The 82264-nt window shown below is 70.9% G+C and carries 86 protein-coding genes and 1 pseudogene; 47 read left to right on the top strand and 40 right to left on the bottom strand.

Annotated elements, in window-relative coordinates; translation table 11 throughout:
• Positions 1-321: 321 nt before the first annotated feature.
• A complete protein-coding gene (locus GRQ65_RS20845) occupies positions 322-555 on the bottom strand; it encodes an exodeoxyribonuclease VII small subunit (protein ID WP_160879944.1) in 234 nt (77 codons plus the stop codon).
• Positions 548-1783 (bottom strand): exodeoxyribonuclease VII large subunit, encoded by a 1236-nt coding sequence (gene xseA / locus GRQ65_RS20850; RefSeq protein WP_160879945.1) that lies wholly within the window; start codon positions 1781-1783, stop codon positions 548-550. The genes GRQ65_RS20845 and xseA overlap by 8 nt, the downstream gene beginning before the upstream one ends.
• A gap of 64 nt (positions 1784-1847) precedes the next feature.
• Here xseA and GRQ65_RS20855 point away from each other — a divergent pair, with 64 nt between their 5' ends.
• The gene (locus GRQ65_RS20855) at positions 1848-2831 is read left to right on the top strand and encodes a 4-hydroxy-3-methylbut-2-enyl diphosphate reductase (RefSeq protein WP_160880017.1); all 984 of its coding nucleotides are present in this window, start codon (positions 1848-1850) and stop codon (positions 2829-2831) included.
• A 3-nt stretch (positions 2832-2834) separates the two neighbouring features.
• Here GRQ65_RS20855 and GRQ65_RS20860 read toward each other — a convergent pair whose 3' ends face one another.
• A complete protein-coding gene (locus GRQ65_RS20860; RefSeq protein WP_160879946.1) occupies positions 2835-4907 on the bottom strand; it encodes a cellulose biosynthesis cyclic di-GMP-binding regulatory protein BcsB in 2073 nt (690 codons plus the stop codon).
• A 141-nt stretch (positions 4908-5048) separates the two neighbouring features.
• Here GRQ65_RS20860 and GRQ65_RS20865 point away from each other — a divergent pair, with 141 nt between their 5' ends.
• The gene (locus tag GRQ65_RS20865) at positions 5049-5675 is read left to right on the top strand and encodes an L-threonylcarbamoyladenylate synthase (RefSeq protein ID WP_160879947.1); all 627 of its coding nucleotides are present in this window, start codon (positions 5049-5051) and stop codon (positions 5673-5675) included.
• Here GRQ65_RS20865 and GRQ65_RS20870 read toward each other — a convergent pair.
• The 3 genes from GRQ65_RS20870 to GRQ65_RS20880 all read right to left on the bottom strand — a co-directional run bounded on the left by GRQ65_RS20870 (position 5602) and on the right by GRQ65_RS20880 (position 8101).
• Positions 5602-6102 carry a DUF6542 domain-containing protein gene (locus tag GRQ65_RS20870; RefSeq protein WP_160879948.1) on the bottom strand — a complete coding sequence of 167 codons (501 nt, stop codon included), beginning with the start codon at positions 6100-6102 and terminating at the stop codon, positions 5602-5604. The genes GRQ65_RS20865 and GRQ65_RS20870 overlap by 74 nt on opposite strands.
• Entirely contained in the window at positions 6099-7163 is a 1065-nt protein-coding gene (locus GRQ65_RS20875) for a DNA recombination protein RmuC (RefSeq protein ID WP_337191927.1), read from the bottom strand. The genes GRQ65_RS20870 and GRQ65_RS20875 overlap by 4 nt, the downstream gene beginning before the upstream one ends.
• Positions 7164-7324: 161 nt before the next feature.
• A complete protein-coding gene (locus GRQ65_RS20880) occupies positions 7325-8101 on the bottom strand; it encodes an exodeoxyribonuclease III (RefSeq protein WP_160879949.1) in 777 nt (258 codons plus the stop codon).
• A gap of 59 nt (positions 8102-8160) precedes the next feature.
• On the opposite strand from GRQ65_RS20880, the gene GRQ65_RS20885 reads away from it, so the two are divergent.
• Positions 8161-8910, top strand: a complete 750-nt coding sequence (locus GRQ65_RS20885; RefSeq protein ID WP_160879950.1) for a CDP-alcohol phosphatidyltransferase family protein — start codon at positions 8161-8163, stop codon at positions 8908-8910.
• Positions 8911-8954: 44 nt separating this feature from the next.
• Here GRQ65_RS20885 and GRQ65_RS20890 read toward each other — a convergent pair whose 3' ends face one another.
• On the bottom strand, positions 8955-9452 hold the full coding sequence (locus GRQ65_RS20890) for a thioesterase family protein (RefSeq protein WP_160879951.1): 498 nt from the start codon (positions 9450-9452) through the stop codon (positions 8955-8957).
• Between the two features lie 81 nt (positions 9453-9533).
• Here GRQ65_RS20890 and ychF point away from each other — a divergent pair, with 81 nt between their 5' ends.
• Entirely contained in the window at positions 9534-10610 is a 1077-nt protein-coding gene (gene ychF, locus GRQ65_RS20895) for a redox-regulated ATPase YchF (RefSeq protein WP_160879952.1), read from the top strand.
• A gap of 10 nt (positions 10611-10620) precedes the next feature.
• Entirely contained in the window at positions 10621-11028 is a 408-nt protein-coding gene (locus tag GRQ65_RS20900) for a HutD family protein (protein WP_160879953.1), read from the top strand.
• Positions 11029-11048: 20 nt separating this feature from the next.
• Here GRQ65_RS20900 and GRQ65_RS23625 read toward each other — a convergent pair whose 3' ends face one another.
• Positions 11049-11174, bottom strand: a complete 126-nt coding sequence (locus tag GRQ65_RS23625; RefSeq protein WP_272917799.1) for a hypothetical protein — start codon at positions 11172-11174, stop codon at positions 11049-11051.
• Positions 11171-11338, bottom strand: a complete 168-nt coding sequence (locus tag GRQ65_RS20905; protein WP_160879954.1) for a hypothetical protein — start codon at positions 11336-11338, stop codon at positions 11171-11173. The genes GRQ65_RS23625 and GRQ65_RS20905 overlap by 4 nt, the downstream gene beginning before the upstream one ends.
• A gap of 34 nt (positions 11339-11372) precedes the next feature.
• Here GRQ65_RS20905 and GRQ65_RS20910 point away from each other — a divergent pair, with 34 nt between their 5' ends.
• A complete protein-coding gene (locus tag GRQ65_RS20910; protein ID WP_160879955.1) occupies positions 11373-11843 on the top strand; it encodes an AAA family ATPase in 471 nt (156 codons plus the stop codon).
• Here the strand turns inward: GRQ65_RS20910 and GRQ65_RS20915 are convergent.
• The 5 genes from GRQ65_RS20915 to GRQ65_RS20935 all read right to left on the bottom strand — a co-directional run bounded on the left by GRQ65_RS20915 (position 11833) and on the right by GRQ65_RS20935 (position 16928).
• Positions 11833-13215 (bottom strand): NAD-dependent succinate-semialdehyde dehydrogenase, encoded by a 1383-nt coding sequence (locus tag GRQ65_RS20915; RefSeq protein WP_160879956.1) that lies wholly within the window; start codon positions 13213-13215, stop codon positions 11833-11835. The genes GRQ65_RS20910 and GRQ65_RS20915 overlap by 11 nt on opposite strands.
• A gap of 336 nt (positions 13216-13551) precedes the next feature.
• Complete coding sequence (locus GRQ65_RS20920) at positions 13552-14217, bottom strand: GntR family transcriptional regulator (protein ID WP_160879957.1); 666 nt, start codon at positions 14215-14217, stop codon at positions 13552-13554.
• A gap of 35 nt (positions 14218-14252) precedes the next feature.
• Positions 14253-14771, bottom strand: coding sequence for a flavin reductase family protein (locus GRQ65_RS20925; protein ID WP_160880019.1), 519 nt, complete (start codon positions 14769-14771; stop codon positions 14253-14255).
• Between the two features lie 67 nt (positions 14772-14838).
• Positions 14839-15276, bottom strand: a complete 438-nt coding sequence (locus tag GRQ65_RS20930) for an ester cyclase (protein WP_160879958.1) — start codon at positions 15274-15276, stop codon at positions 14839-14841.
• The gene (locus GRQ65_RS20935; protein WP_202388471.1) at positions 15273-16928 is read right to left on the bottom strand and encodes a BCCT family transporter; all 1656 of its coding nucleotides are present in this window, start codon (positions 16926-16928) and stop codon (positions 15273-15275) included. The genes GRQ65_RS20930 and GRQ65_RS20935 overlap by 4 nt, the downstream gene beginning before the upstream one ends.
• A gap of 259 nt (positions 16929-17187) precedes the next feature.
• Here GRQ65_RS20935 and GRQ65_RS20940 point away from each other — a divergent pair, with 259 nt between their 5' ends.
• The 6 genes from GRQ65_RS20940 to GRQ65_RS20965 are packed head-to-tail and all read left to right on the top strand — an operon-like array spanning position 17188 to position 21971.
• The gene (locus GRQ65_RS20940) at positions 17188-17889 is read left to right on the top strand and encodes an amino acid synthesis family protein (RefSeq protein ID WP_160879959.1); all 702 of its coding nucleotides are present in this window, start codon (positions 17188-17190) and stop codon (positions 17887-17889) included.
• A complete protein-coding gene (locus tag GRQ65_RS20945) occupies positions 17886-18437 on the top strand; it encodes an amino acid synthesis family protein (RefSeq protein WP_160879960.1) in 552 nt (183 codons plus the stop codon). The genes GRQ65_RS20940 and GRQ65_RS20945 overlap by 4 nt, the downstream gene beginning before the upstream one ends.
• Positions 18438-18444: 7 nt before the next feature.
• On the top strand, positions 18445-19221 hold the full coding sequence (locus GRQ65_RS20950; protein WP_160879961.1) for an alpha/beta fold hydrolase: 777 nt from the start codon (positions 18445-18447) through the stop codon (positions 19219-19221).
• Positions 19214-20722, top strand: coding sequence for an aldehyde dehydrogenase (locus GRQ65_RS20955; protein WP_160879962.1), 1509 nt, complete (start codon positions 19214-19216; stop codon positions 20720-20722). The genes GRQ65_RS20950 and GRQ65_RS20955 overlap by 8 nt, the downstream gene beginning before the upstream one ends.
• Before the next feature lie 2 nt (positions 20723-20724).
• Positions 20725-20928: a 2-hydroxymuconate tautomerase gene (gene thmT / locus GRQ65_RS20960; protein WP_160879963.1), complete on the top strand. Its 204-nt coding sequence runs from the start codon at positions 20725-20727 to the stop codon at positions 20926-20928.
• Complete coding sequence (locus tag GRQ65_RS20965) at positions 20925-21971, top strand: LLM class flavin-dependent oxidoreductase (RefSeq protein WP_160879964.1); 1047 nt, start codon at positions 20925-20927, stop codon at positions 21969-21971. Before thmT ends, GRQ65_RS20965 begins: the two co-directional genes overlap by 4 nt.
• Positions 21972-21996: 25 nt before the next feature.
• Here GRQ65_RS20965 and GRQ65_RS20970 read toward each other — a convergent pair whose 3' ends face one another.
• From GRQ65_RS20970 to zwf, 5 genes are read right to left on the bottom strand one after another with little or no spacing between them, the layout of a single operon-like run.
• The gene (locus tag GRQ65_RS20970; RefSeq protein WP_160879965.1) at positions 21997-22437 is read right to left on the bottom strand and encodes an ATP-binding protein; all 441 of its coding nucleotides are present in this window, start codon (positions 22435-22437) and stop codon (positions 21997-21999) included.
• Positions 22438-22446: 9 nt separating this feature from the next.
• Complete coding sequence (locus GRQ65_RS20975) at positions 22447-23166, bottom strand: transporter substrate-binding domain-containing protein (RefSeq protein ID WP_160879966.1); 720 nt, start codon at positions 23164-23166, stop codon at positions 22447-22449.
• A 22-nt stretch (positions 23167-23188) separates the two neighbouring features.
• Complete coding sequence (eda, locus tag GRQ65_RS20980) at positions 23189-23845, bottom strand: bifunctional 4-hydroxy-2-oxoglutarate aldolase/2-dehydro-3-deoxy-phosphogluconate aldolase (RefSeq protein WP_160879967.1); 657 nt, start codon at positions 23843-23845, stop codon at positions 23189-23191.
• The gene (gene edd, locus GRQ65_RS20985; protein WP_160879968.1) at positions 23829-25712 is read right to left on the bottom strand and encodes a phosphogluconate dehydratase; all 1884 of its coding nucleotides are present in this window, start codon (positions 25710-25712) and stop codon (positions 23829-23831) included. The genes eda and edd overlap by 17 nt, the downstream gene beginning before the upstream one ends.
• Positions 25709-27202, bottom strand: coding sequence for a glucose-6-phosphate dehydrogenase (zwf, locus tag GRQ65_RS20990; RefSeq protein ID WP_160879969.1), 1494 nt, complete (start codon positions 27200-27202; stop codon positions 25709-25711). The genes edd and zwf overlap by 4 nt, the downstream gene beginning before the upstream one ends.
• An 88-nt stretch (positions 27203-27290) precedes the next feature.
• Between zwf and GRQ65_RS20995 the strand changes: the two genes are divergently transcribed.
• Positions 27291-28511, top strand: a complete 1221-nt coding sequence (locus GRQ65_RS20995) for an ROK family protein (RefSeq protein WP_337191928.1) — start codon at positions 27291-27293, stop codon at positions 28509-28511.
• A 163-nt stretch (positions 28512-28674) separates the two neighbouring features.
• Positions 28675-30354 (top strand): AMP-binding protein, encoded by a 1680-nt coding sequence (locus GRQ65_RS21000; RefSeq protein ID WP_160879971.1) that lies wholly within the window; start codon positions 28675-28677, stop codon positions 30352-30354.
• A gap of 2 nt (positions 30355-30356) precedes the next feature.
• On the opposite strand, the gene GRQ65_RS21005 is transcribed toward GRQ65_RS21000, so the two are convergent.
• A complete protein-coding gene (locus tag GRQ65_RS21005) occupies positions 30357-31331 on the bottom strand; it encodes a winged helix-turn-helix transcriptional regulator (RefSeq protein ID WP_202388472.1) in 975 nt (324 codons plus the stop codon).
• 78 nt (positions 31332-31409) lie between these two features.
• Here GRQ65_RS21005 and GRQ65_RS21010 point away from each other — a divergent pair, with 78 nt between their 5' ends.
• The 6 genes from GRQ65_RS21010 (at position 31410) to GRQ65_RS21035 (ending at position 36849) form a co-directional block, all read left to right on the top strand.
• Positions 31410-32159: a VOC family protein gene (locus tag GRQ65_RS21010; RefSeq protein WP_160879972.1), complete on the top strand. Its 750-nt coding sequence runs from the start codon at positions 31410-31412 to the stop codon at positions 32157-32159.
• An 82-nt stretch (positions 32160-32241) separates the two neighbouring features.
• The gene (locus tag GRQ65_RS21015; protein WP_160879973.1) at positions 32242-33000 is read left to right on the top strand and encodes an ABC transporter ATP-binding protein; all 759 of its coding nucleotides are present in this window, start codon (positions 32242-32244) and stop codon (positions 32998-33000) included.
• Positions 32997-33710 (top strand): ATP-binding cassette domain-containing protein, encoded by a 714-nt coding sequence (locus GRQ65_RS21020; RefSeq protein ID WP_160879974.1) that lies wholly within the window; start codon positions 32997-32999, stop codon positions 33708-33710. The genes GRQ65_RS21015 and GRQ65_RS21020 overlap by 4 nt, the downstream gene beginning before the upstream one ends.
• A 24-nt stretch (positions 33711-33734) precedes the next feature.
• The gene (locus tag GRQ65_RS21025; RefSeq protein ID WP_160879975.1) at positions 33735-34634 is read left to right on the top strand and encodes an ABC transporter permease subunit; all 900 of its coding nucleotides are present in this window, start codon (positions 33735-33737) and stop codon (positions 34632-34634) included.
• Entirely contained in the window at positions 34634-35731 is a 1098-nt protein-coding gene (locus GRQ65_RS21030) for a branched-chain amino acid ABC transporter permease (protein WP_160879976.1), read from the top strand. Before GRQ65_RS21025 ends, GRQ65_RS21030 begins: the two co-directional genes overlap by 1 nt.
• Before the next feature lie 158 nt (positions 35732-35889).
• Positions 35890-36849 (top strand): winged helix-turn-helix transcriptional regulator, encoded by a 960-nt coding sequence (locus GRQ65_RS21035; protein ID WP_160879977.1) that lies wholly within the window; start codon positions 35890-35892, stop codon positions 36847-36849.
• A gap of 80 nt (positions 36850-36929) precedes the next feature.
• Here GRQ65_RS21035 and GRQ65_RS21040 read toward each other — a convergent pair whose 3' ends face one another.
• A complete protein-coding gene (locus tag GRQ65_RS21040) occupies positions 36930-37724 on the bottom strand; it encodes an enoyl-CoA hydratase/isomerase family protein (protein ID WP_202388473.1) in 795 nt (264 codons plus the stop codon).
• A complete protein-coding gene (locus tag GRQ65_RS21045) occupies positions 37721-38434 on the bottom strand; it encodes a VOC family protein (protein WP_160879978.1) in 714 nt (237 codons plus the stop codon). The genes GRQ65_RS21040 and GRQ65_RS21045 overlap by 4 nt, the downstream gene beginning before the upstream one ends.
• A 104-nt stretch (positions 38435-38538) precedes the next feature.
• On the opposite strand from GRQ65_RS21045, the gene GRQ65_RS21050 reads away from it, so the two are divergent.
• Positions 38539-39474, top strand: a complete 936-nt coding sequence (locus tag GRQ65_RS21050; RefSeq protein ID WP_337191929.1) for an NAD(P)H-dependent flavin oxidoreductase — start codon at positions 38539-38541, stop codon at positions 39472-39474.
• 265 nt (positions 39475-39739) lie between these two features.
• Positions 39740-40417, top strand: coding sequence for a hypothetical protein (locus tag GRQ65_RS21055; RefSeq protein ID WP_160879979.1), 678 nt, complete (start codon positions 39740-39742; stop codon positions 40415-40417).
• Between the two features lie 327 nt (positions 40418-40744).
• Here GRQ65_RS21055 and GRQ65_RS21060 read toward each other — a convergent pair whose 3' ends face one another.
• From GRQ65_RS21060 to GRQ65_RS21070, 3 genes are all read right to left on the bottom strand, one after another.
• On the bottom strand, positions 40745-41122 hold the full coding sequence (locus GRQ65_RS21060) for a hypothetical protein (protein WP_160879980.1): 378 nt from the start codon (positions 41120-41122) through the stop codon (positions 40745-40747).
• 153 nt (positions 41123-41275) lie between these two features.
• Positions 41276-42850, bottom strand: coding sequence for an AMP-binding protein (locus GRQ65_RS21065; protein ID WP_337191930.1), 1575 nt, complete (start codon positions 42848-42850; stop codon positions 41276-41278).
• Positions 42847-43803, bottom strand: coding sequence for a winged helix-turn-helix transcriptional regulator (locus GRQ65_RS21070; protein ID WP_202388474.1), 957 nt, complete (start codon positions 43801-43803; stop codon positions 42847-42849). Before GRQ65_RS21070 ends, GRQ65_RS21065 begins: the two co-directional genes overlap by 4 nt.
• Positions 43804-43895: 92 nt before the next feature.
• On the opposite strand from GRQ65_RS21070, the gene GRQ65_RS21075 reads away from it, so the two are divergent.
• From GRQ65_RS21075 to GRQ65_RS23130, 6 genes and pseudogenes are all read left to right on the top strand, one after another.
• A complete protein-coding gene (locus tag GRQ65_RS21075; RefSeq protein WP_160879981.1) occupies positions 43896-45683 on the top strand; it encodes a class I adenylate-forming enzyme family protein in 1788 nt (595 codons plus the stop codon).
• Entirely contained in the window at positions 45676-46860 is a 1185-nt protein-coding gene (locus GRQ65_RS21080) for a thiolase family protein (RefSeq protein ID WP_160879982.1), read from the top strand. Before GRQ65_RS21075 ends, GRQ65_RS21080 begins: the two co-directional genes overlap by 8 nt.
• A 37-nt stretch (positions 46861-46897) precedes the next feature.
• Positions 46898-47920 (top strand): hypothetical protein, encoded by a 1023-nt coding sequence (locus GRQ65_RS21085; RefSeq protein ID WP_160879983.1) that lies wholly within the window; start codon positions 46898-46900, stop codon positions 47918-47920.
• A 10-nt stretch (positions 47921-47930) separates the two neighbouring features.
• Positions 47931-48908: an SDR family NAD(P)-dependent oxidoreductase gene (locus tag GRQ65_RS21090; protein ID WP_160879984.1), complete on the top strand. Its 978-nt coding sequence runs from the start codon at positions 47931-47933 to the stop codon at positions 48906-48908.
• 222 nt (positions 48909-49130) lie between these two features.
• Positions 49131-49367 (top strand): annotated as a pseudogene (locus tag GRQ65_RS24235) (RNA 2'-phosphotransferase); the annotation flags it as partial.
• Positions 49368-49381: 14 nt separating this feature from the next.
• On the top strand, positions 49382-49687 hold the full coding sequence (locus GRQ65_RS23130) for an RNA 2'-phosphotransferase (protein WP_237448654.1): 306 nt from the start codon (positions 49382-49384) through the stop codon (positions 49685-49687).
• 163 nt (positions 49688-49850) lie between these two features.
• Here GRQ65_RS23130 and GRQ65_RS21100 read toward each other — a convergent pair whose 3' ends face one another.
• The 4 genes from GRQ65_RS21100 to GRQ65_RS21115 all read right to left on the bottom strand — a co-directional run bounded on the left by GRQ65_RS21100 (position 49851) and on the right by GRQ65_RS21115 (position 54027).
• Entirely contained in the window at positions 49851-50663 is an 813-nt protein-coding gene (locus GRQ65_RS21100; RefSeq protein ID WP_160879985.1) for a hypothetical protein, read from the bottom strand.
• Positions 50660-51226: a hypothetical protein gene (locus GRQ65_RS21105; RefSeq protein WP_160879986.1), complete on the bottom strand. Its 567-nt coding sequence runs from the start codon at positions 51224-51226 to the stop codon at positions 50660-50662. The genes GRQ65_RS21100 and GRQ65_RS21105 overlap by 4 nt, the downstream gene beginning before the upstream one ends.
• 271 nt (positions 51227-51497) lie before the next feature.
• Entirely contained in the window at positions 51498-52865 is a 1368-nt protein-coding gene (locus GRQ65_RS21110; RefSeq protein WP_160879987.1) for an SMODS domain-containing nucleotidyltransferase, read from the bottom strand.
• A gap of 1 nt (position 52866) precedes the next feature.
• On the bottom strand, positions 52867-54027 hold the full coding sequence (locus GRQ65_RS21115) for an SAVED domain-containing protein (RefSeq protein ID WP_160879988.1): 1161 nt from the start codon (positions 54025-54027) through the stop codon (positions 52867-52869).
• A 443-nt stretch (positions 54028-54470) separates the two neighbouring features.
• Here GRQ65_RS21115 and GRQ65_RS21120 point away from each other — a divergent pair, with 443 nt between their 5' ends.
• Positions 54471-54968 carry a hypothetical protein gene (locus tag GRQ65_RS21120; RefSeq protein ID WP_160879989.1) on the top strand — a complete coding sequence of 166 codons (498 nt, stop codon included), beginning with the start codon at positions 54471-54473 and terminating at the stop codon, positions 54966-54968.
• Positions 54969-55051: 83 nt separating this feature from the next.
• Positions 55052-55525: a hypothetical protein gene (locus GRQ65_RS21125; RefSeq protein ID WP_160879990.1), complete on the top strand. Its 474-nt coding sequence runs from the start codon at positions 55052-55054 to the stop codon at positions 55523-55525.
• 197 nt (positions 55526-55722) lie between these two features.
• Here the strand turns inward: GRQ65_RS21125 and GRQ65_RS21130 are convergent, their stop codons facing one another.
• Complete coding sequence (locus GRQ65_RS21130; protein WP_160879991.1) at positions 55723-56511, bottom strand: abortive infection system antitoxin AbiGi family protein; 789 nt, start codon at positions 56509-56511, stop codon at positions 55723-55725.
• Between the two features lie 88 nt (positions 56512-56599).
• Here GRQ65_RS21130 and GRQ65_RS21135 point away from each other — a divergent pair, with 88 nt between their 5' ends.
• The 3 genes from GRQ65_RS21135 (at position 56600) to GRQ65_RS21145 (ending at position 59089) form a co-directional block, all read left to right on the top strand.
• Positions 56600-57511, top strand: coding sequence for a tyrosine-type recombinase/integrase (locus GRQ65_RS21135; RefSeq protein WP_160879992.1), 912 nt, complete (start codon positions 56600-56602; stop codon positions 57509-57511).
• 122 nt (positions 57512-57633) lie between these two features.
• On the top strand, positions 57634-58527 hold the full coding sequence (locus GRQ65_RS21140) for an abortive infection family protein (RefSeq protein ID WP_160879993.1): 894 nt from the start codon (positions 57634-57636) through the stop codon (positions 58525-58527).
• A gap of 88 nt (positions 58528-58615) precedes the next feature.
• Complete coding sequence (locus GRQ65_RS21145) at positions 58616-59089, top strand: AAA family ATPase (protein WP_160879994.1); 474 nt, start codon at positions 58616-58618, stop codon at positions 59087-59089.
• Positions 59090-59135: 46 nt separating this feature from the next.
• Here GRQ65_RS21145 and GRQ65_RS21150 read toward each other — a convergent pair whose 3' ends face one another.
• On the bottom strand, positions 59136-59618 hold the full coding sequence (locus tag GRQ65_RS21150; protein WP_160879995.1) for a hypothetical protein: 483 nt from the start codon (positions 59616-59618) through the stop codon (positions 59136-59138).
• 122 nt (positions 59619-59740) lie between these two features.
• Between GRQ65_RS21150 and GRQ65_RS21155 the strand changes: the two genes are divergently transcribed.
• From GRQ65_RS21155 to GRQ65_RS21170, 4 genes are all read left to right on the top strand, one after another.
• Positions 59741-60514: a hypothetical protein gene (locus GRQ65_RS21155; protein ID WP_160879996.1), complete on the top strand. Its 774-nt coding sequence runs from the start codon at positions 59741-59743 to the stop codon at positions 60512-60514.
• Between the two features lie 633 nt (positions 60515-61147).
• Positions 61148-61294, top strand: coding sequence for a hypothetical protein (locus GRQ65_RS21160; RefSeq protein WP_160879997.1), 147 nt, complete (start codon positions 61148-61150; stop codon positions 61292-61294).
• Positions 61295-61777: 483 nt separating this feature from the next.
• Positions 61778-62470: an NERD domain-containing protein gene (locus GRQ65_RS21165; protein ID WP_160879998.1), complete on the top strand. Its 693-nt coding sequence runs from the start codon at positions 61778-61780 to the stop codon at positions 62468-62470.
• 112 nt (positions 62471-62582) lie between these two features.
• On the top strand, positions 62583-62990 hold the full coding sequence (locus GRQ65_RS21170; RefSeq protein WP_160879999.1) for a hypothetical protein: 408 nt from the start codon (positions 62583-62585) through the stop codon (positions 62988-62990).
• A gap of 61 nt (positions 62991-63051) precedes the next feature.
• Here the strand turns inward: GRQ65_RS21170 and GRQ65_RS21175 are convergent, their stop codons facing one another.
• Genes GRQ65_RS21175 through GRQ65_RS21185 form a run of 3 tightly spaced genes read right to left on the bottom strand, consistent with a single transcriptional unit; the run spans position 63052 to position 65728 of the window.
• Entirely contained in the window at positions 63052-63921 is an 870-nt protein-coding gene (locus tag GRQ65_RS21175; protein ID WP_160880000.1) for an acyl-CoA thioesterase, read from the bottom strand.
• Entirely contained in the window at positions 63914-64756 is an 843-nt protein-coding gene (locus tag GRQ65_RS21180) for a DUF1295 domain-containing protein (protein ID WP_337191931.1), read from the bottom strand. The genes GRQ65_RS21175 and GRQ65_RS21180 overlap by 8 nt, the downstream gene beginning before the upstream one ends.
• Positions 64757-64798: 42 nt before the next feature.
• Positions 64799-65728, bottom strand: a complete 930-nt coding sequence (locus tag GRQ65_RS21185) for an SDR family NAD(P)-dependent oxidoreductase (protein WP_160880001.1) — start codon at positions 65726-65728, stop codon at positions 64799-64801.
• A gap of 145 nt (positions 65729-65873) precedes the next feature.
• Here GRQ65_RS21185 and GRQ65_RS21190 point away from each other — a divergent pair, with 145 nt between their 5' ends.
• From GRQ65_RS21190 to GRQ65_RS21205, 4 genes are read left to right on the top strand one after another with little or no spacing between them, the layout of a single operon-like run.
• Positions 65874-67100, top strand: coding sequence for an acetyl-CoA acetyltransferase (locus tag GRQ65_RS21190; protein ID WP_160880002.1), 1227 nt, complete (start codon positions 65874-65876; stop codon positions 67098-67100).
• Positions 67101-67129: 29 nt separating this feature from the next.
• Positions 67130-68656: a carotenoid oxygenase family protein gene (locus GRQ65_RS21195; RefSeq protein WP_160880003.1), complete on the top strand. Its 1527-nt coding sequence runs from the start codon at positions 67130-67132 to the stop codon at positions 68654-68656.
• Complete coding sequence (locus GRQ65_RS21200) at positions 68653-69366, top strand: VOC family protein (RefSeq protein WP_160880004.1); 714 nt, start codon at positions 68653-68655, stop codon at positions 69364-69366. Before GRQ65_RS21195 ends, GRQ65_RS21200 begins: the two co-directional genes overlap by 4 nt.
• 52 nt (positions 69367-69418) lie before the next feature.
• Entirely contained in the window at positions 69419-70057 is a 639-nt protein-coding gene (locus GRQ65_RS21205) for a hypothetical protein (RefSeq protein WP_160880005.1), read from the top strand.
• Positions 70058-70074: 17 nt separating this feature from the next.
• Here GRQ65_RS21205 and GRQ65_RS21210 read toward each other — a convergent pair whose 3' ends face one another.
• Both GRQ65_RS21210 and GRQ65_RS21215 read right to left on the bottom strand, forming a co-directional pair.
• A complete protein-coding gene (locus GRQ65_RS21210) occupies positions 70075-71352 on the bottom strand; it encodes a Fic family protein (RefSeq protein WP_160880006.1) in 1278 nt (425 codons plus the stop codon).
• Positions 71353-71413: 61 nt separating this feature from the next.
• On the bottom strand, positions 71414-71851 hold the full coding sequence (locus GRQ65_RS21215) for a hypothetical protein (protein ID WP_160880007.1): 438 nt from the start codon (positions 71849-71851) through the stop codon (positions 71414-71416).
• A gap of 76 nt (positions 71852-71927) precedes the next feature.
• On the opposite strand from GRQ65_RS21215, the gene GRQ65_RS21220 reads away from it, so the two are divergent.
• The 3 genes from GRQ65_RS21220 to GRQ65_RS21230 all read left to right on the top strand — a co-directional run bounded on the left by GRQ65_RS21220 (position 71928) and on the right by GRQ65_RS21230 (position 73760).
• Positions 71928-72518 (top strand): helix-turn-helix domain-containing protein, encoded by a 591-nt coding sequence (locus GRQ65_RS21220; protein ID WP_160880008.1) that lies wholly within the window; start codon positions 71928-71930, stop codon positions 72516-72518.
• Positions 72515-73111: a DUF6036 family nucleotidyltransferase gene (locus GRQ65_RS21225; protein WP_160880009.1), complete on the top strand. Its 597-nt coding sequence runs from the start codon at positions 72515-72517 to the stop codon at positions 73109-73111. The genes GRQ65_RS21220 and GRQ65_RS21225 overlap by 4 nt, the downstream gene beginning before the upstream one ends.
• 88 nt (positions 73112-73199) lie before the next feature.
• Positions 73200-73760 carry a hypothetical protein gene (locus GRQ65_RS21230; RefSeq protein ID WP_160880010.1) on the top strand — a complete coding sequence of 187 codons (561 nt, stop codon included), beginning with the start codon at positions 73200-73202 and terminating at the stop codon, positions 73758-73760.
• A 10-nt stretch (positions 73761-73770) separates the two neighbouring features.
• On the opposite strand, the gene GRQ65_RS21235 is transcribed toward GRQ65_RS21230, so the two are convergent.
• Genes GRQ65_RS21235 through GRQ65_RS21245 form a run of 3 tightly spaced genes read right to left on the bottom strand, consistent with a single transcriptional unit; the run spans position 73771 to position 77736 of the window.
• On the bottom strand, positions 73771-75351 hold the full coding sequence (locus GRQ65_RS21235) for a class I adenylate-forming enzyme family protein (RefSeq protein ID WP_337191933.1): 1581 nt from the start codon (positions 75349-75351) through the stop codon (positions 73771-73773).
• Positions 75348-76964 carry an AMP-binding protein gene (locus GRQ65_RS21240; RefSeq protein ID WP_160880011.1) on the bottom strand — a complete coding sequence of 539 codons (1617 nt, stop codon included), beginning with the start codon at positions 76962-76964 and terminating at the stop codon, positions 75348-75350. Before GRQ65_RS21240 ends, GRQ65_RS21235 begins: the two co-directional genes overlap by 4 nt.
• Before the next feature lie 4 nt (positions 76965-76968).
• Positions 76969-77736 carry an SDR family oxidoreductase gene (locus GRQ65_RS21245; RefSeq protein WP_160880012.1) on the bottom strand — a complete coding sequence of 256 codons (768 nt, stop codon included), beginning with the start codon at positions 77734-77736 and terminating at the stop codon, positions 76969-76971.
• A gap of 160 nt (positions 77737-77896) precedes the next feature.
• On the opposite strand from GRQ65_RS21245, the gene GRQ65_RS21250 reads away from it, so the two are divergent.
• Both GRQ65_RS21250 and GRQ65_RS21255 read left to right on the top strand, forming a co-directional pair.
• Positions 77897-79399: a class I adenylate-forming enzyme family protein gene (locus tag GRQ65_RS21250; RefSeq protein ID WP_160880013.1), complete on the top strand. Its 1503-nt coding sequence runs from the start codon at positions 77897-77899 to the stop codon at positions 79397-79399.
• A 91-nt stretch (positions 79400-79490) separates the two neighbouring features.
• Positions 79491-79781 carry a hypothetical protein gene (locus GRQ65_RS21255; protein ID WP_160880014.1) on the top strand — a complete coding sequence of 97 codons (291 nt, stop codon included), beginning with the start codon at positions 79491-79493 and terminating at the stop codon, positions 79779-79781.
• Positions 79782-79981: 200 nt separating this feature from the next.
• On the opposite strand, the gene GRQ65_RS21260 is transcribed toward GRQ65_RS21255, so the two are convergent.
• On the bottom strand, positions 79982-80485 hold the full coding sequence (locus tag GRQ65_RS21260) for a nuclear transport factor 2 family protein (RefSeq protein WP_160880015.1): 504 nt from the start codon (positions 80483-80485) through the stop codon (positions 79982-79984).
• A 232-nt stretch (positions 80486-80717) separates the two neighbouring features.
• Between GRQ65_RS21260 and GRQ65_RS21265 the strand changes: the two genes are divergently transcribed.
• Positions 80718-82013 (top strand): ABC transporter substrate-binding protein, encoded by a 1296-nt coding sequence (locus tag GRQ65_RS21265; protein ID WP_160880016.1) that lies wholly within the window; start codon positions 80718-80720, stop codon positions 82011-82013.
• Positions 82014-82264: the final 251 nt, after the last annotated feature.

Genomic DNA, 82264 nt, shown 5'->3' on the forward strand with positions numbered 1-82264 from the left:
CGGAGGTCTTCGTCATCGTCCAGCCGGCACGCCGTACCTAACGTCCGTGGATGGAACAGCTAGCGCGACTTCCTCAACCACCGGTGCTCGGGAGGCTGCTCGGGTCCGCGTCGTCGGTGGTTGAGGAGGGCCGCTAGGCCCGTCTCGAAACCACTCTCGCGGCGCGTGGTTTCGTGACAGTCGCTAGCGCGACTTCCTCAACCACCGGTGCTCGGGAGGCTGCTCGGGTCCGCGTCGTCGGTGGTCGAGGAGGGCCGCTAGGCCCGTCTCGAAACCACTCTCGCGGCGCGTGGTTTCGAGACAGTCGCTAGCGCGACTTCCTCAACCACCGGTGCTCTCGTCGTCCTCGGCCAAGGTCGCGTCGAGGCGCTCGCGGACGCCGTCGAGCCACTGCTGGCAGACGCCGGCGAGGTGCTCGCCGCGCTCCCAGAGGGCGAGCGACTCCTCGAGCGTGGTGCCGCCGTTCTCGAGGCGGCGGACGGTCTCGACGAGCTCCTCGCGGGCCTGCTCGTAGCTCAGCTGCTCGCTCGGCTGGTCGCTGGGCTGGTCACTCATCGGTGGTCTCCAGGGTCTCGGTCTCGGTCGTGGTGGCGTGGACGCGCCCGTCGGCCACCCGCACCGTGACGGCGGCGCCGGGCGGGACCGCGGCGACCGAGGTCACGACGTGGCCGTCGGCGTCCTGCAGGACGGCGTAGCCCCGCTCGAGCGTGGCCAGGGGCGAGAGCGCGCGGGCGCGGGCCCGCTGATGCGCGATGTCGTCGTGGGCCCGGTCGAGGCGGTGCGACAGCGTCCGGCGGGCGCGGTCGCGCAGGCTCGTGAGCTCGGCGACCCGCTCGTCGAGCACGGTGTGCGGGTCGGCGAGCACGGGGCGCGAGCGCAGCGCGTCCAGCCCGGACTGCTCACGCTCGAGCCAGCCCGCGAGGGTGTGGCGCAACCGGCGGCGGGCGGCGTCGACCAGGCGCAGCTCCTCGGCGACGTCGGGCACGACGAGCTTGGCCGCATCTGTCGGGGTGGAGGCGCGCACGTCGGCTGCGAGGTCGAGGAGGGGGGAGTCCTGCTCGTGGCCGATGGCCGAGACGACGGGTGTGCGCATGGCGTGGACGGCGCGCACCAGCGCCTCGTCGGAGAAGGGCAGCAGGTCCTCGACCGAACCGCCGCCGCGGGTCACGATGACGACGTCGACGTCGGGGTGGCGCTCCAGGCGCCCCAGGGCCTCGATGACCTCGCCCGCCGCGCGCTGACCCTGCACCGTCGCGTGCGCCACCTCGAAGGCGACCTGCGGCCACCGGCGCCGGGCGTTGTCGACGACGTCGCGCTCCGCGGCCGAGCCGGGCGCCGTCACCAGTCCGACCCGGCGCGGCAGGAAGGGCAGCGGCCGCTTCAGCTCACGGGCGAACAGGCCCTCCGCCGCCAGCAGCTGCCGGCGCCGCTCGAGCCGAGCCAGCAGCTCGCCCAGGCCGACCATCCGGAGCTCGCGCACCTGCAGCGAGAACGAGCCGCGGTTGGCGTAGTAGGACGGCTTGGCCTGCACGACCACCTGCGCACCCTCGACCAGCGGCGTGGCCAGTGAGTCGACGGTGCTGCGCGGCACGGTCAGTGGCACCGAGATGTCGGCGACCGAGTCGCGCAGCGTCATGAACACCGTCTGCAGCCCCGGGCGCCGGCTGATCTGCGCGATCTGGCCCTCGACCCACACGGCGCCGAGGCGGTCGACGTACTGCGCGACGAGGTTGGCGATCTGGCGCACGGGTGCCGGGGAGTCCGGCGAGGTGTCCAGGGCCATGTCCGTGGAGATTAGGGGATGGCACCGACCCCCGTAGGCTTGAGGCGTGACGACCGACCTCGGGATGCCGCCCGTGCTGCCCACCGACGAGGCCGACCGCGCCGTGCTGCTGGCCGCGCCGCGCGGCTACTGCGCCGGCGTCGACCGCGCCGTGGTGACCGTCGAGAAGGCCCTCGACCTCTACGGCTCGCCCGTCTACGTCCGCAAGCAGATCGTGCACAACAAGCACGTCGTGAGCGACCTCGAGGCGCGCGGCGCCATCTTCGTCGACGAGCTCGACGAGGTGCCCGAGGGGCAGACGGTCGTGTTCTCGGCCCACGGCGTCTCGCCGGCCGTGCACGCGCAGGCCGAGGAGCGCTCGCTCAAGACGATCGACGCCACCTGCCCGCTGGTGACCAAGGTCCACCACGAGGCCCGCCGCTTCGCCTCCGACGACTACGACATCCTGCTCGTAGGCCACGCGGGCCACGAGGAGGTCGAGGGCACCGCGGGTGAGGCCCCCGAGCACATCCAGCTCGTCGAGGGGCCCGACGACGTCGCCTCCATCGTCGTGCGCGACCCGAGCCGGGTCGCCTGGCTCTCGCAGACCACGCTGTCGGTCGACGAGACGCTCGAGACGGTCGCGGCGATCCGCGAGCGGTTCCCGCTGCTGCTCGACCCGCCGAGCGACGACATCTGCTACGCCACGCAGAACCGCCAGCTCGCGGTCAAGGAGATCGCCCGCGAGGCCGACCTGGTGATCGTGGTTGGCTCGGCCAACTCCTCCAACTCCGTGCGGCTCGTCGAGGTCGCCCTGGAGGCCGGTGCGCGGGCCTCCCACCGCATCGACGACGTGAGCGAGATCGACGAGGCGTGGCTCAAAGGCGTGCGCACCGTCTCGGTGACCTCCGGGGCGAGCGTGCCCGAGTCGCTCGTGCAGGACGTGCTGGCCTACCTCGGCGAGCGGGGCTACCCCGACGCCCGCGCGGTGCACACCGCCGAGGAGAGCCTCGTCTTCGCCCTGCCCAAGGAGCTGCGCCGCGACCTCAAGGCCGCCGGCCGCAGCTAGTCCTCAGGGCTTCTTCTTCGGCCGCGGCTTCGTGGTCGGCGCGGCCTTGGGCTGTGCCGGCGGAGCCGTCGGCGGCGCCGGGGTGGTGCCGCGGTCGTCGGTGCCCTCGAGCACGTCGAGGTCGTCGACGTCACCGAGGTCGTCGACCTCGTGGGCCTCGTCCTCGACGTACGCCGGTCCGCGGCGCGGCTCCTCCTCCTCGGCCCGCGAGACGCGCCGGTCGCGGCGGATGGCCAGGAAGACCTGCAGGGCCAGCAGCAGCAGGAGCAACGCGATGCCGGCGACGAACCACTTGGCGTAGGACGTCTCCTCCTCGACCTCCTGGTGCGGAGCGAGCGAGCGGCTGGCGGTGGCGAAGGCCGGGTTGGCCTCGTCGGCGATGACGAGGTCGCCTTCGAGGTCGGCCCACCCGGTGCTGCCGACGAAGTCGACCACCTTGCGGGCCAGGATGCCGTCGGCGGCCTTGTCGCCGGTGGCCCAGCTGCCGAGCATCAGCACGAGGCGGTCGTCGCGGTCGATCGACTCGAGCACGGCGTACGGGTCCTGCGAGGTCACCTCGACGGTGGAGTCCTCGCGGTCCAGCAGCCGGGTCGCGCTCAGCTTGAGCGGCGCGTCGAGGGCCTGGGAGTCGGAGGCGACGGCCCCGATGAAGAGCCCGGAGCGGTCGTCGGCGAGGAACCGGTCCGGCGTCATCAGCTGGATGTCGAGCAGCGACCCGGCGGCCCGCTGGATGTCGACGATGATCGCCGCGGCGTTGATCGCGGCGGTGGCCTCGCCCTGCACGGCCTTGAGGGCGACCGGCAGGGTGCCCTCCAGGATCTGCGGGAACAGCTGGAACCCCTCGGCCTCTCCGGTGCCGGGGGTCACCGCCACCGTCGAGGACGCCGTGTCGATGTCTACCTCGGCGGCCGGCACCGACGCCGGGGTGCAGGCCGAGCCGTCGGGTGCGAGGGCGTTGAGCGTGAGCGACAGGTCGTTGACCGAGCGCAGCTCGTTGGCCGGCACCGAGAAGTCGACGGAGAACGCCGACTCCTGGCCGAGGTTCTGCGAGGCGACGAGCGCACCGTTGGCGCGGATGTCGAGGCGAGCGCCGCTGCCCTCGGCGAACGCCGTGTGGGTGCCTTCGAGGTGCACCTTCATCGAGTCCACGGGCTGGCCGAAGGAGTCCTGGCGCAGCTCGAGGTCGCGGGTCACCGAGCCGTAGCCCGACAGGGTCAGGTCACCGACCTGGAGGCTGCCGAGCGTGCGGGTCGTGGCGGTGTTGCGGGGCTTGGCCTGCTGCGAGGGGTTCTGGGCCGAGGTGCCCGACAGTCCCAGGGTCTCGGTGGACAGCGCCCGCGCGGCGGCGACGAGCGCGTCGCCGGAGCCGGTCAGCGTCAGGGTCGGCACGCCGTTGGTGGAGGAGACCTCGGCGTTGACCTCGCCCGCGGGGCCCGGGGTGAGCACCACGAGGCGCTGGGTGGCGACGACCTTCGTCGACGCGGGCGTCTTGGTGACGAGCGCGATCGGGGTGTCGTCGTCGTACTGCACGGCGAGTGCGGCGACAGCTGTCAGCCCCGCGGTGATGGTGGCCTGGTCGGCGTCCTGCGGGATCTGCACGTTGACCCCGGCCGAGGACGGCGGGAAGAAGGTGCCAGGGGAGGTCGGTGCCGTCTCGACGCCGGTGTACTGCAGGGCGATGCGGCGCAGCGCCGCCGTGCCGGCCGGCGGGGTGCAGGTGGCGCCGGCGGCCGCGACGCCCGCCGTCGAGACCGAGAGCGCGATGGTGCCGTCGGCGACGACGTCGGCGGGGGTGACGGGGATCGAGACCTTGCGGTAGAGCGTCGAGGCCACCGAGAGGACCGGGCGGCCGTTGACGCTGAACACGACGGTGCCGCCTTCGACGAGCGCCGGCTGGGTGAGGATCGCCGAGATGGCGCTCGGCACCACGCCCGACGGCACCGGCACGGAGAACGTGCTCGTGCCGACGTTGTCGCTCGACATCGTGCCCGGCACCAGCGCGGAGTCGGCCTGCGAGGCCGCAGGGGTCGCGAGGACCAGACCGACGCTCAGGGCCGTCGACGCCAGGGTCGCCACGACCACGCGTGTCGTCCCTGCGCGCAGGCGCTGTCGCGCCCGCAGTCCCGTCCCCCGCACGTGCCCTCCTGGACTCTCTCCGGATCCCCGGTGTCGCCTCACCCTACTGACCGCCGCGTCACGGCGTTCTACATTGGCCGAGTGGCCCGGTACCTCGACATCCACCCGGACAACCCCCAGCCGCGGCTGCTGCAGCAGGTCGTCGACGCGCTGCGCGACGACGACGCGCTGATCGCCTACCCGACGGACTCGGGCTACGCCCTCGGCTGCCGGATCGGCAACCGCGACGGCCGCGACCGCATCCTGCGCATCCGCGGGCTCGACGAGCGCCACCACTTCACGCTGGTGTGCCGCGACTTCAGCCAGCTCGGGCACCTCGTGCACGTCGACAACGCGGCGTTCCGCACGGTGCGGGCCGCGACGCCCGGGCCCTTCACGTTCATCCTGCCGGCGACGCCCGAGGTGCCACGCCGCCTGCTGCACCCGAAGAAGAAGACCGTCGGCGTGCGCATCCCCGACCACACGCTGGTGCACGCCCTGCTCGACCTGCTGGGTGAGCCGCTCCTGACCAGCACCTTGATCCTGCCCGGCGAGACCGAGCCGCGCACCAACGGCTGGGACGTCAAGGAGGAGCTCGACCACCAGGTCGACATCGTGGTCGAGGCGGGCGAGACGCCCGCCGAGCCGACCACGGTCATCGACTGGTCGGAGGGAGCACCCGAGGTGCTGCGCGAGGGTGCGGGCGACGCGAGCCGCTTCCTCGGCTGAGCCGCCCGGGCCGCCCGCGCAGCCAGCGCTCGCGCACGGCGAGCAGCGCCAGGCAGAGGGCGTAGCCGAGGGCGAGGGCGAGCCCGTGGGTGGCCAGGCCCCCGACGACGGCCTGCCAGGCGTCGTCGGCCCGGCCCACCCGGTCGAGCGCCAACGGGCGGGTGGTGGCGACCAGGGCGACCACCGCGAGCATGAGCAGCGGTGGGAGCACGCCGACGGTGAAGAAGTCGCCCGGTCGGACCAGCAGCGCGAGGGCCGCGCACACGAGGACGAAGGACACGTCGAAGACCGCGCCGACGTCACCGCCCACCAGGACGTCGGCGGAGACCGCGGTGAGGACGAGCGCGAGGCCCAGGGCCACCACCTGGGGGCCCGGCTGACGGCCCTCCTCCCAGAGGGTGCGGGGCCGGCCCGCGCCGCGCGTCACAGCCCGACCGTACGGCCGAGACCGGGATCGTCGTCGTCCCCACGCCGCTCGACGGCCCTCAGCTCGACCGAGCGCGGGGCGGGCAGGTCGTCGTCGGTGACGGCCAGGTCGCGGAAGCGGCGGGCTGACACCAGCACCCGGGAGTCGAGGGAGCCCATCGCGGCGTTGTAGTGGCCCACCGCGGCGTTGAGCGAGCGGCCGACGCTGTCGAGGTGTCCGTCGAGGGTGGCCAGGCGGGCGTGGAGCTCGCGGCCGAGACGGTGGATCTCGCGGGCCTGGTCGGCGAGCGCCTCGTGGCTCCACCCGTGGGCCACGGTGCGCAGCAGCGCGATCAGGGTCGTGGGGGTGGCGAGCACGACCTGGCGGGTGGCGGCGTGCTCGAGCAGCCGCGGGTCGGCCTCGAGGGCGGCGCCGAGGAAGGACTCGGCGGGCAGGAACAGCACGACGAACTCAGGCGTCTCCGGCAGCGCTCGCCAGTAGGCCTTGGAGCCGAGCAGGTCGACATGGTTGCGCACCTGTCGGGCGTGCCGGGCGAGGTGGCCCGCGCGCAGCTGCTCGTCGTCGGTCGAGGTCGCGTCGAGGTGGGCGTCGAGCGGCACCTTGGCGTCGACCACGACCTGTCGGCCGCCGGCGAGCCGGACGACGAGGTCGGGGCGCTGAGCGCCGTCGTCGAGGCGGACCTGCTCGTCGAAGTCGCACCGGTCGACGAGTCCGGCCAGCTCCACGGCGCGGCGCAGGTGCAGCTCGCCCCACCGCCCGCGCACCTGCGGGCGGCGCAGGGCCGTCGACAGCGACTGGGTCTCGCGGCGCAGCGTCTCGGTGGAATGACGCATGCCGACGACCTGCTCGTTGAGCTGGCCCTGCCAGCTCGCGCGCTGCAGGTCGAGGTCGACGAGCTGGTCGCTGAGCCGGTCGAGGCCCTGCATGACCTCGGCCTGGTCGACCACGCCGCCGACGTACGACGAGCGCGAGCGCGCCCACAGCGCGCCGATGAGCGCGCCCAGCGAGAGCCCGGCCAGCAGGCCCAGCAGCAGCACGCCGATGAGGGTGAGGGTGTCCACGCGCTCAGCATGGACGCGACCACCGACAGTCGTGCTCGACGTGGTCGGTCAGTGGTTTCGAGGAAGGACTTCGTCCTTCCTCAACCACCGGTGACCTCACCACCGCTGGTCGAGGAGGTCGTGCAACGACCGTCTCGAAACCACTCGACGAGCGCGTGGCCTCAGTCGAGGTCGACGACCACCGGGGCGTGGTCGGAGGCGCCCTGCCCGGCGCGCTCCTCGCGGTCGATGAAGCCGTGGACGACGCGCTCGGCGAAGGACGGCGAGCCCAGCACGAAGTCGATGCGCATGCCGCGGTTGCGCTCGAAGCGCTGGCGGTAGTAGTCCCAGTAGGTGAAGACCTCGGGGCCCGGGGTGTGGGGCCGCACCACGTCGACGTACCCGTCGTCGAGGAAGCCCTGGAACGCCGCGCGCTCGGGCGGCGTGACGTGGGTGTCCTTGGCGAACGCCGCGATGTCGTAGACGTCCTCGTCGCGCGGGGCGATGTTCCAGTCGCCCACCAGTGCGGTCGGGGTGTCGATCCAGCCGCGGGCCGCCTCGCGCAGCCGGGCCAGCCACTCGAGCTTGTAGTGGTAGTGCGGGTCGTCGACCTTGCGGCCGTTGGGCACGTAGAGCGACCACACCCGCACCCCGCCGCAGGTGGCGCCGATCGCGCGGGCCTCGGGCGCGACCGGATCGCCGTACCCGGGCATCTCGGGGAAGCCGACCTCGACGTCCTCGATCCCGACGCGCGAGAGCAGGGCGACGCCGTTCCACTGGCTGGTGCCGGAGTAGGCGAACTCGTAGCCGGCCGACTGCAGCCCCATCAGCGGCAGCTGCTCCTCGCGCGCCTTCGTCTCCTGCAGGGCCAGCACGTCGATGTCGTGACGCTCGAGGAACCGCTCGACCCGGTCGATGCGCGAGCGCAGGGAGTTGACGTTCCAGGTGGCGATCCGCACGGGACACGACCCTACGTGGGATCGCCGCACGGGCCTGCGACCCCGTAGCGTGGACCCACATGGAGAAGCTGGCCGCCTGGGCGGTGCACGCCTACACCACCTCCGGGGTGGTGCTGGCGCTGCTCATGGTCCACTTCGCCTACCAGGGTGAGGTCGAGACCGTCCTGTGGCTCTTCCTGGCCGCCATGATCGTCGACGGCTCCGACGGGATGCTGGCGCGCCGGCTGCGCGTCAAGGAGGTCGTGCCGGAGTTCGACGGGGCGCTGCTCGACAACATCGTCGACTACATCACCTACGCGTTCGCCCCGATGGTGCTGCTGTGGGCCACCGGCTACCTGCCGGGAGGGGCCTGGGGCGGCGTCGTCGCGGCGCTGCCGGTCGTGGCGTCGTGCTACCAGTTCTGCCGCAGCGACGCGAAGACCGAGGACCACTTCTTCCTGGGGTTCCCGAGCTACTGGAACATCGCGGCGTTCTACCTGATCGTGCTCGAGGCGAGCACCGTCACGACGACCGTCGTGCTGCTGGTGCTGACCGTGCTGATCTTCGTGCCGGTGAAGTACGTCTACCCCTCGCGCACCGAGGTGCTCTGGTACACCAACATGACGTTCGCGACCGCCTGGCTGGGGGTGTACGCCGTCATCACGGCGCTGCTGCCGGGCGCGCCGCTGTGGCTCGTGCTCGCCTCGCTGGCCTACCCGGCCTACTACGTCGCGCTCAGCCTGTGGCTGACCTTCTGGCCGCCCAACGTCAAGAAGCGCGAGGACGCGATCGCCCTCGCCGCGGAGCCGGCGGCCGAGCCCGCCCCCTGAGGCGCCCCAGGGAGCAGTTCAGTGGAGCAGCTCAGCGGAGCGGCTCAGCGCAGGGCGAGGTGCCCGGAGATCTCGCGGCCCCAGTCGCGACCGGCGTCCTCGGCGATCCGCTCGTCCATGCCCTTCGCGACGTCCTCGGGCCAGGCGACGGTGCCGCGCGGGTCGAGGCGCACGCACAGGAAGATCTCCTCGAAGGCGCACACGACGCGCTCGGAGGTGTCGTCCAGCACGAAGATCTGGGCGTGCGCGGCCTTCTCGGAGCGCCCGATCAGGCGCACCCGCACCGACATCCGGTCGCCGGTGCGCAGCTCGTGGAAGTAGACGAGGTGGTGCTCGGCCGACAGGCAGGCGAGCCCGTCCTTGACCGGCCAGTTCGACGGGATCCCGACGCTGACGAGGGACTCGTCGAGGCCCTCGCTGCCGATGCCGAGGTAGTGACGGACGTTGAGCTGTCCGTTGTTGTCCTCGAACGCGACCGGGACGGGCTGCTCGGCGTACGCCGGCAGGGAGACGAGCTGGCTGTAGCTGGGGTGCTCGGGCATGAGGGTGACCCTAGCCACGCCGGGCTGCCCGCGCTCCGCCGGTGCGGCTCCGGCGCGCCGTACGACCTAGGATCGACGCTCGTGGCTCTCACGATCGGCATCGTCGGACTCCCCAACGCGGGCAAGTCGACCCTCTTCAACGCCCTGACCAAGAACGACGTGCTGGCGGCGAACTACCCCTTCGCCACCATCGAGCCCAACGTCGGCGTCGTGGGGGTGCCGGACGACCGGCTGCCCCGGCTCGCGGAGGTCTTCAGCTCCGAGCGGGTGCTGCCCGCGACCGTCGAGTTCGTCGACATCGCCGGCATCGTCCGCGGTGCCTCGGAGGGAGAGGGGCTCGGCAACCGCTTCCTCTCCCACATCCGCGAGTCCGCCGCGATCTGCCAGGTCACCCGTGTCTTCCGCGACGAGGACGTCACCCACGTGGACGGCGAGGTCAACCCCGCCTCCGACATCTCGACGATCCAGACCGAGCTGATCCTGGCCGACCTGCAGACCCTCGAGAAGGCGATCCCGCGGCTGGAGAAGGAGGCCAAGGGCAAGAAGGAGCTCGGCGCCACCGTCGCCGCCGCCAAGGAGGCGCAGGCCGCGCTCGAGGGCGGCACCCCGCTGACCGCCACCTCGATCGACGTGACGCTGCTGCGCGAGCTGTCGCTGCTCACGGCCAAGCCCTTCATCTACGTCTTCAACTGCGACGCCGACGAGCTCGCCGACGAGGACCTCAAGGCCAAGATGCAGGCGATCGTCGCGCCGGCCGAGGCGATCTTCCTCGACGCGAAGTTCGAGTCCGAGCTCGTCGAGCTCGACGACGAGGACGAGGCCCGCGAGATGCTCGCCGAGATGGGCGTCACCGAGCCCGGCCTCGAGGTGCTCGCCCGCGTCGGCTTCGACACCCTCGGCCTGCAGACCTACCTCACCGCCGGCCCGAAGGAGTCGCGCGCCTGGACCGTGCGCAAGGGCGCCACCGCCCCCGAGGCCGCCGGCGTGATCCACACCGACTTCCAGAAGGGCTTCATCAAGGCCGAGATCGTCTCCTTCGACGACCTCGTCGCCGCCGGCTCCATGCAGAAGGCCAAGGAGCAGGGCAAGGTCCGCATCGAGGGCAAGGACTACGTCATGCAGGACGGCGACGTGGTCGAGTTCCGCTTCAACGTCTGAGCGGGTCCTCGTGACGGTCGTCCGCGCCGAGCAGGGCCGCACGGTGCCCTGGCGCAACGGGCTGGGGACGACGCGGGAGCTGGCGCGGGTCCCCGACTCAGACGACTGGCACTGGCGGCTGTCGATCGCCACGAGCACCGGCCCGGCCGAGTTCTCGTCGTTCCCCGGGGTCGACCGCGAACTGCTGCTGCTGGAGGGCGAGGCGCTCGAGCTGCGGTTCGCCGACGGGCGCACGGTGGGCCTCGGGGTGGGGGAGCGGGTCCGGTTCGCAGGCGAGGACGCCGTGGTCGGCGTCCCCGTCGGGGGAGTCACGCACCAGGTGAACCTGATGTGGCGTCGCGAGCTGTTCTCCGAGGTCGCCCTGGACGTGGTGGAGGCGGGAGCGGCGTTCGAGGTGACGATGCGGCCGGGAGTCTGACGGGTCGCGTCGCCGAAGGCTCAGCGGCCGGTGCGGCGCATCCAGACGATCACGCCGATGACGACGACCAGCACGAGGAGCAGCAGCCAGGGGTGGTTGTGCAGGAGGTAGCCGAACCCGAGGGTCCGCCCGGCGAGGACCGTCACGCGTCGACGGCCTCGGGGTCGTCGGGCGAGAACGGCTCGACAGCGTTGGACTGCGGATCCTCGACCGGATCCGCCGGCGGCTCGGTCTGCGGCTCGCCGCTGGGGTCGACCCCCGGCTCCTCGGGGGCGTCGGGCTCGGGAGGCTCACCGGGGATCGTCGTCATGGGGGAGAGGTACCCGGGCACGTAGCGTCGAGCCGTGAGCAGGCTGGTGCTGATGTGCGGCGTCGCGGGGTCGGGCAAGTCGACGTACGCGCGGCGGCTCGAGGACGCCGGGTGGCTGCGGTTCACGATCGACGGGGCCGCGTGGGAGCTGGGGCTGACCGACGCCCGGGCGGTCACCGACGTGATCGCGCTCGAGGCGCGTCGGCGCCAGCGAGGCCAGATCGCGGACGCGCTGGACGCGGGCCGCGACGTCGTCGTGGACTACTCGTTCTGGTCGCGGCGCCAGCGCGACGACTACCGCGCGCTGGGCCGCGAGCACGGAGCCGAGGTCGAGGTGGTCCACCTCGACACCCCGCCGGACGTCGTACGCCGGCGGCTCGCGGAGCGCCGAGGAGCCCACGCCGACGACTTCACCGTCGACGCGGAGCTCCTCGAGCACTACCTGCGGGTGTTCCGGCCGCCGGGGCCGGACGAGGACGACGTGACCGTCGTGGTCACGCCTTGACGTAGAGCAGCCGCTTGTTGACGAACTCGTCCATGCCGAGCGGGCCGAGCTCGCGGCCGAAGCCGCTGCGCTTGGTGCCGCCGAACGGGATCTCGGCGCCCTCGCCGGCCGGGGTGTTGACGTTGGCCATCCCGACCTCGAGCTCGGAGGCGATCTGCAGCGCGCGGTCGGCGTCGGCGCTGAAGACGGCGCCACCGAGGCCGTAGTCGGTGTCGTTGGCCAGCGCGAGCGCCTCCTCGTCGGAGGTCACGCGGTAGACCACCGCGACCGGGCCGAACAGCTCCTCGCGGAAGGCGCGCATCTCGGGGGTGATCCCGGAGAGCACCGCGGGGGAGTAGTAGGCCGACGGGGCGTCGGCGAGCCGGCCGCCGGCGTGGAGCGTGGCGCCCTTCGAGACGGCGTCCTCGACCTGCGCGGCGAGCGCCTCGGCGGCCGCGCGCGACGACAGCGGGGAGTAGGCGCGCTCGCCGAGGTCCATCGGGTCGCCTGGCTCGAGGCCCTCGGCCTGCTTCGTGAGCTCGGCGACGAACTCGTCGAAGAGCTCCTCGCGCACGATCATGCGCTTGTTGGAGTTGCAGGCCTGGCCGGTGTTGTAGATGCGGGTCTGCCACGCCTGCTCGGCCGCCGCGGCGACGTCGGGGGTGTCGAGCACGACGTAGGGGTCGGAGCCGCCGAGCTCGAGGACGCACTTCTTCAGGTTGCGCCCGGCGATCGCGGCCACGGCCGCGCCCGCCCGCTCGGAGCCGGTCAGCGAGACGCCCTGGACGCGGCGGTCGCCGATGACCTGCTCGATCTGGGGGTGGGAGGCGAAGACGTTCTGGTAGACCCCGCTCGGCACGCCCGCGGCGTCGAAGACCTCCTGCAGCGCCTGCGCGCAGCCCGGCACCGACTCGGCGTGCTTGAGCAGCACCGTGTTGCCGGCGACGAGGTTGGGCGCGGCGAACCGGGCGACCTGGTAGTAGGGGAAGTTCCACGGCATCACGCCGAGCAGCAGCCCGATCGGTCGCTTCTGGATGACCGCCTTGTCGCCGCCGCTCGCGTCGATCGGCTGGTCGGCGGCGAACGCCGGTCCGTTGTCGGCGTAGTAGTCGAAGATGGCTGAGCAGAACTCGAGTTCCTCGAGCGCCTCGCCCTTGGGCTTGCCCATCTCGCGCACCGCGATCTCGGCGAGCCGGTCGGCCTGCTTCTCGAGCTCGCGCGCGACCTTCGTGACCGCCGCGGCCCGCTCCTCGACCGACAGCGCCCGCCAGCTCGCGAACGCCTCGTGACCGCTCGCGAGCGCCGCCTCGAGGTCGCTGTTGCCGATCGTGTCGTATGTCGCCAGCTCCTCTCCGGTGCGCGGGTCGATGGCGCGGTACGCCGGCTCGGTCATGGCAGGTCCTCCCGTAGGTCTGGTGTCGTCGCTTCCCCCGTGTGAGTCCACCGTGCCAGCCGCCTGGGTGGCGGCGCTACGGGTGGTCCGCTCGTCGGCACCCGGGTCGTCGACAGTCGAACTTTCGGGACATGCCGGTGTCCCGAAAGTTCGACTGTCGACCGGCGGTACGCGGGCGAGGCGTCGTGCGGGCGACTGTGCAACTTTCTGGTCACCAGATGACCTGGAAGTTGCACAGACGTCGGCCGACCGGAGGTTGCCGTCGACAGTCGAACTTTCCGGTCACCAGGCGACCCCGGAAGTTCGACAGTCGACCGGACGGGGAGAAGGTGCGCGTCAGAGACCGGGCTCGAGGCCGGCGAGGAGGGCGCGGCGGCTGGCGCGGACGTGCTCGCGCATGACGCGCTCGGCGCTGTCGCCGTCCTTGGCCAGGACGAGCTCGAGGACGACGTGGTGCTCGCGCTCGGACTGCAGGGCGCGGCCGGGCTGGCCGAGGGAGGTGTGGACGAGGCGGGAGTAGGCGAGCTGGTTCATCAGGGTGCGGTAGTGCGCCTCGAGCTTGGTGTTGTCGGCGCCGACGATGAGCAGGTCGTGGAACTCCTGGACGAGCTCGGCGTAGCGGGCGCGGTCGTCGGCGCGGACGGCGAGGTCGCCCTGGTGGACGTTCTCCTCGAGCAGCTCGACCTCGCGGACGCGGCCGCGCTGGGCGAGCAGTCGGGCGGCGGCGCCCTCGAGCAGCTCCTTCATCTCGAACAGCTCGGTGAGGTCGCGGCGCGAGGGGGCGGCGACGAAGGTGCCGACGCGGGGGCGGATCTCGACGAGGCCCTCGGTCTGCAGCTGCTTGAGGGCCTCGCGGACGGGGGTGCGGCTGACGCCGAACTCCTCGGCGAGCGCGACCTCCGACAGCAGGGCGCCGGAGGCGGCGGCTCCGGTGATGATGCGCTGGCGCATCTCGGAGATGACGCGCGACTGGCGGCTGCCGTTGGCGGCGGGGCGCTCCATGGATCGGCTCCTCGGTCCAGGCTCGGGGTGCGGGCTCAGGCGAGGGGGTCGAGGCCCTCGGAGTCGTAGAACCTACCGGCGCTGTAGACCACCGGTGCGGCCTCGCCCACCGACGCGTCCACGACGCGGCAGATGAAGACCGTGTGGGTGCTGGCCTGCAGCCGCTCGCGGATCTCGACCTCCATGTGGGCGCTGCTGCGCGCGAGCACGGGGCTGCCGTGCACGCCGGGCGTCCAGTCGACGCCGGCGAACTTGTCGGCCGACTTGCCGGCGAAGGCGCCCATCACGTCCATCTGCTCGGTAGAGGCGATGTTGATGGCCAGGTGGGTGGCGCGGAACAGGCAGTCGTGGGTCGACGACGTGCGCTGCACGCAGACCATCACGGTCGGCGGGTCGAGCGAGATGTTGGCGAACGCGTTGACCGCGAGCCCGCGCGGGGTCTCGCCGTCCATCGTGGTCACCAGGGTCACGCCGGTGACGAAGCGCCGGTTGACCTGCTTGAGCAGGTCGGCGTCGAGTACGACGGGGGCGGCTGCGGGGGCGGCGACGGACATCGTTGTCTCCTCGGTGTGCGGGTCGGGGGTGGTGGTCACGGGCTCGGGCTCGGGCTCGGTCGCGGGCTCAGGAGTCCTGGCCGACGGTGATGATGCCGAGCGCGCTGAGCAGGCCGCGCGGGTCCCAGGTGACCCGCTCCTCGTGGACGAGCCCGTCGGGGCCGAAGCTCGCGAACGTGGCCCCCGCGACCTCGACGGCCCGGCCGGTGGCCGGGACGCCGAGGAACGGATGGGTGTGGGTGCCGCTGCTGCGCCACCGCACGGCGACCAGGTCGCCGTCGACGGCGAGGTCCTCGATCGTGGTGCTCAGGTCGGGGAACGACGCCCGGGTGGTGACGATCGTGGCCTTGAACTCCTCGAGGGTGAGCCCCTGCTCGTCGCTGCTCGAGCGCCGGCGGTAGTCGGGGGCGAGCAGCCGGTCGAGGGCGGCGACGTCGCCGTCGTCCCAGGCCGCGGCCCAGCACTCGGTGACGAGCGCGCGGCGTTCGTCGGCGGTCTGGCTCACCGGGTCACCTCGGCGACCTCGCGGGCCTCGGCCTTCGCCTGCTCGGCCTCGCGCTTGTCGTTGATCAGCTCGCGCCAGAACGACACGGCGAGCCCGGCGATGATCACCAGGAACGGCGCCGAGGTCACGATCACGGTGTTCTGCAGGGCGTTGAGGCCGCCGGCGAGCATCAGCACGATCGCGGTGATCCCGGTCAGCACGCCCCACAGCACGAGGATCGAACGACGCGGGGTGAGCGAGCCGCCGGAGGTCATCATGGCGAGCACGTAGGTGTTGGCGTCGGCACCGGAGACGAAGAACATCACGACGAGCACGATCGCGACGAACGACGTGATGCTGGCCAGCGGGAAGGCGTCGAGGGTGGCGAAGAACGCCGAGTTGATGTCGGCCGCGGTCTGGGCGCCGATGGTGCCGCCGTCGAACATGTCGACGTGGATCGCGGTGCCGCCGAAGACGGTGAACCAGGTGAAGAAGACGACGGTCGGCACGACCAGCACGCCCATGATGAAGCCGCGGATGGTGCGGCCCTTGGAGATGCGGGCCAGGAAGACGCCGACGAAGGCGCCCCACGACACCCACCACGCCATCATGAAGTAGGTCCACCACTGCATCCACTGGAGGTCGCCGAAGGCGGTGCCCTGCAGGCTCATCCGGAAGAAGTCCGTGGCCCAGGTGCCGACCGACTCGATGTAGAGGTTGGCCAGGAACGCCGTCGGGCCGACGACGAGCATGAAGACGAACAGCGCGGTGGCCAGGCCGGCGGAGCCCTGGCTCAGGAACTTGATGCCCTTGCTGACGCCGGTGACCGCGGACAGCGTGAAGACGGCGGTGACGAAGGCGATGATGAGGACCTGGCTGACGTCGTTGACCGGGATGCCGAACAGCGTGGCCAGGCCGTTGTTGACCTGCAGGGCGCCGAGGCCGAGCGAGGTGGTCGTGCCGAAGAGGGTCGCGAAGACGGCGAGCACGTCGATCGCTTTGCCGACAGGGCCGTCGACGAGGTCGCCGAGCAGCGGGCGGAAGAGCTGGCTCACCAGGGTGGGGCGGCCCTTGCGGTGGGTGGAGTAGGCGATGGCCAGGCCGAAGACGGCGAAGATCGCCCAGGCGTGCAGGCCCCAGTCGAAGTAGGAGTACTGCATCGCGCGCACTGCGGCGGCCGGCGTGCCCGGCTCGGCCAGGCCGTGCGGCGGGGTGTTGAAGTGCGAGATCGGCTCGGCGACGCCGTACGACACCAGGCCGATGCCCATGACGGCGCTCAGGATCATCGCGAACCACGAGATGGTCGAGAACTCCGGGCGGTCCTCGTCGCGGCCGAGCCGGATCTCGCCGTACGGGCTGAAGGCGAGGAAGACCAGGAAGATCAGGATCGCCAGCGTCACGACGAGGTAGCTCCAGCCGAAGCTGGCGGTGATCCAGTTCAGCGAGGACGTCGTGACGTCGTTGAGGTTGTCGGTGAAGAGCACGCCCCACGCGACGAACAGCGCGCAGACCGTCACCGAGGCCGCGAAGACGCTGCCGAGGCGACCGGAGCCCTGCGAGTCGTCGGTCGGAGGCTCGACCGGGGGAGCCGGCGGGGTGTCGAGGTCGCCGGTCGCGGACGGCACCCCGATCATGCGATCGAGATCTGGCGTCTCGATGGACTTCGATGACATGTGGCCTCCCTGGACCTCCACGCGGCCGTCACTGCGACGGTCTTGCATACAACGGGATGCTAGGTAGGTCACATCGAACGTGTCAATGGGGTGACCCGGATCTCCCGCCAGATCACGGTCCGCAAACCCGTTGCCACCGTGTAACGGCCACATCACGCCGGTGCGACCTCGCCCGGCGACATCGAGGCTGCACGACGGTTGACATGCATACAACGCCGCCCGTACGGTCTGTTGCATACATGAAACGAGAGGAACGCTGATGACGGTCGAGCTGGAGAGGCCCCTCGCGTCGCTCGAGGACGCGCCCGCGCTCCCGGCCACGTGGCTGCGCCGGATCGTGGTGCACCGCGAGGAGGTGCTGCTGGAGAACGGCGGCGCGCCGGCGGTGCCCGCCGTGCAGGCGAGCGTGGCGGCGGTCGTGCGCAACCCGTGGGTCGGCACCCCCGCCACCCGCGACCTGGCCCCCGAGGTCGAGGCGATGGCGCCGCGGCTGGCGGTCGAGCTCACCGACCGGCTGCTGCACGCCCTCGGTGGCGTCGACGCCGTCGAGGCGTTCGGCAAGGGGGCCGTCGTCGGCACCCGCGGCGAGATCGAGCACGGCGGGGCCCTGATCCACACGCCGTGGTTCGGCAACCTGGTCCGCGAGTTCCTCGGCGGCCAGTCGATCATCTGCTTCGCCGACGCCCGCGCCGACGCGGGGGAGTCGCTGGTCGTGCCGATGTGGCACAAGGTCGCCGCCGCGACCCGCAGCCACTACCAGACCGTCAGCGCCCGGGTGCCCGACGGCCCGCGTGCGGACGAGATCGTGGTCGTCGTCGCGGGCTCCACCGGCCCGCGCCCGCACGCCCGCATCGGCGACCGCAGCACCGACCCCACCGTGACCGCCGCGACCGCAGCGACCGCAGCCACCGCCGCGAGCGCGCGGCGTACGAGCACCGACCGAGAGGACCCTCGCCCGTGAACGTCCGCAAGATCGTCACCGTCGTCGACGAGGTGCTCACCGAGGGCGGGCGCCCCGTGGAGCCCGCCGCTCGCGTCGCTGTCGTCGCCGCCGTCATCGAGAACCCCTGGTCCGGCCAGGGCTTCGTCGAGGACCTCGCTCCAGGCATCGACGCCCACGCCTCCGACCTCGGCGCCCTGCTCGCCCCGCGGGTGATGGAGGCCCTCGGTGCGGCCCCCGAGGCCTTCGGCAAGGCCGCGGTCGTCGGCCTCGACGGCGAGATCGAGCACGGCTCGGCGCTCATCCACACGCTGAAGTTCGGCGACCACTTCCGCACCGCGGCCTCGGCGACCACGCTGCTGCCCGCGGTCGAGAAGCGTGGCCCCGCCGGCGTGCTCTTCGACATCCCGCTCAAGCACGTCACCGACGCCACGATCCGCTCGCACCACCAGTCCTTCGAGGTGCGCCTGCCCGACGCCCCCCACCCGGGCGAGATCGTGATCGCGCTGGCCGCCGCGGCCCAGGGTCGCCCCCAGCAGCGCCTGGCCGCCCTCTCGACGGAGCAGTGACCGGGTCGTGACCACGACGCTGGTGCTGCTGCACGGGGTGGGCCTCGACCACACCGTGTGGGACGACGTGCGGCCGCTGCTCGAGCGCGCGCTGCCGGGCTGCGAGGTCCGCACGCCGGACCTGCCCGGTCACGGAGACGCCGCCCGGGTCGCCGACGACGTGACGCTCGCCGGGCTCGCCGACGGGGTCGCGGCCGACGTGCCGCCCGGCTCCCACCTCGTCGGGTTCTCCCTCGGCGCGCTGGTCGCGCAGCACCTCGCGATCCACCGCCCCGACCTGGTCGCCTCGCTCACCAGCGTCAGCTCGGTGTGCCGTCGTACGCCGACCGAGCGCGAGGCCGTGCTCGCCCGCCTCCACGTCGCCACCGACGACGTCGACGCGGCGGCGCAGGCCTCCATCCACCGGTGGTACGACGGCACGCAGGTCGCGCCCGGGGCCGTCGAGCGCACCCGCGCGGTGCTGGCCGCCAACGACCCGGCGCAGTTCCTGGCCTGCTACCGCGTGTTCGCCACCGGCGACGCGGAGGTCGCGGACGACCTGCACCGCATCGGCGTCCCGTCGCTGGCCGTCACCGGAGCCGACGACCCGGGCTCGACGCCGGAGATGACCCGCCGCCTGGCCGACGCCGTCCCCGGCTGCCGTGCCGAGGTCGTGCCGGGCGTGCGCCACATGCTGCCTGTCCAGTCACCCGAGGTCCTCGCGCGCCTGGTCGCCGACCTCGTCACTCGCACCCGGAGCCAGGCCCCCACCGAGCCCACCACCGCAGGAGGCGTCCATGCCTGAGACCACGACAGCCACCGCGACCGCGCGCCGCCTGCACCACATCGGCGGCGAGCAGGTCGAGCCGTCCGGCGGCGACTTCTTCGAGAGCCACAACCCCGCGACCCGCGAGGTGCTCTACACCGCCGCCCGCGGCGACGCGAGCGACGTCGACCGTGCGGTGCGCGCCGCGCGCACGGCGTTCGAGGACCCGCGCTGGCGCGACCTGAGCCAGACCAGGCGCGGCCGGCTGCTGCGTCGCCTCGCCGACCTGATCGAGGAGAACGCCGAGGAGCTCGCCCGCACCGAGAGCCTCGACAACGGCAAGCTGCTGCGCGAGATGCGCGGCCAGCTCGCGACGCTGCCGGAGTACTACCACTACTACGCCGGCCTGGCCGACAAGATCCAGGGCGACGTCATCCCGACCTCGGACCGCTCGGTGCTCAACTACACGGTGCGCGAGCCGCTGGGCGTGGTCGGCGCGATCACGCCCTGGAACTCCCCGCTCACGCTCACCACCAGCAAGCTCGCCCCGGCGCTCTGCTCGGGCAACACGATGGTCATCAAGCCGTCGGAGTACACCTCCGCCTCGGTGCTCCGCCTCGCCGAGCTCGTCGAGGAGGCGGGCTTCCCGCCGGGCTGCGTCAACGTCGTCACCGGCTTCGGCGCCGAGGCCGGCCAGGCCCTGGTCGACCACCCCGGCATCGCGAAGGTCTCGTTCACGGGCAGCACCCAGACCGGCTCGCGGATCGCCGCGAACGTCGCGGGGCGCTTCCTCGGCTCGACGCTCGAGCTGGGCGGCAAGTCGCCCAACATCGTCTTCGGGGACGCTGACGTCGCCAACGCTGCGATGGGCGTCATCGCGGGCGTCTTCGCCGCCGCCGGGCAGACCTGCATCGCCGGCAGCCGGGTCTTCGCGCACCGCAGCGTCTACGACGAGCTGCTCGAGCGGGTCGCCGAGCGCGCCGGCACGATCCGCATCGGCGACCCGCTTCGCGACGACACCGAGCTCGGCCCCTTGGCCTTCGCCGACCAGCGCGACAAGGTCGCGGGCTACGTCGACCTCGGCCGCAGCGAGGGCGCGCGCGTCCTCACCGGCGGCGAGGCGACCGACGGCGACGGCCTCGGCGGCTTCTTCTACCGTCCGACCGTGCTGGTCGACGTGCACAACGACATGCGCGTGGTGCGCGAGGAGATCTTCGGCCCGGTCGTGGCGGTCATGCCGTTCGAGACCGAGGACGAGGTCGTGGCGCTGGCCAACGACACGGAGTACGGCCTGGCCGCCGGCGTCTGGACCAACGACCTCGGCCGCGCGCACCGGATGGCCTCGCGGCTGCAGGCCGGCACCATCTGGGTCAACACCTACCGCGCGATGTCGCCGATGTCGCCGCGCCAGGGCTACAAGTCCAGCGGCGTCGGCGTCGAGCACGGCCAGGAGACCATCAAGGAGTACACCCAGCTCAAGAGCGTGTGGATCAACACCAGCTCCGCGCCGCTGGGCGACCCGTTCGTGATGAGGAGCTGAGCGTGCCCCTCGTCGACGTCACCCTCACCGAGGGCCGCAGCCCCGAGCAGGTCCGCGCGCTCATCTCCGCCGTCCACGATGCCGTCGTCACCACCGCCGGCGCCCGCCCCGAGCACGTCCGCGTCATCGTGCGCGAGGTGCCCCGCACCCACTACGCCAGCGGCGACGTCACCGTCGCCGAGCTGTTCTCGAAGGAGCAACCGTGAAGTTCTCGCTGTTCGTGCACATGGAGCGCTGGGACGAGGAGGTGTCGCACCGCGAGCTGTTCGAGAACCTCACCGAGCTCACGCTGCTCGCCGAGTCGGGCGGCTTCAGCACCGTCTGGGTGGGTGAGCACCACTCGATGGAGTACACGATCTCGCCCAACCCGATGCCGATCCTGGCCTACCTCGCCGCGCGTACGACGACCATCCGGCTCGGCGCCGGCACCATCATCGCGCCGTTCTGGAACCCCATCCGCGCGGCCGGCGAGTGCGCCCTGCTCGACGTCATCAGCAACGGCCGCATGGAGGTCGGGCTGGCGCGCGGCGCCTACCAGTTCGAGTTCGACCGGATGGCCGGCGGCCTGCCCGCGACCGACGGCGGCAAGCACCTGCGCGAGCTGGTGCCGGCGGTGCGCGCGCTGTGGCAGGGCGACTACGCCCACGACGGCGAGATCTGGCAGTTCCCGACCTCCACGTCGGTGCCGAAGCCGGTGCAGCAGCCGACCCCGCCGATGTGGATCGCCGCGCGCGACCCCGCGTCGCACGACTTCGCCGTCGAGCAGGGCTGCAACGTCATGGTGACGCCGCTGATGAAGGGCGACGAGGAGGTCGAGGACCTGGTCGGGAAGTTCGAGACCGCGATCGCCGCGCACCCCGAGGTCGAGCAGCGCCCCCAGCTCATGGTGCTGCGCCACACCCACGTGCACGCCGAGTCCGACCCCGAGGGCTGGCGCCCGGCGGCCGAGGCGGTCAACCGCTTCTACCGCACCTTCGACGCGTGGTTCGCCAACTTGACGACGCCGGTCGACGGCTTCCTCGAGCCGAGCCCGGAGTCGAAGTTCGCCGAGCGGCCGGAGTTCTCGCCCGAGTCGCTGCACCGCACCGCGATGATCGGCACGCCCGACGAGGTCATCACCCGCATCAAGCACTACGAGTCGCTGGGCGTCGACGAGTTCAGCTTCTGGATCGACAACGGCCTCAGCCACGAGGAGAAGCGGGCCTCGCTGCAGCTGTTCGTCGACCACGTGGTGCCGGCGTTCTCCTGACGCCCTCCTGGGCGATCTGCTGACGCTAGTCGGAGGAGATCCTCAGCTCGGCGGTGATCCGGGTGCCGGCCACGAGGTCGGCCTCCCACCGCTCGCACACGGTGTCGACGATCTGCAGGCCGCGCCCGCGCAGCGACTCGGAGTCGAACGCTCCGGGTCGCAGCGCGGCGCCGCTGCCGCCGTCGACCACGCTGAGGCGCAGGACCGGTCCCAGCACGCACCAGCCGACCTCGAAGAGCCCGCCGGCGCGGGGCCCGGTCGGCACCGTGGCGAGGGGGGCGCCGTGCTCGACGGCGTTGGCCATCAGCTCGCCGAGCACGATCTCCGCGTCGACGAGGGCGTCGCGGTCGACGCCGAACTCCAGCAGCTCGTCGACCATGCTGCGCCGGGCCGAGACGAGCGACTCCGCCGCGTGCGGCAGGACGAACGTCGTGCACGGCTCGGCGCCGGTGTGGAGCAGGACCACGACGGCTCCTCAGCCGGCCGGGGGCGCGACGGTGGCGGCGACTCCGCTCTCGGAGAGTGCCCGGGCGATCGAGCCGTCGGCCTTGAGCCGCTCGACCTCGGCCGCGACGACGGCGACCGTCTCGGGGTCGGCGTCGCGGGGGAGGGCGACGGCCTGCTGGATCTGCTGGAACGCCGGCTCGAGCACACGCAGCCCGTGCTCGGTGGCGTAGGACTCCATCGGCTGCCTCACCCCGGCGCACACCTCGAGCCCCTGGGTCTCGTAGACCTCGGTGGCGACGTCGCCGCGCACGAGCTCGGCGCGCTGCACGGTGCGGGTGAGGTAGAGGTCGTAGGCCGACCCCTCCTTGACCGCGATCCGCACCCCCTCGCGGTCGACCTCGTCGGCGCTCGTGAGCGGGGAGTCGGCGGCGACGACGTGCACGCCCTCGATCACGACGTACGCCGCGGTGAAGGCGACCTCGGCCTCGCGGGCGGGCTCGCGGGCCAGGAAGGCGACGTCGACCTCGCCGTCGACGAGCGCCGCCAGCGAGTGGCGGGCGCCCTCGACGGTGACCAGCGACAGGGGCACGCCCAGCCGCTCGGCGAGGTGCTCGGCGATCGCGACGGTCACGCCTCGAGGCGCCTCCGGCGTCCCCTGCGCGAGCACGGGGTTGCCGAGGTTGATGACGGCGCGCAGCGTGCCGGTCGGGGCGAGAGCGGGGGCGAGGTCCGGGCTCAGCGAGTCCACGCCCCCGAGGGTATCGGCGTGCCTAGGCCTCCGCGAGCGACACGGCCGCCCGGGCCAGCGCGGTGATCCCGTCCCAGTCCTGCTGCTCGACCAGGGCGGGCGGGGTCAGCCAGGTGCCGCCGACGCAGCCGACGTTGGGCAGCGCGAGGTACGTCGGCGCGTTGGCCGGCGTGACGCCGCCGGTGGGGCAGAAGCGCGCCTCGGGCACCGGCGAGGCGATGGCCTTCAGGTACGGCGCACCGCCCGAGACCTCGGCCGGGAAGAACTTCATCTCGGTGATGCCGGCCTCGAGGCAGATGAGCACCTCCGAGACCGTGGCGGTGCCGGGCAGGAACGGCAGCCCGGTGTCGGCCATCCCGGCGAGCAGCGACGGCGTCGCGCCGGGGGAGACCAGGAACCGCGCGCCGGCGTCGAGCGCCTGCTTGGCGTGTCCGGGCGTGAGCACGGTGCCGGCGCCGAGCAGGATCTCGGGCACCTCGTCGGCGATGGCGCGCATCGCGTCGAGCGCGACCGGGGTGCGCAGGGTCAGCTCGATGGCCGGCAGGCCCCCGGCGACGAGCGCGCGGGCGATCTGCACGGCGTCCTCGACGCGGTGGGCGACGACGACCGGCATGACCGGGACCACGCTGAGGACCGAGGCGGGGACTGAGGGCGCAGCGGACTCAGGCGTGCTGGACATGGGTGACCCCTTCGGTGGGAACGACGCCCGCGAGGGCCGGGAAGACGCTGGCGCCCTGGTCGGCGGGACCGACCGTGGCGCGGAACGCCGCGAACAGCTCGCGGCCGGTGCCGGCGAACTCCTCGCCCTCGAGCGCGCGTCCGGTGGGCGCGCGGTGCTGCAGCTCGTCGGCCTCGGCGAGCGTCAGCAGCCCGCGCTCGGCGTCGACGGTGACCAGGTCGCCGTCGCGCACCCGGGCCAGCGGCCCGCCGAGGGCGGCCTCCGGGGTCACGTGGATGGCTGCCGGCACCTTGCCCGAGGCACCGGACATCCGGCCGTCGGTGACGATCGCGACCTGGTGGCCGCGGTCCTGCAGCACCCCGAGGGCGGGGTTGAGCTTGTGCAGCTCGGGCATGCCGTTGGCGGCCGGGCCCTGGTAGCGGATGACGGCGACGAGGTCGCGCCCGTCGAGCTCGCCGGCCGCGAACGCCGTGAGGAAGTCGGCCTGGTCGTCGAAGACCAGCGCCGGGGCGGTGACCACGCGGTGCTCGGGCTTGACCGCCGAGGTCTTGATGACCGCAGTGCCGAGCGGGCCGCCGAGCACCTTGAGCCCGCCGTCGCGGTCGAACGGGTCGTCGGCCGGGCGCAGCACGTCGAGGTCGAGGCTCTGCTTGGGGCCCTCGACCCAGGTGATCTCGCCGCCGCGCAGCTGCGGCTCGGTCGTGTACGTCGACAGGCCGTGGCCCATGATCGTGCGCACGTCCTCGTGGAGGAGGCCCGCCCGCAGCAGGGTGTGCACGAGGAACGCGATCCCGCCGGCGGCGTGGAAGTGGTTCACGTCGGCCGCGCCGTTGGGGTAGATCCGGCACAGCAGCGGCACGACCGCGGACAGGTCGGAGAGGTCCTGCCAGGTCAGCGCGATGCCCGCGGCGCGGGCGATGGCGACCAGGTGCAGCGTGTGGTTGGTCGACCCGCCGCTGGCGAGCAGCGCGACGCAGGCGTTGACGATCGCCTTCTCGTCGACGATCTCGCCGATCGGGGTCGGCTCGCCGCCCTGGCGGGTGATCGCGACGGCGCGGGCCGCCGCGGCGTCGGTGAGTGCCGCGCGCGTCGGGGTGTCGGGGTTGACGAAGGACGAGCCCGGCAGGTGCAGGCCCAGCACCTCCATCAGCAGCTGGTTGGAGTTGGCGGTGCCGTAGAAGGTGCACGTGCCGCGCGAGTGGTACGACGCGGCCTCGGCCTCGAGCAGCTCGGCGCGCCCGACCTTGCCCTCGGCGTACAGCTGCCGGATGCGGGCCTTCTCGCCGTTGGGCAGCCCCGAGGCCATCGGCCCGGCGGGCACGAAGACCGTCGGCAGGTGGCCGAAGGACAGGGCGCCGATGAGCAGCCCCGGCACGATCTTGTCGCAGACGCCGAGCATGAGCGCGCCGTCGAACATGTCGTGCGACAGGGCGATCGCCGTCGACATGGCGATGACGTCGCGGCTGTAGAGCGAGAGCTGCATGCCGTCGCGGCCCTGGGTGACGCCGTCGCACATCGCGGGCACGCCGCCCGCGACCTGGGCGATGCCGCCGGCGCGGACGACGGCCTTCTTGAGCACCGGCGGGTAGTCGCCGAACGGCTGGTGCGCGGAGAGCATGTCGTTGTAGCTGGTGACGATGGCGAGGTTGGGCTTGACCCGCCCGCGCAGGGCCTGCTTGCCGCTCGCCTCCTCGGCCGCGAAGCCGTGGGCGAGGTTGGCGCAGGCCAGCTTGGTGCGGGCGGGGCCGGTGTCGCCGGCGCGCTGGATGCGCTCGAGGTACGCCGCGCGGGAGGCCGCGCTGCGGTCGGCGATGCGCGCGGTCACCGCCGCGACGACGGGATGGGGACGCCTCTGCGGACGGGTCATCGGTCGGTCTCCTGCCAGGTCCGGCCGTCGCGCTCGAGGAGCGCCTCGGCGGCTGCCGGCCCGCTGCTGCCGGCCGGGTACTCGTCGGGACGCTCGTCGAGGCTCGACCAGCGCTGCAGCACGGGCTCCACCCACGCCCACGCGGCCTCGACCTCGTCGCGGCGCATGAACAGCGTGGGGTTGCCCTTGAGGACGTCGAGCAGGAGCCGCTCGTAGGCCTCCGGGGAGACCGCGTCGAACGCGGTCGCGTAGCTGAGGTCGAGGGTCGCCGGGCGCAGGCGGATGCCGCCGGGGCCGGGCTCCTTGACCGTCATGTGCAGGTGCATGCCCTCGTCGGGCTGGACCCGGATGTGCAGGCGGTTGGGCTCGGTGGCGCCTTCGCTGCCGGGGAACATCGCGTGCGGCGGCGCCTTGAACACGACGACGATCTCGGAGGTGCGGCGGTCCATCCGCTTGCCGGTGCGCAGGTAGAACGGCACGCCGGCCCAGCGCCAGTTCTGCACCTCGGCGCGCAGCGCGACGAAGGTCTCGGTCTGGCTCGGGCGGCCCAGCTCGTCGGCGTACGCCGGCACCTCGGCGCCGTCCACCACGCCCGCGGCGTACGACCCGCGCACGGTGTCGCGGTCGACGTCCTCGGGGCTCATCGGCTTGAGCGCCTGGAGGACCTTGAGCTTCTCGTCGCGGACGGTCTCGCGCCCGACGTAGGTCGGGGGCTCCATGGCGACGAGGCAGAGCAGCTGCAGCAGGTGGTTCTGCACCATGTCGCGCAGCGCGCCGGAGGTGTCGTAGTAGCCGCTGCGCTCGCCGACGCCCAGGGTCTCGGCGGCGGTGATCTGCACGTGGTCGATCCACCGGGAGTTCCACAGCGGCTCGAGGAAGGTGTTTGCGAAGCGCGTGACCAGGAGGTTCTGGACGCTCTCCTTGCCGAGGTAGTGGTCGATGCGGAAGATCTGCGGCTCGTCGAAGACCTGGCCGACGGCGTCGTTGATGCGGCGCGCGGAGGCGAGGTCGGTGCCGAGCGGCTTCTCGAGCACGACACGCGAGGTGGGCTCCACGACGCCGATGTCGTCGAGGCGCTGGCAGATCGGCCCGAAGAGCCGCGGCGCGACGGCGAGGTAGAAGACGCGGACGACGTCGTCGGACTCGGCCTGCTTGAGCACGCCGTGCAGCTCGTCCCACCCCTCGGGGGAGTCGGCGTCGACGACGACGTGGCGCACGCGGTCGAGGAGGCGCTCGATGACGGTCTCGTCGAGCTCGTGGGCCGGCACGTGGGTGTGGACGGCCTCGCGGACCATCGCGCGGTAGCCCGCGTCGTCGAGGTCGTGGCGCGATCCACCGATCACGCGGGTGCCCGGCGCGAGGTTGCCCCGGCGCTCGGACTGGTAGAGGGCGGGCAGGAGCTTGCGCAGCGCGAGGTCTCCGGTGCCGCCCACGACGGTCAGGTCGCACACGGAGGAAGCGGTGGCGAGCTCACTGGTCGGCAACGTCATAGGTGCAACGGTAGGGACTCAAGTGGGTATGCGCCAAGCACCACTTAGGTATTTCCTGAACTTAACTTGCCGTTCTACCATCGATCACGTGAGTGAATCGGCCGGCGAGGTGCTCGAGCTGGTGCGTTCCGGACGCGCCGCCACCCGTTCCGACCTGCGACGACTCACCGGGATGTCGCGTACGGCGGTCGTCGCGCGGGTCACCGCGCTGACCGACGCCGGGCTCCTGCTCGAGGGCGAGGAGCTGAAGTCGACCGGCGGCCGCCCGCCGGGTGGTCTGGTCTTCAACGCCGGTCGCGGCGTCGTCCTCGGCGTCGCGATCGGGCGCTCGCGCGCGCAGGTCTCGGTCGCCGACCTCGACGGTCGCGAGCTCGGTGCGGCCTCGGTCGACCACGAGGAGGGCTCCGGCCCGGACGTGGTGATGCCCCAGGTCGCCGAGCAGCTCGCGCTGCTGCTGGCCGAGCGCGCTCCCGCCGGCTCCCCGGGCGCCGAGGTGTTCGCCGTCGGGCTGAGCCTGCCCGGCACCATCGACCCGGTGCGCGGGCTGTGCATCGACTCACCGGTCATGGCCGCCTGGGAGGGTGTCGACCTGCGACCGCACCTCGCCTCGGTCACCGCCGCCCCCGTCTTCGTCGGCAACGACGCCGACGTGCTCGCCCGCTCGGAGCGGCTCGGCGTCGCCCGCCACCTCGACGACCTGATCGTGCTCAAGGCCTCGACCGGTCTCGGGCTCGGCATCGTCGCCGACGGCCGGGTCGTCTCCGGCCACCTCGGCGGCGCCGGCGAGATCGGCCACACCATCGTCGCGGGCGCCGCCGGCCGTCCATGCCGCTGCGGCAACCACGGCTGTCTCGAGACCATCGCCGGCGGCTGGGCGCTCGTCGCCGCCAGCCGTGAGGCCGGGCGCCCCGTCGGCCACATCCGCGACCTCGTCGATCTCGCCGCCTCCGGTGACGCCGAGGCCAAGGCCCAGCTGCGCGAGGGCGGCCGCCTCCTCGGCGAGGTCCTCGCCGTCGCCATCAACCTGCTCAACCCCCAGGCCGTCGTCGTCGGCGGCGACATGGCCGCGGCGTTCGACGTCTACGCCGCCGGCATCCGCGAGAGCGTCTACGCCCGCTCGACGGCGCTCGCCACCCGCGACCTGCAGTTCCTGCCCTCGACGTTCGGCGACCGCGCCGGCGTCGTCGGCTGCGTCGCCATGGCCCTCGACGAGGTCCTCAGCCCCGACGCCGTCGACGCCCGCCTCCTCCGTTCCCGCCCGGCCCCCTCCAGCTCCGCGCCCGAGCCCGCCGCCACCCGCCAGCTGTAACGCGGAGTTGGAGGCCCTTCCGACCCGTTGCAACGGGTCGGGACCGTCACCAACTCCGCGTTACAAGCGGGCGGTACGGCGGGGGAGGGGCGCAGGCGGCGCGGGGAGCCGGGGTCGCTGTCCCTGTGGAAGTCTCGGGCGGGGTGAGGGCTAGCGTGTCGGCGTGCAGACCTACCCGGTGGAGCAGGCGGAGCAGTTCGTGCGCGACGGGTGGTGGAGCGGGCGGACCTGGGACGACCTGCTGCGCGAGCACGTCGAGGCGACGCCGGGCGCGCTGGCGCTGGTCGACCCGCCGGACCTCGCCCGCATCACCGGCGCGGTGGCAGCGGAGTCGAAGCGGCTCACCTGGGCCGAGGTCGACGCCCACGTCGACGCGCTGGCGCGCACGCTGTTCGCGCAGGGGGTGCGCGCGGACGACGTGGTGGGGGTGCAGCTGCCCAACGTCGCCGAGCTCCCGATCGCGCTGCTCGCGGTGGCCCGCCTCGGCGCGGTCGTCACGCCGTTCCCGGTGCAGTACCGCCGCCACGAGCTGACCCGGATGGGCCAGCGCGCCGGGATCGTCGCGTTCGTGACGACCGCCCACGCACTGGGCCGCGACCTCGCCGCCGAGGCGCTCGGGCTCGTCGGGGCCGTCGAGACGCTCCGCGCCGTCGTGTCGTACGGCGAGCCGCCGGCCGGCGCGATCGGCGTGGCGCACGCGAGCGACCCGGCGTACGACGCCCACCTCGGAGAGGTCGACCGCGACCCCAACGACACCGTCACGCTCGCCTGGACCTCCGGCACCGAGGGCGAGCCGAAGGGCGTGCCGCGCGCCTACGGCGACTGGGAGGTCGTCGGGCACGCGACGAGCGAGAGCCCGCGGCTGCGGCCCGACGACGTCATGCTCAACCTGTTCCCGATGGTCAACGCCGGCGGCCTCGGCGGGATGTTCATGCCCTGGCTGCTGCTCGGCACGACCCTGGTGCAGCACCACCCGTTCTCGCTCGGGGTGTTCCTCGGTCAGATCGCCGACGAGCAGGTGACCTACACCTGCGCGCCGCCGCTCGTGCTCGACACGATCGCCGGCGACCCGAGGCTGTGGGAGACCCACGACCTGTCCAGCCTGCGCGCGGTCGGCTCCGGCTCGGCGCCGCTCGCCGGGTGGATGATCGCGGTCTGGGAGCAGGAGCACGGCGTCGAGGTGCTCAACCTGTTCGGCTCCAACGAGGGCGGCGTGCTGTTCGCCGACCCCGACACGGTGCCCGACCCGCACCAGCGCGGCCGGCTGTTCCCGCGCTACGGCGCCGGCGAGCATCCCTTCCGGCACCGGGTCGGCCACGCCATGCAGGGCCGGCTCGTCGACCTCGACGACGGCAGCGTGATCGAGGAGCCGGGCCGGCCCGGCGAGCTGCGCCTCAAGGGACCGACGATCTTCGCGGGCTACTGGGGCCGCGGGCGCGACGGCTTCGACGAGGACGGCTGGTTCTGCACCGGCGACGTCTTCGAGATCTCCTCGGAGTCGCCGTCCCACCTCGTGCACGTCGACCGGGCCAAGGACCTCATCGTGCGCGGCGGCTACAAGATCTCCGCGGCCGAGATCGAGGCGCTCGTCTCGGCCGACCCGCGGGTCGCCGAGGTCGCGGCGGTCGCCGAGCCCGATGCGCGGGTCGGTGAGCGGGTCTGCCTGTTCGTCGTACGAGCGCCGGGGCAGGACCCGCCCACGCTGGAGAGCGTCATCGAGCGGCTGCGGACCCACGACGTCGCGACGTTCAAGCTGCCGGAGCGGCTCGAGGTGGTCGACGCCCTGCCGCGCAACCCGGTCGGCAAGGTGCTCAAGCGGGAGCTGCGCGAGCGGTTGGGCTGACCTCAGTCGGCCGCCGGCTCCAGCTGGATCTCGTGGCCGGTGAGCGGCTGGGTGCACTGGTCGCAGGTCAGCACGCCGTGGAACTCCTGGCGGCACGCGCGGTGCTTCCAGCGCAGCACCGGCCCCTCCTCGGCGCGGTACCAGCTCTCGGCCCACTCCAGCGTCACGCCGATCACCGGGAAGAAGTCGATGCCCTTGGGGGTCAGCTTGTACTCCGCCCAGTCGGGGCGATCGGCGAGCTTGACCTGGTGCAGGATCTCCCGCTCGCACAGGGACGCCAGGCGGTCGGCGAGCAGGCTCGGCGGGGCGCCCAGCAGGCTCTGGAAGTCGGTGAACCGACTGACGCCCATGAACGCCGCGCCGACCACCGCGGAGGACCAGCGGTTGCCGAAGACGGCCATCGTGTCGGGGTAGAACGCCTTGGCCGCCCGCTCGCGCGACTGCGAACGCCGACGCGTGCGCGACTCGGGCGTCGAGCGCTGCCAGCCGCCGCTCGGCCCCCAGGTCGCGACCAGGTCGTGGGCGGTGACGGCCTCGCCGCACGCGCGGCAGCTGTAGCGCGGGGTGAACTCCGCGCCGCAGACGCGGTGACGCATCGGGGGCGTGTCGTAGGTGTGCTCGGGCACCCAACGGCGCTCCCAGCCCCAGATGGCGGCCAGGATCGGCCAGACGCCGCGGCCCTTCTCGGTCAGGACGTACTCCGCGCGCACCGGGTGCTGCTGGTAGACGACCTTCTCCATCAGCTGCTCGCGCACCAGCAGGTCGAGCCGCGCGGTGAGCACGGCGTAGGAGATCGGCAGGGCCGCGCTGAAGTCGGAGTAGCGCTTCGCGCCGAGGACCGAGTGACGCAGCAGCAGGAGCGTCCACTCGTCGCCGAGCAGCCCGAAGGCGATGCCGAGCGCGTTGGCGCCCTCACCCTCGGGCAGCACGGTCACCGCGCGTCGGCGCTCACTCCCCGTGGTGGACGTGGTGGACACCCGCGCACTCTAAGGCTCCACCGGGCCCGATGCCGCGGGCCCGTTGACCAGTGACTTCATCTTCGGTAGTAATCGGTCATGACCGAGACCCTCCCGACCGAAGGCTGGGCGGTCCTGCGCCAGGCCGTCATCGCCACCGCCGACCACGACGCGACGAGCAGCAGGCTGCGCGAGGGACTCGGTCTCGAGCCCGGCTTCGCCGACCCGCTGCTGGCCGACATCGGGCTGCGGGACGAGACCCTGCGCATCGGCTCCGAGTCCCACCTCGAGGTCGTCGCGCCGCTGACCGACGACCACCCGCTGCGCCGCTGGCTGGCCAAGGTCGGCGGCACCGCCGGCTACTGCCTGTCGGTCCAGGTGCCCGACGTGCAGGTCCTCCTCGACAGCGCTGCCGCGGCCGGTGTGCGGGTGCTCTTCGACGAGCGCCACTTCGACCGCCGCATCGTGCAGCTGCACCCCGGCGACATGGGCGTCATCGTCGAGCTCGACGAGATCCCCGAGCGCGACGTGTGGTTCTGGGACGACGTCGACGCGGTCGAGCCCGCTTCCCCGCTCGTCGGCGACGTCCTCGGTGTCGAGATCGCCACGCCCGACCCGGCCGCGCTCGCGCAGCGCTGGACCGAGGTGCTCGGCGCGGTGCTCGCCGACGACCAGTCGGCGTACGACGACGGCGCGGCTCGGGTCTGGCTCGGCACCCGCCGGGTGCGGTTCGTCGAGGGCCCGCAGACGGTGATGCGCGCGGTCGAGCTCGCCGCGAGCGAGCACGCCGACGGGGCCCCGAGCGTGGTCGACCTCGACGGGGTGGAGCTGCGCATCAACCGCCCTTGACGGGTCCGGTGACCCCTCCTAGAGTCACACCGTCAATTGTAGTGACCCCGCTCACGCCCCCTCACGGATGGGAAGCCGACCGATGCTGAAGGTGTCCGAAGTGGTCCTCGACTTCGGGGGCATCCGCGCCCTCGACACGGTCGGGTTCACCGTCGGCGACGGCGAGATCTGCGGGCTGATCGGGCCCAACGGCGCCGGCAAGACGTCGCTGTTCAACTGCATCACCCGCATCTACCAGCCCGACTCGGGCTCGATCACCTTCGACGGCACCGACCTGCTCGGCCTGCGCCGTCACCAGGTGGTGCGCCACGGCATCGCGCGGACCTTCCAGAACCTCGCGCTGTGGCCCAAGCTCACCGTGCTCGAGAACACCGTGCTGGGTGCCCACAGTCTGGCCACGCCACGGCTGGTCCCGTCGGCCGTGGCGTGGCCGTCCACCCGGGCGGCGCGCAAGCGCGTCGACCTGCGGGCCTGGGAGCTGCTCGAGCGGCTCGACCTGCTCGACCTGGCCTCCCACCCGGCGGCCGGTCTGCCGTTCGGCACGCTCAAGCGCGTCGAGCTGGCCCGGGCGCTGATCAGCGAGCCGTCGCTGCTGCTGCTCGACGAGCCCGCCGGGGGCCTCACGCACGCCGAGGTCGACGAGCTCGCCGCGGTGGTGCAGGGGCTGCAGGCCGAGCTCGGCTTCAGCGTGCTCCTCGTCGAGCACCACATGGGGATGGTGATGAGCATGAGCGACCACGTCGTCGCGATGGACTTCGGCCGCACGATCGCGGACGGCACGCCCGACGAGGTCAAGCGCGACCCGGCCGTCGTCGCGGCGTACCTCGGGACCGCCGCGTGAGCGCCCTGCTCGAGGCCCGGGGCCTCTCGGCCGGCTACGGCCAGGCCCACGTGCTGCACGGGGTCGACCTCACGATCGAGCCCGGCCAGGTCGTCGTCGTGCTCGGCGCCAACGGCGCCGGCAAGACCACCCTCATGCGCTCGCTCGCCGGGCTGCTGCCCTACGACGGCGAGCTGCGCGTCGACGGCGAGACCGTCGGCGCGGTGCGCCCCGACCAGATGGTGGCCCGCGGCGTCAGCCTCGTGCCCCAGGGGCGCGGCACCCTGACCGCGCTGAGCGTGACCGACAACCTGCGCACCGGCGCCGTCGGACGACGCGACGCGAGCGGCGTCCAGGAGGACATCGACCGCTGGTTCACGACGTTCCCGCGCCTCGCCGAACGCCGCCACCAGGTCGCCGGCACGCTCTCGGGCGGCGAGCAGCAGATGCTCGCCATCGCCCGGGCGCTGATGAGCCGCCCGCGACTGCTGCTGTGCGACGAGATCAGCCTCGGCCTCGCCCCGGTGATCGTGCAGGGGCTCTTCGAGACCATCCGCGGCATCAACGAGGAGATGGGCACCGCGCTGCTCCTCGTCGAGCAGAACGCCGCGCTGGCGATGGGCATCGCCTCCTACGTCTACCTGCTCGAGGTCGGGCGCGTCGTGCAGTCGGGCGCCGCCGAGTCCTTCGCGCAGAGCGACAGCATCCGCCGCGTCTACCTCGGCTACTGACCCCCGGACCAGGACGGAACTCCCGTGGACATCTTCCTCACCCGCCTGATCTCGGGCATGACGGCCGGCTCGGTCTACGCGATGATCGCGCTCGCGCTCGTCGTGGTCTTCCGCAGCTCGGCCACCATCAACTTCGCGCAGGGCGAGTTCGCCCTCTTCACCACCTACGTCTCCTGGTGGCTCACCCAGCACGGCTGGAACATCTGGCTGACGCTCGTCCCGGCCCTCGGCCTCGGCTTCGTGATGTGCGCGGTGGCCGAGCGCTTCCTCATTCGGCCCGTGCGCAAGCGCGACGAGACGGCGGTGCTGATCGTCGCGCTCGCGTTGTTCACCGGGTTGAACGGGTTGGCGGGGTGGATATGGGGGTCCGACGACAAGGTCTACCCACGGCTCGTGCCGATCGGTGACGACTCGTTCCTGGCGCTGGGCGGGGCCCGGCTCTACTACGACTCGATCTTCGTCGTGCTCTCGCTCGTGCTGGTCGTCGGCGCGCTGTCGCTGGTGCTCAACAAGACCGGCCTCGGGCTGCAGATGCGGGCCGTGGCGACCAACCCCGAGTCGGCCAGCCTGTGCGGCATCAAGGTCGGGCGCATCTTCATGATCAGCTGGGGCCTCGCCGGCGTCATCGGCTCGCTCGCCGCGGCCATCCTCGTGCCGGTGCTGCCGCCCGGGCAGCTCGGCCTGCCGGGCATGTTCCACATGCTGATCTTCGGCACCGTCGCCGCGCTGCTCGGCGGCCTCGACAGCGTCAAGGGCGCCGTCGTCGGCGGCCTCTCGCTCGGGGTCGGCCTCGCCATGATCAACGGCTACGGCTCCTTCTTCGGAGGCTCGATCTCGCTGACCGTGGCGCTCGTCGTCATCGTCGTCGTGCTCGGCCTCAAGCCCAACGGCCTCTTCGGCTCCCGACGACTGGAGCGTGTCTGATGACCACGGTGCAGAGCCCGACCCCCACCCCGACCCCCGAGCGCCCGGCCCGACCGGCCGCCCGCAGCGGCCCGCGGGTCGTCGTACGCGGCAGTGGTGCGCACCGAGCGGCCCAGGCCGTCGTGCTCGTGCTGCTCGCCGCGGTGGTCATCTGGGGCGGCAGCCTCGACCCGTTCGGCCAGGGTCAGCTGACCCGTGCCGCGATCTTCGCGCTGGCGATCATGGGGCTCAACTTCACGACCGGCTACGTCGGGCTGCTGTCGGTCGGGCACTCGGCGTTCCTCGGCCTCGGCGCCTACACGACCGGCATCCTGGTCGTGAACTACAACCAGACCGCCATCTCCACCATCCCGTGGGCGATGCTCGTCTGCTTCCTGGTCGGGCTGCTCGTGGGCATCCCGGCGCTGCGCATCCGCGGGCTCTACCTCGCGATGGTCACCCTCGCGCTCGGGGTGGCGTTCCCCGAGGTCGTCGCCCGGCTCGACGGGCTCACCGGCGGCGCCGAGGGCATGACGATCCGGCGCACGCTGCTGCGCCCGCCGGACTGGTCGGGGTTCACGCTCGGCGAGAAGGACGCCTGGCTCTACTGGCTGACGATCGTGCTGCTCGTCGTGACCTTCGTGGTCGTGCGCAACGTGATCAGCAGCCGCTACGGCCTCGCCATGCACGCCGTGCGCCAGGACGAGGTCGCGGCCTCGGCCTCGGGCATCAACGTCGCTGCGATCAAGCTGGTGAGCTTCGGCGTCTCCGGCGCGATCACCGGTCTGGCCGGCAGCCTGTTCGCGATGTACATCGGCAGCCTCTTCGCCGAGGGCTCCTTCACCGTGCTCGCCGGCATCACGCTGCTCATCGGCCTCGTGCTCGGTGGTGAGCGGACGCTCGCCGGACCGATCATCGGCGGCCTCGCCGTCGTGCTGATCCCCTACTACACCTCGGGCATCGGCCAGGGGCAGGCCTCGGCGGTGCTGTTCGCCGTGGTGCTCATCGCCGTCATCTTCCTCGCCCCCGAGGGCGTCGCCGGCGGTGTCGCGCGGCTCGCCCGGCGCTGGGTCGTGGTCGTCGACAAGCGGCCGGAGTCGATCGGTCGGGGGCGGTAGTCCGCGACGTTCTGGCCCCTGTGACCGGCGTCGAGGGGTCAGAACGTCACGGACTACCGACCACTTCCACTGCGACAGTCACCAGGCCACCGCGGGGTACGATGCGCCGTCCCCGGTCCGCGGGGCGTGTCCGATCAGCAGCCAGCACCAGGACGGCGATGCGCGCAGAGGCCACCGAGAGCACCGAGGCCACCCCGAGTGGTGACTTCGAGCCGTCGTCGCCGATCGGTCGCGCGCTGGTGCTCATCGGCGACATGTGGACCGTGCGCATCGTGCGCGCGGTGTTCCTCGGCGTACGCCGCTTCCAGGACCTGCGCGACGAGCTCGCGATCTCCGATCCCGTGCTGGCCCGGCGCCTGCGCAGCCTGGTCGACGACGGCGTGCTGACGACGCGGCAGTACTCCACGCACCCGCCGCGCAGCGAGTACCTCCTCACCGACGCCGGCCTCGACCTGTGGCAGGTCCTCGTCGCGATGTGGGCGTGGGACCGCACGTGGGCCGGCCCGTCGCACCCGCTGGCGCGCGCCGAGCTGACCCACCTGACCTGCGACCGCGTGACCCGGCCCGTCTTCGGCGACCGCGCCTGCGGGGCGATCGGTCTCGGCGCCCGCGACGTCCGCGTCGACGTCGCCGACCTGGTGCTGCACGAGGCGACCGACCGGCGCTCGCGACGCTCGCCCGCGCTCGCCGCGCCCCTCGACTCGACCGGCGTGCTCGGCGACCGCTGGTCGACGCTGATCCTCGCCGACGCGCTGATGGGCTCGCGCCGGTTCACCGACTTCGAGGCGCACCTCGGCATCGCGCCGGTGACCCTGACCCGGCGGTTGGCGCTGTTCGTCGACGTCGGCCTCTTCACCCACGACGTCGCCCGCGACGGCGGCCGCCGGCGGGTCTACACCCCGACGCCGCAGGCCGTGGACTTCTTCTCGGTCTTCGCCGCGGTCAACCGCTGGGCCGAGCAGTGGCAGAGCGACGACGGCGCGTCGGGGCTGCGCTTCACCCACCGGGCCTGCGGGCAGACCCTCGTGCCGGCGTACACCTGCAACGCCTGCAACCAGGTGCTCGAGCGCGCCGACGTCCTCTTCACCGGGCTCGACCGCGAGGCCATGCGGCGCTGAGACACCTGCTTCCTGACGTTCTGGGGTGTTGCAACGCCCCAGAACGTTGGCGATCCCAGCAGATGCTGGGATTCCGACACCTACCTCCCGCGGAACACCGCCGGCCGCTTCTCCAAGAACGCCGCGACGCCCTCGCGGTGGTCCTCGGACTGCTGGCACTCGGTGAGCGCGACGACGTTGTCGGCGAGGTGCTGCGCCCTCGGCTTGGTGTACGACGAGTCGAGCAGCGCCTTCACCCGTGTCAGGGCGTACGGCGAGCCGGAGGAGACCTGCGCGGCGAGCTCGCGCGCCCGGCCCGTCAGGTCGACGGGCGGCACGACCTCGAGCAGGAAGCCGATGCGCTCGGCCTCGGCGGCGTCGATGAACTCACCGGTGTAGAGCAGCCGCTTGGCCTGCTGCAAGCCGACGATCTGCGGCAGCAGCCAGGTGCCGGCGCCCGCGTCGGGCACGAGGCCGCGCTGCACGAAGACCCACGAGAACCGCGCCCGCGGGGTCGCGATGCGGAAGTCGCACATCGTCGCCATCTCGACGCCGAACCCCGCCACCGGGCCGTCGATCGCCGCGATCGTCGGCTTGGGGCAGTCGGCCCAGAACCACTGCGTGCCGTCGGTGTGGCTGGTGCGCTCGAGCGGGTCGGCGTCGGCGGCGACCTCGTGGAGCGCGGTGAGGTCGGTGCCGGCGCAGAAGCTGCCCGGCACGCCGGCGAAGACGATCGCCTCCACCTCGGGGTCGGCGCCGTCGCGCAGCACCGCCTCGCGGACGGCGTCGAGCATCTCGTAGGTCAGCGCGTTGCGGCGTCCGGGACGGTCGAGGGTGATCGTCGCGATCCCGTCGGTGACGTCGTGATGGACGTGCTCGGTCAGCTGCTCCCTCATGCCTGCCTCCCGACGAAGCGGAACCCGACCCCGCTCAGGGTCACGACGTCGCCCACCCGCTCCGGGTCGGCGGCGGTCACGTCGACCGCCCGCAGCCCCTCGTCGCCCTCGACGAACGTCACGGTCGTCGGTCCGAGACGCAGCCGGTCGCCGTCCGGGCGTACGTCGAGCAGGTGCGCCCAGGTCGCGACGACCGACGCGGGGTCGGGCACGGCGACCTCGGCGCCGACCACGTCGGTGGCGACCCCGGTGGCCGCGCGCTCGAAAATCTGGGGCGCGTAGTGCCAGGAGGCCGGCGGGTCGACCTCGTCGAGCTCGACGAGGGTGCCCATCGCGCGGGGGTGCCACTGCGAGATGCGGCCGGCGCCGAACGACTCGCCGAAGAGCGGTGCGATGCCGGCCTCGGCGGCCCGGGCGACGACCGCGTCGAGGTCGGGCACCTGCACGTCGAGCAGGTAGCCGCACGCGCCGCGGCGTCCCAGCAGTCGCTGCGCCGGCGTCGCCGTCTCGGACGGGAGCGGGCTGCAGAGCTCGAGGAAGGTGTCGGCGAACGACACGATCTCGTGCTCGAACCCGAGCGCCGCCATCTCCTCGGGGTCGCGCGTGCCCTCGGTCGCGCCGAGCGTCGCCCGCACCTCGGCGAGCGCGCTCTCGAGGTCGGGCACGAGCAGCGCGACCTGGCGCAGCCGGGGGAGGGGAGGGGCGGTCACGGCGGCTCCGATCACAGTGCTCGGTCGCAGGGCTGAGGGGTGCCGCGATGCTACGGTGACGCCACTGAAACTACCAGTGGGCAAGTGACTCCCGGAGGCATCCTGTGACCCCTCAGCTCGACGCCCTGCGGCTGCCGGTGGTGGCCGCGCCGATGTTCCTGGTCTCGGGCCCCGAGCTCGTGGTCGCGGCGGCCCGCGCCGGCATCGTGGGGTCGTTCCCGGCGCCCAACTGCCGCACGGTCGACGAGCTCGACGCGTGGATGGCGCGCATCGCCCGCGACGTCGAGGGCGCCCGCGGCACCTGGGCGGTCAACCTCGTCACCCACCGCACCAATGCCCGTCTCGCCGACGACCTCGAGGTCGTCGCCGCCCACCGCCCGCCGGTGGTCATCACCGCCCTCGGCTCGCCCAAGCCGGTGATGGAGACGGTCCACGGCTACGGCGGGCTCGTCATCGCCGACGTCACGACCCTCGCGCTCGCCGACAAGGCCGTGGCCGCCGGCGTCGACGGCCTGGCCTGCGTGTCGGCCGGCGCGGGCGGGCACACCGGCCACCTCTCGCCGTTCGCGTTCGTCTCCGCGGTGCGGGAGTCCTTCGGCGGCATCGTGACGATCGGCGGGGCGATCACCGACGGCCACGGCGTCGCGGGCGCGGTCGCCGCCGGTGCCGACCTCGTCTACGTCGGCACCCGCTTCCTCGCGACCACCGAGAGCACCGCGGACGCGGCGTACAAGCAGATGGTCGTCGACCACGGCCCCGCCGACCTCGTCGTCAGCTCCGCGGTCACCGGCACCGACGCCTCCTGGCTGCGCCCCAGCCTCGCCGCCAACGGCTACGACCCCGACACCGCCGAGCCCCCCGCCCAGCGCGAGTACGCCTCCGGCGAGTCCGCCCAGCGCCGCTGGAAGGACATCTGGGCCGCCGGCCAGGGCCTGCAGACCATCCGCGCCGTCGAGCCCGTCGCCGACGTCGTCGACCGCATGGAGCGGGAGTACGTCGAGGCCGCCCAGCGGCTGGCCTCGCGCGTCAACGGTGGTTGAGGAGGCCCGCTAGGGACGCCGATCCCGGTGGTTGATGAGGCCGGCTACGGCCGGCTGGAACCACGCTGGCCGAGGGTGGTTTCGAGACAGGACTTCGTCCTTCCTCAACCACCGGACCGGTGGTTGAGGAGGCCCGTTAGGGCCGTCTCGAAACCACGCGCGCGCCGTTGAGCGGCGGGCGGGTATCGATCGTGCAGGTGGGCCGCTTGCTGAGGTGACCGGGTTCCGACACGATGCCCCGATGGGGAGAGCACGTCGGGCGTTGATGGTGTTCGGACTGACGGCCGGTCTGTCGGCGTCGGCGAGCGGAACGGCTTTCGCGGGCGACCACCCCACCGAGGACACCAGCAGCGCGGTTCGATCCGTCAGCGTGAGCGACTATTCGCAACAGCAGCTCGGGCCCCGTTGTCGCACGAGCACCAGCACCGATGCGACCGGAGCCGAGGTGACGACGGTGCGATGCGGCCGGGAGCAGTACTCCACTCTGGAGTACGAGATCCCCGTCCCGGCCAGGTCCATCAACCCTGCGGCCTCCGTGGCGGTCGAAGCCCTCGACGAAGGGAACAGCGCCCAGCACGAGGTGTTGCTCTACCGTCCGAAGGCCAACAGGGTCGTCGTGGCGATCTCGTTCGCCGGCCGAGGACGATGGACGATCGCTGGAACGATCGACCTGTCCTACGACGTGCCGACCACGAAGGACAGCCGCCCGTGCGTGACTGACGGCGAATGGGCTCGCGTCAGCGTCTTCGACGGGGGCACCGGCGGCAACCTGCAACAGGTGAACGACATCTTCGACACGGAGGGCGAGCAGACGGTTCTCAGCAAGGACTACGACGGGTTCCGCTTCCAGGTCCGCTCGTACAAACGTTGCGATTCGAGCCGCGTCCGCAAGGTGACCTTCCACCAGTTCAACAGGGGTGCCTGGTTCTCGTACTGGGGCTGACGCGCATCCCGTTGCGAGACCGACAGTGACTACTCGTCCGCGAGCGCTGTCAGAGCCAGTTCTCGCCGAGGAAGTCGCGCGCGCAATAGGGACTGAAGCCGGCAGCCCGGAGCTCGTCGAAGGAAGGTGGCGAGGTCGCACCGGCTCGTTCGAAGCCCACGTCATCGCACCCCCACTGGTTCGGAGAGGGGGGCACGTACCCCTCCGAGCGGGCCCACCAAGCGCCTGAGGCGAGCCCGACCGTCAGCAGCGCAAGGACTGCCGCCAACGCCAGACCATGGGCGGGGGACTGCCTGGGATCACGGCCGACGCCGCGGGACAGCATCGCTAGCGCCAGGTGCGCAGGTAGGACCGGTCGATGGGCAGCTTTCGACGCAGAGGACCGAGGGCGGCGTAGAGATCTTCTTTCACGTAACCGTGAATGGCCCCCCACTCACCGCTGCCCAGTGAGTCGGTGAGCATCACCTCGAGCGAAGCGAAAGCCCGGGTCCAGTCGCGACGGGTTTGAGTCTCACCACGCCAGATCGACTCAGAGATGCGCTCGCCCTGCTTGTGCAGGTCGTCGACGTCCCGGAAGCCCAGCACCTGGGCCATCGCGTCCCCGCAGGACGCAGGGCCTCCCCAGTCGCCCAGACCGATGCTGAGCATCGAACGTTCCAACTCCGTCAGATCGACGGCCACTGCTCGATCGGTCGATTCGGCCACGCATGCAGCGTGGCGCCGGATCCACCGCGGCGGTAGTCAGTTGGCGCTCCGTAGTGCTTTGCCGCTGCCGGTCCTGTGGCTGAGGAGGTCCGCCAGGATCGTCTCCAGACCACGTCCGCCGAAGGTGGTTTCGAGACGGGACTTCGTCCTTCCTCAACCAGCAGTGATCGTGCCGCCGTACGCCGCCTGCAGCCGCTTCTTGTAGATCTTGCCGGCGGCGGAGCGGGGGAGCTCGTCGGTGAAGTCGAGGGTGCGGGGGACCTTGTGGCGCGCGAGCCGCTCCCGGGCCCACGCCAGCAGCGCCGCCCGCAGCTCGTCCGACGGCGCGACCCCGGGAGCCGGCTGCACCACCGCGACCAGCCGCTGACCGAGCTCCTCGTCGGGCACCCCGAAGACCGCGACGTCGAGCACGTCGGGGTGCTCGACGAGGGTGTTCTCGGTCTCCTGGGGCGAGATGTTGACGCCGCCGGAGATGACGAGGTGGTCGACGCGGTCGGTGAGGTAGAGGTAGCCCTCGTCGTCGAGGTGGCCGACGTCGCCGAGCGTGGTCCACCGCGGGTGCAGCGGGTGGCGGCTGCCGGAGGTCTTCTCGGGCGCCCCGCGGTAGGTGAACGGCTCGAGCACGCCGTCCCCGACCTGCTCGAACCACACCACCCCGTCGACCCCGGCGGGCACCTCGAGACCTGAGACGGCGTCGCAGACGTGGATGACGCACCCCGGCGCGGCGCGGCCGACCGAGCCCTCGTGGGCGAGCCACTCCGTGGACGAGATGTACGTCGAGCCGTTGTCCTCGGTGCCGGCGTAGTACTCCCAGATCACCGGGCCCCACCACTCGATCATCGCCCGCTTGACCCCGACGGGGCAGGGCGCGGCGCCGTGCACGACGTACTCCAGCGACGACACGTCGGCGGCCTCGCGCACCTCGGCGGGCAGGCGCAGCAGCCGCACGAACATCGTGGGCACGACCAGCGCGTGCGTGGCGGCGTACGTCGAGACGTCGGCCAGCAGCCGCTCGACGTCGAAGCGGGTCGAGAGCACGAGCGTGGCGCCGAGCGCGAGGGTGCCGCCGGCGAACGACAGCGGCGCCGCGTGGTGGAGCGGCGCCGGGCTGACGGCGACTGAGGAGGCGGTCATGCCGTAGCTCTGGGCGAGGTAGTCGGCCTGGCGCTGCGCGCCGACCGAGACGTCGGTGCCGGGCAGGGAGCGCTCGATCGCCTTGGGCAGGCCGGTGCTGCCGGAGCTGTAGAGCACCCGCACGCCCATCGGCTGGGTGTCGAGCGGCGTCGGCTCGTGGGCGACAACGGCCTCCTCGTAGGACTCGAACCCGGCCACCGCGCCGCCCACGGCGAGACGCAGGGAGGGCGCCCACGGCTCGCGGGCGATCTCCTCGGCGCGCGTCCCGACGGCCGCGTCGACGACGAGGGCCGTGGCGCCGCTGTCGCGCAGGACGTGCTCGACCTCGCGCGGGGTGAGGAAGGTGTTGACCGTGGTGAAGCGCAGCCCCGAGCGCATCGCGGCCCAGTAGACCTCCATGAACCGCACGTGGTTGCCCATCATCAGCGCCACGTCGTCGCCGGGGCGCAGCCCGGCGGCGTGCCAGAGGCGGGCGAGGCGGGCTGAGCCCTCCTCGAGCTCGCGGTAGGTCAGTGACTCCCCGGTGTCGGAGACGACGACGGCGAGCCGGTCGGGGTCACCCCCGCCGAGCTGCAGGAAACGAGAGGTGTTCACGGCTCCTCCAGGACGATGTCGCGGGGCCGCAGCGGCACCCGGCAGTGGTCGCAGGTCAGCTCGCCCTCGAACGCCGCCCCGCAGGCGTGGGTCCACGCCATGACCGGGCCCTCGGCGGCGGTGTACCACCGCTCGGCCCACTGCAGCGCCAGCGCGACCACGGGGAAGAAGTCGAGGCCCTTGCGGGTCAGGGCGTACTCCACCCGGTGCGGCGCGACCTCGACCTGGCGCAGGATGCCGCGCTCGGTCAGCGAGGCCAGCCGCTCGGTGAGCAGGCTCGGCGGGGCGCCGAGGAGCTCCTGGAACTCCGAGAACCGGCGCACGCCGCGGAACGCCGCGCCCACGACCGCCGCCGACCAGCGGTTGCCGAAGACGGCCATCGTGTCGGGGTAGAGCGTCGGGGTCTCGGCGCGCCCGGCGCGCGAGCCGGGGCGCCGGCGGGTGCTCACCTCGGGCACCGAACGCCGCCAGCCGCCGCTCGGCCCCCACCCGGTGCGCATCGAGGTCGCCGGGGCCGGCTCGCCGCAGGCCGCGCAGCAGAAGAGCGGGGTCATCTCGCGCCCGCACTGCCGGTGGGGGATCGGCGGCGTGGCGTAGACGTGCTCGGGCACCCAGGTGCGCTCCCAGCCCCACATCGCGACCAGCACCGGCCACACGCCGCGCCCGCGCCGGGTGAGCACGTACTCCGCGCGCACCGGACGCTCCTGGTAGACGCTGCGCTCGACGAGCCGCTCGGCCACGAGGGTCTCGAGGCGCCGGGTCAGCACGGCGTTGGAGATCGGCAGGGCGGCTGCGAAGTCGACGTAGCGCGTCGTGCCGGCCATCGCCTGGCGCAGGATCAGCAGCGTCCACTCGTCACCGAGCAGGCCGATCGCGCGGGCGAGCGCGTTGGGTCCGTCGGGCTCCAGAGGCGTCGTCTCGACCACCTCGAGGCCGGCTGGCTGACCCGTCACGGGGCGAGCATGCCACGGATCCTTGAGGTCGCTCTGTTTGTTGCAGTAACGTGCAGCACACCGGCAGCACAGACCCACCGGCTGGAGGGCAGATGAGCAGCGAGGCTCGAGCAGAGCGCCACGACCTGCACCCGCGCGAGCGCGTCGAGGACTTCCTCGAGCGCGGCTGGTGGACCGACGAGACGATCGACGCGGTGTTCCGCGAGACGGCCCGCGAGCGCGGCGACGCTCTCGCGATCGTCGACCCGGCCAACCGCGTCGACCTGCTCGGCTCCGAGCCGCGTCGGCTCACCTGGACCGAGGTCGACTCCGAGGTCACCCACCTCGCCGCGCGGCTGCTCGAGCTCGGTGTCGGGCCCGGCGACCTGGTCGGCGTGCAGCTGCCCAACACGATCGAGCTCGCCGAGCTCTACCTCGCCGCGTGGACGATCGGTGCGGGCGTCTCGCCGATGGCGATGCAGTACCGCGAGCACGAGCTCGAGACCATGGCCGGCACCGCCGACTTCGACGTGTTCGTGACCTGCCAGCGCTTCGGCGACCGGAGCCCTGCGGCAGCCGCGGTCGAGATGCTCGACCGCCTGCCGTCCGTACGCCGCGTCCTCACCCTCGGCGCGGCCGAGGAGGCGGGCGGGTCTGGTCTGGGGGCGGACCTGGTGCAGCACCTCGTGCCCGGCCCGGCCACGGCGGACGACGTACGCGCGGTCGAGGACCACCGGGCCGCGCACCCGGTCGACCCCAACGGCCTGGTCACGGTCTGCTGGACCTCGGGTACGGAGAGCAAGCCGACGGGCGTCAAGCGCGCGCACTACGACTGGCTGTCCTTCGCCTGGTCGACGATCGACGCGCCGCGGCTGGTGGCCGACGACGTGATGCTCAACCCGTTCCCGATGATCAACATGGCGGGCATCAACGGGATGTTCCTGCCGTGGCTGCGGGTCGGCTGCGTGCTGGTGCAGCACCACCCGTTCGACGGTCCGACGTTCTTCGGCCAGATCGCGCGCGAGGGCGTGACCTACACGGTGGCGCCGCCCGCGCTGCTGTGGGGGCTGCTGCACGACGAGGCGACACTGGCGCGCATCGACCTGTCGACGATCACGCGGATGGGGTCGGGCTCGGCGCCGCTGCAGCCGGCGATGGTGCGCGGCTGGCAGGAGCGCCACGGCATCGGGATCATCAACTTCTTCGGCTCCAACGAGGGCATGGGGCTGATGTCGAGCGTCGAGGACTTCCCCGACCCCGACCGTCGCGCGCAGTACTTCCCGCGCTACGGCACCCCCGGCGTCACGTGGTCCTCGCGGGTCTCGGAGTGGTACCGCCTCAAGCTCGTCGACCTCGCCACCGGCGAGACGATCGAGGAGCCCGGCCGCCCCGGCGAGCTGCACATCTGGGGCCCGCAGCTGTTCGCCGGCTACGTCCACGGCGACCAGCTGGGCGACCCGCTCGACGCGGAGGGGTTCCTGCGCACCGGCGACATCTTCGAGATCGCCGGCGAGCGGGGGGAGTACCTCCACCACGTCGACCGCGCCAAGGACCTCGTCATCCGCGGCGGCATGAACATCGCGCCCGCGGAGCTCGAGGCGCTCATCACCGAGCACCCGGCGGTGCTCGAGGCGAGCGTCGTCGGCCAGCCCGACGAGGTGCTGGGGGAGCGGGTGGCGGCGGTCGTCGTCGTCCGCCCGGGCTCGACGCTCACCCTCGACGAGCTGGTCGCGCACCTGCGCTCGCTCAAGATCGCCTCCTACAAGCTGCCCGAGCGGCTCGAGGTCGTCGACGCCCTGCCCCGCAACCCCGTCGGCAAGGTGCTCAAGCGCGAGCTGCGGGAGCGGCTGCGCGCAGAGTCTCGCTCCACCACTGATGACAAGGAGACCGCCGATGTCTGAGGCCTACGTCTACGACGCGATCCGCACCCCCCGAGCCCGGGTACGCCGCGACGGCGGCACGCTCGCCGGGGTGCCGGCGTACGACCTGCTGGCGGGGCTCCTGCGCGAGCTGTCGGCGCGCGGCGTGCCGGCCGAGGCCGTCGACGACGTCGTCATGGGCGTCAGCACCACCGTCGGCGAGCAGGCCGGCGACCTCGCCCGGGTCGCGGTCATGCGGGCCGGGTGGCCCGACGAGGTGCCCGCCGGGGTCGTGTCGCGGATGTGCTGCTCGGGGCTCGACGCCCTGGCCGGCGGCGCCGCGCAGGTGCGCTCGGGGATGGCCGAGATGGTCGTCGTGGGTGGCGCCGAGTCGATGTCGCGGGTGCCGATGCTGAGCGACAAGCCGGCGTTCGCGCTCGATGCCGACCTGGGGGACGCGACCGGGTTCGTCACGATCGGCGTCTCGGCCGACCTGACCGCCCACCGCCACGGCTTCTCGCGCACCGAGCTCGACGCCTTCGCGGTGCGCTCGCACACCCGGGCCGCCGAGGCGCGGTGGGACTGCGTCGTGCCGGTCGAGGTCGACGGCGAGGTGCTGCTCAAGGCCGACGAGGGCGCGCGCCCCGACACCACGCTCGAGGGGCTGGCCGCGATGCCGACGCTCTTCGGCGACGACCCGCTGTGGGCGCGCGTCGAGGCGCGCTTCCCCGGCACGACCCGCCCGCCCGAGGGGCTGCACACCGTGGCCACCGCGCCGCAGATGTGCGACGGCGCCTCGGCGGCGGTCATCGGCTCGCTCGCCGCGGGCGAACTGCTCGGCCGCGCGCCGCTGGCGCGGGTCGCCGCGTGGGCCCACACCGCCGTCCGCTCGCCCGGGCTCGACGGCACCCTCGAGGCCGCGCGCACGGTCATGCAGCGCGCCGGCATCGGCGTCGAGGACCTCGCGGTCGCCGAGCTCAACGAGTCGTTCTCCGTCTCGCCGCTGCTGCTCCAGCGCGACCTCGGCCTGCCCGACGACATCGTCAACGCCCAGGGCGGCGCCGTCGCGCTCGGCCACCCGCTCGGCGCCAGCGGCGGCATCCTGCTCGCCCACGCCACCGAGCTGCTGCGCCGCAACGGCGGCGGGTGGGGGCTGCTCGTCATCCCCGCCGCGCTCGGCGTCGCGATGGCCGTGGTGATCGAGGGCCTGCCGGGCTGAGAGCTCAGCTCCGTCGTACGTCGAACCGAGGAGGACCATGGCGTTCCGCGCCGTCCAGTGGGCCACCGGTGCCATGGGCACCGCCTGCCTGCGCAGCATGCTCGACCACCCGGGGGTCGAGGTGGTCGGCTGCTACGTCTACAGCGCCGCCAAGGCCGGCCGCGACGTCGGCGAGCTCGCCGGGCGCGAGGCGATCGGCGTGCTGTCGACCGACTCCGTCGACGAGATCGTGGCGCTGCGCCCCGACGTGGTGGTGCACGCCGGGCGGATCGGGCCCTACGGCAGCCACGACCCCGAGATCCTGCGGCTGCTGGAGGCGGGGGTCAACGTGCTCTCGCTCAACGGCTACAGCGACCCCGCGTGGCACGTCGGCGAACGCCTCGACGCGCTGCGCGACGCGGGGGAGCGCGGCGGCGCGACGCTGATGGGGGCGGGGCTCAACCCCGGGTTCCTCGGCGAGCAGCTCGCCGTCGTCGTCAGCGGCCTCACCAACCGGGTCGACCACGTCGAGCTCGTCGAGCACGCCGACAGCCGCGCGATCCGCGACCCGGCGTACCTCTTCGGCGCGCTGGGGTTCGGCGCCGACCCGAGCGCTCCGCCGCCGGCCGCGCCGGCGCTGGACGGGATGTTCTCCGAGGTGGTCGCGGCGCTCGCCGAGCGGCTGAGCATCGAGCTCGACGCGATCGAGCCCGACCACCTGCTGCACGCCGCCCCGGAGGACGTCGAGCTGCGCGCGGGCACGGTCGCCGCGGGCACGGTCAGCCACCTCAACTGGCGCTGGCACGGCGTCGCCGCGGGCACGCGCCGCATCACGCTGTCGATCCACTGGTACGTCGAGACGAGCCACCTCGACGATCCCGAGCCGCCGCTGTGGACGGTGCACGTGACCGGCCACCCCGGCGTACGCGTCCACCTCGAGCTCGAGAAGCACCCCGACGACACCACCCGGATGCCGGCGGAGCCCTACGCCGTCGGCGCCTCGGTGGTCAACGCGATCCCGCACGTCGTCGCCGCCGACCCGGGGGTCGCGCTGCGGCCCGCCGTGACCCCTGCCTGGTGAGGAGCCACCGATGACCGCCCTGGACCCCACCCTCGACGCCGACGCGGTCGACGCCGAGGCCGCCCGCAAGGACACCGTCGGCTGGAGCCGGCTGGGCTACGAGATGCGTGAGCCCACCTGGGACAACGCCGACCTGGTCCACGTCGCCGGCCGCACCGTCGTCGTCACCGGAGCGACCGCCGGCCTCGGCCTGGCCACCGCCGAACGCCTCGTCACCCTCGGCGCCCACGTCGTCCTCGTCTCGCGCGACGCGGCCAAGCTCGAGCGCGTCGCCGCCGAGATCGAGTCGCACACCGGCCGCCCGGTGAAGGCGTGGGTGCAGTGCGACCTCGGCTCGCTCGCCTCGGTGCGCGCCGCCGCGGCCGAGCTGCTCGAGCGCCTCGACGAGATCCACGTGCTGGTCAACAACGCCGGCATCCTCATCCACGAGCACCTCATGACCGAGGACGGCTTCGAGAAGGTCTGGGCGACCAACCTCCTCGGCCCCTACCTGCTCACCGAGCTGCTGATGGACCGCCTGGTCGCGAGCGCCCCGGCGCGGGTGATCGAGGTGACCTCGGGCGGGATGTACTCCCAGCGCATCGACGTCGTCGACCACCAGACGCTGGAGCAGGAGTACGACGGCCGCGCGGTCTACTCCCGCACCAAGCGCGGCCAAGTGATCCTCACCGAGCTGCGCGCCGAGCAGCACCGCGACTCCGGCGTCGTCTTCCACTCCATGCACCCCGGCTGGGCGGCCACCCCCGGCGTCTACGACTCGATCCCCGACTTCGCCGCGAAGTTCGAGGACGTCCTGCGCACCCCCGCCCAAGGCGCCGACACCATCGTTTGGCTCGCTGCTGCTGATGAGCCCGCTAGGTCGTCCGGGCTCCTGTGGCAGGACCGGCGGGCTCGGGAGACGCACCGGGACGAGTCGACGAAGGAGACGGCGGAGGAGCGGGCGCGGCTGATCGAGCTGCTACGTGAGCAGTCGCAACCGATCAGCTGAACCTTGCTCGCGCTACACCACACCGCTGGCCGAGCAGCGAGCCCTGGCGAGCGTCGTCGAGACCACCTTCGCCTCTCGACTCGCAGTGGGCGCTGTCCGGTTCGAATGGGCCACAGTCGGCCGGCCCAAGGGCAACCGGGCCGTGCTCTGATCTGTCCTGGTCCACACTGTTGGACGAGAGCCACGGCTGACTTTGGTGATCGGCCGCATCCAGCGCTGGAGATGACTGTGGACGACATCCGCGTCTCGAAGCGACTGTCGCTCGCGCTCCGCCACCAACCAGGGTCGGTCGGCGTCGAGCTCGACCGCGAGGGATGGGTCGATGTCAGCGTGCTCCTGGACGCATTGGCAGCCCACGGCACCACGCTGTCCCGCGTCGACCTGGCTCGCGTCGTCGAGGAGAGCGACAAGCAGCGCTTCGAGTGGGACGTCGAGGCTGATCGCATTCGTGCCCGCCAGGGCCACAGCGCGACGTGGACCTCGGCCTGGAGCCGGCGGTGCCACCGGCGGTCCTCTTCCACGGCACGCCGGTCCGCAACGTCGACTCGATCCTGCGTGACGGGCTCGAACGCCGTCGACGCCACCACGTCCACCTGTCAGCCGACGAGGACACGGCCCACCGGGTCGGCTCGCGTCGCGGCGAGCACGTCGTACTGCGGGTCGATGCATCAGCGATGGACGCTATGGGCCACGAGTTCTGGACGAGCTCGAACGGTGTCTGGCTCACCGACGCCGTCCCGCCGGCGTATCTCAGCGTCATAGATGAGGACCTCCGCTGAGGCCGTACCAAAGTCCTCAGGCAGCGGCTCCTGCCAGTCCGACGACCGAGCAACTAGAGGCCTTGCGGCCTTGCTGCGCGGCGCGTCCATCCGCCGCTTGTCAGCCTGAGGTGGCCTCCGACGAAGATGCGGCGATCGGTGAACCGTCACTGCTCCGCTCGCACTACTGAGAACGTCCACCGACATCGGACGGAGGTTCCTGATCTACAGCGAGCCGCATGCCAGCAAGGACAGCCACCCGCGCGGGCGTCGGGTCGGTCCCTTGCATACGAGTTACCAAGTCGGCATCCGTGCGGGCGGCCACAACGCCGATGGCCAGCAACTCCGGGTCAATCAAGGGCACCGAGGAAACGAATCTCTCCCACCGCCAGGTGTCGTACACCTGCGCCGCGCGGACGGTCTCGTCGGAGAGTTCAATGACGCGGTCTAACGCCGCGGCTGCCTCCGCGATCATTCCCTCTGACGCCGCGACCGCGAACGCCGACACAGCGCGCGCAGGCGCGCCCAACGCGGTCCAGCCAGCGCTGGGTCCGTCATTGAACTGCAATCCGGCATCCCAACCGGATCGCGAGTTCTCGCGTACCAGTTCTTGTAATGCGTAGGCCCGAATCAACGACGACATAGCGGGGCTAGGGGGCCCGATGGTCGAACCGCCCTCCTGTACTTGTCGCGGTTCCCAAACGCCGCCCGACGCCATGCCCACAACCCATGCCTCGGGTGCTGCTGCCGCCTCAAAGAAAGCCGCGGCTTGTGCGAGCCGCTCACTCGCTGCGGTTGGCTCGACCACTGCAAGCAGCGTTGCAGCATCTGTCAGCGTCGTGGCTAGCATCAATCGGTCTTCGTCGGTCGCGTCGGCTCGCTCGGCGCGCGGTGACTCGAAGTCGTCCGCATAGGCAGCAAGACTGAAGCCAACTTGACCGACGGCTTGCGCATCGACACCCAGCGCACGGAACCAGTCTGTCGGCGTTTCGCTCACAAGACCTCCCTGATAGCGGCATGCCCATCTGGTGCAACGAAACGGGGGTTGAGCCACTGCTGAACGGGTCTCGCGCGACGAGCCTTCGAGCCTGGGGGTCGGGCGGTCAAGTCCCAGCGCTCGAGCCAGGCCAGCTGAGTTGTCGGTACCTGAATCTTCGCGGTCACCTCGCCCTGCCCGTGGAACCGTCGGAAAGGGGCGTACTGGTTGAGGTCTCTGACCTCCTCCGCGAAGCTCTGTAGCGCGACGTCCGAATGAGGAAGCACGGGTACCCAACCGGCGAAGATGTGTCCATCCGTCGTGTAGTTGCGCGTCGCATATGTCAATGCTGTTCGCTGCGCTGACACGACGCGGTTGGTGCCATAGCCACGCGCACGCGCGGTTCTCATCCGCACTCCAGCGGTGAGAGAGATGAACGGCGTCGTGCTGTGGACAGCACTGTAGTTGTCCAGATGATCCTCCAGCGCCTGGTCGGTAAGTTTTGCGGCTACTTGAGTAGGAGTAATGGTCTTCGCGTTGCGCCACCACTCACAGATCAGGCCCCTTTCAAGCAAGAGGTCCACAGCTTCAGCATCCGTTAGTCCGCTGACGCCCTTGCGAAACCACTGAAACCACATGGTGCACGACTATGGCAGACCGCCGCGAGCCGAGGGCACCTTCCCGCAATTGGCCGTTTTTTGGTCGAATGAGGGATGAAGCGTCATACCGCCGCCTGCCGGCCGCACGGATCTGCCGAGATCCGGATGTCGCCAGACGCGTCACTCCGGCCCAGAGTGACGCGCCGGCGCACCCACCACGGCTGGACGGTTGAGGCTCCTGGTTTCGGGTTCCGACTCAGACGATGCGGACCTCGTGATGGTCGCTGGCGACCACTACGCCGTTCTTCACCACGTACGCCTCGACGTAGTGCACGCCCGGGTACCGCGTCGACTCGCGGTGCTCGTTTCGGTTCACGCTGCCGTGGTGAAAGATCCTGCCGCGCAGTTGACCGACCTTCTCGGCTGCGGCTCCGCGGTTGCGGACCTTCCACCACACCTCGTAGTCGCCGGGAACGTCGGTGGTCAGCCGGAACTTCAGGTTGTGACCCGGCCGCACGACCCGGGCCTTGCGAAGGGACCGGTCACGGAGGTGTCCGACGATGAACGCGTCAATGCGTGCGTAGTGGCGGCGGTTGATCGTCGCCTTGTCCTCGATGAAGTCTTCGTCGGGTGCAGGGACCGCGAGCGCCTTGCTCTGCATGCCGCCCGAGGCGGTCAGTGCCCGCTTGCTGATGATGGAGGCCCGCTGGTCGTTGACCACGCTGGCAGCGAACTCCGGACCGAACAGCTTCTGCCAGGTGGCGACGGCCTCGTCCGGGTCGGAGGCCTGCAGGTCGAGGGCTTCGCGAGCCCAAACGGCGTAGTCGTGGACCTTGCGCTTGAACGTCTGGTACTTCGCTTCTTCCCATCTGTGGTTGAAGCTGGTTCCCGGGCACGACGGATCGTGAATCAGCGGCATCTCGTTATGGGCGGAGAGCCGGTCGTCGAGGTCTTCGAGCATCGCGACCAGGGCATTGGGCAGGTCATCGTATTCGTCGCTGCCGTCAGTCCACACGCTTTCCCCGAAAAGCACGGTCAAGATCACCGACGGGCAGTCGAAGGTGTCCTTGAAGTCGCGCAGCCACTTGAACAGACGGATCACCCGACGCAGCTGGCCGTTGGCCAGGTCGTCGCGCTCCCGCATCCAGTCGGTAAATCCGAGCGGGTTGGTTTCCTCGAACTTGTTCTCGTCGAAGACCATGATGACCTGGGTGCCGTCGTCGAGGGTGACGCACGGGACGACGTCGACGTGGCAGAAGTTTGCGTACTGGATCCGGATGCATCGGTTCTTCCGAATGAGCATATTCGTGTAGGTCGAGTTGCGGCGGTAGGCACCGCGAACCTGCTTCAGGTACTCGCGCGGGTCGTACTCCCACTCAGGCACCGGGCTCAGGTGTAGCAGGAAGTCGGCGTCGAACTCGTCGTTCTCGCCAACCGGCTCGATGATCGTTCGGTGCGCCCAGGAGCCTTGCGGTAGGTGTTCCTTGTAGAGCGGACCGACCTCTTCGTCGTCCTGGAACGCCTTCACGATCTTTTCGACACGTTCGTCTAGCAGGTTGAGCTTGTGCGGCTTCAGGTTGACCGTGGAGACCAGGAACGCGTGGAAGTGGGCGTCGAAGTCCATCTCAAACCTCCAGCGCTACGGTGTAGCCCTGCTGCGTGCGGTCGTAGGTGACGAGTGTCGGGCGCAGCGCATCGGACTTCAGGGACCGGCCCAGTTCGATCGCGCCGGCCAGCGGTAGCGCACCCAAGACGTGCAGCCGCTTGATGTGCTTGTGGGTGGTCTCGAGATCGGTGAAGAAGCCTCGGAGTGCGGCGACGAACCGGGCGAGGACCTCGGCGCCGGCGAAGACGTCCTCTGCCGGTCCAGTGTCGGGGCTGATAGTCCACCGAGCAGCGTCGTGCAGCTCTGCGGGCAGGTCGGTGACGGGGGTCGTTCCCGACAGGTTCGTGATCAGGACCGCGTCCTCGTACAGGCCGGCGTCCAGATTCTGCCCGGCTGACGGATCGGGGTCGTGGGTGACCGTGAAGTCGGTCGCAGCGGTCGAGTCGGGCCACTGCCAGTCGTCGGTGCTGCGGTGCCGCTGGTAGATGTCCGCGGGGATGCCGTCGTTGAGCTTCCAGCCAAGGTAGATGAGCAACGGCAGCCGAGCGATCGCGAAGACGCTCACGTGGTCAATGTCGCCGCTGGCGATGCCAGGCATCACCCGGGTCTCCAGCGCCGCGTCGATGCGACGGGTGGCGGTCCGGTAGTAGGTCTCCTCGAGCGGGTACTCGCCGTCAACCTGGAGCAAGTCGATCTCCACACCCTGCCGGTCGTAGGCCTCTACGAAGAATGGGAACCGGCCGGCGCAGCGGATGACGGCTTCCGCCGCGGCCTTGCGAGGAAGTTGCATGACGTCGCCGCGGATGGTGCCGGCGAGCCGCACGATCGCGGTACGGCTGTCGCGCAGCAGCCCGGTCTGCGTCTTGATATCAGTTTCGTGCTTGCGCTTGAGGTCGCGCAGTAGGTCAACGTCGAGAATGCCTTCCACGCGCTTCTTGTCGATCTCGGTGTGGCACAGCGAGCAGGCGAGCATGAGGTTGTCGATGTCGTCGCGGTCCTCGACCGGCATCGGATGTTCTCCGCGGGCCGAGTTAGCCGAGTCTTCCCGCCCGACGATGTGGGCGCGTTCGCCGAGAGGCACCTCGACAGCGCTCAGGGCCCCTTCGAGCAGGTACGCCTTGCACAACGTGCAGCGTCCGCCGGCGCGTACCCAGAGGGTTCGCCGTTCAAGTTCGCTCACGCTGACCACACCTTCTACGCCGGCGACACCCTGTCGGTGCCGTCGAGTTCGACGGTCTCAGACGGTGCCGAGAAACGGGCCTCGGGCACTCAGCTCGACAGAAGGCCCGTCTTCACCACATGTGGTTCATCGTGTCCCGCGAGCCACTACATGTTGTGGCGACACGCCGGTCATACGAACACATGATCGAAAGATCCTGCTTGGCGGTTGTCGCGGGTCACTGAGAAGGCTCGGCATCAATCTTGGCGCACCACGTGGACCGGTTATCTGGAATGCTTCAACGCCGTGCGGACCAAGCGGCGCGATCGTAGAGTTGAGCAGTGCGCGTGTCAGAGCTCGAGCGCTCGGCGACGCTCGGGGTGGTCCTGCTAGAAAGCACGTTCCTAGCTCGCACGAGTCCGCTGTAGCGCAGGCTGGGTAGGTCGGCGCACGACAATGACACGGTGACCGACACATCGACCGCTGCCCTCGTCGCTGCATCTGGCGGAGTTGGCGCGTTTCTTGGCGCGAGCCTGACGACCTACTTCAACATCCGGACCCAGGACAGGACGCACCGTCGCGAGCAACTGCTTCGTGATGCAGAGGTACTAGGCCCGATCCGCGAGTACCTTGAGATCCTAATCAACCCCGAGCGGCTTGCCGTCAACGCACCGGCTGATGACCAAGAGGCCAAGGCCTTCTATGAGCGACTGATTTCACGGCGAGACCTACACCTAGCCGCGATGAACGTCATGGCATCAGGTCACCCGGACGCCAACGTCCGGGCGGTCGCCAAGGAGTTCGCAAATGAACTCTTCAATGCCGGCCACAGCGCCGGCTGGGTGCTGCGCGATCCACTGCCAGTTGGCCGTCTCCGAGACGCTGCTATCCAAGACCATCAGAACGCCCTCGAGTTGCTCGACGAGCTTCACCATCTCTCCACCGCCTACGGCGACAAGTAGCCGACAGTCTTCTAGCCCGGTTCAACGTCGGGCTTGCCGATCCGCAGAGGCGGCCCTTGGATTACTGCGGGAGGATCCGATACATGGCCGAACCCAATCTCGCGGATCTGTACGAGCACGTGGGTCGCGTAGTGGTGCCTGCTGCGCAGTTTGAGATTGCACTGGCAACCATTGCTTACGCTGCGCTCGGCGGCGACGAAGACGCCACCTCCAAAACGCACGCGCTGCAGACTTCGCAGTTGAAGACGATAATCGAGTCGGCGGCGGCCGCTCACCCAGAAGAGTGGTGGACTCAGCCGGCACTCGAACTCTTGGCACGCTCGGTCGACCCGCTGGGGGCGAGGCACCGCGTGGTTCACGGTCATTGGACAGATCTACGTGGAGTTGCTGAAGGACGCACTTTCGTAACCTTCAAGCCAGACCGCCGGTCTGGGAGGTGGCACGGTCAGTTCCTAGATTTCGCTCAGCTCGGCGAGTTGGCAGAGGAGTTTGAGCACTTGGCTGCCGAGGCTCGCGAACTTGCGGACCGGATGGTCGACGCGGTTCACGGCCACTGAGACCGCGTGGGCCCGGCAGGCTGCTTCTAGACGGGGTCCGTCGCCGTGGGCCGAACCTCCACACCCCAACTACATCCTGGCCTCATTCATGGCGCCTTCTAGCCAGCACCACTCCCGGAAGCCGGGCGTTGATGCGCGGCGACAAGCCACCGCGACCTCCCGCGCCCGTTGGGCGGGCGCACCACTGGGCCGCAGGTTCAGTCCGACGACGGATCGTGCCTTTCGACGGCGCTCTCGATCCGAGTCGGGGACCAGGTTGGATCGACGAGGTTGAGGCTCTCTGCTCCCGACTCCCACTGTTCGCACTGCCGTTCGTACGCTGCTTGGAACGCGGCATGGTCTGTCTCTGGCGCCAGCACCGCCACAATCTGGCGAATCAGGAACGCCACGCTCCCGACACGCCGCCATTCACGCTCCCAGGAGAAGTCTTTGCCGACTCCCGCGGTCTCGATGAACGGAAGCAGCCGTGCGATTTGGGAATCGCGGAACCGAATCTTCTCCCACCCGCCGTCGGCGGTCTTCGCACACGCTCTGCCTTCAGTCGCTAGTTCCGCGAGTTCGTTGACAGGCGTAGTCAGCCAGGTTTGTCCCGGTGTCGTGTTCAAGTACCAGACGGGGTTGAACGAGTGGCGCAGCGCCCATGTCTTTGAGAACACAAGGCCGTACGGCGAAAACTTGCACGACCGGCCCGGAATGTCGGCACAGAGCATCGACCAGTGCTGCATTGGGGCCTCGGACATGCAAACGACCGACAGCCGATCCGCCACCTCCCGGGGCACCGACTGCCCGTCCGGGAGGCTCCGCCCCATCTCGTCAAGGCGGCTCTTGGCCATCCCGTGAGCCCGAGTCGCCTTGAGGGTTTGATCATGCAAGATCTTCAGCAACACGTCGCGGCCCGTCGTTCCGTCGTCTTGTACGCGGGTGAAATGAACTAGGAACGTGCTCAGGTCCGATCTTTCGGCTAGAAGCTCCTTCACGTCTGGCATGGCGCGATGCTAGGCCCGGTCCCGCCCGGGCGAACCATCCGGATCTGCCGCGTTGACGCCTGGCAAGCCCGTGGCTGTCGCTGGTCGCATGACGTCCACCACGCTGCCCGCAGTCACGAACCACGACGATCCGATGCTCCGCCTGGCCGTGGCCGCGCATCTTGCCCGGTACAAGGGTGAGACCCGCGTCCACACTGCCTCAGACCTCAACTCCTACCTGCGGTGGTGCCTCGAGCGGCCACTGAACCCCCTCGAAGCCAGCCGCGCACACGTCGAGCTCCACCTGCGCTGGGTTCAGGAGGTCCGACAGCTCAAGCCATCAACGGTCTCCCGGCGCCTCTCGGTGCTCGCCATGTTCTACCGAACCTGCGTCATCGACGGCGTGCTCGAACACTCACCCGCCGAGTACGTCCGACGCCCGCACGTGCCGCCCGAGTCGCCAACCCTCGGGCTGAGCCACCTGCAGCTCGAGGCCATGATCGCGGCCGGCCGGGAATCGCCCGACCTAAACGACTACGCCCTCGTCGCCATGCTCGGGCTCCTCGGCCTCCGTGTCTTCGAGGCGACCGGCTCGAACATCACCGACCTCAGCGAGGCACGCGGGCACCGCGTGCTCAGGGTGCACGGCAAGGGCGACAAGGTCGCTCTCGTCCCTCTCCCGCCAGCTGTCGCTCGAGCCGTCGACCGCGCCATCGAGGACCGACAGTACGGACCGATCCTGCTCAACACTGTCGGTCGCCGCATGGACCGTCACGCCGCAACCCGACGGCTTCGGTCGCTCGCGCGCGCCGCCGGCGTCTCCACCGCACGAATGCACCCGCACATGCTGCGGCACACCTTCGTGACAACCATGCTCGACGCTGGAGTCGACCTGCGAGACGTCCAGATCGCCGCCAGGCACTCCGACCCACGCACGACCATGAGGTATGACCGAGCGCGCAACAACCTCGACCGCCACCCCAACTACATCCTCGCCGCGTTCATGGCATCGGCCACCTAGCCAGTCGCAACTGCCGAGATCCAGAGGGCCGGTGGGTGCATCACTCTGCCGGGCAAGGCCGCAATGAATGCGGCGGTGTGGGGAAGCAGCGTAGACCGCAGGCTGGGTGAAACCATCGCGGTGTGGACAGCAGCGAGTTCTTCCGCACAGAGAAGGACACCAGCCCATGGGGGACAAGCGAGACAACGCGGCTCTACGTTGAACTGCTCGACCAGATTGCAGCAGCACCGTCCTCGACCTGGTCAGATCTCGAACTCGCGAAGGCCCTGACTGAGCTCACTCACGACGAGTATCAGAAGTACGGTACGAACGGCAGCGACCTCGACAACACCGAGGCGCGCAAGCTGCTCACCACGCTAAAGGCCGTTCTGGCGCGTGTCGGGATGCGCAACTTCGAGTTCGCGTTCCGGGACTTTGACAGTTTCCGCAGTTACTGGATCCGCAAGGGTGCTTCCGGGGCCGGCGGATGGCAGGCACGCCGCGACCTGCTGGCTGACCTGTTCAATCCGATCCACGACCGCCTCGAAGCCCTGGTCACCGGAGGGTCCGGACCGAAGGTGACCGAGGAGGCGCTGTCAGCATTGGCCGACCCTGGCGCGATCCGCGATCATCTGGATCGGATCGAGCGCAGCGTAGACGACGACCCGAGATTGGCGGTGGGCTCCGCCAAAGAGCTCGTGGAGTCCACCGCGAAGCTGGTGCTGAAGCGTTCCGGGGTTGAGTACGGGAAGTCCGACGACCTCCCCAGCCTCGTAGCTAAGGCGCATACAGCGCTGGGCATCAACGCCAAACAGGTGGAAGACAGCGCAGAGAACGCCGTCGGTATCCGCACCTTGCTAGGCGCGGTATCTCGGATCGGGGTTGGGATGGCGGAGTTGCGCAATCAGGTAGGAACTGGCCACGGGCAGGCCGAGGTGCCAACTTGGGTGACACCCCGTCACGCGCGGCTCGCGGTGGGGTCTGCCCACGTGTGGTGCCAGTTCGTCCTTGAGACCTTGGAACAGCGCTTGTCGTAACCTCCGGTCTCCTGAGCAGCCACGGGCATCGTCTGCGTCCGTAGCTAACAACTGAAGTCAGGTTCCCCCGGCAAGCTAGCGTCACGCCATGGAGCCAAATGTCGGGCGGCTGTTCGCACCCGTCGGACTACCTGGGTCAGGCAAAAGCACCTACCTCCAAACCCATTTCGACGTCGAACGTCAGGACGTCCTCGTGCTCGACGACCATCAGGCCAATGCCATCGCAAACTCGCCGGACCCTCAGTGGAGTCGCGGGCGCGGGGCTGCGACTGACGCGCTGCGTGACGGCCGGTCGGTAGTCATCAGCGATGTCGCCTACTGTCACGCGGCTGCCCTCGAACGGCTCGTGGACGTGATGAAGCAAGATGTGCCGGGCGTAGACGTCGAGGTCACCTACTTCGCCAACGACCCTTGTGGCGCCAAGCACAATGTGCGGCTTGGAGGTCGGCGGACCATGGATCGAGAGTTGGGCCTAATCGACCTCTTGTCCCCGGACTACCGGCCACCTGACGACGCGATGCCGATCGTCAGAGGGTCTGCCCCTTCCGCGGAGGGGGCGTGACGGCGTTGTCCTTCGTCGAAACGTTCGGCGGCAGACTCCCAGGTCTTCAGGTTGGCGCCCCGTCCGCGTCCCGCTCGCTCCTCAGAATGTCCTCCGCGGCTTGCTGGATCGCTCTTCCCAGTGCTTTGTGAGTGCGCTTGATCCAGTCCGTCGCCGCGTGTGCGTCGGCGTCGTCGGCTCCCAAGAACTCGAGCAGTTTGGGATTGTCATACGCGCGTTGGTAGTGAAAGACCTGATTGCGGAATCGGCGCAGCCGTTCGACGTGTCGATCGGCTAGCAGCTCGTCAACCTCAGGATCGGAGAGCTTCGCCTCTCGCCACCCCTCCATGACGACGTAGACCGTTGCATACCAGAGGCTCATGGCGATCAAGTCGTCCATCGCGGTAACAGGATTGACATCGGATGGCGACTGGTTGCGCTTGATCCGCTTCATGAAGAGGTCGCGAAGGAAGTCGGCGTTGAGGAAGTAGTTGTGCAAGGCCATCACCGCGAAGAAGCGCTCCTGCTCTGGGTTGCTCACACTGGCCATTCAGGAACAGTAGGTCACGCGAGGTCGGGAGTCGCCGCGCCCGGATCTGCCGCATGGCGTGCCTGTTCGCTGCCTCGCGTCGCCGCGCCGTGGCGCCCTCACGTTGACCTAGCATCGCGACGATGAAAACCAACGAGAACAAGGAAGCGGTCATCCGAGACTGGCTTACCAAGACAGGGTTCCCTCTCGAGCTGCGTGTCGCTCGGGAAGCCCGGCGAAGCCGTGCTCATTGGGTCGAGCAGTCGCGCGGCTTCGTCGATCCCGAGACCGAGAAGGTTCGCGAAACAGATGTCGTTGTAGGGCTTGGTCCCGAGAGAAGCACACAAGCGAACGTCGTCGTAGTTGCGGAATGCAAAGCGAAGCCGGTTCCGTTTATCGTCTTCGACGATGGCGGATTGCTGACCGATGACGCCCGCCGCCGAATGACTTGGGCCGTGAGCGCCGCACCACGGAATGAGTACGGAGACGGGCTCTATTTGCGCCTGAAGGAGCGAGCCTTCACCGGTGGCACCCTCCTCGGCCCGTCCCTTGTTGGGTTCGGCATTGTGGCCAAGGAGGATCGTCAGAAGGGCCAAGAAAGGAACTCGGCATGGGACGCGGTGCGGTCCGCTGTGTCTGCAGCACATGGGCTTGGCCCTGAGTTCGACTCAAAGACGATCGAGAACGGTGACTCCCCGCTCCTGATCTTTCCCGTTGTAGTGACGACGGGTGAGTTGATGCGGGCATACCTGTCGGGTGACGACCTCACGGTCGAGTCTGTTGACCGCGCTGAAGTGCTCGTCCGTACGGCTGCCCAGCAGACGCAAGTTCGCTGCTTTGTCATTCGTGAGAGCGCCTGGCCTCAACTCCTCCGTGAAGCGCAGGCCACAACCGAGCTTTTTGATGTGGAGGACTGATCGTGAGCGGCCGACCTCAATCTGAGTGTGGCTGGCGGCTTCGGGATCGTAAGACGAGCAACAGCCGACAACGGAGCCCTGAGTGGATCCGTGCGCGATTACCCGCAAGTGCGGGTCAGCGCGTGTGCGTCCGAGGCGCACGGATCTGCCGCGATCCGTCTGTGTTGCACCCGTGTCACACCGCCGCGAGCTGGACCGGCGATGCGTTGACAGCCGTGCCTAAACGATCACGCCCACGGCCCCAGACTCCCATTAGTTTTGAAGCACGTCGGTCGGACTAGCGACCTCCGGCACTCGCTCGGGTGGCTCTCTCCGTCGTATAGGAGCGCCACCGCGGGGTGGGGTGTTTCCCCACCGCTTCCATCGAAAGCCTGCTGAGTCCACGAACGAAACATCGGCCGATACGATGTTGGGTGCCTCGATCGTGGCGATTGTGATGCCGTCCATCGCAAACAAGTAGCACCCCGCCTGCTTACTCTCCCCAGGATCGAGCCGCGCCCATTCGCGCTTGCTAAAGAAGCGGACCCGCAGTGGATATGGAGTCACGTGGACTGCTTCAACTACGACTGCGAACACAGGCGACGAACTGTGATTCGTCACCTTGACATTCAAGACGCCCCCAGCATCGTCCTCATGAGCTTCAACAACGAGGAGCCTTGCCTGAGCCGCCTGTTCATCCTTGCGCTCAGACTCGCGGCGGCGCGCGTCGTTGATCGCGATCCAGAGAGCAACTACGACAGCCGCACTAGATCCAATTGCGCCGGCCCACTCCGCTACTGATCCCCAGTCCACGGCCATGTCACTCCTTCTGATTGCGAGCCCCGCCGAGAACGCAACCGCCACGAGCAAGGGCGTCGAGGAGAGCGCTAGGTACGGTGCCTCATGTTGCTTGTTCACGCAGGTTGGCTTCTCCGTCTCTACCAAGAGCTGGGCACACGGGTCGTGCCGCTTTCGGGAGACTAAAGGAGCGGGTAGCGATCGAACAGCGGGCAACTCCAGCTTCCGCACCCGCTAGACTCCGTCCAAGCCGCCCTGCGCCTTTCCGCCGCGTCTGACGTGACAGCAGTCGTCTGGATTTGCCGGAACCCGTTCGCGTGACCGATGTGTGACGCCACTCTGCGACATAGCACGAACGCCAGACAGTGCAACCTTCCTGCGCTTGACTCTTGCGCACCTACAGGAGGTCGCGTGGGCAAGTGGGATCCGTATTCTCGACGAGAGTTGCGCCACCGACGTGTGGCATGGCTGCGGGAGAACACGAGGGTGGTCGCCTTCGTCACCGTCGGGATGCTCGTCATCGCTGCGGTCCTCACCGCTGGTGTTGCTTCCGCGCTCACGGGTCCTTCGCGTTGGTACCTGTTGGGTGTAGCCCACGTCGGAGTCGTCTGCGTCGCTTCCCATCTCCTCAACTCGGCGTTCCTCGCGCTGGATCGCGAGGCAATTTGGCATGTCCGTGGCGCCTGGGGAGAGGAGAACACCAGAGAGGAGTTGCGGCGGGCCAGACGGCGGAGATTAATCTGGGACTGGGTGGACAGTATCGGCCTTCAGGCTGGCGACATCGACCATCTGGTGATCACCAGAGAGGGTGGACTCGTCGCGATTGACTCGAAATGGCGCAGCAACATCTCGAGGGCCGACACGGCAGCGATGGCCTCGTCCGCGCAGAGAGCGCGCCGTCGGGCTGAAGGGCTGACGCTCACTGTGTTGACCAAGGAGCGAGGGGCGCACCGTGCCCGGGTGCAGCCTCTGAGCATCACTCCGGTCGTGGTGGTGTGGGGTGCGGCTCAGCACGCCGTTCCGGAGAATGCGGTTGTCGACGGCGTCCGGTTCATCCCTGGCCGAGAACTCGTGACGTGGCTTCGGACCGTCGAAGGTGAGCGGGTCACGAAACACGCTGCACGAGATGTCGCTGACCGTCTGAGGGCGTTCCGCGAGAACGCCTCCCAGTCAGCCTGACGGTCCGGAGCGGCGTTCGCCGTTGCGTGACCGCTCTGGCTCCCAAGGTGTCTCGCCCGGCAAGACCACTGGCATGTCGCGGAGGTCCAGTCTGGGTGGCAGTCTGCGACTCATGTCGTACTTGCCGAATGAGCTCCTCAGTCGGCTCGTGTTGTCGCGCCTGATCGCCGTGGAGTTCGTCCTCGACCACCTCGTGCTGCGATTCGAAGGCGACGGTGCGAAGCAGGTGACCCTGTCGTGTTTCGTGTTCCCTGAGATCGCCGCCTTCGATGGCAGTCAGTTGCGCGATGGCGACCTCGGCTACAGCGATCGACTTAGGTCGGCCGTGGGCTCTTACGTCGTCGCGACGCAGGAGCAGATGAGCGACGGGTTCCGGATCGAGCTGCAGAACCACACCATCATCGTCCGTCCACGGCAGGGTAGTCTGGTCGGTCCTGAAATCGCGCTGTTGCGGGGCTTCTCGGACGAGGCGTGGATGTGCTGGAGACCCGGTGAGGCGTCGTTCGGGCACCTCGTCTGAGCGGGGTGGCCCGCTCGGTCATGGACCGAGCACTGACTCCAGCGTCCAGGGTCAGAGCTACCTAGCGGGCCCGGCGTACGAGCGCTTCCTGGGCGACCTGAGCGACCGGCTGACTGGCCAGGTCGAAGACAGCCGCCTGGACGAGCGCGCGGGAACCGTGAGCGAGCGGGGAGGTGTGCTCGAAGAGCAGCCAGTCGTCGCCGCGTACGTCGGGGGCGAACCACAGCGAGTGGTCGAGGGAGACGCCCCACCACTCCTCGGCGAGGGTGCGCTCGTGGCCGACGGGGACGCCGTGGCCGGCGAGGACGCTGCCGAGGAGCATGAGGTCGCTGGCGTAGGCGACGGCGGCGCGGTGCAGGACCGGGTCGTCGGGCAGGGGGTGGGTGGGGCGCATCCACACGTGGGTGGGCGGTACGCCGGAGTGCGGGACGCTCCACACCTCGCGGGGGCGTGAGACCCGGACCTCGATGGCCTCGAAGCCGTCCCAGAACTCGCCCAGCCCGCCGTCGTCGGCGAGCTCCGTCAATGGGACGGACGCGGACGGCGGGTCGAAGGGCGGAGCCGGGCGGGCGTGGTCGATGCCGGTGCGGGCGACGTCGGCCGACAGCAGCGAGCTGCAGACGAGACGGTCGCCCTGCAGGGCGTCGACGCGGCGGGTGGCGCGGGAGCGGCCGGTGACGAGCTCGGTCACGACGTACCGGACCGGTTCGCCCACCGTCCCGCCGCGCAGGAACGCCGTGTGCACCGAGTGCACCTGCTGCTCAGACCTGAGACCGTGGGAGGCGGCCACGATGCTCTGCGCGACCAGCTGGCCGCCGAAGAGCTGAGGCAGCGGGATCAGGTCGCTCTCGCCGACCCAGGTGTCGGCGGCGTCCTTGGTCAGGGAGAACAGCGCGCCCAGGTCGGCCTGCGAGCGGGTCGCCTCAGGCATCGACCGCGGCGCTCGACTGCCGCCGGCGCGGGGGCATGGGGAAGAAGCCGGAGGTGCGCGCGACGTAGTCGTCGTACGCCGCACCGCGGCTGCGGCGCATCCCCTTCTCCGTCAGCGCCTTGCCGCTGAAGGAGGTGAGCAGGCGCATCATCACGAGCGGCGCGACGACGGTCAGCAGCCCCACCCAGTGCCCGAGCGCGAGCCCCCACAGGGCGAACCAGACGACGGTGTCGCCGAAGTAGTTGGGGTGCCGCGTCCACGCCCACAGCCCGCGGTCCATGATCGCGCCCTTGTTGGCCGGGTCGGCTTTGAAGCGGGTGAGCTGCCAGTCGCCGATCGCCTCGAACCCGAAGCCGACCACCCACAGCACGATCGCGATCGCGCCGATGACGCCGAGCGAGGCCGACTCGTACATCGCCACCTGCACCGGCAGCGAGACGAACCAGAGGAGGAAGGCCTGCAGGCCGTAGATCTTGCGCACCAGGAACACCACGAGGTTGCCCTTCTGGTGCCGCATCAGCGCGGTGTAGCGCGGGTCCTCGCCGTGCCCGCGGTTGCGGATCCCGATGTGCAGCCCCAGCCGGACGCCCCAGACCGCGGTGAGGAGGAGTACGACGAGCCGGCGGGTGTCGTCGCCGTCGCCGCCGGTGAGCGCCGAGACGACGTACGAGACCGCCGCCACGACCACGAACCCCGGCCCCCACCAGATGTCGATGACCGAGTGGTTGCGGGTCGCCACCGAGTAGGCCATCACCCCGCCGACCAGCACGATCACCGCGGCGGCCGCCACGAACAGGTTGAGGACGAGGTCGCCCCAGGGGAGGTCAGCGCTCACGAGTGGGTCCTAGCGGTAGCGGGAGAGGGAGGAGAGGAGGGGTCAGGCGAGGTCGGCCGCGAGGCTCTGAAACGCCGCCTGCGCGTGGTCGAAGGTGTGCGGGTCGCCGGCGCGGCTCTGCTCGAGCAGCGCGGCGAGCCCGGTGGCGTCGAGCGGCCCGTCGGGCATCAGGACGGTGCCGTGCTCGACGGAGTCGGTGGCCCGCAGCGCGGCGCCGGCGGCGACGACCACCTGGCCGTTGATGCTCGAGGCGGGGTCGGCGAGCGCAGTGACGACGGGCGCCACCAGCTCCGAGCGCATCCGGTCGGCGTGGCGCGGGTCCATGCCGGTCTCGGTCATCTGGGTGGTGGCGTAGGGCAGCAGCACGTTGGTCAGCACGTCCTTCGCCGCGCCCTCGGCGGCCAGGGTGCGCCCGAGCGCGATGACGGCGCCCTTGCTCGCGGCGTACGCCGACACGGTGGGCTCGCCGTGCAGCCCGGCGGTCGAGGCGACGAGCACGATGCGCCCGTGCCCGGCCCGGCGCATCTCGGCGGCGGCGGCCGCGGCGACCAGCGTGGTGCCGACGACGTTGGTCTCGAGCACGAGGCGGAGGTTGTCGGCGGTGGTCTTGTGCGCCATCTGCGGGCGGCTGACCGCGGCGCTGGTGACGAGCACGTCGAGCCGGCCGTACGTCGACAGCGCGAGGTCGACCATCGAGCGCGCCGCGTCGGGGTCGGTGACGTCGCTGTGCTCGGCGACCGCCACGCCGCCTGCGGCCTCGATCTCAGCCACCACGTGGTCGGCGGGGCCGAGGCCGTCGGCGTCGACCTCGCGGTTGCGGTTGTTGACCACGACGCTCACGCCGGAGGCGGCCAGGTGGAGCGCGAAGGCGCGGCCGAGCCCCTTGCCGCCGCCGGTCACGAGGGCCACGCGACCCGCGAGCGGGCCCCCGGGGCCGGCGCCCGGGGAGGGGGCAGCGGCGTGCTCGTCCATCTTGTCCTCCGTCGGGGGCCAGGCTTACTCTGATACTTGTAGTGACGCAGGCCCTGTTCTAGACGAGGCTCTGCTTCACCGCAAGTCCCTCACCGAAAGCTCACCCGTGAGCGCACACCCGACGCACCCACCGAGGAGGTGCCCCGTGAACGGACGCAACGTCTGGGTCCTGGGCGGCCACCAGACCGACTTCGCCCGCAACCTCACCCGCGAGGGCAAGGACTTCGCCGACCTCACCTCCGAAGTCGTCGACGGCACGCTCGAGGCCTCCGGGGTCGACCCGCACAGCCTCGGCGTGGTGCACGTCGGCAACGCGTTCGGCGAGATGTTCGCCGGGCAGGGCCACCTCGGCGCGATGCCCGCGACCGTGCGCGAGGAGCTGTGGGGCCTGCCGGCCTCGCGCCACGAGGCGGCCTGCGCGTCGGGCAGCATCGCGCTGCTCGGGGCGATCGCCGACCTGCGCGCCGGCAACTACGAGAGCGCGCTCGTCGTCGGCGTCGAGCTCGAGAAGACGGTGAGCGGCGACGCCGCCGCCGCCAACCTCGGCGCCGCGGCCTGGATCGGCCACGAGGGCGAGGAGGCGACGTTCATGTGGCCGTGGATGTTCGCCCGGGTCGCCGACGAGTACGAGCGCCGCTACGGCCTCGACGACGCCCACCTCCACGCGATCGCGGCGACCAACTTCGCCAACGCCAAGCGCAACCCCAACGCCCAGACCCGCGGCTGGGACGTCCCGGACCTGCGCACCGTCGGCTCCGACGACGCCGCCAACCCGCCGGTCGAGGGGCGCATCCGCCGCTTCGACTGCAGCCAGATCACCGACGGCGGCGCCGGCGTCGTGCTCGTCACCGACGACTACCTGCGCGACCACCCCGACGTTCGGCCGATGGCCCGCCTGCTCGGCTGGGGCCACCGCACCGCCGGCATCGGCCTGCAGGCGAAGCTCGACCGCGACGCCGACAACCCCTACGTCATGCCGCACCTGCGCGGCGTCATCGAGGACGCGTTCGGCCGCGCGCAGATCACCCTCGACGACCTCGACGGGCTCGAGACCCACGACTGCTTCACCCCGAGCGAGTACCTCGCCATCGACCACATCGGCCTCACCGAGCCCGGCGCCTCCTGGAAGGCGATCGAGAACGGCGAGATCGAGATCGGCGGCACGCTGCCCATCAACCCCAGCGGCGGCCTGATCGGCGGCGGCCACCCGGTCGGGGCGAGCGGCGTACGCATGCTGCTCGACGCCGGCAAGCAGGTCAGCGGCACCGCCGGCGACTACCAGGTCGACGGCGCCGAGACGTTCGCGACGCTCAACTTCGGCGGCAGCACCGCCACCACCGTCAGCTTCGTCGTCGGCCGCCCCGCGGCCTGACGCACACCACCCCCCACCGGAGGAACACAGTGACCACCACGGACGTGGAGATCGTCGGCCGGATCCTGTCGACGCTGCCCGAGGACGACGAGCACCCCTACCGCACCGGCCCCTGGCAGCCGCAGACCACCGAGTGGAAGGCCGACGACCTGCAGGTCGTCGAGGGCGAGATCCCGGCCGACCTCGACGGCGTCTACCTGCGCAACACCGAGAACCCGGTCCACCCGTCGCTGAAGAACTACCACCCCTTCGACGGCGACGGGATGATCCACGTCGTCGGGTTCCGCGACGGCAAGGCGTTCTACCGCAACCGGTTCATCCGCACCGACGGCTTCCTCGCCGAGAGCGAGGCCCAGGGTCCGCTGTGGGCGGGACTCGCCGAGCGCCCGTCCAGCGCCGTACGCGACGACGGGTGGGGTGCGCGCCGCCGGATGAAGGACGCCTCCAGCACCGACGTCGTCGTCCACCGCGGCACCGCGCTCACGAGCTTCTACCAGTGCGGAGACCTCTACCGCCTCGACCCCTACACCGCCCAGACCGAGGGCAAGGAGTCGTGGGGCGGCGCGTTCCCGTTCGAGTGGGGCGTCTCCGCGCACCCCAAGGTCGACGACCGCACCGGCGAGATGCTGTTCTTCAACTACAGCAAGCAGGCGCCGTACATGCACTACGGCGTCGTCGACGGGGCCAACGAGCTCGTCCACTACGTCGACATCCCGCTGCCCGGCCCGCGCCTGCCGCACGACATGGCGTTCACCGAGAACTACGCGATCCTCAACGACTTCCCGCTCTTCTGGGACCCCGAGGCGCTCAAGATGGACGCCCACGTCGCCCGCTGGCACCGCGACATGCCGAGCCGCTTCGCCGTCATCCCGCGGCGCGGCAACACCGCGGACATCAAGTGGTTCGAGGCCGAGTCGACCTACGTCCTGCACTTCGTCAACGCCTACGAGGACGGCGACGAGATCGTCCTCGACGGCTTCTTCCAGGGCGACCCGGAGCCGGCCGACAACGGCCAGGGCGACAAGTGGCAGCGCGCGTTCCGCTTCCTCGCCCTCGACCGGATGCAGTCGCGGCTGCACCGCTGGCGGCTCAACCTCGTCACCGGCACGGTGCGCGAGGAGCAGCTCAGCGACTCGATCACCGAGTTCGGCATGATCAACGGCGCGGTCGCGGGCCAGAAGCACCGCTACGCGTACGCCGCCACCGGCAAGCCCGGCTGGTTCCTCTTCGACGGCCTGGTCAAGCACGACCTGCACACCGGTCTCGAGGAGCGCTACGCCCTCGGCGACGGCGTCTACGGCAGCGAGACCGCCATGGCCCCGCGCGTCGGCTCGAGCGGCGAGGACGACGGCTACCTCGTCACGCTGACCACCGACATGAACCAGGACGCGTCGTTCTGCCTGGTCTTCGACGCCGCCCGCGTCGGCGACGGTCCCGTCGCCAAGATCAAGCTGCCCGAGCGGATCTCCAGCGGCACCCACTCCACCTGGGCCGACGGCTCCGAGCTGCGCCGCTGGCGCACCGCGGAGGACCCGGCCTCGGCGGTCGGCCTGTGACTGCTGCTTCGTCGTTCGCGCAGGTCCGCCAGGTCGTCGTCGGCGTCCCCGAGGTCGCCCCGGCGGCCCGGCGGGCGCAGGACGCCCTCGGCCTCGCGCCGGGGTTCGCCGACCCGCTCCTGGAGGAGATCGGGATGGCCGACGAGTGCATGGTGCTCGGCGACGGCCACGGCTTCCTGGAGTACGTCGCCCCGCTGCGGCCCGACGCCGGCCTGCAGCGCTGGCTCGACCGGGGCGCCGGAGCGCCCGGTGGCTATGCGCTGTCGGTGCAGGTGTCGTCCCTCGCGCCGTACCTGCCTCGGCTGGAGGCGCTCGGCGTCGCCGTCGTCGCCGACGTCGAGGCCTACGGCTACCGCCTGCTGCAGCTGCACCCCAAGAAGGTCGGGCTGCTGCTCGAGCTCGACGAGGTGCCGGACCCCGACGCGTGGTTCTGGGACTCGCTGTCGAAGAAGCATCCTGCTGATCCGCAGGTGGACTCGTTCGCCTCGCTCGAGATCACCTCGCCCGACCCTGCTGCATCGTCTGCTCTCTGGGCCGAGTTGTTCGACGTACCTGTCACCGACTCGACCATCGTCCTCGGCTCGCTGCCCGTCACCTTCGTGGCGGGGGAGCGGGCGATGATCAGCGGCATCGGCTTCACACGGTCCGCCGGGGCTCGGCTCGACGCCGGCACCGTCGAGCTGGACGGGGTGCGGCTCGACCTGAGGTGAGGGGCTCGGGCCGACCCTCGCCAACGGGCCCCGGGGGGACGAGACTCCGGGCATGCGGATCTCCTACCCCCACGTCGCGTCCACCCTCGCGCTCGTCGTCGCGCTCGGCACCGGAGGCGCGTACGCCGCCTCGCTGCCCAAGCACAGCGTCGGCGCCCCACAGCTGAAGAAGAACGCCGTCACCTCCAAGGCGGTCAAGAACGGCAGCATCGCCCTGAAGGACCTGGCGCCCGTCACGATGGGCGGCGACCTGGCCGGCACCTTCCCCAACGCCACCGTCCGTGGCGTCGTCCGGGGGAACCGCGTCACGGCCCGGATGGAGCTGCCCGCCGGGAACCCGGCGGCGACCCTCCTGGAGGTGCCCGGGATCGGCGGGGTGTTGGCGATCTGCACCAGGGTCGCCGGCTCCACCGGCCTCAACCTCTACGTGCGCAACGACACCGGCACGCCCCTCAGTGTTGTCTCCTCCGCCGTCTCTCAGTCCCCAGCCTCGAGCACGGCCCAGTCGGCGTCGATCAACGCGAACGTGCCCGGCGGTGTCCTCGCGGTGGAGTTCGCCCCCGCCGCGGCCGCCAGCGCGAGAGTCGCCCACCTCGCGACGGTGGCGGGCCCCGACTTCACGCTCGACGCCGTGGCACAGACCGGGGTCGGCGTCGGTTGTCAGGTGCAGGTCGCGGCCAGCAGCTCCTGAGGACGGGCGCCACACCGTCAGGGGCGGCGTACGGCGCGCGCGGCGAACTCGTCGAGGGCGGCAATCACCTCCTCGGCGATCCAGACCCGGTTGCGGCGGTTCTCGCTCGCCGAGGTCAGGATGCCGTCGGCGACCAGGGTGTCGATCGCGCGCAGGGCCGCGGGGTTGGAGACCGAGAGCAGCTGCTCGACCATCCGGACCGTCACCGCGGGCTGGCGCAGCAGGTGCGGCAGCATCCGCCGGGCTGCCGAGCCTCGGCGCGACGTCAACGTCTCGGTCCAGCCCTGGTGGATGGCATCGACGTCGGCCTTGAGGGTGCGGCCGTTGGTGACGGCGGTGAAGGTTGCCCGGCTGAACTGCTCGACGATCGGACGGGGGTCCCCGGCGCGGTAGGCGGTCAGCGCTCCGAAGTAGCCCGCGGTGTCACCGAGCAGGCCGGCCGAGACGGGCACAGTGATGCGCCGGGTGACACCCGCCCGCTTGAGCATCACGTGGACCAGCGCTCGGCCGGTGCGTCCGTTGCCGTCGGCGAACGGGTGGATCGTCTCGAACTGGGCGTGCGCGATGGCGACGTGGGCCAGAACCGGCAGGTCGGTGCGTTCGCAGAACACGATGAGGTCGGCCATCGCTGGCTGGACGCGGTCCTCGTGCGGCGGGACGAAGGACGCGGTGTGCGGGGTCGACGCGCCGGAGCCGATCCAGACCTGCGACTCGCGGTACCGGCCGGGCCGGGCGTGCTCCTGACCGGCCATCAGGGCGGCGTGCGCAGCCAGGATGCTGGCCTCGCTCAGGTCGTCGGACGCGGCGACGGCGCGCTCCATGGCCTCGACGTTCGCGGCGACCATCTGAGCGTTGGGACCGCTCTTCTCGTGGATGGCGGCCATGGCGAGCGCCTTGGCCCCTGCCGTGACGTTCTCGATCTGGCTGGAGGAGGCGGACTCGGTGCGCAGCAGGATGGCCGCCAGCGGGGCGAACTCGCCGGATCGGTCCGTCTCTCCGTCGGTCTCCTCGGCGTACCGGGTCGCGGAGAGCTCGGTGTCGAACCGGGCGATCTCCAGCAGGGCGTCCTCGGCCTCGGCCAGCGCGGCCGGGTCGATGGCGAACTCGTGGTCGGCGATCTCCGGCGGGACCGCCGCTCGATAGGGGCCACGGGCCGCGAGGCGGGCGCGTCGCGACATCCTCAGGCTGTCGTCCTCGCCGGAGCGATCCCACTCGTGGGTCTCGTAGGTCAGGGCTAGCCCTGGGTCCACCGCGTCGGTCGGAGCCGGACCGGGCTCGTCGGTAGGGCTGGACATGCGTCCACCTTATCCAACTTTGTGCAGACAAAGTTAGACAAGGGTGGGTCGCTGGCTCACTTCAGCCGGCCCAGATGACCGTGTCGCCCCGGCTCGCCTGCATATCGGCGTACCCGGCCCCGCGGCGGAACCTCGTGATCCGGTACGGCATCAGGACGGTCAGCGCGACGCCCTCGCGGTGCTCGAGCGCGACGCGGACGGCGTCGGAGTTGAGCTCGGCGACGTGGACGTCAGTGACGATCGCCGTCGCGCGGAGCTGGTCGCGGTCTCCGATGAGCCCCTCGGTCAGCAGGCTGAGCAGCTCCGCCGACTCCGGCTTGTCGCTGCCAACGTCGGCGGACGTCATCCGCTGCACGCCGTCGGTGCCCACCACCGCGGCGTACGGGTAGAACGCTCCGCGGTTGTCGAGCTGCTGCTTGGCGAAGTCGAGCACCAGCGGCAGCAGTCCGTCGAGGTCGTCCTGTGCCTGCTGGGAGGCCGTGTCACGCCAGGAGTCCATGACCTCGACCCTAGGTGGACCACCCACCAGTCGTTGACTGTTGTCACTTCGGACAACGGTCAGTGACACTGGGAGGGTGCTCGACCAGGACGCCGCAGCGGTCATCGACCGGCTCGACCGCGCGCTGACGACGAGCGGGCTCTCACTGAGGCAGTTCGCGCGCGCCCTCGGCACGTCGCCGTCCCGATTCGTCGCCTACCGGTCCGGACGCACTGCTCCCTCCGCGGCGTTCCTCTTACGGGCCGAGCGCATCGGCGACGCGCTGGGTCGGGCTCGCGAGCAGCACGTCCCCAGCTCGATCGAGGCGGCGGCGGCGCTGCGGCGGGCGACGAAGAGAGGTGACGACGACTGGACCTGGGCGATCGCTCTGGAGGTCCGCGACCGTCTGCGAGACGTCTTGGAGCACCGGCGCGACCTGGCGGCGGCTTGGGAGGCCCAGCCGCCTGCGGTCGACGACCACTGGGACGCCCTGATCGCGGCCTTCGTCGACCACGAGTTCTCGCAAGCCGGCTTGCCCGCGCCCAAGTGGACGGCTCGGCACAGTCTCGAGCAACCCTGGGTCCTGGACACGCCGCGGCTCACTGACGACCAAGTCAGAGCGCAGACGCCGGAGTGGCTCGCTGAGCGCAACATCTTCGTGGCCACGAAGGACCTGGTCACCGCATGAGTCCTGACCCCGCGCCGTTCGAGCTCGATGCCGATCGAATGCGCGAACTACTCGGCCTGTTGAGTGAGCGGCTCCGCTCGCGCGGCGTGCGCGCCAGCCTCTACCTGGTCGGTGGGGCGGCGATGGCGATGGAGTACGGCCGCGACGGGCTCACTGCAGACATCGATGCGGTCGCCAGCCACCGGGTGGTGTTCGAGGAGGCGCGCTCCCTGGCCCGACAGAACGGGCTGCCAGAAGCGTGGCTCAACAGCAGTGCCAGCGGGTGGGTGCCGCCGCCTCCGAATTGGGCGCGACGGCGCCCGACGGAACCGGGCCTGACGGTGCACGTCGCCCCACCTGACCATCTCCTGGCCATGAAGCTGGTCGCCAGCCGCCGCAAGCATCGCTCTGACATTCGGCTGCTGATCCAGCGGTGCGGTTTGGTGGACGCCACCGCAGAGGAGTTCGCAGGGCTCCTCGAGCGGGTCTACGCGGGCGAGGGCTTGCTCGCGCAGATGCTCGGTGTCGGCGATGACCTGGACGCGGTGCGCACCGAGGCGTTGGCGATCGGTGCGTGGGCGGTGGGTTTCGTCGCGGATCTGAGGACGGCGTGAGCCTCGACAGCTCCAGTGACGCGCTGCGCCGCAGTCGCCACGATGGACGTCGTGCACACCGTCGCTGCGCTTCGCGAGCTGGACTTCGATGAGTGACTCGAGCGCGGATTGGGAGGCCCTGACAACCGGGCTCGGCCCTGGCACCGGCGGGCCGGTCCCGGCGGCAGTGGTCGCAATGTTGCGCGCCACGAGCCCGATGGAGGCCGACGAGGCGTACTGGCGCATCGACAATCGGGTCGTCGTTCAGGGGCAGTTGTTCGAGGCAGCGGTCCCGACAGCCCGGATGGTGGCCGACGCGTTGTGCCGTCGCGAGGCGACGCGTGATGGCTTCCTCCGCGGCGTCGACCTCCTGGTCGAGGTCGTCAATGGGGAGTCGCACCATGAGGAGGTCTCGCGAGGTCGGCCGGCCCTCGGCGATGCCTGTCGCCGTGAGCTGCGTCCGTACGTCCCGTGCTTCGAGCGGATGGTGGAGAGAGCCGAGGGTCCGTTGCTCTACGGCCTCCTCTGCTTGCTCGACGCCCTCGAGACAGACCGCAGTCGCTGGGCCGGTGTCCTCGACACCGTCCAGGTCCGTCGTCTTGGTCCTGAGGTCGGCACGTGGACCGCCGAGTTCCGGGACGTAGACAGCTCGCAGAGCCCCGACAGCTGACCCCTCGGCCTCAGACCAGCCGGCCGGCGTACTCCGCCCGCAGCTGGTGCTTCAGCAGCTTGCCGCTGGCGTTGACGGGGAGGGCGTCGACGAACGCGACGGCGACGGGGCACTTGTAGTGCGCGAGGCGTTCGCGGGTCCAGGCGATCAGCTCGTCGGCCTCGACGTGGGCCCAGGGGCCGCGGACGACGACGGCGATGGGGGACTCGCCCCACTTCTCCGACGGCACGCCGACCACGGCGACCTGCGCGACGCCGGGGTGGCCGGTGATGACGGACTCGACCTCGGCGGGATAGACGTTCTCCCCGCCGCTCACGATCATGTCCTTGAGCCGGTCGTGGAGGTGGAGGTAGCCCGACTCGTCGACCGAGCCGCTGTCGCCGGTGCGCAGCCAGCCGTCGTCGGACAGCACCGCGCGGGTGGCCTCGGGGTTGCGCCAGTAGCCCTTCATCACCATCGGACCGCGCACGAGGACCTCGCCCCGTGTGCCGGGAGGTACGTCGGCCAGCGAGACCGGGTCGACGACGCGCACCTCGGCGGTGCGGAACGCCCGCCCGGCCGACGCGAGCCGCGAGGTGTCGGGGTCGAGGTGGTCGCGGCCGTCGAGGACGGTGACGCCGCCGGTGGTCTCGGTGAGGCCGTAGGACTGGACGAACTCGCAGCCGAAGACCCGGGTCGCCTCCTCGATCACCGGGCGCGGGATCGGCGAGGAGCCGTAGATGACGTAGCGCAGCCGCGACCAGTCGGCGTCCTGCACGCCCGGCTCGCTGAGCAGCATCTGCAGCAGGGTCGGCACGAGCACCGCGTGGCTGACGCGCTCGTCGACGAGGAAGGAGCGCAGCTCCGCCATCGACGCCGGGTTGCGCAGCAGCAGCGTGCACCCGGCGACCGTGCTGGTCATCGCGAGCATCAGCCCGGCGACGTGGAAGAACGGCACCGGCGCGGTCGCGACCGACCCGAGCTCCATCCCGCACACCTGCGTCATCGGCGCCATCGCGTGGCCGATCGCGCTGCCGGTGAGCTCGACGCCCTTGGGACGGCCGGTCGTGCCGGAGGAGTAGAACATCAGCGCGGTCTCGTCGGTGCCGCGCGCGTGGCCCGGATCGGTCGCCGGGACGTCGCCGAGCCAGGCGTCGAGGTCGGTCACGGAGGCGTGCGGCGCGCGGTCGGCGAGGTGGGCGTGAGCGGCGCCGAGCACGAGCACGGCGGGGTCGGCGTCACCGAGGATGTAGTCGTACTCGGGCGGCGCGAGCCGGGTGTTCAGCGCGGTCGGGACCGCACCCGCCTTGGCGGCGCCGTACAGCACGGCGAGGAGGGCGGCGGAGTTCTCGCCGAGGTAGGCGACGCGGTCGCCGGGTCGTACGCCGTCGCGCAGGAGCGCCTGGGCGACCCGGCTCGACAGGGCGTCGAGCCCGGCGAAGGTCAGGTCGCCGTCGACCGCGCTGACCGCGACCAGGTCGGGCGTGGCCAGGGCACGACGGCGCGGCAGGTCCTCGAGCCGCTCGACCGGGCTGCCGTCGGCGTGCAGCGCTACGGGGTGCTCGTAGTCGACGGTGGCGACCAGGGACCGGTCGTTCTGGAGCGCGCTCACGACAGCAGGTCGTGGTGCTCGGTGCGCAGGACGTGCTTGAGCACCTTGCCGCTGGCGTTCTGCGGGAGCGCGTCGGCGAAGGCGACCGCGACGGGGCACTTGTAGTGCGCGATCTGCTCGCGGCACCAGTCGATGACGCCGCGCTCGGTGAGCGCCGCGCCGGCCTCGTCGGGGGTGCGCACGACGACCGCGACGGGCGACTCGCCCCACCGCTGCGACGGCACACCGACCACCGCGACGCGGGCGACGCCGGGCATCCGGACCAGGGCCTGCTCGACCTCGGCGGGGTAGACGTTCTCCCCGCCGCTCACGATCATGTCCTTGATCCGGTCGTGCAGGAACACGTAGCCGTCGTCGTCGATCCAGCCGCCGTCGCCGGTGCGCAGCCAGCCGCCGGGCAGGACGGCCTCGGCGGTCGCGGCGTCGTTGCGCCAGTAGCCGAGCATCACGCGCTCGCCGCCGACGCAGAGCTCGCCGGGCGCGCCGCGGGGTAGGTCCTCGAGCGTCACCGGGTCGACGACCTTCATCGGCGTGCCGGGCATCGGCCGCCCGACCGAGCGCAGCCGGTGGCGCGCGTCGAGGTCGCGGTGGTCGTCGGCGGTCAGCATCGTGACGCCGCCGGTGCTCTCGGTGAGGCCGTAGGACTGCAGGAACTCGCAGCCGAACACCTCCAGCGCCTCGCGCAGCACCACCTCCGGCATCGCCGCGGCGCCGTAGGTGATGTAGCGCAGCGCCGACCAGTCGAGGTCGCGCACGCCCGGCAGCTGCAGCAGGTCGGCGACGACCGTCGGCACCAGCACGGTGTGGGTGACCCGGTGCTCCTGCATCAGCCGGCACAGGTCCTCGGTCGAGCGCTGCGCGACCATCAGCAGCGCCGCCCCGTCGAGGGTCGCGGCGAGCGCCAGCGCGATGCCCGAGATGTGGAAGAACGGCAGCGGCGCGTGCGCGACCGAGGAGGTGTCGAAGCCGATCAGGTAGTGCATGCCGGCCAGCCCGCGCCCGAACGCCTCCGCCGGCAGGCTCACGCCCTTCGGCCGCCCAGTGGTGCCGGAGGAGTAGAGCATCAGCGCCGGCTCGCGGGGGCCCCGCGCGCGGCCCGGGTCGACGGGCTCGGCGGCCGCCAGCCACGCGTCGTACGACGGCACGCCGGGGACGTCGTCGAGGCTGACGAGCTGGGCGCTGGTGGTGGTGCGCACCAGGTCGGCGAGGTGGCCGAAGCCCGGCCCGAGCACCACGAGGGCGGGATCGCTGTCGCCGAGGACGTACGCCGTCTCGTCCGCGGAGAGCCGGGTGTTGACCGCGGTGGGGACCGCGCCGGCCTTCGAGCCGCCGTACAGCAACTCGAGGAACGCCGCGTGGTTGGGACCGATCCAGCAGACCCGGTCGCCAGCGCCGACGCCGATCGCGAGGAGGGCCTGGCCGAAGCGGTTGGAGCGCTCGTCGAGCTCGGCGAAGGTCACCGTGGCGTCCGGCGTGATGAGCGCGGTGGCCTCGGGGGTCGCGGCCGCGCGGGCGCGGATGACGTCCTCGAGGCGCAGCACCCGCTCGCCGTTCGGCAGGAGCGCGAAGGCCGGGTCGACGTACTGGACGGGCGGGTCGATGAGGACGGTCACGGCACTACTTCTTCGTGCTCAGCGAGTCCACGAACAGCAGCTTGCCGAGGCCGCGCTCGTAGCGGATCGGGTCGCGGGCGAGGCGCGCGCGCGACTGCTCGGCCATGACGTCGGTGTCGCAGCTCCACTCGGCGCGGCTCATCGCCTTGAGCCCGGCGCGCGCGATGGTCACCGGCGACTCCTTGTCGCCCTCGACGTGGGCGGCCATCTTGGTGTCGACCGAGCCGACGAACAGGTTGGTGACGGTGATGCCGCGCGGCTCGAGCTCGGCGCGCGCGATGCCGCCGAGGTAGTGCGCGGCGACCTTGGCGGGGGAGTAGCCGCCCATGAACGCCGTCGGCGCGATCGCCGCGACCGAGAGGACGTTGACGACCGAGCCGCCGCCGTTGGCCTCGATCACGGGGTAGAAGGCGCGGATCATGTTGAGGGGGCCGAAATAGTTGACCTCCATCTCGCGACGCGCGGCGCCGGGGTCGGAGGCCTCGATGAGGCGGTCCTGGGCGTGGAGGCCGGCGTTGTTGACCACGACGGTGACGTCGGCGCACTGCTCGGCGACGGCGGCGACCTGCTGCTCGTCGGTCACGTCGAGCAGCACCGGCTCGGCGCCGCTGGACGCGAGCTCGGGGGAGACCTTGTCGAGGTCGCGCACGCCGCAGTAGACCTTCGCCGCACCCTGGGCGAGCGCCTCGGTCGCGAAGGCCAGTCCGATGCCGCCGTTGGCTCCGGTCACGATGAGGGTGGCTCCCGCCACCGGTGCGCCGCGCAGGCTCATGCAGGGTCCTCCAGGGTTGCGCCGGCGGGTGCCGGCGTGCGTTGACGAGTCACTCCGTTTGGAATAGTAATCATCTGTGGCGACTGTGACCAGCACTACTCCCGGCCCCTCGCGCGGGGCCTCCTCCGATCCGCGCTGGGGGGTCGAGATCCTCCGCTCGATGGCTCACCGCTCGCGCGACGGGGCGTTCCGCGACGGGGTCTCCGCGCGCACGCACGGAGAGTCCCACGCGCGCGTGCTCGCGCTCGCGTGGGCCCTCGTCGAGCGTGGCATCGGCCCCGGCGACCGGGTCGCGCTGGTCGTCGAGTCCACCGCCGACGCCGTCGAGGCCTACCTCGCCGTCAACGTCGCCGGCGCGACCGCCGTGCAGGTCAACGACCGTCTGCAGGTCGCCGAGGTCGCGGAGATCCTCGACGCCGTCACGCCCCGGGCCGTCGTGCACACCGCCGGGCACGGCCCGCGTCTCGAGCTGCTGCTGACCGGCAGCGGGCTCGACATCGTCAGCATCGGCGGCGCGGTGAGCGGGACGACGATCGACGTGGCGTCGCTCCCGGTCGTCCCCGGCGCCTCGGTGCCGCGGGTCGCCGTCGATCCGGACGCGCCGTCGGTCATCGGCTTCACCAGCGGCACGACCGGCCTGCCCAAGGGCGTCGTGCACACCCACGCCGGGATCGGCCGGATCGTGCGGCACATGCCGAGCCACGACGGGTTCCGCTGGGGCTCGCGGTGCGCGATGACCGGCACGCTCGCCTTCGCCGCCGGCATCTGGGGCGTGGTGCTGCCGCACCTGTACGTCGGCGGTGAGATCTCCTGGATGGCCGGGCTGCCGGCCGAGGAGTGGGTGGATCGGATGGTGCGCGAGCGCTCGACGTTCACCTACGCGCCGACGCCGCTGTTCGGGTCCTTCGCGGACGCCGTACGTGCGCGGCCGGAGGTGCTCGAGAGCCTCGAGGTCGTGCTCCACTCCGGCTCGGCCGCGACCCGGGAGGCGACCGAGTCGCTGGTCGACGCGGTGGGCGGACGGTTCACCGAGACGTACGGGATGACCGAGACCGGCGCGCCCGTGACGACGACCGTGCCCGACGACTGGGCGCCGTGGTCGCAGGCCGACGACGTGCTCTCCTCGGCCGGGCGGGTGCTGCCGATGGCGCGCGTGCTCGTGCTCGGCGCCGACGGTGCCGAGGCTGCGCCGGGGGAGGTCGGCGACCTCGTCGTCGACAGCCCGTTCGTCTTCGACGGCTACTGGAACGACCCCGAGCAGACCGCCGAGACCCTGCGCGACGGACTGCTGCACACCGGCGACCGCGGCCGCGTCGACGACGCCGGCTACGTCTACGTCTCCGGCCGTTCGAAGGACATGATCGTCACCGGCGGGATGAACGTGTACCCCGCCGAGGTCGAGCGCGTCCTCGCCCAGGCCGACGGCGTCGCCGACGTCGCCGTCTTCGGCGTCGGCCACGAGCGCTGGGGCGAGACCGTCGCCGCGGCGGTGGTCGCCCGTCCCGGCCGCACTCTGGATGTGGACGCCGTTCTCGCCTTCGCCCGCGAGCGCCTCGCCGGCTACAAGAAGCCCACCGTCGTCCACGTCGTCGACGAGCTGCCCCGCAACACCAACCTCAAGGTGCGCAAGGACGTGCTGCGGGAGCGGTACGACCCCAGCTGAGGAGACGGTTCGCCCGGGTGGCACGACACGCGATCGGGTAGCGGACGGAGGGCGTCGTCGGGCGCCACGCCATCGCGCCAGGAGGCTGATCGTGTTCGTCGGGCTGCTCGTCTTCGGGTTGCTCGTCGGCGCGGTCGCGCTGTGGGAGCGCACCCTCCGGCCGCGGCGCCGACCCGACGTGCCGCCCGCGGCGCGTGGCCAGCGGGCGTACGCCGTGGGAGCGGGCCTCAGCGGGTTCGGGGTGATTGTCTTCTCCGGCCTCTCCGTCTCGGCCGCCTCGCCCGAGTGGACCTGGCTCGCCGGGTTCTCGGGCCTCGCGGCCGCTGTGGCCATCGGTCTGTTCGTCTGGACCTGGTCGCGGGTGCTCCTGGCTCTGCGCTGACCGCCCACTTGCGGCGGAGCTTGGCGCTCGAGGACGCGCCGCCGTGCGGATGTCGAGAATCCTGGTGAGTCCGCGCCTGTCACTCGGGTGCTCGGCGCCGTTCCAGTGCAGGTCGTGTGCTCAGGAACGAGCCGGGACTCGTTCTCAGGCACACGACCCGAGCGACGGCGACGTACGCGCGGCCGGGCAAGAGGGAAGGCTCAGGGAGCGAGCTTCATCGCCTCGGCGGAGTCGATGTACTCGTCGAGGCGGGTGATGCGGCCCTCGTCGTTGACCTGGACGACGACGCAGGCGTGCAGGGCGATGGGCTCGCCGGTGGAGATGCGGGTGCCCTTGAGCGTGTGCTGCTGGACGACGCCACCGGGGAAGACGTGGAACCGGCGGTCGGCGTACTCCCGGTCGCTGACCCACTGCGGCATCCGCTCGAGGAGGCGGGCGTTCTGCGCCACCGTCTGCTCACGGTCGTCGTGGTTGTGCCAGATGACGGCGTCCTCGGCATAGATCTCGAACAGGTCCGAAGCGTCGCCGGCGAGCGCCGCGGCGGTGATGCGGTCGAGGAGCTGGACGTAGGGGTGACGCTCGGTCGAGCTCATCGCGGGATCGGTCACGGCGGCCTCCGGGGCGGCAGGGGCGAGGGCGCGGATCGCGCTCAGCGCAGGGGAGAAAGGGCGCTCGTGAGCGCCGCTGGGCGGGTCACTGTACACGAGTCACTCCGCTAGTTGAAGTACCGAATCGCAGGTCGTGACCGGTTCGTGACCGGCCCCGTGAACGCCGCGGAACGGGCCACGCGGAAGTGCTTGACGCCCCGATCCGGGCGTCCCTATGGTCACGTCGTTAGTTGTAGTGACCAGCCTCACGGCCGGTCGAGAAGCGTCCCGGATCGACTCGGCGCCGGGCCACCCACCTGCACTCGCACCAACCATCGAGAGGTCCTCCATGCCCATCAACCTCCGCCGCGCGTGGGCTGCCCCCGCCTGCGGGCTCGCCGTCGTCCTGACCCTCGCGGGCTGCTCGCAGTCCGACTCCTCCGGCTCGGACGCCGGCGGCGGCTCGGGCTCCGGCTCCGAGGCCGCGAGCTTCTTCAACGTCGACGACTGCACCGACCCCGACGCCGCCACGGCGAAGATCGACGGCGGCATCAAGATCGGCTACACGCTGCCGCTCTCGGGCCCGGTCGCCGGTCCGGTGCAGATCAACCAGTACGGCTTCGACGCGCGCATCCAGGCGTTCAACGACGCCGGTGGCCTCGACGGCCAGAAGATCGAGGTCGTCAAGAAGGACGACGCCTTCGCCCCCGACAAGGCCAAGGCCAACGTCGTCGACCTGATCCAGAACGACGACGTCGACGCGCTCGTGACCTTCGGCTCCGGCCAGGTCGGCGCCATCGCCGACGACCAGAACGCCGCGTGCGTGCCGCTGCTCTACCCCAGCGCCACCAACCCGGAGTACTTCGACATCGAGTCCTACCCCTGGACCGTCCAGTTCCTGCCCGCCGCCGACCGCGAGACCCGCTACGTCGTGCAGCAGATGACCGCCGCGATGGGCGGCACCGACTTCACCGTCGGCATCGCCGCCAACGAGACGGCCAGCGGCCAGACCAACGCCGAGAACTTCACCAAGGCCGCCGAGGACGCCGGGATCGAGATCGCGGCGACCGTGCCCGACACCGACCCGACCGCTGCCGCGACCCAGCTGAAGGCGGCCAACGTCGACGTCGTCTACCACTCGGGCCTCTCCGGCACCTGCGCCGGCCTCAACGTCTCCATGGACCGCATCGGCTTCAAGCCCGAGCTGGTCATGCTGCCCTCGAGCTGCGCACTGAGCGCCGAGTTCGTCGCCGCCGGCGCCCCCGCCGAGGGCGCGACCCTGCCGCTCTACATGAAGGAGCCCGACCAGCCGGGCGCCGACTCCGACGAGGGCGTCCAGGAGTACCTCGACCAGATGGGCGACGTCGAGTCGATCAGCGACCCGGTCACCACCGCCGGCTGGGTGCAGGCCGACCTGCTCATCGCCACCATCCAGCAGGCCGCGGAGTCCGAGGAGGGCCTCACCCGGGCCAGCATGCTCACCGCCGCCCGCTCGCTCGACTACAGCTCGCCGATGTTCCTCGACGGCGTGTCGTGGAAGAGCACCCCGGAGAAGCTGACCGGCGTCAGCGGCTTCCAGGCCGGCGTGTGGTCGGCCGCCGACCAGACCTTCGTGCCCTCGGGCGAGACGATCCAGGTCGACTGACTCGCGCCTGCTGCAGGCGTACGGCGCGAGGCGCCGGTCGCGGACTCCCCTAGGGTCTGCGGCCGGCGCCTTCGTGCGTCGTACGCACCAGCGGTTGAGGAAGGGCGAAGTCCCTTCCTCCCGGTGGTTGAGGAAGGACGAAGTCCTGTCTCGAAACCACTCCTGCCGAGACGTGGTTTCGAGACGGTCGCTAGCTGTTGTGTCCGGGGAGGTTGGGCACGAGGTCGATGGGTGACTTGCCTTTGAGGGCG

Source organism: Nocardioides flavescens (genome assembly GCF_009823805.1).
GTDB lineage: Bacteria > Actinomycetota > Actinomycetes > Propionibacteriales > Nocardioidaceae > Nocardioides > Nocardioides flavescens.

What these genes read in the sequence shown, in the direction of transcription:
- GRQ65_RS21125 (WP_160879990.1), top strand. Translation starts at nt 55,052, where the DNA reads ATGGCCGAACCCAATCTCGCGGATCTGTACGAGCACGTGGGTCGCGTA.
- GRQ65_RS20925 (WP_160880019.1), bottom strand. Translation starts at nt 14,771, where the DNA reads ATGTCCGTCGCCGCCCCCGCAGCCGCCCCCGTCGTACTCGACGCCGAC.
- GRQ65_RS20920 (WP_160879957.1), bottom strand. Translation starts at nt 14,217, where the DNA reads ATGGAGCGCCCCGCCGCCAACGGCAGCCGCCAGTCGCGCGTCATCTCC.
- GRQ65_RS21080 (WP_160879982.1), top strand. Translation starts at nt 45,676, where the DNA reads ATGTCTGAGGCCTACGTCTACGACGCGATCCGCACCCCCCGAGCCCGG.
- GRQ65_RS21055 (WP_160879979.1), top strand. Translation starts at nt 39,740, where the DNA reads ATGGTGTTCGGACTGACGGCCGGTCTGTCGGCGTCGGCGAGCGGAACG.
- GRQ65_RS20845 (WP_160879944.1), bottom strand. Translation starts at nt 555, where the DNA reads ATGAGTGACCAGCCCAGCGACCAGCCGAGCGAGCAGCTGAGCTACGAG.
- GRQ65_RS21110 (WP_160879987.1), bottom strand. Translation starts at nt 52,865, where the DNA reads ATGGACTTCGACGCCCACTTCCACGCGTTCCTGGTCTCCACGGTCAAC.
- GRQ65_RS20935 (WP_202388471.1), bottom strand. Translation starts at nt 16,928, where the DNA reads ATGTCATCGAAGTCCATCGAGACGCCAGATCTCGATCGCATGATCGGG.
- GRQ65_RS21250 (WP_160880013.1), top strand. Translation starts at nt 77,897, where the DNA reads ATGGCTCACCGCTCGCGCGACGGGGCGTTCCGCGACGGGGTCTCCGCG.
- GRQ65_RS21155 (WP_160879996.1), top strand. Translation starts at nt 59,741, where the DNA reads ATGAAAACCAACGAGAACAAGGAAGCGGTCATCCGAGACTGGCTTACC.
- GRQ65_RS21075 (WP_160879981.1), top strand. Translation starts at nt 43,896, where the DNA reads ATGAGCAGCGAGGCTCGAGCAGAGCGCCACGACCTGCACCCGCGCGAG.
- GRQ65_RS21175 (WP_160880000.1), bottom strand. Translation starts at nt 63,921, where the DNA reads ATGCCTGAGGCGACCCGCTCGCAGGCCGACCTGGGCGCGCTGTTCTCC.
- xseA (WP_160879945.1), bottom strand. Translation starts at nt 1,783, where the DNA reads ATGGCCCTGGACACCTCGCCGGACTCCCCGGCACCCGTGCGCCAGATC.
- GRQ65_RS21225 (WP_160880009.1), top strand. Translation starts at nt 72,515, where the DNA reads ATGAGTCCTGACCCCGCGCCGTTCGAGCTCGATGCCGATCGAATGCGC.
- GRQ65_RS20885 (WP_160879950.1), top strand. Translation starts at nt 8,161, where the DNA reads ATGGAGAAGCTGGCCGCCTGGGCGGTGCACGCCTACACCACCTCCGGG.
- GRQ65_RS20890 (WP_160879951.1), bottom strand. Translation starts at nt 9,452, where the DNA reads ATGCCCGAGCACCCCAGCTACAGCCAGCTCGTCTCCCTGCCGGCGTAC.
- GRQ65_RS20855 (WP_160880017.1), top strand. Translation starts at nt 1,848, where the DNA reads ATGCCGCCCGTGCTGCCCACCGACGAGGCCGACCGCGCCGTGCTGCTG.
- eda (WP_160879967.1), bottom strand. Translation starts at nt 23,845, where the DNA reads ATGTCCAGCACGCCTGAGTCCGCTGCGCCCTCAGTCCCCGCCTCGGTC.
- GRQ65_RS21085 (WP_160879983.1), top strand. Translation starts at nt 46,898, where the DNA reads ATGGCGTTCCGCGCCGTCCAGTGGGCCACCGGTGCCATGGGCACCGCC.
- GRQ65_RS21040 (WP_202388473.1), bottom strand. Translation starts at nt 37,724, where the DNA reads ATGAGGGAGCAGCTGACCGAGCACGTCCATCACGACGTCACCGACGGG.
- GRQ65_RS21160 (WP_160879997.1), top strand. Translation starts at nt 61,148, where the DNA reads ATGAGCTTCAACAACGAGGAGCCTTGCCTGAGCCGCCTGTTCATCCTT.
- GRQ65_RS21030 (WP_160879976.1), top strand. Translation starts at nt 34,634, where the DNA reads ATGACCACGGTGCAGAGCCCGACCCCCACCCCGACCCCCGAGCGCCCG.
- GRQ65_RS21010 (WP_160879972.1), top strand. Translation starts at nt 31,410, where the DNA reads ATGACCGAGACCCTCCCGACCGAAGGCTGGGCGGTCCTGCGCCAGGCC.
- GRQ65_RS20940 (WP_160879959.1), top strand. Translation starts at nt 17,188, where the DNA reads ATGACGGTCGAGCTGGAGAGGCCCCTCGCGTCGCTCGAGGACGCGCCC.
- GRQ65_RS21035 (WP_160879977.1), top strand. Translation starts at nt 35,890, where the DNA reads ATGCGCGCAGAGGCCACCGAGAGCACCGAGGCCACCCCGAGTGGTGAC.
- GRQ65_RS21130 (WP_160879991.1), bottom strand. Translation starts at nt 56,511, where the DNA reads ATGCCAGACGTGAAGGAGCTTCTAGCCGAAAGATCGGACCTGAGCACG.
- GRQ65_RS21150 (WP_160879995.1), bottom strand. Translation starts at nt 59,618, where the DNA reads ATGGCCAGTGTGAGCAACCCAGAGCAGGAGCGCTTCTTCGCGGTGATG.
- GRQ65_RS20955 (WP_160879962.1), top strand. Translation starts at nt 19,214, where the DNA reads ATGCCTGAGACCACGACAGCCACCGCGACCGCGCGCCGCCTGCACCAC.
- GRQ65_RS20915 (WP_160879956.1), bottom strand. Translation starts at nt 13,215, where the DNA reads ATGACCGAGCCGGCGTACCGCGCCATCGACCCGCGCACCGGAGAGGAG.
- GRQ65_RS21145 (WP_160879994.1), top strand. Translation starts at nt 58,616, where the DNA reads ATGGAGCCAAATGTCGGGCGGCTGTTCGCACCCGTCGGACTACCTGGG.
- GRQ65_RS21090 (WP_160879984.1), top strand. Translation starts at nt 47,931, where the DNA reads ATGACCGCCCTGGACCCCACCCTCGACGCCGACGCGGTCGACGCCGAG.
- GRQ65_RS21215 (WP_160880007.1), bottom strand. Translation starts at nt 71,851, where the DNA reads ATGGACTCCTGGCGTGACACGGCCTCCCAGCAGGCACAGGACGACCTC.
- zwf (WP_160879969.1), bottom strand. Translation starts at nt 27,202, where the DNA reads ATGACGTTGCCGACCAGTGAGCTCGCCACCGCTTCCTCCGTGTGCGAC.
- GRQ65_RS21245 (WP_160880012.1), bottom strand. Translation starts at nt 77,736, where the DNA reads ATGAGCCTGCGCGGCGCACCGGTGGCGGGAGCCACCCTCATCGTGACC.
- GRQ65_RS21265 (WP_160880016.1), top strand. Translation starts at nt 80,718, where the DNA reads ATGCCCATCAACCTCCGCCGCGCGTGGGCTGCCCCCGCCTGCGGGCTC.
- GRQ65_RS21205 (WP_160880005.1), top strand. Translation starts at nt 69,419, where the DNA reads ATGCGGATCTCCTACCCCCACGTCGCGTCCACCCTCGCGCTCGTCGTC.
- GRQ65_RS21135 (WP_160879992.1), top strand. Translation starts at nt 56,600, where the DNA reads ATGACGTCCACCACGCTGCCCGCAGTCACGAACCACGACGATCCGATG.
- GRQ65_RS21210 (WP_160880006.1), bottom strand. Translation starts at nt 71,352, where the DNA reads ATGTCCAGCCCTACCGACGAGCCCGGTCCGGCTCCGACCGACGCGGTG.
- GRQ65_RS21185 (WP_160880001.1), bottom strand. Translation starts at nt 65,728, where the DNA reads ATGGACGAGCACGCCGCTGCCCCCTCCCCGGGCGCCGGCCCCGGGGGC.
- GRQ65_RS21230 (WP_160880010.1), top strand. Translation starts at nt 73,200, where the DNA reads ATGAGTGACTCGAGCGCGGATTGGGAGGCCCTGACAACCGGGCTCGGC.
- GRQ65_RS21170 (WP_160879999.1), top strand. Translation starts at nt 62,583, where the DNA reads ATGTCGTACTTGCCGAATGAGCTCCTCAGTCGGCTCGTGTTGTCGCGC.
- edd (WP_160879968.1), bottom strand. Translation starts at nt 25,712, where the DNA reads ATGACCCGTCCGCAGAGGCGTCCCCATCCCGTCGTCGCGGCGGTGACC.
- GRQ65_RS21015 (WP_160879973.1), top strand. Translation starts at nt 32,242, where the DNA reads ATGCTGAAGGTGTCCGAAGTGGTCCTCGACTTCGGGGGCATCCGCGCC.
- GRQ65_RS20905 (WP_160879954.1), bottom strand. Translation starts at nt 11,338, where the DNA reads ATGACGACGATCCCCGGTGAGCCTCCCGAGCCCGACGCCCCCGAGGAG.